This is a genomic window from Sorangium sp. So ce375 (assembly GCF_051473855.1).
GTDB lineage: Bacteria > Myxococcota_A > Polyangia > Polyangiales > Polyangiaceae > Sorangium.
Genome location: NZ_CP150335.1, coordinates 7735608 through 7850950, shown reverse-complemented (window position 1 = coordinate 7850950; position 115343 = coordinate 7735608). Strand labels below are relative to the sequence as shown.

62 protein-coding genes and 5 pseudogenes (2 of these 67 cut by a window edge) are annotated in these 115343 nt (G+C 70.0%); 28 read left to right on the top strand and 39 right to left on the bottom strand.

From position 1 onward, the window contains the following. Positions 1–990: the 5' portion of a collagen-like triple helix repeat-containing protein gene (locus WME90_RS28905; protein WP_437275236.1), read on the bottom strand. The gene continues 1569 nt to the left of window position 1, outside the view; the window shows 990 of its 2559 coding nt (coding positions 1–990); its start codon is at positions 988–990; the stop codon falls past the left edge of the window. Between the two features lie 1019 nt (positions 991–2009). On the opposite strand from WME90_RS28905, the gene WME90_RS28900 reads away from it, so the two are divergent. Continuing rightward, positions 2010–2546 carry a GNAT family N-acetyltransferase gene (locus WME90_RS28900; protein ID WP_437275235.1) on the top strand — a complete coding sequence of 179 codons (537 nt, stop codon included), beginning with the start codon at positions 2010–2012 and terminating at the stop codon, positions 2544–2546. 106 nt (positions 2547–2652) lie between these two features. Here the strand turns inward: WME90_RS28900 and WME90_RS28895 are convergent, their stop codons facing one another. After that, the gene (locus tag WME90_RS28895) at positions 2653–4344 is read right to left on the bottom strand and encodes a trypsin-like serine peptidase (RefSeq protein ID WP_437275234.1); all 1692 of its coding nucleotides are present in this window, start codon (positions 4342–4344) and stop codon (positions 2653–2655) included. Positions 4345–4575: 231 nt separating this feature from the next. Here WME90_RS28895 and WME90_RS28890 point away from each other — a divergent pair, with 231 nt between their 5' ends. Together WME90_RS28890 and WME90_RS28885 are read left to right on the top strand one after the other, a co-directional pair. Next, entirely contained in the window at positions 4576–5154 is a 579-nt protein-coding gene (locus tag WME90_RS28890; protein ID WP_437275233.1) for a TetR/AcrR family transcriptional regulator, read from the top strand. Further along, a complete protein-coding gene (locus WME90_RS28885) occupies positions 5154–6389 on the top strand; it encodes an MFS transporter (protein ID WP_437275232.1) in 1236 nt (411 codons plus the stop codon). Before WME90_RS28890 ends, WME90_RS28885 begins: the two co-directional genes overlap by 1 nt. A 163-nt stretch (positions 6390–6552) precedes the next feature. Here WME90_RS28885 and WME90_RS28880 read toward each other — a convergent pair whose 3' ends face one another. Beyond that, positions 6553–8925, bottom strand: coding sequence for a hypothetical protein (locus WME90_RS28880; RefSeq protein WP_437275231.1), 2373 nt, complete (start codon positions 8923–8925; stop codon positions 6553–6555). 657 nt (positions 8926–9582) lie between these two features. Here WME90_RS28880 and WME90_RS28875 point away from each other — a divergent pair. Further along, on the top strand, positions 9583–11157 hold the full coding sequence (locus WME90_RS28875) for a protein kinase domain-containing protein (protein WP_437275230.1): 1575 nt from the start codon (positions 9583–9585) through the stop codon (positions 11155–11157). A 15-nt stretch (positions 11158–11172) separates the two neighbouring features. On the opposite strand, the gene WME90_RS28870 is transcribed toward WME90_RS28875, so the two are convergent. The 7 genes from WME90_RS28870 to WME90_RS28840 all read right to left on the bottom strand — a co-directional run bounded on the left by WME90_RS28870 (position 11173) and on the right by WME90_RS28840 (position 18662). Further along, the gene (locus WME90_RS28870; protein WP_437275229.1) at positions 11173–14103 is read right to left on the bottom strand and encodes a TonB-dependent receptor domain-containing protein; all 2931 of its coding nucleotides are present in this window, start codon (positions 14101–14103) and stop codon (positions 11173–11175) included. A gap of 44 nt (positions 14104–14147) precedes the next feature. Further along, the gene (locus tag WME90_RS28865) at positions 14148–15710 is read right to left on the bottom strand and encodes a sigma 54-interacting transcriptional regulator (protein ID WP_437275228.1); all 1563 of its coding nucleotides are present in this window, start codon (positions 15708–15710) and stop codon (positions 14148–14150) included. Positions 15711–15891: 181 nt separating this feature from the next. Next, on the bottom strand, positions 15892–16806 hold the full coding sequence (locus WME90_RS28860; protein WP_437275227.1) for a hypothetical protein: 915 nt from the start codon (positions 16804–16806) through the stop codon (positions 15892–15894). Then, positions 16772–16996, bottom strand: coding sequence for a hypothetical protein (locus WME90_RS28855; protein ID WP_437275226.1), 225 nt, complete (start codon positions 16994–16996; stop codon positions 16772–16774). The genes WME90_RS28860 and WME90_RS28855 overlap by 35 nt, the downstream gene beginning before the upstream one ends. Then, positions 16986–17333 (bottom strand): nuclear transport factor 2 family protein, encoded by a 348-nt coding sequence (locus WME90_RS28850; protein WP_437275225.1) that lies wholly within the window; start codon positions 17331–17333, stop codon positions 16986–16988. Before WME90_RS28850 ends, WME90_RS28855 begins: the two co-directional genes overlap by 11 nt. Beyond that, positions 17330–18415, bottom strand: coding sequence for a radical SAM/SPASM domain-containing protein (locus tag WME90_RS28845; RefSeq protein WP_437275224.1), 1086 nt, complete (start codon positions 18413–18415; stop codon positions 17330–17332). The genes WME90_RS28850 and WME90_RS28845 overlap by 4 nt, the downstream gene beginning before the upstream one ends. Before the next feature lie 37 nt (positions 18416–18452). Beyond that, entirely contained in the window at positions 18453–18662 is a 210-nt protein-coding gene (locus WME90_RS28840; RefSeq protein ID WP_437275223.1) for a hypothetical protein, read from the bottom strand. A 1010-nt stretch (positions 18663–19672) separates the two neighbouring features. On the opposite strand from WME90_RS28840, the gene WME90_RS28835 reads away from it, so the two are divergent. Both WME90_RS28835 and WME90_RS28830 read left to right on the top strand, forming a co-directional pair. After that, positions 19673–22759, top strand: coding sequence for a hypothetical protein (locus WME90_RS28835; RefSeq protein WP_437275222.1), 3087 nt, complete (start codon positions 19673–19675; stop codon positions 22757–22759). Next, positions 22756–24681, top strand: a complete 1926-nt coding sequence (locus WME90_RS28830; RefSeq protein WP_437275221.1) for a hypothetical protein — start codon at positions 22756–22758, stop codon at positions 24679–24681. The genes WME90_RS28835 and WME90_RS28830 overlap by 4 nt, the downstream gene beginning before the upstream one ends. Before the next feature lie 734 nt (positions 24682–25415). Here WME90_RS28830 and WME90_RS28825 read toward each other — a convergent pair. From WME90_RS28825 to WME90_RS28795, 7 genes are all read right to left on the bottom strand, one after another. Beyond that, positions 25416–26150 (bottom strand): DUF7873 family protein, encoded by a 735-nt coding sequence (locus tag WME90_RS28825; RefSeq protein WP_437275220.1) that lies wholly within the window; start codon positions 26148–26150, stop codon positions 25416–25418. 204 nt (positions 26151–26354) lie between these two features. Then, a complete protein-coding gene (locus tag WME90_RS28820) occupies positions 26355–32369 on the bottom strand; it encodes an AAA family ATPase (protein WP_437275219.1) in 6015 nt (2004 codons plus the stop codon). 160 nt (positions 32370–32529) lie between these two features. Next, positions 32530–38538: an AAA family ATPase gene (locus WME90_RS28815; protein WP_437275218.1), complete on the bottom strand. Its 6009-nt coding sequence runs from the start codon at positions 38536–38538 to the stop codon at positions 32530–32532. 485 nt (positions 38539–39023) lie between these two features. Further along, positions 39024–39590, bottom strand: a complete 567-nt coding sequence (locus WME90_RS28810; protein WP_437275217.1) for a hypothetical protein — start codon at positions 39588–39590, stop codon at positions 39024–39026. A 73-nt stretch (positions 39591–39663) separates the two neighbouring features. Further along, positions 39664–40725: a hypothetical protein gene (locus WME90_RS28805; RefSeq protein ID WP_437275216.1), complete on the bottom strand. Its 1062-nt coding sequence runs from the start codon at positions 40723–40725 to the stop codon at positions 39664–39666. After that, positions 40722–42326 (bottom strand): FecR domain-containing protein, encoded by a 1605-nt coding sequence (locus WME90_RS28800; RefSeq protein WP_437275215.1) that lies wholly within the window; start codon positions 42324–42326, stop codon positions 40722–40724. Before WME90_RS28800 ends, WME90_RS28805 begins: the two co-directional genes overlap by 4 nt. After that, positions 42302–42949: an RNA polymerase sigma factor gene (locus WME90_RS28795; RefSeq protein WP_437275214.1), complete on the bottom strand. Its 648-nt coding sequence runs from the start codon at positions 42947–42949 to the stop codon at positions 42302–42304. Before WME90_RS28795 ends, WME90_RS28800 begins: the two co-directional genes overlap by 25 nt. A gap of 406 nt (positions 42950–43355) precedes the next feature. Here WME90_RS28795 and WME90_RS28790 point away from each other — a divergent pair, with 406 nt between their 5' ends. Continuing rightward, a complete protein-coding gene (locus tag WME90_RS28790) occupies positions 43356–43856 on the top strand; it encodes a hypothetical protein (protein WP_437275213.1) in 501 nt (166 codons plus the stop codon). A gap of 559 nt (positions 43857–44415) precedes the next feature. Here WME90_RS28790 and WME90_RS28785 read toward each other — a convergent pair. Next, positions 44416–44871, bottom strand: a complete 456-nt coding sequence (locus WME90_RS28785; protein ID WP_437275212.1) for a GNAT family N-acetyltransferase — start codon at positions 44869–44871, stop codon at positions 44416–44418. A gap of 214 nt (positions 44872–45085) precedes the next feature. Here WME90_RS28785 and WME90_RS28780 point away from each other — a divergent pair, with 214 nt between their 5' ends. Further along, the gene (locus tag WME90_RS28780; RefSeq protein WP_437275211.1) at positions 45086–45604 is read left to right on the top strand and encodes an N-acetyltransferase family protein; all 519 of its coding nucleotides are present in this window, start codon (positions 45086–45088) and stop codon (positions 45602–45604) included. 144 nt (positions 45605–45748) lie between these two features. On the opposite strand, the gene WME90_RS28775 is transcribed toward WME90_RS28780, so the two are convergent. From WME90_RS28775 to WME90_RS28755, 5 genes are all read right to left on the bottom strand, one after another. Next, entirely contained in the window at positions 45749–46042 is a 294-nt protein-coding gene (locus tag WME90_RS28775) for a protein-glutamine glutaminase family protein (RefSeq protein WP_437275210.1), read from the bottom strand. A gap of 346 nt (positions 46043–46388) precedes the next feature. Then, the gene (locus tag WME90_RS28770; RefSeq protein ID WP_437275209.1) at positions 46389–46787 is read right to left on the bottom strand and encodes a hypothetical protein; all 399 of its coding nucleotides are present in this window, start codon (positions 46785–46787) and stop codon (positions 46389–46391) included. 174 nt (positions 46788–46961) lie between these two features. Beyond that, the gene (locus tag WME90_RS28765; RefSeq protein ID WP_437283677.1) at positions 46962–48236 is read right to left on the bottom strand and encodes an MFS transporter; all 1275 of its coding nucleotides are present in this window, start codon (positions 48234–48236) and stop codon (positions 46962–46964) included. A 307-nt stretch (positions 48237–48543) separates the two neighbouring features. After that, positions 48544–49122: a transposase gene (locus WME90_RS28760; protein ID WP_437283676.1), complete on the bottom strand. Its 579-nt coding sequence runs from the start codon at positions 49120–49122 to the stop codon at positions 48544–48546. Then, on the bottom strand, positions 49046–49501 hold the full coding sequence (locus WME90_RS28755; RefSeq protein ID WP_437283675.1) for a transposase: 456 nt from the start codon (positions 49499–49501) through the stop codon (positions 49046–49048). The genes WME90_RS28760 and WME90_RS28755 overlap by 77 nt, the downstream gene beginning before the upstream one ends. 195 nt (positions 49502–49696) lie before the next feature. Between WME90_RS28755 and WME90_RS28750 the strand changes: the two genes are divergently transcribed. Beyond that, positions 49697–49879: a hypothetical protein gene (locus WME90_RS28750; protein WP_437275208.1), complete on the top strand. Its 183-nt coding sequence runs from the start codon at positions 49697–49699 to the stop codon at positions 49877–49879. A gap of 26 nt (positions 49880–49905) precedes the next feature. After that, positions 49906–50064, top strand: a pseudogene (locus tag WME90_RS28745) (transposase); the annotation flags it as partial. Here WME90_RS28745 and WME90_RS28740 read toward each other — a convergent pair. Continuing rightward, positions 50023–50160 carry a hypothetical protein gene (locus tag WME90_RS28740; protein ID WP_237244081.1) on the bottom strand — a complete coding sequence of 46 codons (138 nt, stop codon included), beginning with the start codon at positions 50158–50160 and terminating at the stop codon, positions 50023–50025. The pseudogene WME90_RS28745 and the gene WME90_RS28740 overlap by 42 nt on opposite strands. Between WME90_RS28740 and WME90_RS28735 the strand changes: the two genes are divergently transcribed. The 7 genes and pseudogenes from WME90_RS28735 to WME90_RS28705 all read left to right on the top strand — a co-directional run bounded on the left by WME90_RS28735 (position 50124) and on the right by WME90_RS28705 (position 56710). Continuing rightward, positions 50124–50528 carry a transposase gene (locus WME90_RS28735; protein WP_437283674.1) on the top strand — a complete coding sequence of 135 codons (405 nt, stop codon included), beginning with the start codon at positions 50124–50126 and terminating at the stop codon, positions 50526–50528. The two genes, WME90_RS28740 and WME90_RS28735, sit on opposite strands and share 37 nt — an antisense overlap. A 427-nt stretch (positions 50529–50955) precedes the next feature. Continuing rightward, complete coding sequence (locus WME90_RS28730; protein ID WP_437275207.1) at positions 50956–51981, top strand: hypothetical protein; 1026 nt, start codon at positions 50956–50958, stop codon at positions 51979–51981. Then, a complete protein-coding gene (locus WME90_RS28725) occupies positions 51978–52655 on the top strand; it encodes an RNA polymerase sigma factor (protein WP_437275206.1) in 678 nt (225 codons plus the stop codon). The genes WME90_RS28730 and WME90_RS28725 overlap by 4 nt, the downstream gene beginning before the upstream one ends. Then, positions 52652–53656 carry a hypothetical protein gene (locus WME90_RS28720; protein ID WP_437275205.1) on the top strand — a complete coding sequence of 335 codons (1005 nt, stop codon included), beginning with the start codon at positions 52652–52654 and terminating at the stop codon, positions 53654–53656. The genes WME90_RS28725 and WME90_RS28720 overlap by 4 nt, the downstream gene beginning before the upstream one ends. A 48-nt stretch (positions 53657–53704) precedes the next feature. After that, positions 53705–55183, top strand: a complete 1479-nt coding sequence (locus WME90_RS28715; RefSeq protein WP_437275204.1) for a hypothetical protein — start codon at positions 53705–53707, stop codon at positions 55181–55183. Positions 55184–56086: 903 nt separating this feature from the next. Continuing rightward, positions 56087–56300, top strand: a pseudogene (locus WME90_RS28710) (transposase zinc-binding domain-containing protein); the annotation flags it as partial. 155 nt (positions 56301–56455) lie between these two features. Beyond that, positions 56456–56710: a transposase gene (locus WME90_RS28705; RefSeq protein WP_437283673.1), complete on the top strand. Its 255-nt coding sequence runs from the start codon at positions 56456–56458 to the stop codon at positions 56708–56710. Between the two features lie 4 nt (positions 56711–56714). Here the strand turns inward: WME90_RS28705 and WME90_RS28700 are convergent, their stop codons facing one another. Then, positions 56715–59747 carry a glycoside hydrolase family 3 protein gene (locus WME90_RS28700; RefSeq protein WP_437275203.1) on the bottom strand — a complete coding sequence of 1011 codons (3033 nt, stop codon included), beginning with the start codon at positions 59745–59747 and terminating at the stop codon, positions 56715–56717. A gap of 14 nt (positions 59748–59761) precedes the next feature. On the opposite strand from WME90_RS28700, the gene WME90_RS28695 reads away from it, so the two are divergent. Both WME90_RS28695 and WME90_RS28690 read left to right on the top strand, forming a co-directional pair. Then, positions 59762–60502: a hypothetical protein gene (locus tag WME90_RS28695; protein ID WP_437275202.1), complete on the top strand. Its 741-nt coding sequence runs from the start codon at positions 59762–59764 to the stop codon at positions 60500–60502. 29 nt (positions 60503–60531) lie between these two features. Continuing rightward, the gene (locus WME90_RS28690; RefSeq protein ID WP_437275201.1) at positions 60532–60684 is read left to right on the top strand and encodes a hypothetical protein; all 153 of its coding nucleotides are present in this window, start codon (positions 60532–60534) and stop codon (positions 60682–60684) included. Between the two features lie 659 nt (positions 60685–61343). Here the strand turns inward: WME90_RS28690 and WME90_RS28685 are convergent. Continuing rightward, positions 61344–61499 carry a recombinase family protein gene (locus WME90_RS28685; protein WP_373372284.1) on the bottom strand — a complete coding sequence of 52 codons (156 nt, stop codon included), beginning with the start codon at positions 61497–61499 and terminating at the stop codon, positions 61344–61346. A gap of 118 nt (positions 61500–61617) precedes the next feature. On the opposite strand from WME90_RS28685, the gene WME90_RS28680 reads away from it, so the two are divergent. The 3 genes and pseudogenes from WME90_RS28680 to WME90_RS28670 all read left to right on the top strand — a co-directional run bounded on the left by WME90_RS28680 (position 61618) and on the right by WME90_RS28670 (position 65033). Then, entirely contained in the window at positions 61618–62832 is a 1215-nt protein-coding gene (locus WME90_RS28680) for an alpha/beta hydrolase family esterase (RefSeq protein ID WP_437275200.1), read from the top strand. 84 nt (positions 62833–62916) lie between these two features. Next, positions 62917–63048, top strand: a pseudogene (locus WME90_RS28675) (transposase); the annotation flags it as partial. 785 nt (positions 63049–63833) lie between these two features. Next, on the top strand, positions 63834–65033 hold the full coding sequence (locus WME90_RS28670) for a poly(ethylene terephthalate) hydrolase family protein (protein WP_437275199.1): 1200 nt from the start codon (positions 63834–63836) through the stop codon (positions 65031–65033). A 25-nt stretch (positions 65034–65058) separates the two neighbouring features. Here WME90_RS28670 and WME90_RS28665 read toward each other — a convergent pair whose 3' ends face one another. After that, a complete protein-coding gene (locus WME90_RS28665; RefSeq protein ID WP_437275198.1) occupies positions 65059–65739 on the bottom strand; it encodes a glycoside hydrolase family 30 beta sandwich domain-containing protein in 681 nt (226 codons plus the stop codon). Between the two features lie 272 nt (positions 65740–66011). On the opposite strand from WME90_RS28665, the gene WME90_RS28660 reads away from it, so the two are divergent. Together WME90_RS28660 and WME90_RS28655 are read left to right on the top strand one after the other, a co-directional pair. After that, positions 66012–66161, top strand: coding sequence for a hypothetical protein (locus WME90_RS28660; protein ID WP_437275197.1), 150 nt, complete (start codon positions 66012–66014; stop codon positions 66159–66161). Positions 66162–66305: 144 nt separating this feature from the next. Then, positions 66306–67136, top strand: a complete 831-nt coding sequence (locus WME90_RS28655) for an alpha/beta fold hydrolase (RefSeq protein ID WP_437275196.1) — start codon at positions 66306–66308, stop codon at positions 67134–67136. Positions 67137–67159: 23 nt separating this feature from the next. Here WME90_RS28655 and WME90_RS28650 read toward each other — a convergent pair. Beyond that, positions 67160–67306 (bottom strand): annotated as a pseudogene (locus WME90_RS28650) (ATP-binding protein); the annotation flags it as partial. A gap of 32 nt (positions 67307–67338) precedes the next feature. Between WME90_RS28650 and WME90_RS28645 the strand changes: the two are divergent. Further along, positions 67339–69306 (top strand): RecQ family ATP-dependent DNA helicase, encoded by a 1968-nt coding sequence (locus tag WME90_RS28645; RefSeq protein ID WP_437275195.1) that lies wholly within the window; start codon positions 67339–67341, stop codon positions 69304–69306. Between the two features lie 209 nt (positions 69307–69515). Here the strand turns inward: WME90_RS28645 and WME90_RS28640 are convergent, their stop codons facing one another. Continuing rightward, positions 69516–71162, bottom strand: coding sequence for a DUF3556 domain-containing protein (locus WME90_RS28640; RefSeq protein WP_437275194.1), 1647 nt, complete (start codon positions 71160–71162; stop codon positions 69516–69518). On the opposite strand from WME90_RS28640, the pseudogene WME90_RS28635 reads away from it, so the two are divergent. After that, positions 71134–71301, top strand: a pseudogene (locus tag WME90_RS28635) (TetR/AcrR family transcriptional regulator); the annotation flags it as partial. The gene WME90_RS28640 and the pseudogene WME90_RS28635 overlap by 29 nt on opposite strands. Before the next feature lie 37 nt (positions 71302–71338). On the opposite strand, the gene WME90_RS28630 reads toward WME90_RS28635, so the two are convergent. From WME90_RS28630 to WME90_RS28590, 9 genes are all read right to left on the bottom strand, one after another. Further along, positions 71339–71689, bottom strand: a complete 351-nt coding sequence (locus WME90_RS28630; protein ID WP_437275193.1) for a hypothetical protein — start codon at positions 71687–71689, stop codon at positions 71339–71341. Between the two features lie 18 nt (positions 71690–71707). Next, the gene (locus WME90_RS28625) at positions 71708–78256 is read right to left on the bottom strand and encodes an RHS repeat-associated core domain-containing protein (protein ID WP_437275192.1); all 6549 of its coding nucleotides are present in this window, start codon (positions 78254–78256) and stop codon (positions 71708–71710) included. A gap of 171 nt (positions 78257–78427) precedes the next feature. After that, positions 78428–79108: a Vps62-related protein gene (locus WME90_RS28620; protein ID WP_437275191.1), complete on the bottom strand. Its 681-nt coding sequence runs from the start codon at positions 79106–79108 to the stop codon at positions 78428–78430. 329 nt (positions 79109–79437) lie between these two features. Further along, on the bottom strand, positions 79438–85482 hold the full coding sequence (locus WME90_RS28615) for an AAA family ATPase (protein WP_437275190.1): 6045 nt from the start codon (positions 85480–85482) through the stop codon (positions 79438–79440). 252 nt (positions 85483–85734) lie between these two features. Continuing rightward, a complete protein-coding gene (locus tag WME90_RS28610; RefSeq protein ID WP_437275189.1) occupies positions 85735–91740 on the bottom strand; it encodes an AAA family ATPase in 6006 nt (2001 codons plus the stop codon). A gap of 209 nt (positions 91741–91949) precedes the next feature. Further along, positions 91950–97919, bottom strand: coding sequence for an AAA family ATPase (locus WME90_RS28605; RefSeq protein ID WP_437275188.1), 5970 nt, complete (start codon positions 97917–97919; stop codon positions 91950–91952). Between the two features lie 135 nt (positions 97920–98054). Further along, complete coding sequence (locus WME90_RS28600) at positions 98055–104087, bottom strand: AAA family ATPase (protein ID WP_437275187.1); 6033 nt, start codon at positions 104085–104087, stop codon at positions 98055–98057. A 116-nt stretch (positions 104088–104203) separates the two neighbouring features. Next, positions 104204–110224 (bottom strand): AAA family ATPase, encoded by a 6021-nt coding sequence (locus tag WME90_RS28595; RefSeq protein WP_437283672.1) that lies wholly within the window; start codon positions 110222–110224, stop codon positions 104204–104206. 135 nt (positions 110225–110359) lie between these two features. After that, the gene (locus tag WME90_RS28590; RefSeq protein ID WP_437275186.1) at positions 110360–111436 is read right to left on the bottom strand and encodes a P1 family peptidase; all 1077 of its coding nucleotides are present in this window, start codon (positions 111434–111436) and stop codon (positions 110360–110362) included. Positions 111437–112081: 645 nt separating this feature from the next. Between WME90_RS28590 and WME90_RS28585 the strand changes: the two genes are divergently transcribed. Next, the gene (locus WME90_RS28585; RefSeq protein ID WP_437275185.1) at positions 112082–113338 is read left to right on the top strand and encodes a PAS domain-containing protein; all 1257 of its coding nucleotides are present in this window, start codon (positions 112082–112084) and stop codon (positions 113336–113338) included. 99 nt (positions 113339–113437) lie between these two features. Here the strand turns inward: WME90_RS28585 and WME90_RS28580 are convergent, their stop codons facing one another. Further along, positions 113438–114298, bottom strand: a complete 861-nt coding sequence (locus WME90_RS28580; protein ID WP_437275184.1) for a helix-turn-helix domain-containing protein — start codon at positions 114296–114298, stop codon at positions 113438–113440. Between the two features lie 81 nt (positions 114299–114379). Here WME90_RS28580 and WME90_RS28575 point away from each other — a divergent pair, with 81 nt between their 5' ends. After that, positions 114380–115343: the 5' portion of a quinone oxidoreductase family protein gene (locus WME90_RS28575; RefSeq protein ID WP_437275183.1), read on the top strand. 32 nt of this gene lie beyond the right edge of the window; the window shows 964 of its 996 coding nt (coding positions 1–964); its start codon is at positions 114380–114382; its stop codon lies off the right edge, out of view.

Genomic DNA, 115343 nt, shown 5'->3' with positions numbered 1-115343 from the left:
CCCGGCGAGCCCCTGGGTGCCGGGCTCACCGCGCTCGCCCTTGGGTCCCATGGGCCCGGCGGGACCCTGAGGACCGCGCGCGCCATCGGCGCCCTTGAGGCCCTGAGCGCCGTCGACGCCCTTGAAGCCCTGGAGGCCCTGGGGACCGATGAGCCCCGCGGACCCCTGGGGGCCGGGTTCACCGCGCTCGCCCTTGGGTCCCATGGGCCCGGCGGGACCCTGAGGACCGCGCGCGCCATCGGCGCCCTTGAGGCCCTGAGCGCCGTCGACGCCCTTGAAGCCCTGGAGGCCCTGGGGACCGATGAGCCCCGCGGACCCCTGCGGGCCGGGTTCACCGCGCTCGCCCTTGGGACCTTGCGGACCCTGAGGACCGCGCGCGCCGTCGACGCCCTTGAAGCCCTGGAGGCCCTGGGGACCGATGAGCCCCGCCGTGCCTGCCGGACCCTGCGGGCCGGGTTCGCCGCGCTCGCCCTTGGGACCTTGCAGACCCTGCGGACCGCGCGCGCCGTCGGCGCCCTTGAGGCCCTGAGCGCCGGCGACGCCCTTGAAGCCCTGAGGACCGATGAGCCCCGCCGTGCCTGCCGGCCCCTGCGGGCCGGGTTCACCGCGCTCGCCCTTGGGTCCCATGGGCCCAGAGGGCCCCTGCGGACCGCGCGCGCCGTCGGCGCCCTTGAGGCCCTGAGTGCCGTCGACGCCCTTGAGGCCCTGGAGGCCCTGGGGACCGATGAGCCCCGCCGTGCCTGCCGGCCCCGCGGGCCCCTGGGCGCCCGGTTCGCCGCGCTCGCCCTTGGGACCTTGCGGACCCTGGGGACCGCGCTCGCCCTGGGGACCGCGCTCGCCCTGGGGACCGCGCTCCCCCTTCAGCATCTGCTGCTGCCCCACGTACCCCTTGCCCTTGCCGGGCAGGTGGTGCCCCATCTCGTCCGACGCACCGGCCTCCGCATTGACCCCTGGCGAATCGCCGGCCCAGCTCGCGCCTGCGCTGGCCATCACACCGGCAAACCCGGCGACGATTCCAGCAGAAACCGCACTCGCTCGATACTTTCGCATGTGACTCCGCCTTTCTATCGATTCCGAGCTTCAATGCGCTCGACCCGCAGACAGCTATGTTCAGATGAGGTGGAGCCCAGCAGGCGAGTGAATCGGGCGAAGGCCGACTCCGGGACGGATCTCCGCCCGCGCCCCGCACCGACTCCTCGATGAGAGTCCCACCAATTGCCGGTACGAAAAGTCAGGGCGATGCGTCGATGCGGCACCCGACAGGTCGCGCCACGACGCGCGCGTGGCCGGGTGCGGCCAGCGCTCGAGGGCTCCAGTCGCCGACCCGCTGTGTCTAGAGCGATCCTAAGTTAATGGGGGCGGTTCACCAAGCCCTCGATGAGGGGTTGACGGCCACGAGGCTCGTCGAACCGCCGGCGCCCATTCGTCCTCGCGCCGGGGGAGCGCCGCGCGATCCGCGAAGGTGGTGGTATTGCAGATATCGAGGGTCGATCAGGGCGAACCCATGGAAAGACAGCAGCTCGCGTCCTCGAGCGCGCATCGGTGCCAAGCGAGCACCAACGCGAGAATCGGGAGACGGCCGCGCATGGAACCGGAAATGGCGAACACGGCGCTTGGCGAGGGCGCGCCCGGAGCGCTGCCGGCGGCGTGGGGGCCGGCGCGGCGAGCGCGCGGTGCGCTCGTCAAGCCGCGGCAGCATGGCTTCACTGGAACACCCGGCGCGACGACCTCGTGAGCGACCGACACGGCATCAGGAGCGACCGACATGGCATCGGGAGCGACCGATACGCCGTCGATGGCGACCCTCTGCAGCGGCCGGATCGGCGTCGACTCACCGGCGGCGGTCGCCGGCGGTCACCGTGACGCGCGGCCACGCACCGCATCACCGGCGCGTTGCGCCCCTCGTCATGTCCGGCGACGCGCGCCCGAGCCACGCGCGGCGGCGCCCCGTGGTGGGGGGCTCGCGCTCCAGCGCTGCACCGCCGTGGCGGACGGGGTAGGATTGCCGGGTGCCTGGCCTTCCCACCGATGATGACGACATTGCCCTCTTCTCGACGGAGCGCCTGGACCTCCGCCCGCACCGGCCCTCCGACGTCCCGTTCATGATGCAGCTGAACTCGGATCCCGAAGTGGTCCGGTACACCGGCGACGCCGCGTTCGCGAGCGACGATGAGGCGCGCGCGGTCGTCGCGCGGCTCGCGCGCCAGTTCGAGGACTACCGCATGGGCCGGCTCGTCGTTTCGGACCGGGAGACAGGGGAAAAGCTCGGCTGGTGCGGGCTGAGGTGGCACGACGACCACGGGGTCGCGGACCTCGGGTACCGCTTCTTCCGGAAGCACTGGGGCAGAGGCTACGCGACGGAGGCAGCCGCGGCGTGCATCCGGTATGCAGCCGAGGAGCTCCAGCTCTCCCGCCTCGTCGCGCACGCGATGCTCGAGAATGTCGCGTCGGTCAGGGTGCTGGAGAAGCTAGGGTTCCGACGGACGGGGCCGACCGTGTTCAAGGGGCTCGCGGCGGAAGGGTTCGAGCTCCTCCTGAGGGCCTGAGCCGCCTGCGCTCCGGCGCGCTGCGCCCGTCGCCCGTGAGGGGGCGCGCTCGATCACCTCCGGGTCGCCGATAAAGCGCGACCTTCGCGAGGAGGGGCGGAGGCGCTCAGTCGGGAAGCAGGTACTCGAACGGCTCCCCCACGTTGCCTACCCAGTCCGTCGGGCGCACGCAGAACCGGGCCGGCAGGTCGCGGGGGGCGACAAAGATGGGAAACCGCCTGTACCTGAGCCATTCAGCGGCCGGATCACCGCAGTCGGTCGTGTCTCGCGGGCCGAGGCGGTACTCGAAGTCGGCGAGCTCGGGCAGGGAGAAGATCGGCTCGACGCGCATGCCCTCGGTCGCGTCGCCCCCGCGCGAGAGCTCGGGCCGGCGCGAGGGCGGGGTCGTGTCGATCGTGGTGAGCACGACCGTGGGGAACGAGAGCGGCTGCCACGCGGCGTCCGGAGTCGCCGTCGGGCCGGCGAGGGCGCAGAGCAGGTGGACCCCCTCGGCCTCGGGCAGGACGAGGGCCGACAGCGCCTGGGAATCGAGCGTGATCGGCGCCGAGTAGCCCTCTTGCCGGCGGCAGTCGATCTCACCGGCGCGCCCCAGCTTGTAGCGGAAGAACCCGAGCCCGTCCCGCTCGCCGAGCGTCACATCCCAGGTGTTCGCCGCGCCGGTCGCCGGATCGCTCGGCCGCTCGCGGGGAAGGGGATAGGCCAGCACGTCGAGCGCCCGGCCGGCATCCAGCGCGCAGCCCTCGCGATCCAGCGCGAAGCGACCGTCGTCCCCGAAGCAGGCGCCCACGCCGGTCACGTCGATGGCGTAGCTCGCGCCCTCGGCCGACAGGCCGGGGGGCGCGTCGATCTCGCAAGGCCTGCCGAGGAAGCAGTCGCCGTCGGGCGGGCTCCCGAGGGTCGTGGTGTTGACGATCGCATAGACCCGCTGCGATCGATCCAGGACCGGCGAGCCGGAGCTGCCGTTCGCGATGCCGGCGCAGCGGTTCCGGTGCGCGTCGAACCAGTGCCAGCGGTGCTCGACGACATCGAAGGTGCCCTCCTCGGTGCAGCGAGCGCGCCGCAAAAACTCCACCTCGAGCTGCGGCGCGCCCACCACCGACACGGGCGCGCCTGGAGACGGCGCCGAGGGCGCGACGCCGAGCGCGACGACGCCGCGCGCCGCGAGCGCGCCGATCGTGGCGTCCAGCTCGACGACCGCGAGATCGGTGCCCTTCATCGTCGCGTAGCGGATCGTCCTCGCCGGGATCACCACCTGCGTCTCCTCCGTGTCGACGAAGTAGTTGAAGATCATCTGGAGATCCGGGGCCGCCTCGGTATCCACGAACACCGCGTTGGCCGCGGCCTCCGCGGTCCACTCGTGGGTACAGTGGGCGTTGGTCAGCACGTGCGCCGGCGCTTCCAGGCGCCCCGCAGGGTCGACGAGAACGGCGGTGCAGGCCCCGGAGCCCAGGCCGCCCCTCAGCCGTCCCACCGCCCTGAGAGGCGCGTTGGCCTCGTCCAGCCCCGAGAGGAGCTCGGATTCCCCGCCGCCTGGCCCGCCTCCGCCAGCGCTGCCAGCGCCGCCGTCTCCGCCCGCGCCGGCCTCTCCGCCGTATCCGCCTGCGCCGGCCTCTCCGCCTGTGCCGGCCTCTCCGCCTGCGCCGCCCGCGCCGGCGCTGCCGTGCCCGCTCGTACCCGAGCCGGCGCCGGCATGTCCGGCCGCACCGTCGGTCGGTGGCGGCGATGCGCAGGACGAGGAGACGAGGCCGGCGCAGGAGAGCAGCCCCGCGAGCATCAGCGTGGAAGGACGCGACGTCATCGATCGAGCTCCTTGGATGGCGAGACGCCGAAGCTTACTCGCCGCACCTGCGGCTCGGTCGGCGTGATCCTGCCCGAGCAGCCCGAGCGCCTCCTTGACACGCGGCTGAGGCCGCTCCATAAGTTGGTTGTACGACCAACCAACAAACTGACGCGCCAGCGCGCGCAGGGGTGCAGGATGCCTCGTCCGTCGAACACCGCGGAACGTCGAGCCCAGATCGCTCGCGCTCTCTTGAAGGTCATGGCGGAGCGCGGCTACGAGGGGGCGTCCATCGGGGCCATCGCGGCGGCGGCTCACATCGTGCCGGGGCTGGTCCACTACCACTTCGAGAGCAAGCGAGAGATCTTGCTCGCCGCCGTCGAGCTGCTCGCGCAGGACTACGAAGCTCGGATCGAGCGGTGCCTCGCTGTCGCGGCGGGCGATCCAGAGGCCGAGCTCCGCGCGTTCATCGACGCGCACCTGCGGGTGGGCGAGGGGGCCGACCCTCAGGCGCTCGCCTGCTGGATCTGCATCAGCGGCGAGGCGCTCCGGGACGCCGGGGTGCAAAAGGCGTTCGCGGGCGCGCTCGAGAGCGCGGTCAGGAGGCTCGCTGCCATCGTGCGGCGCGGCGCGCGGGAGCGGGTGTTCTCCCGCGCGCGGGTCGACGCGGACGCCGCGGCTGCGGCCATCGTGGCCACCATTCAGGGGTACTTCGTGCTCGCCGCCACGGCGCGCGATCTCATCCCCCCGGGCTCGGCCGCCGGCGCGACGTGGGCGATGGCGTCGGGGCTCCTGGGCCTCTCTTTCGGAACGAGGAAGGCAAGCCGCTGATGAGCTCTCCCCATCTGTCCTTGCGGCGGCTCGGGCTCTTGACGTCGCTCTACATCTGCCAGGGGCTCCCTTTCGGCTTCTTCACCCAGGCGCTCCCCGTCCTCCTGCGCAAGCAGGGGATCTCGCTCGAGGGCATCGGGCTCGCCTCCCTGCTCGCGCTCCCGTGGGCGCTCAAGTTCCTCTGGGCGCCGCTCGTCGATCGCTTCTTCTCTCCCCGGCTCGGGCGTCGCCGCTCGTGGATCCTCCCCTTGCAGGCGCTCACGATCGTGGCGCTCGGGCTCCTCTCGCTGCGGGAGCCCGGTGAGGGGCTCTCCTCTGTGCTCGTGGCGGTGCTGATCGTCAATCTGCTCTCGGCAACGCAGGACATCGCCACGGACGGCCTGGCGGTGGACATGCTGGAGCCCGGCGAGCGGGGCTGGGCCAACGGCGTCCAGGTGGCCGGGTATCGGGCTGGGATGATCGTGGGAGGAGGGGCGCTGCTCGTCTTCTTCGACCGGCTGGGCTGGGGGCTGACCTTTGCGCTCATGGCCCTGGCGATCGCGATCCTGAGCGTCCCCACGCTGCTTGCCCGCGAGGTCGGTGGAGGGCGCGAAGGGGCTCGATCCTCCTCGGTCGCCGCCATTGCCACCTCGTTCTGGAGGCGCCCTCACGCGACGCGGGTGCTCGCGCTCATCGTCGTGTACAAGCTCGGCGACGCCTTCGCGGTCGGCATGCTGCGGCCGTTCCTCTCCGATCTCGGCCTCTCGCTCGCGGACATCGGCTGGCTGCTCGGGACGGTGGGCTTCGTGGCGGGGCTGCTCGGCGCGCTGGCCGGCGGGGCGCTGGTGCTGCGGCTCGGGCGGCGATCGTCGCTCGTCGGCTTCGCCGTCCTCCAGGCGGTGAGCGTGCTCGGGTACGCGTACGTCGCGCGCGCGGACACAGGGGTGCCGCTCTTGGCGGCGCTCTGCGCGTTCGAGCACTTCGCCGGGGGGATGGCCACGGCGGCGCTCTTCACGTGCATGATGGACTGGACCGATCCGGAGTGCGCCGCCACGGACTATACCCTTCAGGCGAGCGCGATGGTGATCGCCACGGGGGTCGCCTCGGCCGCCAGCGGCTTCTCCGCGGGGCGCCTCGGCTACCCGCTTCACTTCAGCATGGCGGCTGCGCTGGCGGGCCTCTCACCGATCCTCACGCACCTGCTGTTTCCGGGCGCGCGCTTCCCCGCGAAGATCGCGCTCGAGGAGGCTTCGTGAACACCTCGCTCGCCAGCACCCTGAGCCGCGTTGTTGCAGGTGATCGCGACAGTGCCCCCCGACAGGGGACGGAATGCTCGTTTCTGTCAACCAGCCTGTGCGCCGTGGCTTTACGGTGGGACGGCCGCTTCGAGGATCTCGGTTTTCGGATCGCGTTTGGATCTCAGCCCCCCGTGAGCTCGATCCTGTCCGTCAGCGGCGCGAGGTCGACGTGCAGGGCTGACAGTCCGCGCGGAACATGCGTGGGCTCGACGTCGAGCGAGAGCGCGAGCCTCGACGCCGTGAGCGTCGCGAGGCCGGTGCGCTCGTCGAGCCTGCCCCACAGCCCCGTGGTCACCACGCCCGCCGCGACGACCTTCTCCTGCTGCCGCTCGTCGACGAACGTCGCCTGCACGATGAGCACGGCGTCATCGATCCGGATCTGCCCGTCGCGCGCCGTCATGGGCGCGCCCGCCGACAAGAAGAGCTGCATCTCGGTGAGCCGAAGGGGCGGGACATCCTTGGTCTCGCGACCCTCGAGGTCGAGGCCGATGGGCAGGATGTCCCAAGGCGGATCGACGCGCCACTTGGGGTTGAAGGAGCCCGGGGTGCCGGCAATGATGTCGAGGCAGTCGTAGATGTCGAACTGGTGCTCGGCCGCGTAAGCCTCCTTCTCCGCCTGCGTGACCTCGATGGGCTTCTTCACGGCGATGGCCACATTGCCGCCCCAGGTCCGCACGGCGATGACGGGGTCGGGCGTCGAGGGATCGAAGGTCTTCGGGTCGTCGACGGCCTCGAGCCCGATGATCACGGGCAGGGGCAGCGTCTCATCGCCCGCCGGAGCCGGCTGCGCGTTTGGCGGTCCGACCACCGAGAACAGCCCTGTTTTGTCGATGAGCTTCGGCGGCCCACAGAGGAGGTTGTTGAAATGGCCGTCCACGTGCACGTTCGCGAAATAACCCTCCTCGATCGGATTACACGGGGTCGGCTGCTGCCAGAAGAAGTCGGAGGTGCTGAGCGTGGTCGGCGCAGGGAACGGCTCGGAGATGTCCATGTCGCCACCCACGAGGAGCGCCTTGAATTCAGGGAGCAGCCCGTCCGGGGGGCCGTCCGCCACGGCCAAGGTGGTGGCCTTCAAGGTCGCCGTGGCGTGGCCCGCCTCGAGAGCGGGGAGCGGCACCGGGATCGAGACCGACGCCCTGATCTTGTCGCCGCTCGGCGTGGACACCCACTCGAAGGTGAGCGGCTCCTGCGTGGGGAAGGCGAACTTCATGTTGCCGACGATCTCGTTGGCGATGGCCACGCCGTTCCCCACCTCGACGGGCGGCACCATGAACGCGAGCAAGCAGAGGGTGAGCTGCGCCTCCTCGATGGCCAGGTCCACGTACCCGCTGCCGACGATGTGGCGGCCGTCCGCCGAGAGCGAGAGCGGCAGCTGGACGTCGGCCTCCACGTCGACGTCGAGGTCGCCGATGCAGAACTGGAAGTCATCGCAGTAGTCGTCGCATCTGTTGGCCACGCAGGTGTACCCGCTGTTGCCGCAGTCGCTGTCCTCCTCGCAGGGCATCCCGAAGGCCCAGTTGTCCTCCGAGCCGCAGCTGTTCGGATCGCCGTTGTCCGAATGCTGCATCTTCACCTTGTTGACATCGGCGTGGAGTTGCAGGTCCAGGCGCGGCGAGCCATCCGCCATCTCGACGAGAGCGACCTTCACCTGGTCGACGGGCATTTGCATCGTGGAGAGCGTCTCGTTCGCGTCGGCGATACCGCTCTTGACCCGGTCGCGCACGAGCCCGAAGTCGAAGAACGCGCTCCAGTCGGTGCCGAGGCTCGGCGCCAGGGCGCTGCCGTCGTAAAACGCGCTCTGGGAGAGCGGCAGCCCGGAAAGTTTGCCGGTCACGATGCGCAGCGCGACGCGATCGCCGGGATCGACGCTGCCATCGGCAGAGCCATCCACGCTGATGCCGGCGTAGGCGATGGGCGCGTCCCCAGCCACGGGCGCGAGGTCCGCTGGATCGAGCGCGTTGCAGATGGGCGAGTCGTCGATGCCGAACATCGAGGGCGGCAGCGCAACCACGCCCTTCTCGATGCTCGTGATGGTGACGCACATGTCCTGCCCGTCGAATTCGACTGCGAAGGTGGCCGTCAGGTCAGCGACGTCGACGGTGGTCGTGCATCCCGGGGTCTCCGCGCACTTCACGCTCTTGAAGGTGGCCACGAACGGGAGCTCGCCGGACAGCCCCGAGTCCGGCGCGCTCTCGTCGCGCGTTATCATCGCGCCAGGCAGGAGGCTGCCGCTGGCGTCGCGGAACCGGGCGTACTCGAGGAGGTAAAGCGTCGGATCGCCGGGGTCGATCTGCGTCTCGCTCGGGCAGCTCAGATCCGCGGCGGCCTCGCCGGCGCTGGCGAAGAGCTGGAGCAGCCGCTCCTGCTCGAGCTGCACCTCCATCACGCGCCCGGCCTTGGCCTCCGTCGCGCCGGTGAGCGCGCTCATGAGCGCGAGCATCCCCGCCGCGTTCGCGACGTGCTTCTTGGATAACATCGGCTTCTTGTTGTTCATCGTGCGTTCCCCCTTCGTGCGCAGCATGCGAGGCGTGCGGAGAGCACGGCACGAACGATTCTCTTACTCATGAGCTCAACTCCTGGACGGTCGCCCAATCCGCTCGAGCGGCGCCGCGGTGCAATTGCAACACGCGTGCCCGGTCGATGACTCGCGGTGGGCTTGAGTCGCGCGAGGGACGTGGCGAGCGTCCGAAGCCAGCTAGGGGCATTCCAGCCGGCGGCTCCGGGGCGATGCCTCAAGGCGCGTTCGGGCTGACAGGATCGCGCGCGGCGAGCCTGCGGGGCGCTCGTCCCCTGGAAGGGACACCTGTCTCCAAAATGAGAATCCCCGAAACGGGACAGGGGCTTCGCCGCGTGGGCGCCACAGGGCGCTGCGGGCATCGCCTGACCGAGAACGCAGGCCAACCCAGGCGACTCGGGAGGGACGTTCTTGTACTCGAACCGCGTCCTCGGCATGCTTCATGGAGACGTGTTCGAATGGGAGATCCGAAACAAGCACACCAGCATCCAGATGCACCTCAACCGCGCTCGCGCGCCCTCCTCCATCGACTCCACCGCCGGTGCGTGACGCTTCCCCGGCAGGCGAAATTCCGGTGCGGCACGGTGGCCGTCCTGTTATTCTGCACGCTGCATGATCCGGGAAGGTGCCGCTCGGGTGCCCAGCGACGCCGAGACGGTCCCCGTCTCGGTGCGGAGGGGGGAGAGCATTGCCGAGCGCCTCCAGAAGTTTGACCCGGGCGCACGCTCGGAGGCGGCTCCGGTCGAGAATGTGCCGCTCGGGCCGGGCGACATCCTGGGGCACTATCGCATCCTTGGCCGCCTCGGCAGCGGCGGTATGGGGGACATCCATCGCGCGCTCGATCTCCAGCTGGAGCGCGAGGTGGCGCTCAAGGTCGCCTTGGAGCCCGTGGCCTCCGACCACGATGCGATGCTCCGCGAGGCGCGCGCGTTAGCCGCGCTGAACCATCCGAACGTGGTCACGGTCCACGAGGTCGGCGTACACGAAGGCTGCGCCTACATCGTGATGGAGCTCCTCCGTGGCGAGACCCTCCGGTCGCGCATGGACCGCGAGCGGCCTTCCCTGGTGGAGGCGTGCTCCTGGGCCTGCGATGTGCTGCGTGGTCTGTCCGCAGCCCACAGCGCATATATCGTCCACCTGGACATCAAGCCCGAGAACGTCTTCCTCACCAAGGACGGCCCCCTGAAGCTCATCGATTTCGGTGTTGCGCGGCGGAAGCGCACCGGCGCGGAGGAGCCCGATGGGATCGCCGGGACGATCGCCTACATGGCGCCCGAGCAGCTGCTCGGCGATCCGATCGACTTTCGGGCGGACATCTTCTCCTTCGGCGTCCTGCTCCACGAGCTCGTCACGGGGCGGCACCCGTTCCTTGGCCCGAACGTCGGGGCCACGATGCACGCGCTGCTCCAGGGCGACTTCTTCCAGGACGGCGCGGCGTTCGATCCGGAGGTCGAGGCCATCGTGCGCGCCTGCATGGAGCTCGAGCCGTCGGCACGGCCGCCGAGCTGCGCGCATGTGCTGGAGGATCTCCAGCGGGTGCTTCGCGCGCGAACCCACGAGCACCCGGCACAGGCGACGCTGGTCGCGAATCGCACGGTCGCGAGCGAGCGAACCGACGAGCCCCGGACGCAGGCCGAGTTCGCCCAGCAAACGACCGACATCGCGCCGGCGCCGAGAGCGCCCGCGGCGAAGAACAACCGCCTCCTGCCGATCCTCGGCATTGGCCTCGTGGCGGCCGCGGCGGCCTTTGCCGACACGGTCGGCACGAAAGAGGAAGCGTCGAGCCAGGCCGCCCCCCCAGCCCCCGCAACCCAGGCCGCGCGGAGCCAATACACCCTCGAGCTCGAATCGAGCCCGGTGGGCGCGACCGTGCGCGAGCGCGACAAGGAGCTGGGCAAGACGCCGATGACCATCGAGCTGGACGGCCTCGCCACAGCGCCCCGCGTCTTCACGCTCTCGCTGGCGGGGTACGTCGATTACACGTTCCGGCAAGAGCCAGCGTTCCGGGATATCCGCTTCGTCGCCACGCTGGCCCAGGTCCAGGCTGCGCCCGAGTCGGCCCCGCCGCCCACGTCCAAGCCGGCGAGCTCCGGCGCGAAACAGGCCCCGAAGAAGAGCCCTCGCAGCCCGCTGCCTACGAAGACCACCGCATCTGCCGCCCCGGAGCCGTCTCCTTCCGTCAGCACGCTCCTCTTCCGCCGCACTCGCTGACCTGGCGCGTCCTCTTCACGGATGCTGGAACGTGAGGTCGAACAGGACGGTGCGGCCGTTCTGGCGCGTGAGCCTGGAGCGGTACGAGGCTGCGTTGATATAGTCGTAGCGCTGGTCGGCGACGTTGTAGAGGCCGAGCACGTAGCTCAGGCCAAACCGCCGGGTCCCCCCCGAGAGCGTCACGTCGGCCGTGACGCTCTCGCGCGTCACCTCGTCGCCGCTCAAGGCGATCCGGCGCGGCGCTTCGAAGTTGATGCGCACGCCGAGGGAGGCGACCTCCTGGAGGACGGGCACGACGCCGCGGGCCGCAGCGAAGTGCTCGGGCACGTTGACGAGCCGCGGGTTTCTCTGGAGCGCGAGCTCATCGCCCGCGGGGAAGTACCGGGCGCGCTGGTAGCTGTAATGGGCGGAGAGGAACCAGCCCTGGCGCCACTCCCGGCGCACCTCCACGTCCGTACCCACGATGAGCGCCGGCTCGCTCCGGTTGACATAGCGCTGCGGGACCTCGGGCGCCGTGCTCGGCGCGCCCGTCTGCGGGTCCACGGTGATCGTGTTGATGATGTCCTCGACCCGGCTGATCCAGCTCGATCCGAGCACCGACCAGTCGTCGAGGAAGCGCTGGGAGAGCTCGATCTCGCCCGTGTAAATGTGCTCTGGCACGAGGAAGAAGCCCTTCTCCGGGTCCGTGGCCTTCACCTGCGCCCCGCCGGGCCCGTCGTGATAGAATTGCTCGTAGATGCTGGGCGTGCGGAAGGAGTTGCCGCCCATCAGCTTGAGGGTCGTCGCCTTCGCCGCCTTGACGATGACCGCGCCGCGGAAGATCGGCGTGCCGGTGTCCTTGCTCGGCCCGTCGTAGTCGAACCGGTTGTAACGGACGCCTGCCGAGAGGCGCAGCCATGAGGCCGCGCCCCAGTCCGCGATCATGTAAGGCGCGAACATGCGACTGGGGTGGTCCTCGTCCACGTACGTCGTGCCGTCCTCCTCGTAGCCGAAGATCGAGGCGACGGGGTGCTCCTGGACCTCGGCGCCGCCGGTGACGCGCAGGCCGTCGACCGGTATCCACGACAGGCGCCCCTCGGCGCCGAACCAGGTACCTTGCAGGCTGTCGGTCGAGAGGCCACTCTTAAAGGCGTACTCCCCGTCGTAGTTGTAATGGTTCAGGTGCGCCCGGAGGAGGAGCTGGAGCGACCGCGTGAGCTTAGGTTCGACGCGCACCTCGCCGAGGAACCGCTCGTCGAAGAGGAAGGTGCGCGCGTCATTGAATATCGTTCCATACGCGCCGATGGGCACGCGGTGCATGTTCTGGTTGTAATACCATTGCGCTGTCAGCGGGCCGGACCAGAGCCGCCCGGCCGTACCGCGCGCGCGGTGGAAGTCGACCCCGTTCGCCACGCTCGCGACGCCCGGCGAATCTCGCTGGTACACGGGGGAGTCGAAGCCATCCGAGGTCGACGCCGAGGCGCTGGCCCAGAGGCCGCTCTTCGGGGTGAAGTTCACATGGAACCCGGCGCGGCCGCGGATCACCGCGTTCTCATACGTGCCGACGCTCGCGTGCACCGAGCTCGGCTGGTCCTTGGTGCGGGGGACCATGTTGATGACGCCGCTCATGGCGTTCGCGCCGTACAGCAAGGATCCCGGGCCGCGCACGACCTCGATCCGATCGATGTCCTGGAGGTCGGGACGGCCATCCGTGCCGATGTACGTGCTGTTGAGCAGGTTGTCGTTGAGGATGGCGCCGTCCTGCAGCACGAGCATACGGTTGCCGTAATCGTTGGGCTCCCCGATGCCGCGGATGGACGCCGACAGGTACGTCCTGTCATTCGAGAGCGCCACGCCGCGGATGCCGCGCAGCGCCTCCCAGAGGGTCGGATAGCCGAACGCGCGGAGCTCCTGCCCGTCGATGACGGTGACAGAGGAGGGCGCGTCGTCGATGTTCTCCGTGAAGCGCGAGGCGGCGGCGACCTGGCGGAGCGGCACGAGCCGCAGATCCAGCAGCTGCGTCTGCTGATTCGCCTTGACCTCGATCACGCGCGCGATGGGGGCGTATCCGCGCAGGGTGACTTTGACCAGCCGCCACCCCACGGGGATGTTCTGCACCACGGTGGGCGTGAATCCGAGGGCCTTCCCGTCGATCTCGACCACCGCGTCGCGCTCGCTGGCTTGCACGACCACCGTGCCCGTGAGCGGGGTCATCGTGGCGATCGCCCTGACGGTCTCCCGGGCCATGACCAGGATCTGCTGCTGCGGCGCCTGATACCCGTCGCGGTGAAAGAAGAGGACGTGCGGGCCGGGGGCGATGGCGAAGGTGCACGGCGCAACGCACACCGGCGGGGCCCGCTCGTCGTCCACGTGGACGGCCGCACGCGGCGCGCCCTCGATGGCCACGTCGACGCTGCCGACGATGGGTTTGAGGACGAGCTGTACCCGGGTCTCGGAGCCGAGCTTGGCGGTCACGTCGTCGAGGGTGACGGGCTCGTGGCCGGGCAGCTCGACGATAACCGTGGTCTTGCCCTCGGCCATGGCGAGCGACCGGGGCGCTTGGCCGCGGGAGCCGAGGTCCTTGCGCTCGAGGTAGATTGTGGCGCCCGGCGGACTGGATTCGACGCGGAGGACGGCCACCTTGGTGCCAATGCGCTGGATGATCGTCTGGATGGTGGCGATGGTCTGAGGGTTGGTCTCGCCGTCGAGCGCGTCGACGAAGTAGCGGTACGCTTCGGCATAACGCTGAAGCTTCTCGTAGGTAAGGGCGATATTGAGGACGACGTTGTGGTTGGGGACGAGGCGGTTCGATTGGAGGAACTGCTCGAGGGCGGCGCGGTAGTCGCCCTTCTCATAGGCCTCGTTGCCGATCTCGAAGTGCAGGTCGGCCTCGTCCGCGGCGCCGTCCGCGCGAGCGGCGACGGGCAGGAGCAGGGCGGTCGTCGACGCCAGCGCCGCGGCAGCCACGACGCGAGCCCGAGGCTTCTTTCGGGCCAGGGGCGCCATCGCAATCAGCGCCGCGAGAGGTCGAAAGCGCGAACGAGCCTGTAGGCGTGGGAGCGGGCGAGATCGAGCTTCGCCGCGGCGTCGGCCACGTTCCAGCCGTTCTCCTCCAGCGCATCGCGGAGCAGCGCGGACTGGAAGCGGCGAGTCGCCTCCTGGAACGTCAGCCCCCTGTACGGCCCGATCTCGACCGGAGCGCCGGCCCCCTTCTCCGGCCGGCTCGCCCCCGCCGCCGGCGGGAACAGGTGCCGCCGCTCGATCTGCGCGACCCCCTCCGCCGCCGCGCGGATCGCGGCGGCCTCCACGGCGTGCCCGAGCTCGCGCACGTTGCCGCTCCACTCCGCCGCCTCCACCGCGCAGAGCGCATCGACGCTGAGCTGCAGGCGGGGAAAGCCGTGGGTCTTGCACGTCTCCGCGCAGAAATATTCCGAGAGGAGCGCGACGTCCTCCCGCCGCTCGGTGAGCGACGGGAGCCGGATCGGCAACACCTGGAGCCGGTAGAACAGGTCCTCGCGAAACTCCTTGCGCTGGACTGCCACCTTGAGATCGACGTTCGTGGCGGCGAGCACGCGCACGTCGGCCCGGACAGGCCGCGTCCCGCCCAGCGGGTAGTACTCCTTGGACTGGAGGAGCTGGAGCAGCTTGGCCTGCCCCGAGGGCTTCAGCTCTCCGATCTCGTCGAGGAACAGCGTGCCCCCCTCCGCGGCGGCCACCTTGCCCTCGATCTTTCTCCCAGCCGTCGAGTGCGCGCCCGGCAGCGCCCCGAACAGCTCGCTCTCGAGGAGCGCCTCCGGGAGCGCCGCGCAGTTCAGCTCGACGAACGGCCCGCGAGCCCGCCGGCTGCTCTCGTGGATCACCCGGGCGAGCTGCGTTTTGCCTGTCCCGGAGGTCCCCGTGAGCAGGACCGTGATGTCCAGCGGGGCCGCCGCCGCGGCCTGCGCGAGCACATCGGCGAGGGCGGCGCTCCTGCCGACGATGCCGTCCGCCCGCAGCGTGCGGCGGAGGGGACGGGTCGAGTCCGCCTCGTCTGCCCTGCGCCTCCGGAGCAGCAGCCGTTCGGCGAACGGAGTGATGTGCCGCGCGAAGGCCTCGACGCGCCGCCGATCGTCCTCGGGGAAGGGGCCTTTTTTCGCGCGATTTTGCAGATAGACCACCCCCACCGGCGGAGCCGCACCGACGGGCGCGCAGAGGAGCGCCTCGATGCGGTTCTTCTGCACGCTCTTGCTCGTGGAGAAGCGAGGGTCGAGGAGCGCGGACACCGTGCTGATGGTGCGGCCCGTGGCGAGGGCCTCCGCGATGACCCCCCGCGAGAAATAACCACGGATCTCCGCCACATCCTTGTCTTCGCAGCCGTGGGCGACCCAGAACGTCGGCTCCCGGTCGTCGGGACTGGACATCAGCTCGACGTATCCCCGGAGAGCCCCGCTGATCTCGACGATCAACGCGAGCGCGTCCGAGAGGAACGGCTCGATCTCGTCGGCTTGACCGAGCTCCAGGAGCTTGCGGTAGAAATCCCGTTCTTTCTCGACGTGCGCCTGCGTCGCGGAGCCGTCGGTGGAAGAGGGCGACATCGCTCGTATATAACAAACGACGAGCGCGTCGCGGGGAGGATCGGTTCGCGAGCGGCCGTCGCCTCCTCGCCGAGTTCCTCGGGAGTCGCGCTCTACGCGAGCCGCGCCAAGGGACGCAGAAACAACGGAGGCAGCGTTCACTGGCATGTGCGCACGAGCGATCTCCCGTGGGATCAAGGGCTTAGCCGTGGATGCCGAGCATCTGACCGAGCAGCCGCTCGCTCGTGCGGTCGACCGTGGCGCGGGCGCCCTGCGCGAGCGCCGCGAGCCGCTCGAGGCCGCGCCGTCCCGCGAGCGCCGCCGCCCGTTCTGCCTCGGCGCGCGCGAGGTCGAGCGCGCGCGCCGTCGCGGGATGCCCGAGCAGCGCGGCGCGGAGCGTGTTCGCGTCGCCGCCGTCCACCGCGCCGATCCATCGGAGGAGCGGCGTCGTGCGCCCGGCGGCGCGATCTTCCGCCGCATTGAGGATGTCGTTCACCATCTGCAGCGCAGCGCCGAGGTGCACCACGAACGCCGATAGATCGTCGTGCAGATCGTCGCGCCCCGCGAAGGACGCGAGCGCGATGAGCGGGATCGCCATCCCGAGGAACTTCTCGCCTGCGCGCTCGGCCGGCATGCCGTCGGGCGCGCACCGCTCGTCGATCTCCTGGGCCGAGGTGTCGGCGAAGCGCGCCATCAGGCGAGAGCGCGCGAGCCACGCCGCCCGCGGGATCTGCGCCTCGGCGAGCAGCGCGAGGTGGAACGCGAGCGCCGCTTCCATCGCGTAGACCGAAGCGCGATCGACGATCGCCTCCTCGTCCACGAGGTCGTCCTGCAGGCGCACGTAGAGGTACTCCATCACCGTCGCGCGCCCGACGAGCCCGGCGCGCGGATCGCCTGCGAGCCCGAAGTCCACGGCGGCGGCGTCGACGAGCCGCACGAACGGCGTCGCGCCGGGCCGCTCGAGCGCGTCGCGCACCCCCTCTCCGCCGTTCATCCGCGCGATGCGCCCGAGGGCGGCGTCGAGGCGGCGGCGCAGCGCCGGACCCGCGCCCTCCCGAAGGCGCGCGAGATCGCGGATGGCGTCATCCAGCCAGGAGCAGATCGCTTCGGAATGCATCGAGATCGTCCTCCGGATCGAGCAGCAGGTCGAGGTAGCCCCACGCGACGCTGACGCGCAGGCGGATCACGCCCGCGGAGTAAGTGCACATCAGCCCGGTGTCGGGCTCGATACGCGCGGCGAGCGGGATCCCCGCGCGCGCCAGCGCGGCGCGGTGCGCCTCGAAGAGCGCGCGCGCCTCATCCCACACGGATCACCTCGAACGCGGCGATGCGATCGCCCTCGATCACGAAGCGGCCGCGCCAGCGCGACGCGTCCCGGCCCGGGAGCTCGGTGATCCACTCGGCGATCACGACGCTCCCGTCCTCGTCAAACGCGACGAAGCGCATCCGCGATTCGGGTTCGCACGTGCGATACCAGGCGGCCTTCAGCGCCACGCCGACGCGGCCGGGGAGCTGGACGGCCAGGGGGTTCTCGTCGCGGCAGTCGGGCGTGAGGATCTCGTCGAGCTCCTCGATGCGCCCGTGCTCGAGCACCGCTCCGAGGCGCCGCACCAGCGCGGCGCCGCCCGACGCCGCGGCGCTCATGGCACCACCGGGAGCGCGCGCCGGGCGCGGCCGTTCTCACGACCCAAGAGGCCCGCGCGCGGCTCGGCGTCGCGCTCGATCCGGCGGCCCGGAACCACGTCGAGGCAGATCTCGTCGTTGCCGAAGAAGCCGGCGCCCGAGGCCGTGACGAACGCGCGGCAATGCCCGCACCCTTCACGTTGGCTGCAGGTGGAGCAGCCGTCGTAGTCCCGGTCGCGCATCCGCGCGTGCGCCGCGAAGCCAGGCAGCCGGTCGAACAGCCCCGGGGACCAGGTGCCGTAAACGGGCGTGGCCACCGGGTGGCACGGCGACACCGTGCGGTCGGCGTGGACACAGACGCGTCCGCGGCCCGCCGTGCACTGATAGAGCATCTCCTCCGGGTAGCCGAGGCGGCGCAGGATCGGGTTGATCACTGGATACGCCGCCACCACCACGCGAATCCCGAGGCGCCACGCGAGCGTGACGTGAGCCGCGAGCAGCTCGAGGTCGGACGGCGAGAACGCCATGAGCGGCACGCCCGGCTTCTGCGTACCCGTCGGCCCGACGCCCACGGGAAAGAGCGTGATCCCGGAGAGCCCCGGGTGCGCGGCCCAGCGCTCCAGGAGGAACTCGGGCAAGCGCGCGAGCACCGACTTCGTGACCACCGTCATGATGGTCACCGGCACGCCTGCGGCGATCGCGCGTCTCACGGCGTCGTCCGCCTCGTCGAAGCGCCCGGGGCCGCGCACCGGGTCGTGAACCTCGCGCGGGCCGTCGAAGCTCACCGAGATCCGGGCGCGAGCCCGGTGCGCCGCGAGGCGGGCGATCGTCCGGTCGTCAAGGAGGGTCCCGTTCGTGTTGACGAGCGCCGTCGCGTAATCGAGCGAGAGGCCGAGGTCGATGAGCTCGAGCAGCCCTCGCCACGCGAACGGCTCGCCGCCGGTGATATGGAGAAGGTCGAACCGGCCTGCCCCCTCGCGGACGATCTCCTCTGCCAGGTCTCGCGGAACATCGGATGTCCAGCCGCGCGACCAGCCGACGAAGCAGTAATCACAGCGCAGGTTGCAGCGCCGCGTCACCTCGATATCCAAAGAACGCTCCACGATGCACCTCCCTGACTAGCCGGCGCTCGTCCCGCGGTCAGGTGCAGGTACAGGTTCCGGACGACGCGGCGCTTGCGGCCTGCGACATCACGTCGCCGAGCTCGGAGGCTTCGAGCGCGACGCCGCGCGCGGCGAGGATCTCGTGGACGGCCTGGCCGTCGTTGCGCGCAATGGCGCCGGCGAGCGCCTGGATGACCGCATGATCGCCATTCACGGCATGAAGGATGCGCGACGTGACATTGGACATGATCTGCTCCCTTGCTGGACCGCCGAACGGCGGCGCGTTGTTCCCCGCATCAGGACCAGCACGGAGCGTGCCGGCGGTCGGGAGGCGGTGGATCAGGGGCACGTCGGTCGTGTGTTGCGCCCGAACACGAGCTCCGGTCAAAGGCCCGCCGGCGGCCATCCTGTGCGATCGCGCCAGCCGGGCTGTCTCCTGGAAGGGACGGTGTCCCAGAAATGAGAATCCCCGAGACGGGACGCGCGCTCACGGCGCTCGACGCAGCCCACGCGGGGCCGCCCCAAGTCCTCGACAGTGCGCAGACCGCTGCGCTCATCGCGATAGTCTGCAGCCCGCAGCCCGCCCCGGGCCGCGGTGGTCGCTTAACTCGCCAGGGCCCTGACCCGCGCCGTCGCAGTCGGCGCCGAGATGGCGGCTCGGGTCGTTCACAAGGCGATCGGCCGCGGGCTGCTGGTGACATCGGAGGCGTGAGCACGCTTGGGCCGAGCGTCGGATAAATAATAGTGGCCGCCTACCTGGATCGGCCGCTCGGCCAGGTTTTCTGCGTAGGTTCGCGTGCGCGCACACGTGTGCCGCACGCACGACGCAAGGCCGCAGAGGGGCTCCCTCCTCGTCTCAGAACGTCATCGCCCCAAGGCGCCGCGGAATTCTATCCTCGTCGCCCCTGGTACGTACCTTGCAAGACCTTGCAAGACGGGGGACGCAAGGCTGCGGCGACGCCGGCAAGCTCCCCGTGGATGACGGAAACGGCGCGACTGAAAACGCTGACGCCCGTCCGTGCCTCGCTCGCCCAAAGTATAGATTGACGGAGTGCGCCCCGAGAGCCCGGGGATTTGCAGTAATCATCAGCGATTGAAAGTGGAGGCAGAACGCCTGCATCCGGTCAACTCGTTGGAGCTGCGCCCGCCCTGCCCGGCGGGTCGACGCGAGCCGGAGCCGACTCCGGAGCGAACATCAAAGCATCAAGCCACTCGGCTCAACCTCGACACACAACCGTCACTAACCAGAGGTCCATTATGTTGCTCGAATTCAGGTTGCGTACGAACACTCTCGCAAATAGGGTATTGAAGGCATTCAACGCCGACGAGGTCTGCGCTCCGGGGACATTCGCGGTCGGCGGCGCCGCTCATGTGATCGATCACGTGGAGATCACCAGCCCTCCGACCTTCCACCGAGTGCCGAACCCCTACAAGGCCGTCACCACCCAGAACGGCGGTAGCGTGGTATCCGGCGCATACGACGTGCACATCCACCAGAGCGTCACCCTCTTTCCCGTCGGGCTGGCGGAGCTGGAGAGCAGCGGAGAGAGCCCTACGCAAGGGAGCCTCACCCCGGTGATCACGCTGATCTTACGGATCGGCTTTGGACTCAACGAGCAGGGTAGCGCCGCTTACAGAATCGAATACGTTGACGTGGATCTGGGGGACCTCGGGTCCTTCCTTACGGCCGAAGAGGCGGCGAATGTCGTCGCGGCGATCGACGCCGTGGTCATCCCGATCGGGACCACCCCCTGGGAGACCCTGCCGGTGACCGATCTCGCCCAGAAGCTGCAAACGACTCTCGTCGCCACGAACGTCGGCGTCGCGCTCGGAGGCAGCATCGATGACCCCGGCGGACAGGTGGTGATCTTTCGAATCGAACTGAATGGGCCCGATCCAACCATCGCGACCTGGAATGCCTTCTACGCTGCCGACTTCGACGGCGCGCTGTCCGCAGGGCTCGACTGGCAAGTATGGGTCGACAAGGAGATCGTCCTGAGCTCTTTCAACAGCCGGATTCACTCGCAACTGAGGCAGGCCAACGAGGAGGGCGCTTTCGTCCCCAGCTCCGCCCTCCCTTATGCGACATGGGACCCGTCTGTGCCGAAGGTCTCCGTCGCGTTCAGCGGCGAGGTTCCTCACGCCTGCAACGCAGTGGTGATCGCTATCCCGATCCCAGTCGACGTGGACGTGGACGTTATCATGGACATTTCCTTCCAGATCCCCGCGCCCAATCGGCTCCAGATAACTGGCAAGGTTTATTGGGACGCGAACGACGCCGAAGTGTTCGTTTGCGCGGTGAGCGGACTCCTCTTCTGGCCGATCGTGAGCCTCTGGATGTATGTCGACGGCAAGAACGTCCACTGTCCCGGCGGCGCGCCGCCCTGTCTGGACCTCGGGATCACGGGCACGCTCGTCACCCCCATCGGGGTCTTCATCGGCATTCTCACCAGCCCCGGCAGCTATAAGCCGGCGGATCTCGTCATCGATGGATTTCAAGAGGTCGACAAAACCGACGCGAACATGGAGTTCCGTCAGACGTTCGACAATTTCGAGCTCATCAATGGGATGAGCCTCACCCACGTGGGCGGAACGGAGAGCAGCCTTCAACTGGGCGGCACGTTCGTGCCCGCCGCCGTGGCGCTCCACGCGGAGCACACGCTCGGGGTCTCGACGTCGAAATTCGCCTGGGCCTATCAGGATCCCTGTGAATCGCCGAAGCTGGTCGTGTCCGCCCAGATTGATCTTCACGCCTCCGACGGCGTCGGAATCCCCCGGATCTGCACCGTGTCGGTGCTGGACGACCCTGCGAACCAGTACAAGCAGTTCCTCTCGGTGGGTGCTCAGTCGATTAGCATCGAGATTCCGGCCGCGAAAGTCAAGCAGGCGTTCCTGAACGCACCTTATCCCTGCAAGGTTCTGATCCAGACGAGCATGGGCGCTCGCATTCTGACGATCGACGCGTTCGCCGCCTTGAGCGACGCAGAGAAGCAGAAGATGGATATGGAACTCACGAAAACGAGGATCGAGAAGTGCAGGAGATGGATACCGATCTTCTGGGGCAAGCACTTCAACCCCAGGTGGCTCATCGATCCTCCCCCTTACGAGCGTGTTGTGGAACAGCTCTGGACGTTTGCGATCCGGGACTCTAGCGCGGGGGCCACGCTCGTCGTCAAGGACCTGCGCGGCCATGAGCTGGGCAGGAGCGTCGTGGACCGGAGCGGATCGGTCTGGCTCACGCTGGGCTTGCCGGCGGGTACCCGGGAGATCACCGCGGAAGTGGGGGCACCGGCGAATCGCCACTCGAGGGGCACCGCGGAAGCAGAAGGGAGAGGGATGCTGGGCATTTACCAGGTGGCGCTCGCGGAGGAGACCCTCCGTATTCCCGCGGCGCGACACGCGAGCTTGGGACACCACGAAGGACGGCGAGCGCTCTTCGTGCTCACCGATCGAGCCCTCGAGGTCTTCGACCTCCGGCACGGGACCGCGGCGAGGAAGGTCCACGAGATCGAGGCCCACGACTATGCGGGGTTCACGCCGTTTCTTGGCGGTGGAATCCTGTGGGGTGGCAGAGGGGCCCATTTCATCGCGTTCACCGACGAGCGCGGCGGAGGCGCCGTGAGCCTCGAACAGGGGGTCACGCTCGCGACGGTCACGGCGAAGGGCCATGCGTACTTGCTCACCGAGACTGGCATCAAATCCGTCTCCAGCACCCTGATGACGCGCTGGGTCCCCGCCATGGGAGTCAAGCACATGATCGCGACGCGAGACCACCTCATCGCGGCCAGCGATCGGCAGGTCTTTCGCCTCTGCCTGGAGACTCCCACCTATCCGCGGGTGGTCTCGTGCGCCGACGCGCCTCGTCTCGCGAGGCTGTTGCCGTACAGCGACATCCCCGGGATGAGCGGCAGCTTCCTCGTGGAAGCCGAGTGTGGCTCGGCGATGGTCCGCGCATTCGGTGAGGACGGTCTCCTGGAGGAGCGAGCGGCCTTCGAGCGGACGCCGGCCGTGCTGAGCGGAGCGTCCCTCGGAATGCTCAGGGCACGTCTGAACGAGGACGGGGCGATCGCTCTCCTGCGGGCCTATGCGGGTCGGAGCCTTGACGCCCTCGAGCTGGGCGGACCGGAATGGCCCATCGATCCCGCTGCTCCGGTCACGTCGGCGCTCGAGAGCCGCGTCGAGCGCCGCGACACCGCTCGCGCCTTCGAGCTGCCCGAAAAGGGCAGGGCGCCGTGCTGCCCTCGTTGCAGCGCGGCACGGAGCAGGGCTCGCCACGAGACCGGCAGCTCGGCACCGAACCCCAGAGATGCGAGCGCCTCTTCCGCAGCAAGGAGGAGCTCATGACCACTACTGTTGACACGATGACCGCGCTTCGCGCACTCCCCCCGCCCGCGGGCCCGCCGCCGGGCGGCGGCGACACCTTCGTCGAGTTGCTCGGGTACCGGCGCCCCGGCGACGGCGGCGGCGGGTTCTTCCGCTGGGACGCGACCGCGACCACGGTGGATAACGGCGGCACCGTGATTCGGCCCGGCGGCGCGCCGGTCAGCGGGCGCTGGCTGCGCGTGGTGAGCGGCCCGCTCTCCGTGCTCTGGTTCGGCGCCTACAATGACGGCACGCACGCGGCCGACACTCGCGCGGCGATCCAGGCCACGATCGACGCGATGACGAACGCCGCGGCACCGTCGCACACGACCGGCGCTGTGTACTTCCCGGGCCGCCTGGGCGACGTGGGCGAGTACGCCATCGACGCGTCGATCGTGCTCCCGCGTGTGCCGTATTTCGGCGGGCTGCGCATCTTCGGCGACGGCAAGCAGGCCTCGCAGCTCTCCGCCGCCGTCGCCGTGCCGATCTTCGTGCCCGACCAGAACGCCGCCAATACGAACTTTGCGCGATGGACGATCGAGCACATTGCGCTTGCGACGGGCGGCGCCGCGCGCGCGTTTGAGTTCTACACCCCGGCCCAGGGCCCGGTCGGCACGCCGTTGCCGAGCAACGGTCTCGTCGCGCGCGGCGAGCTGCACTTCGACGAGGTGCTCTTCGCGACCAGCTCGGGCAGCGCCGTCGATGGCCTGGTGTTCATCCGCGGCGGCTCGCGCTGCCGGCTGCGCAACTGCGAGTTCTATGGCATGAGCGGCACCGGGCCCGAGGACACCAAGGTCTCGGGCGTCGGGATCTTGCTGGACTACTCGAGCGGAACCGTGATCGAGAATTGCCGCAATATCGGCGTCCCGGGCGCGCTCTTGCGTGCGGACCATTCCGGCGAGCTGTGGGTCGCGAACTGCCGCTGCGAGGGCGGCTACGGCCGGCCCGCGTGGGAGTTCATCGGGGTCAAGAACGCCACGCTGATGAACCTCGCGAACGAGGGGGAGCGCGAGTCGCCGTCGCTCTTCCGCTTCGTGGACTGCGACAATATCGTGCTGGTCAACCCACAGCTCGCGACGGCGGACGGGCCGTGGAACGGTGGCTACCCCGACGGTATCCGTTTCGAGAATTGCCGGCAATGCATCGTGATCTCGCCCGTCGTGCCGATCTCCTTTGCGGACAGCTTCAACAACGGCACCGCGCGCATCGTCCGCATCGACGCCGCGAGCCGCAACATCCAGGTTCGCGGCCTGACGACCACCCACGCTTACTACGACACCGAGGTCGAGTGTCTCGGGCAGGACTGCTTCATCGAAGCGCAGACGGCCACGCGCGGGATGGTCGGCCGCGGCCGTGCCGTGCTCGACGCGGTGCGCGCACCGCGCGGCGCGCTCGGCCCGCCCACGAGCATCGTGGACCACCCGCCGGGCTTCGACCTCGAGATCGGCGGCGGTGACGGCGCGACGCCTGGCACGCACCACAGCGGCCACACGTTCGTGCAGCTCGGCGCCCCGGTGGCCAACGCCACCGCATCGATGTACTTCTCCGCGGGCGCGACGAATTTCTTGCGGATCTGGAAGCCGACCGCGGAGCGCGCGCTCGTGCAATCGATTGGCGGCGTCGGGCTCCACGTCGAGGGGCAGACCTCCCTCGGGATCGAGGGGCATACCGACGTGTCGATCGGCTCGCACGCCAACATGCTGATCCAGGTGTCCGGCACCCTGTCCATACGGCACGACACCGCGACGTGCCTCACCGTCAACGCGACGGGCATCGGGTTCTACGGCGCCGCGCCGGTCGCGAAGCCGACCGTGACCGGCTCGCGATCGAGCGGCGCGGCCCTCGCCGATCTCCTGGCGAAGCTCACCGCGCTCGGATTGATCAACAACGGGACGACGCCTTAAGCATCGTCCCTCCTCCTCGTCGCGCGGCATCTTCCTTGCAGCGCCCCACATGGTCCCCGACGGCGAGCACGACAACATTCACATCGTCGTCGACCCACGCTTCGTGCTGGCCAACACTCTGCACCTGCGCAGGCTGTGGGTTGTCCGTTGGCCGCCGCGACGTGCGTCCCCAGCCGCTTGCGCCCGGCTTCTGCGTACCCGTCGGCCCGGCGCCCACGCAGCGCAGACCCCTGAAATAGGTGAGACCCGGGACTGTAGCCTAGTCCCGGGCCTCGGTTTGCCGCCATCTGCGCACACCCACACGTTTAAGGTCGAAGGTCAGTCCTTACACCGCCGTGTTCTGCCATTGAACTACCGGCCATCACGGTCTGCGCGCCGGGGCGGGAGCGCCCCGGCGCCGCGCGAGGAGAGGCGACGCCTCACCGCGGCGCGGGCTGGCCAGGCTGGAATTGAACCAGCATCCGACGATTCAAGCCTCCTCCCGTTCGATTGGGTGATCGGCGGCGAATGCTCGAGCCTGGAGTGAGAGCTTGAGACACTGAACGGGCCGACGCTGCCTCTTCCATTGGGCTACCCCGCCGCGAGAGAGACGAGCAAATGGCGGGGGCAGGAGTCGAACCTGCACTGGGGCGCCGAGCCCATCAAGCTGAGCTTGAGCTTCAACTTGCACTCCGCGGCCACGATATCGCTCTGGCAGCCGCGGCGCAAGCGCCCCCGGGCGGGGGCGGCGCGCGTCAGGAGCTAAAGAGGAACCCGAGGACGGAGGCGCCGACCTTCTGCTCCTCGACCGTCTGGTTGTTCGCCTCCTCGCGGGCGAACTTGACCGCCTTCTGCAGCTTCTCCACCCGATCCAAGAGCTCGTTGATGCGCCGCGCCGGCAGCGCGCCCGAGAACTTGACCGTCTTCCAGTAACCGACGACCACGTCCTCGTGATAGACCTCCACCTGCGCCGGGTGCTTGTCCGTCGCCTCGGCCTTGACGTGGTTGCGCGGGATCTTCTTGGTCCGCGCCGTCTGCACCGGCTCCGTCGCCCAGGCGTCCGCGGAGGGATCGAGCGTCCAGCTCTCCGCCGCGTCGAGCACCGGCAGCTTCTTGATGAAGGTGTTCAGGTCGACGAGCTGCTTCTCCAGGAAGAGCAGGTAGGTCACGGGCACCCCCGTCAGCAGCACCTTGCCGTCGACGACCACGTCCGCGCGCGCCCTGCAGTTGGCGTAGTCCTTTGTGGCGGTGACGTCGAAGAGCTCGCCCAGGATGTCGATGGTGCTCCGGATGATGTCCTCGGCCTTCGCCTGCACCCGCGTCGCCTCGGGCGGGAGCTGCTCGCCCTCCTCGTCCTTCGACCGGTAGGTGCGCGAGATCCCCGAGAGCAGCGCCGGCTTCTGCAGCGCGTGGTGCGCCTCGGTGAGGCGCTGGTGGGAGCGGGCCTTGACGCCCTTCTCGATGGCGATGATCTGGTTCAAGCGAGGCATGGAAGTCTCCTGGGGGCTACGCTATCAGAGGAGCAAAGCGCCTGTCAGCGCCGTCGCGTGAGCCTGCGGCGGCGCTCTGGCCTCTGGCGCTCCGCTCGCCTGGCCCACCCGGTCGGCGTGGCGCGTGGCGCGTGGCGCGTGGCGCGTGGCGCGTGGCGCGTGGCGCGTGGCCAGCTGCGCGCCGAGTGGGCCCGCGGCGCGCGCCTAGGCTGGTGGGAGCAGGGTCCCGTCCGGCGCCGTCTCCGCCTCCGCTGCGTGCAAAGGGAGCTCGACGATGAAGGTGGCGCCCGCGCCGGGCTCGCTCTCGACGCGGATGGTGCCGCCGTGCGAGGCGACGATCCAGCGCACGATGTAGAGCCCGAGGCCGAGGCCGCCGAAGTTGCGGACGGCGACGGCGCGCTCGAAGCGCTCGAAGATCCTGGCTTGATCGGCCTCGGAGATGCCGATGCCGTGATCGCGGACGACGAGCAACGCGCGCTCGCCCTCGCGGCGCACGATGACGTGAATGGGCGCTCCCGCGCCGTACTTCATCGCGTTGGACAGCAGGTTGATGAAGACCTGCTCTATGCGAGAAGCATCCCAGTCCCCCACCACGGGCCCTTCCAGATCGACCTGGGTGCGGCAGCGGGCGTCCGCGAGCGGCTGTCGCATCCGTTCGAGCGCCTCGCGCGCCAGGGCCGCCAGATCGACCGGCGCGCGTGTGAGCGAGATGCGGCCGGCGTTGACGCGCGTGACGTCGAGCAGCTCGTTGACCAGGTGGGCGAGGCGCGCGATCTGGCGATCCAGGACCTGAATCGCGGCGTCGATGCGCTCCGGGGCGACCTCGGCGCGCTGGAGCTGGGGCAGGAGCCGAGCGAGGAGGTGGGCCTGCATCTTCAGCGAGGTGAGCGGGGTCTTGAGCTCGTGCGAGGCGACGAGGAGGAACTCGTTCCGTCGCTCGATCGCCACCTGGGCCTCGGCGAACAGGCGGCCGTTGTCGAGGGCGAGCGCGGCGCGGCTCCCGAGCTCCTGGGCCAGCCACAGGTCGGCCGTGCCGTAGGGGCGCCGGGGCGCGGTCGAAAGCAGGGTCATGACGCCGAAGCACCGGTCGCGCGCGAGGAGCGGAACCCGGAGGAAGGAGCGAATGCCTAGCTGCGTGAGCAGAGGCGCGGGGTGGACGTCGGCCGCCTCGGGCCGGTCCGGCGAGGTCGCCGCCAGGGGCCGAAGCGCGTCCATCACCGCGCCTGCGAGCTCTGCCGGCACCCCCGCGGTGACCGTGTGTCCCGGTGCGCCCGGGGCAGCGGCGAGGTCCACGTCGATGATGCACCCGTCGGCCAGCTCGGGCAGCGCGAGCTGGGCCACGCCGTCGAGGGTGGTGCCGTAGCCGAGGGCCATGAGCTTTCGGCTCGCCTCGGCGAGGAAGCGCTCGGCGAGCTCGGCCCGCTTGCGCTCGGTGATGTCGGTGGAGATGCCGCAGAGCACGCCGGGCATGACGCTCTCGCCGAGCGGGAACTTGACGGACAGGAAGGTGTGCAGCCCGTCCTCCAGCGGCAGCTCCTCCTCCCACTCCATCGGCACGCCCGCCTCGCGCACCTTCCGGTCGTGATCGTGCATGGCCTCGGCGATGGGAGAATCTACGATTTCGACGACCGTCTTTCCGATGAGCTCCTCGATCGGCCGGCGCATGAGGGCGCACACGTGCCGGTTGGCGAGCAGCAGCCGCCCTTCGTGATCCTTGGCGTAAATGGCCGTCGCCGAGCTGTCGACGACGGCCCGGAGGGTCGCCTCGTGGGCCTTCAGCGCCTGCTCCGCCCGCCGCCGGTCGGCGTTCTCCTGCGCGACCTTGGCATAGAGCACGGCGTTCTCCAGCGAGATGGCCGATTGCGACGCGAGCAGCTCGAGCACGGTGAGCCGCCCGGGGGTGAACGCCCCGGTGACGAGCGTGTTCTCCAGGTAGAGCACGCCGAGCAACCGCGCCTGCCGCACGATGGGCAGGCACAGCACCGACGTCGGCCTCTTCTGCGCGAAATACGCGTCCTCCGAGAACGCGTGCCTCCCCGCGGCGTCGTCGAGCAGCACGCGCTCATGGCTGCGGCGAACGTAGTTGAGGACGGATTGCGGCAGCGGGGCCGCCGCCGCCTCGGCAGCGTCGAGCAGCCGCGCCGTGCCCCCGGACGTCGAGAGCGCCGCCGCGACCGACAGGCGATCTTCCTGGACCAGGAGCAAGTACCCCTCTCCGGCGCCCGCCTGCTCGACCACGGTGCGCAGGAGCATCTCGAGCAGGCGCGGGAGCTGGAGCTCGCCGGAGATGCTCTGAGAAGCCTTGACGACGGACAGGACGTCGAACTGCTCGGCCCGGACGGCGAAGGTGACGGTGGGGGCGATCGGCTTGTGCGGGGCGAGGAAGGGATAGCGCTGGTCGAGCTGATCGACCTTGGCGTGGGCGCCCCAGCGGAAATAGGCGGTGCGCGCCGTTTGCAGGTGGGCGTCTGCGGACGTGGACAGGCCGCGCGCGCGATAAAACCCCGCGGCGAGCTCGCAGGCGATGGCCTCGTGCTGGACGAAGCCGTTCTCCCGCGCCGACGAGATGGCCTGCTCGTAGAGCCGGATGGCCTCGGGCTCGCGCCCGCGGAGCCGGGCGATCTCGGCGCGGACCAGGGTGTGTTTGGGGAGGAAGTTGTCGGGTCCGCTCCTGGCCCACTCGCCGAGCTGCCGCTCGCACTCGAGCAGCTCCTCGGGGAGCTCCCCCGGCGGCGCGGGCCGCGCCTCGTGGGCCTCGCTCGCGACGGCCGCGAGCGAGAGCGCGAGGTAATAGGAGCTCTCGGCGACGAGAGGGTTGGAATCGACCCTGCAAGGGTGCTCGGCGCGCCCGCGGGTCACCGCCGCGAGCGCCGCTCCGGGAGGTCCGAGCAGGAAGAGCGCCTGCGCCTTCAAGGTGTAATAGAGCGTGCGAACGAGCGGCGGATTCCCCTCCTCCAGCGACGCCTCGAAGGCCGGCGGATCCAGCTCGGATCCATCCAGCATCGAGAAGCGGACCGGCCTCCCGCGCAGCGCCTGGATCACGGCGTGGACGCCGAGGAGGATGTCGTGCGGCAACGCGTAGCCAGCCCTGCGCACGAAGCCGAGGCGCTCTTCGACCTCGCGGAGCACGTCCTCCAGCGGCTCCCCGGAGAGCAGCGGGAACATCTCGGCCCACATGCAGTTGTAGCACGCGTCGTTCAGGTTGCCGGACTCGACGGCGGCGCTGAAGCCGGCGCGCGTGTACGGAGTCGTCTCTCGGTAATGGCGCGTCCAGAAGACGACATGCTGTCCGAACATGGTGAGCACCACCGACTTCGTGGTGAGGAGACCGCTCTTCTGCGCCAGGTCGTGACCGAGCTTGCCGAACAGATATCCTTCCTTGTATCGCCCGTACCTCGGGCCGATCACCCTCGCGAAGAAGGTGTACGCGTGAGCGGAGCTCTCGGCGTTGCCGTGGCGCAGGCTGAGCTTCACCATGCGCAGGACGACGAGGTAGTGCAGGTTCGCGTCCATGAAGAACGCGGGGAGGGACACTCCCATCAGCACGCCCATCGCGTTCTCGATCGCCGGATCCGTCATGAGGGGCAGGTGGATCAGGTCCGCGATCGCGCGATCGCCCAGGTCCTGCCAGACCTGCTCGGTCTCCTCGTCGAGCTGTGCGGTGGCGGGGCGGAGCGGCAGATCGATGTCGCAGCTGCGGAGCCACGCGAGCCCGAGCTCCACGGCGCGGGCGGGCCGCCCGCGGGTGACGTTCAGGGAGACGACGAGCTCGACGGCGGCGGCCGTCTCGGTCCTTGTCCTCGCGCGCGCGAGGAGCTCTTCGAGGAGCCGCTCGGCCTCGTCGAAGCCGCCGGTGATGTACGCGACGTGCGCGCGCTCGAAGGTCAGAGCGTAGGTCAGCTCGTGCCGCGCCTCCCAGCGGCTCGGCGCGAGCAGGGAGAGGCCGGCGGCGAAGAGCGCGGCGGCGGACTGGAAGGCCGCGGCGGCCTTGGCCTTCCTGCCGGCGCGGAGGTTCAGGGCGGCGAGCTCGTCCCGCTCGGCCTGGGAGCGGATGAGCGCGGCGCCGCGGTTCAGGTGCCCCACGACGTCGAAGAGCGACCCATCGGGCTCGTCGGCGCGCCGCGCATCCAGGAGCAGCCGGCCGATGCAGAGGTGCACCTCGGCGAGCTGCTCGGGCGGGATGAGCGAATACGCGGCCTGCTGCACCCGGTCATGGAGGAAGCGATAGCCAGGGCCCCGTCGGAGGAGCAGCCCCTCCCGCACGGCCTCCTCGAGCGCGTCGCGGAGCGCTTCCGCCGATCGGCGCGCGACGATCGCGAGGGGGTCGAGGTCCAGGCTGCTGCCGAGGCACGAGGCGAGCTTGAGCGCGTCCCGCGCCGGGATGGAGAGCCGCTTCAGCTTGCCCACCATCAGCTCGACGATGTTGTCGGTGAAGCCCTTGTCGCGGATGGCGGCGATGTCCCACCGCCATGCGCCCTCGTCGCCGTCGAAGGCGATGAGACCTTCCTGGTGCAGCTCGAAGAGGAACTGGAGGACGAAGAACGGATTGCCGCCGGTCTTCTCGCAGACGAGCCGCGAGAGCGGCTCGACCGCTGCTTCGGGGGCGTGGACGGCCTCGGCGACCAGCGCCGCGACGTGGGCGGCGGAGAGCGGCGCGAGGACGAGCTCGGAGACGGCGGCGCCGCGCTTCTGCACCTCGGCCAGGGTGAGCCGCAGCGGGTGCGCGGGGCCGACCTCGTTGTCGCGGTAAGCGCCGATCAGCAGGAGGTGCTCGGACCCGGTGTAGGTAGCGAGCTGCTCGAGCAAGAGGAGGCTGGCCGCGTCGGCCCACTGGAGGTCATCGAGGAGGAGCGCGACGGGGTGCTCCTTCTGGGCGCACGCCGCCATGAAGCGCTGGAGCGTCGCGTGCAACCGGCCCTGCGCCTCGGCGGGCGGGAGCCCGGGCACGCGCGCCTGCGGGCCGAGGAGGAGATCGAGCTCGGGGAGCACGTCGGCGAGCAGCCTGCCGTCGGGGCCGAGGGCCTCGCGGAGGCGCTGCCGCCAGCGCTCGAGCGCTTCCTCGCTCGCGCACAGGATCTCCTGCAAGAGCGCCCGGAACGCCTGGAGGAAGGCATGGTAGGGGACGTCGCGCCTCAGCTGCTCGAACTTGCCGGAGAGGAAGAAGCCGCGCTCGCGCACGACGGGCCTGTGCAGCTCGGCGACGAGCGACGATTTGCCGATACCCGAGTAGCCCGACACGAGCGCCAGCTCGGGCCGGCCGTTCGCGACCACGCGCTCGAACGCGGCGAGCAGCACCTCGATCTCGCGCTCGCGCCCGTAGAGCCGCTGCGGGACCCGGAACCGGTCGGAGAGATCGCGCTCCCCGAGCGGGAAGGGCTCGACGGCGCCGCTCCGGCGCAGCTCCGCGAAGCACCGGTCGAGGTCGCGCCGTAGGCCGAGCGCGCTCTGGTACCGCTCCTCGGCGGCCTTGGAGAGCAGCTTGAGCACGACGGCCGAGAGCTGCTGGGGAATCGAGGGGACGAGCGCGTGCGGCGGCCGGGGCGCCTGAGCGATATGGCAGTGGACCCACGCGACAGGATCGCTCGCCTGGAAGGGCAAGGCGCCGGTCAGCATCTGGTACAAGGTGACGCCGAGGGAGTACAGGTCGGTCCGCTCGTCGATGCACCGGTTCATGCGGCCCGTCTGCTCGGGCGCCATGTAGGCGAGCGTGCCCTCGATGAGCCTGTCGCGGGCGAGGTCCTGGGACCCGCGGGGCAGCAGGCAGGCGATGCCGAGATCCGTGATCTTCACCTGGCCGGTGTCGGGGTTGCAGAGCAGGTTCTGGGGCTTGATGTCCTTGTGGATGATGCGGTGGCGGTGGAGCTCGGCCAGCGCGTCTGTCAGCCGGAGGGCGAGGGGGAAGAAGCGCTCGAGCGGCATGGGCCCGTCGCCATCGAGCAGCCGGTCGAGCGAGCGGCCGCCGAAGTCCTCCAGGATCAGCGCCACCTGGTCGCCGAACGCGTCGATGGCGTGGGCCTTGACCACGGCCGTCGTGTCGAGCGCGCTGGCGAGCTCGTGCTCGTGGTGCAGCCGCCCGAGGGCGCGGGGGCTGGCGTGGTCGCGCCGCAGGACCTTGAGCACCACCGGTCGGCCGTCCTCCGCGCGCCGCGCTCGGTAGAGGATCGTCTCTGCACCTTGGTGCAGGACGTCCACCACGAGGTAACGTGGGCTCTCTGCCATAGGAAAGATCGTCGGCAGTCGGAGCGGCCTCCGAGGCGTCGGCGTCGGGCTTGATGGTGCCAAACGCGCCGCGATTCGCCACGGGAAATGGCGGCGCGCCCTCGCGCCGGCTCGGCTGCGGGGCGAGCGGATCGGTCGCCCGGGAGGCCCCGGTGAACGCTCACGCCGGCGAGAGGGAGGCGCTCTGGGGGTCTGTCTCCGCCTCAGCCGGGCGCAGAGGGAGCTCGACGATGAACGCTGCGCCCGCGCCTGGCTCGCTCTCGACGCGGATGGTGCCGCCGTGGGAGGTGACGATCCAGCGAACGATGTAGAGCCCGAGGCCGAGGCCGCCGAAGTTGCGGACGGAGACGGCGCGCTCGAACCGCTCGAAGATCCTGGCTTGATCGGCCTCGGCGATGCCGATGCCGTGATCGCGGACGACGAGCAACGCGCGCTCGCCCTCGCGGCGCACGACGACGTGAACGGGGCCGCCCGCGCCGTACTTGATCGCGTTGGACAGGAGGTTGATGAGGACCTGCTCCATGCGAGAAGCGTCCCAGTGCCCCACCACGGGCCCCTCCAGCTCGAGCTGGGGGCGGCAGCGTGCGTCCGCGAGCTGCTGTCTCATCCGCTCGACGACCTCCCGTGTCAGGGACGCCAGATCGACCGGCGCGCGCGTGAGCGAGAGGCGGCCGGCGTTGAGGCGGGTGACGTCGAGCAGCTCGTTGACCAGGTGGGCGAGGCGCGCGATCTGGCGATCGAGCACCTGTATCGCCGCGTCGATGCGCTCCGGGGCGACCTCTGCGCGCTGGAGGCGGGGCAGGAGCCGAGCGAGGAGGTGGGCCTGCATCTTCAGCGAGGTGAGCGGGGTCTTGAGCTCGTGCGAGGCGACGAGGAGGAACTCGTCGCGGCGCTCGATCGCCTCCTGGGCCTCGGCGAACAGGCGGCTGTTGTCGAGGGCGAGCGCGGCGCGGCTCGCCAGCTCCTGGGCCAGCCACAGATCGGCCGTGCCGTAGGGGCGCCGGGGCGCGCTCGAAAGCAGGGTCATGACGCCGAAGCACCGGTCGCGCGCGAGGAGCGGAGCGCGTAGGAAGGAGTGAACACCGAGCGGCTCGAGGAGCGGCGCGGCGCGGATGTCGCCCACCTCCGCGCGGCTCAGCGACGCCGCCGAGAGCGGTCGCAGCGCGTCCGTCAGCGCGCCTGCGAGCTCGGCCGGCACCCCCGCGGTGGCCGTGCGCTCCGGAGAGGCCTGATCGAGGCGCACCTCCATCACGCACCGGTCGGCCAGCTCGGGCACGGCGAGCTGCGCCACGCTCTCGAGGGTGGCGCCGTAGCCGAGGGCCATGAGCTTTCGGCTCGCCTCGGCCAGGAAGCGCTCGGCGAGCTCGGCCCGCTTGCGCTGGGTGATGTCGGTGGAGACGCCGCAGAGCATGCCGGGCATGCCGCTCTCGCCGAGAGGGACCTTGACCGACAGGAAGGTGTGCAGCCCGTCCTCCATCATGATGTCTTCCTCGAACTCCAGCGGCTCGCCTCCGTCGAGCACCTGTCGATCATGAGCGTCAAACGCCGCGGCGATCGCCGCGGGCAAGAGCTCGGCGCTCGTCTTTCCGAGGACCTGCTCGGCCTTCATGCCGAGGATGCGACCCACCTCGCGGTTGACGAGCAGGTGTCGGCCCTCGCGATCCTTGAGGAAGATGGCCGCGGCGGAGTTGTCGACGATGGCTTGCAGCGTGGCCTGGCTCTCGCGGAGCCCCCGCTCCGCCCGCCGGCGCTCGGCGTTCTCCTGCTCGATGTCGGTATAGAGCATGGCGTTCTCGAGCGAGATGGCCGATTGCGAGGCGAGCAGCTCGAGCACGGTGAGCCGCCCGGGGGTGAACGCGCCGGCCACGAGCCTGTTCTCCAGGTAGAGCAGGCCGAGCAGCCGGGACTGGCGGACGATGGGCAGGCACAGCACCGATCTCGGCCTCTTCCGCGCGAAGTACTCGTCCTCGAGGAAAGGGTGCCTCCCCGCGGCGTCGTCGAGCAGCACGCGCTCGTGGCTGCGGCGAACGTAGTTGAGGACGGATTGCGGCAGCGGGGCCGCCGCCGCCTCGCCCGCGTCGAGCAGCCGCGCCGCGCCTCCGGACGCGGCGATCGCCGCCGCCGTCGAGAGGCGATCGCCTCGGGCAAGGAGCACATAACCTTCCTCGGCGCCGGCGTGCTCGATCACCGTGCGCAGGAGCATCTCGAGCAGGCGCGGGAGCTTGAGCTCACCGGAGATGCTCTGAGAGGCCTTGACGACGGACAGGACGTCGAACTGCTCGGCTCGTACGGCGAAGGTGACGGTGGGGGCGATCGGCTTGCGCTCGACGAGGAACGGATACCGCTGGTCGAGCTGCTCCACCTTGGCGTGGGCGCCCCAGCGGAAATAGGCGGCGCGCGCCTTCTGCAGGTGGGCGCCTTCGGACGTGGACAGGCCGCGCGCGCGGAAGAACCTGGCGGCGAGCTCGCAGGCGATGGCCTCGTGCTGGACGAAGCCGCCCTCCCGCGCCGACGAGATGGCCTGCTCGTAGAGCCGGAGCGCCTCCGGTTCCTGCCCGCGGAGCCGGGCGATCTCGGCGCAGACCAGGGCGTGTTTGTGGAGGAAGTTCTCGGGGCCGTTCCTGGCCCACTCGCCGAGCTGCCGCTCGCAGTCGAGCAGCCCGTCCGGCAGCTCCCGCCCCGGCGACGGCGCCCCGTCCGCGTCGGGCGCATCGTCACAGGCGGCGGCGAGCGAGAGCGCGCGATAATAGAAGTCCTCCGCCACGAGCGCGTGCGGCTCGCTCCTCCAGGGCTTGTCGACGATCACGCGTCGCGTCGCCTCGCACGCCTCCTCGGCGGACCCGAGCAAGAAAAGACCCTGGGCCTTCAGGCTGCAGTAAAAGCTGAGCACGCCGCCCATGTCCCCGGGAGGCAACCGCGCCTCGAATTCGCCCGGATCCAGCTCGGAGCCATCGAGCATCGTGAGCCGGAAAGGCCTGCCTCGCAGCGTCTCGACCAGCGCGTAGGCAAAGAGGAGGATTGTGTAGACGAACTCGTATCCGGTCTTGCGCACGAAGCGGAGGCGCTCCTCGATCTCGTGGAGCACGTCCTCCAGCGGCTCGCCGGAGAGCAGCGGGAACAGCGGTGCCCAGATGCAGAGGAAGCACGCGTTGTTCAGGTCGCCGGCCTCGAGCGCCGCGTTGAAGCCGGCGCGCGTGTAGGGAGAGGTCTCCCGGTAGTGGCGCTTCCAGAAGAGGATCAGGTGCCCGAACAGGGAAGACACCATGGCCTTGATGCCGAGGAGGTTGTCCCTCTCCACCAGGTCGTGACCGAGCTTCCCGAACAGGTAGGCCTCCTCGTACCGCCCGTACCTCGGGCCGAGCACCTTCGCGAAGGCCGCGTACGCGTGAGCGGAGCTCGCGGCGTTGCCGTGTTGCAGGCTGAGCTTCACCATGCGCACGACGACGAGGTAGTTCAGGTCCGGGTGCACGAAGTACGTGGGGACAGCCACGCTCGCCAGGACGCTCATCGCCATCTTGCACGTCGGGTGCGTCATGGGGGGCAGGTGGATCAGGCTCTCGATCGTCCGGTCGCCCAGGGCCTGCCAGACGCCCTCTGTCTCTTCCGCGAGCCGCGCTTCGGTGAGCGGGATCGACAGGTCGACGTCGCAGGAGCGGAGGAACGAGAGCCCGATCTCCACCGCGCGAGCGGACTGCCCGCGGGTCACGCTCAGGGCGATGGCGAGCTCGACGGCCGCGGCTCGCTCGGAGGCGGTCCTCACGTGATCCAGGAGCTCTTCGAGGAGCCGCTCGGCCTCGTCGAAGCCGCCGGCGATGTACGCGGCGTGCGCGCGCTCGAAGGTCAGAGCGTAGGTCAGCTCGTGCCGCGCCTCCCAAGAGGCCGGCGCGAGCAGGGAGAGGCCGGCGGCGAAGAGCGCGGCGGCAGACTGGAAGGCCGCGGCGGCCTTGGCCTTCCTGCCGGCGCGGAGGTTCAGGGCGGCGAGATCGTCCCGCTCGGCCTGGGAGCGGATGAGCGCGGCGCCGCGGTTCAGGTGCCCCACGACGTCGAAGAGCGCGTCCTCGCGCTCGTCCGCGCGCTGTCCCTTCAGGAGCAGCCGGCCGATGCAGAGGTGCACCTCGGCGAGCTGTCCGGCGGGGATGAGCGCGTGGGCGGCCTGCTGCACCCGATCGTGGAGGAACCGGTAGGTGCCGTCCCGGCGGAGCAGCAGCCCCTCCCGCACGGCCTCGGCGAGCGCATCGCCGAGCTCGGCTGCGGGGCGGCGCGCGACGATCGCGAGGGTGTCGAGGTCCAGGCTGCTGCCGAGGCACGCGGCGAGCTTGAGCGCGTCCTGGGTGGGGGCCGGGAGCCGCCTTAGCTTGCCCACCATCATATCGACGACGTTGTCGGTGAAGCCCTTGTCGCGGATCGCGGCGGTGTCCCAGCGAAAGGCGCCCGCCTCCGCGTCGAAGGAGATGAGGCCTTGCTGGTGCAGCTCGATGAGGAACTGGTTCGCGAAGAACGGGTTGCCGCCGGTCTTCTCGTAGACGAGCTGCGAGAGCGGCTCGGCGCGCTCGGCCACGGTCTGGACCGCCCCCGCGACGAGCGCCCCGACGTCGGAGGCGGAGAGCGGCGCGAGGACGATGTCGCTGAAGGCGGCGCCGCGTTTGCGGGCGTCGGCGAGCATGAGGGAGAGCGGGTGCGCGGGGCCGACCTCGTTGTCCCGGTAAGCCCCGATGAGCAAGAGGTGTTCTGTCTCTGTGTAGGTGATGAGCTGCTCGAGCAGCTGGAGGCTCCCGGCGTCGGCCCACTGGAGGTCATCGAGGAAGAGCACCATCGGGTGCTCCTTCTGGACGCACGCGGCGACGAAGCGCTGGAGCGTCGCGTGGAACCGGTGCCGGGCCTCGACGCCCGCGAGCTCGGGCACGGGCGGCTGCGGGCCGAGGAGCAGCGCGAGCTCGGGGAGCACGCCGGCGAGCAGGATGCCGTTGGGGCCGACGGCTTCCCGGAGGCGCTGCCGCCAGCGCTCGAGCGCCTCCTCGCTCACGCACAGGATCTCCCGCAAGAGCGCCCGGAACGCCTGGAGAAAGGCGTGGTAAGGGACGTCGCGCCTCAGCTGCTCGAATTTGCCGGAGAGGAAGAAGCCCCGCTCGCGCACCACCGGCCCGCGCAGCTCGGCCACGAGCGACGATTTGCCGATGCCCGAGTAGCCCGACACGAGCACGAGCTCGGGGCGGCCGCTCGCGACCACGCGCTCGAACGCGGCGAGCAGGGCCTGGAGCTCGCGCGCGCGGCCGTACAGCCGCTCTGGGATCTGGAACCGATCGGAGAGATCGCGCTCGCCGAGCGCGAAGGGCTGAATGGCGCCGCTCGCCTGCCACCTGGCGGAGCACTCGTCGAGGTCGCGCTGCAGGCCGAGCGCGCTCTGGTAGCGATCGTCCGCGGCCTTGGAGAGCAGCTTGAGGACGACCGCCGAGAGCTGCGGGGGAATCGAGGGAACGAGCGCGTGCGGCGGGGGTGGGCTCAGGGCGATGTGGCAATAGACCCACTCCACGGGATCGTTCGCCTGGAAGGGCAAGGCGCCGGTCAAGAGCTCGTAGAAGGTGACGCCGAGGGAGTACAGATCGGTCCGCTCGTCGGTGGAGCGGTTCATCCGGCCCGTCTGCTCGGGCGCCATGTACGCCAGCGTCCCCGCGATGAGCGCGTTGTGAGGGAGGTCGTGGCGCTCGCGGGGCGAGAGGCAGGCGATCCCGAGATCGGTGATCTTCACCTCACCGGTGTCCGGATTGTAGAGCAGGTTCTGAGGCTTGATGTCCCTGTGGACGACACGGTGTCGGTGAAGCTCGGCGAGCGCGCCGGCGAGGCGGCGAGCGAGGGGGAAGAAGCGATCGAGCGGCATCGGCCCCTGGATGAGCCGGTCGAGCGAGCGGCCGCCGAAGTCCTCGAGGACCAGCGTCATCTGGTCCCGGAACGCCTCGATCCCATAGGCCTTGACGATGGCCGTCGTGTCGATCGCCCTGGCGACGTCGTGCTCGTGGCGCAGCCGCCCGAGGGCGCGTGGGCTCGCGTGGTCGCGCCGCAGGACCTTGAGCACCACCGGCCGTCCGTCCGCCTCGCGCCGGGCTCGGTAGAGGATCGTCTCGGGCCCGTCGTGCAGGACCTCGATCACGACGTAGCGTGGACTATCGGGCATAGGAGGATCTTCGAAAGCCAGCGCGGCGGCCTCCGAGGCGTCGAGCGTCGGAGCATGTTGCCAAAAGCGCCGCGCTCCGCCATGGGAAATGGCGGCGGCGCCCTTGCGTCGGCTCGAGCGCGAGCCTGCTAGGTCCGACGGTCGAGCCCGCCGCCTCCTGCCGGTGGCAGGCTGCCCGGGAGCGTGAGGGGCGGTGGGATAGTACCTGGTCCGCGTCCTGCTAAAACACCGATCACGTGGAAACCAGGAGAATTTTCACAGAGAGGCGGGGAGGCGGGGAGGAAGAAAGAAAATGAATTTCTCCCTCTTGCCGTCTCTCGCTCCCCGCCTCCTCGCCTCCCTGTGAAATTCCTGGTTTTTTCTCGTGGTTCAACCCGTTCGTCGCTCGAGGTAAGCGCGCAGAGCGCCCGCCACCGTCGAATGGGCGCTCTGTTTTTTTTGTGCTCTGGCCTCCTGAGAGGGTCGAGCAGGCGCGAGGCAGCGGTCTAGTCGCCGCAGCGCTGGACCACGTGATCGCCGTCGATCGGGAACTCCGGGTGGTTGATGTCGCGCACCTTCACGAAGAGCGAGGCCTCGTCGCTCTCGACGATCTCGAGCGTGCCCCAGTATTTGATGCCTGTCCCGCCCCCCCCGCTGCAATCGGCCGAGAGCGTGAACTGCTGGAAGCCGATCCGTGGATCGGACAGATCGATCAGACCAAGCGTGTTGAGCTCGGGTGGGATCATCAAGATGTGTTGCCAGACAGGCGCGATGTCGCACGTGCCGCCGAGCTGGATCTGCATCGGGATCACGGGATCGGTGCATTGCTGGACAGCGCTGCTGAAGAAGAGGACGAGCGCGTCGGGATCATCCCACGGCGGCGGATCGAGCGTGGGATGCGCGGGAAAGAAGTGGAGCGCCCCGAAATCCACGTCGCTGCCTCGCAGCGCGATCACGTTGGGGCTCGAGGCGGACGACTCCGGGGAGCTCTTCAAGGCCCCGCTTTGAATGGGATCGAGGACGACCTCCTGACATCCGCCGCTCATCACCGCCATCGCTCCGAGGACCATCATCCATCGTTTCATTCGAACGACCTCCAGGCCAGGCTCCAGAGGTGAAGTCTCTCCGGGGCGCGAGGGCGGCTCATCAAAACAAACCGAGCTCGATGCCGGCTGAAGAGAGGATGAACGGTTTGCCCCAGGTCGCGGTCTCGTGCTGGGCGAACTGGACGGAGACACCCTGGAGGACCCCGCTCGCGAGGACGGCCGCGTGCAGGCGGAACGTGGGGGTCAGGGCGAAGGAGAGGCCGAAGCTCGCGAAGGGGCTGACGGCCACGGCGGCGGACCCGCTCGCGCGGAAGCCTGCGCTGGCCACCCCCGTGCTCCAGAGCGACACGGCCGCGAGGCCGAGATCGGCAGAAGCCGCCCACGGGCTGGCGCGCGCGGCCAGCAGGAAGCGCGCGCCCCCACCGGCGAGCAGGACCGAGAGGTCGGCGCTGCCTTGCGGCCGCTCGATCCGGGGGGAGGTGAGCGGAATCGCGGCAAACCCGATCGCGCCGACGTGCTCGCTCGGCATCCAGGCGAGGCCGAGGTGGATGTCGACCGCCGCGCCGAAGCCGCCTGGGCTCAGGAGCACGCCGGGAGCGAGCGAGAGGCGGAGCGCCGGCGACGCCCTCTCTGCCGGCGGTGGCGGCGCGGCCGGCGAGGGGACGCGCATCTTCTCGCGGATCTCGGGCGTCGCGGGCACCTCTCCGGGGGGCGGCGCGGGCAGGGCCACCTCGAGGAGGCTGGCGCGCAGGAGCTCGACGGCGCGGAGCGCGAGCGCCGCGTCGCGGTCGGGCGTGCCGCCGTCGTCCACCATCTCGCGGAGGACGGTCTTCCCGGTCACCCGATCGGTGATCCACACCTCGACGCCGCGCTCGGTGGGGACGGCGCGGATCGCGGCGATCGCGCCCACCGCGCGCGCCGAAGCCTCGAGGGACGCGCGCGACGCCGGCGCGGCCGCGGGGTCGAGCAGCTCCGCGCGGAAGCCCAGCGACTCGATCTCGGCGATGACCCGCAGGCCGAAGCGATCGCCGGGGGCGCAGAGGACTGCGATCGTCGAGGGGGCTTCGGACTGGGTCTCATCGGCACTCGCGCCCTTCGCGAGGGAGGCCCCTGCTGCGAGCGTGGCCGCGGCGAGGAGGAGCGGCGCGAAGCGGCGTGTCACGGCGCCGGAGGCTCGGCGGCAGGGCCCGGCTCGCCGGGCGAGCCGCCGGGGGTGACCGGCTTCGACCTGCGCGCGAGCACGTGCCTCGCGTACGCCGCGTGCGGGCCGCTGGGATGAGCGGCGAGGTACCGCTCCGCCGCTCGTCGGGCGCCCGCCTCGTCGCCCCGCTTGTCCTCCGCCTCGACGAGGCGCCCCGCGGCATCGGCGGCGAACGCCCCCGCCGGCTGCTCGCTCAGGTAGCGGGTGAACCAGCCCGCGGCGCCCGCGTGGTCCTTGCTCTGGTCCTGGGCGATCCTTCCCAGCATGAACGCGGCCGACGCGGCCTCGGGCGAGCCGGGGAACCTGGCGCGGAGGGCGGCGAAGGCCTGGGCGGCGCGCGCCGGGCTCCCGCCGAGCCGGGCCGCGTCGCCGAGCGCGTGCAGATCGCCCGCGCTCGCGGCGCCGCAGATCGCGTCGAACCCCTCGCGCTCCGCGGCGGCCAGGGCTTCCCTGTACCTGGCGTCGAGGGCCAAGGTGCGCCATGGGGGCGTCTCTCGGAGCGCGGGCGAGGGCGCGATCGGACTCTGGTCGCTCGCTCGCCCTTCCAGCACGGCCGTCCTGGCGTCCGGGGTGCGGGCGGGCGCCGAGGGGCCGCCCGCCGAGGGCCCGCCCGTCGAGGGCGCAGCCGCGCTCGGAGCGGCCGTGCTCGGGGCGACCGCGCCGGGATCGGCCGCGCTCGGAGCCTCCGCGTCTGGATCGGCCGCGCTCGGGGCGACCGCGCCGGGATCGGCCGCGCTCGGAACGGCTGGGCCTGGGGCGGTCGCTGTCGAGGCGGGGCCCGCGACGGCGTCGATGGCGCTCACCTCGAGGGTGCTCGTCGCGGGCGAGATGGTGAGCCGCTCGCCGGCGCGCACGGCGCGCGAATCGCCCACGACCGGCCCGGAGATCGTGATCGCCCCCTCGCGCAGCGCGAGCACGAGCCGCTCGGTCACCGGGTCCCATCGGGTCTCGAAGCGCGTCCCGATCACGTGAACCTGGAACGGCCCGACCCGCACCGTCCAGCGCGCGCCCTCGCGGTGGACGACCGAGAGATCGAGCGCGCCTCGTTCCAGGGAGAGCTCCGCGCCGTCGGCGCCCACCGAGGCGACGCGGGCGCGCCCCCCGGGCGCGAGGCGGAGCAACGTGCCGTCGGAGAACCGGATCGGCAGCTCCGCCGTGGCGGGCGCGGCGATCCACGCGCCGACGACCCCTGGATCGGCCGTCCCGAGCTCGAAGCTCATCGGAGCGCGGGGGCGCGCCACGAGCGCCACCGCGAGCGCGGCGACGAGCAGCGCCGCCGCTGCCAGCGAGGCGGCGACCCCCGCCGGGAACCGCCTTCCAGGCGAGCGCGGCCTCGGGCTGCTGGCCGCGCCATCCCCGCCGAGCCTCGCCAGCCGCGGCGCCCAGGAGGCCCTGTGGCGGGGCCCCCCTCCGCGATCGGCCTGCTCTGCATCGGGCAGCGGCGCCGCTGCGAGCAGCCGCGCCCGCCCGCGCTCGCGATCGAGCCGCGCCTCCGGCGTCCGGTCCTGAAGCTCGGCCACATGCCGCCCCAGGGTGGTCAGCGAGCGCTCGGATTGCCCCACCGGGTACCTCCATCGAGCCACGCCACGAGCGCGGGTTGCTTGCGCGCTTCGGCCTCGAAGCGGGCGCTGGCGCGGGCGAGCCGCCGCTTGATCGTCGCGAGCGAGGTCTCGCACGCCGCGGCGACCTCGGTGAGCTCCATGCCGTCGATGAACCGGAGCGCGAAGGCGATGCGCTCGTCCACCGGGAGCGCGTCGAGGACCGCGTAGGTCGCGCGCAGCGCGTCCAGCACGTCGCCCGACGCCGCGCCGGACTCGATCTCGGGCAGCTCCTCGCTCGGCAGGAACCAGAGCCAGCTGCGCCGCTTCCTGCGGGTGATCGACGATCGCGCCACGTGCACCGCGATCATCGTGAGCCAGCCCTTGAGCGCGCTCGGGTCCTCGAGGCCCGGCAGCGAGCCGAGCGCGCGGACGAAGACGTCGTGGTGCAGGTCGGCCAGGTCGTCGCTGAAGCCGAGCAGCCGGTAGAGCACCCGGTGGACGTGATCCGCGAACCGGTCGTAGAGGGCGGCGCGCGCCCCGGGGTCTCCGCTCCGGAACGCGTACACGAGCGCCGCGTCGTCGCCGGCGAAGGCTTGCTTCGGGGCGGGCGGCGGCGCTCGGACGAGCTTCAACGGGCGGGTCAATCGAGGCTCCTCTGCTGAAGTCCCGCGAGGGGAGGCCCACGGCTCACGGGGTCGCACGATTTCCCCCCGAGGCTCGCGGCGAGCGACGCAGGGGCCGCTCAGCTCCACGAAGGGCCGTTCCTGCGGCGGCCGGCCGAGCCTTCAGGCGAGCGTTGCGGCGCAAGGTCGCGCTGCGGGAGCTGTCGCCGGCGCGGGCGATCGGCGACGGCGACGGCGACGGCGACGGCGAGGAATAGTGGGGCTGTTTGCGCCCACAGAAGTGGGGTCGTTTCAAGCAGACTGGGGTAACTACCCCACCACCTGTTTAGAGGCTCCCGGGAGAGGTGAGACTCGAGCCGGAGGCTGTCGAGAGGCTCCCGGGAGAGATGAAACTCAAGCCAGAGGGTGTCGAGAGCTCCCGGGAGAGGTGAGGCTCAAGCCGGAGGCTGTCGAGAGGCTCCCGGGAGAGATGAAACTCAAGCCGGAGGCTGTCGAGAGGCTCCCGGGAGAGGTGAGGCTCAAGCCGGAGGCTGTCGAGAGGCTCCCGGGAGAGATGAAACTCAAGCCGGAGGGTGTCGAGAGGCTCCCGGGAGAGGTGAGACTCAAGCCGGAGGCTGTCGAGAGGCTCCCGGGAGATGTGCCTCTTCATCCCGGGGGCGCGCGCTGGGGAATCGGAGGGCCCCGCGGCGGCCTCAGCCCTCTAGTTCCGCCCGCCAGGAGTCCGGCCAGGGATGGCCGGACTTCTGCGCCGCTTCGCGGCGGCTTTGCGCGGGCGGCCCTAGCTTTGTTTCCTCGGGGCTCCGCCCCGAACCCCCGCGTCCGCGTCGCGGCCGCGCTAGTTCCGCGTGTCAGAAATCCTGGCGGGACGATTCCGCGGGGGCGAACCGTCGCGATCCGGTGCTTTGCCCCGAATTTCAGGGAGGCGTGACGACGGATCGCTGCCCGTCGGTGGGGTTGGGCCCAACCCGGGCCCAACCGGCGAGCCTCGATCCTGGGAAGCTCGCGTCGGCCGACGCGTCGCCTCGGGCCCTCGTGGTTGCCTCGCTCGCCGGCCCCCTGAACCGCGCCGTCGCCCTTGGGGATGAGGAGGCGGCGCGGATCGTTCACGAGGCGATCGGCCGGCTGCTCGGCCTGGTGCCAGCACCGGAGGGGAGAGAAAGGTCGCGCCGACGGTAGCAAGCCGCATTGACGAGGCGCCCGGATAGGACAGGTGCGGAGATCCGCGGAAACCGAACTGTCTTGGCCTTGGCCGGCACTGTCGGAGATGGCGGCCGATGTGGCACAGGACAGCTGTTCGCGCCCGATCGAGTGAACGAGCTGAGCCCTTGGGTCGCCGCGTCTCCGACGCCTGCTCTCCGTGTTCACGGAGACCAAGCCCCGGGCCGACCGAACATTCAGTACGACACGCCATCGAGGACGAACAGGATCCGGAGATCGATTCACGTTGCCGAGTTCGTGGAGGCTCGGCCAGCGCGAGCGGCGGCGCGTCAGCGCGACAGGTCGAGCTCGAAGAGCGGGAGCAGCCGGCCAGGGATGCTGGCAGAGCCCTTCTCGCCCACGCGCCGCGCGCCGCAGGCCTCGTAGAACCGCCCGGCGTTAGGATCGCCCTGGATCACGAGGACGCGGTACCCGCGTCGCCACGCTTCGTCGCGCGCGTGCGCCAGGAGCGCGCGGCCATGACCGCGCCCGATCTCCTCCGGCTCGACGAAGAGGTGGCCGAGCTCCACCCGGGTCGAGCTCAGGGCCTCGAGCGTGTAAAACCCGAGCGCCTCGTCTCCGCGCACCAGGACGAAGGTCGGATGCCGCGCCACGTACGCCGGCGAGATCGAGAGCTCCGCGCGGCACGCCTCCATGAACTCGCGCGTGTAGCCCCAGTGCACCTTGGAACGGAGGGCGAGCGCGCCGAGGAGCTCAGCCTCCTCGGGGCGAGCGGCCCGGATCACGGGGACCTCAGGCAGGCGAGCCGACCGGGCGCGCCGGGGACGGCGGCGCGCCGGTCTCCGCCGGGCGGTGTCTGCTGGCGCAAGGGCATGGCTTCGGCATGCATGGCTTCGGCATTCTAGCGACGGGCTCCTGACCTCGCGATGTGCTGCGAGCGGACCAGCTCTCCGCGTGACGGCGTCTGCAACCGGCCCCGTCGAGTGATAAGAGAACGTCATGGGGTTCGATGTGCCTTTGATCCGAGAAGCACGGCCGGAGGACGCGCCGCTGCTCGCGGCAGCCGAGCGCGCGATCGCGAGCGTTCCGGGGAAGCTCGCCTCGATGCCCGACGAAATCGTCGACGACGACCTTCGAAAGAAGATAGTCGAGCTCGACGATCGCTGCGGCGGCATCTATCTCGTCGCCGAACACGCGGGCACGGTCGTCGGGCATGCGTTCTTGGAACCGCTCTCACTTGACGCGACGTCGCACGTCGTCAGGCTGATGATCGCCGTTCACGAAGGCCATCAACGCCAAGGCGTTGGCAGAGCCCTCATGAACTCGCTCTTGCGCTGGGCGCGGTCAAACCCGCGCGTTGAAAAAGTCGAGCTTCAGGTGCGCTCGTCGAACGAGCCCGCGATCGCGCTTTATCGATCACTCGGGTTCGTCGAAGAGGGGCGTAAGACGAGGCGGCTGAAGATCGGTCCGAACGAGTATCTTGACGACGTTTACATGGCTCTGTGGGTTGGTCCGTAAAGCGCGAACCTTGCGCGCTCTCTAGAACGATACTCTTGCGTTTTGGCTTGTATGGGAAGGTGCCGGCCACTGCGAATCGCCAACGTTGACGTTGCGTGGTTCTGAGTGCGGCGATGCAACTAGCAGTCTCGCTGCCAAGCAATTCTACGCAATGCTCGATCGCCAAAATCGATAGGTGATTTTTGTGTCGGCTCCAGGCTGCCAAACCGTTGAGATAGCGACGTCGATGTCGTCGGCGACGCTGAACCGAGAGGGCCACTCCGCGATCGGGAGGGGCCGCGACGGATCGATGGCGACGTCCAGGATCATGAGCTGTCCACCGACCCGGACCACGGGCGCGACGTGGTGGGACCACGTCGCGGTTCCGGACGGCTCGTTGGTTGTCTGGAAGACCAGCCGCCACAGGCCGAGGCGGCCAGGGCCGCCCCCGCGACACACAACATTCTTGCAAGAGTAAAATAAGACTGTCGCATGAATCTGATCTCCCTGCGTAAGACATGAAGCGCCCCGAGAGGAGCCGTCACGCTCGGAGCATGTCGGGGACCACGGGGTGCGGCGCACCAAAGCACCGCTCGCGGTCCCCGCACGGCGGACATCGGCGATTCTCGAGGCTCGGCTGGCTCCTGCGCCGCCGCTCGACGGTTACCGGGTGGATGCCGGCAACCCCGGTCGTCCTTCGCTCGAACCGCATCGGATCGCGCCGTTTTCCTGCTGTGCGCAACCACGCACCGCGACGCGAGGACTTCCCTCTGCAGGGGCGCAGTGCCTCGGTGTACAATGCTCATCATGAAGAGCTTTTCCTGATGAGACACGCTGTGTCTGCCTGTCGCGTGCAGCCCCGAGAACCCGGACTTCGATCCAGCGAGCTCCGACGCCACGAGCACGGGGACGTCCGGCGGGGGCGGCGGCTTGCCCGCTTGCGATGATGGGCAGACCTTCTGCTCCGGATCCTGCGCGGACACGAGCTCCGGCATCGCCCACGCATCGTGAGCGAGCTGATCGAGTCGGCACCACTCATGGCGTGTCTGTCGGATCGCGAGCGGCTTCTCCGCTCGATGCTGCGCCGTGCGACCGGGCAATGTGCTCTTGTCTTTGTTGAGCTCCTCGTGACGGTGAGCGACTGGTCCACGAGGACGTCGTCGCCGAGCTCGACCCAGTTCGGGTGTGCGTAGAAGTCCTGCACCGCGTGAAGCGAACGGGAAAGGGCCAGGCGACACCTCGCCACGCGCGTCCGCGCAGGGCGCGTGTTGGTCGAGGCTCCTTCCGGGCGAGTTTGCGGTGCAGGACCGTGGTTATCGGGTAGAAGTTGCGGATGCTGGCGGCGGCCTGCGGCCGCCAGGCCTGATCCGCCGGCGCCCTACCAGCCTGCCAGCCGGGGGACGAGCACCCGGATGCTGACGCCGGCGATGAGCAGGCAGCCGGCCAGAAACAGCATGGGGGCGAGCTGGCTGCCGGTCGCGTCGTAGATGCGCGGCACCACGTTCTGGGCCACGAAGCCGCCGAGGTTGCCCACCGAGTTGATGGCGGCGATGCCAGCGGCGGCGTGCGGGCCCGCGAGGAGCTTCTGGGGCACGCTCCAGAACACCGGCTGGCCGGCGAAGATGGCGGCGGCGGCGACGCACAGCAGGGCGAACTTGGGCGCTGCGCCCGGCACGACCACGCTCAGCACCAGGGTGACGGCGCCCAGCAGCATGGGGCCGGAGATGTGCCAGGCGCTGACGCCGTTGCGGGCGGCATGGCGCGGCACCCACCAGAGCGCCAAGGCGACGAAGACCCAGGGGATGACGTTGATGAAGCCGTTCTGGATGTTCGAGGCGCCGAAGCCCTTCACGAGGGTGGGCAGCCAGTAGCTGAGGCCGTAAGCGCCGAGCGGCAAGCCGACATACAGGCCGGCGAGCGCCATCACTCGTATGTCCAGCAAGGCCCGCCAGGGGGAGCCTTCCGCCTGTTGGCGGGGCTCCGCGGCGAGGGTCCTGGCGAGCCAGGCCTTCTGGTCGGGGGTGAGGAAGCGGGCCTGCTCGGGGTGGCTCGGCAGGCGCCAGAGGACGTAGGGCGCGAGCAGGACGGCGGGAGCGCCGGTGGCCACGAACACCCACTGCCAGCCAGCCAGTCCCAGGAGGCCGTTGAGATCGAGCAGCGCGCCGCCGATGACCGAGCCCACCGCGTTGGCCACGGCGCTGGCCATCATGAAGGCGCCGATCATGCGGGCGCGGTGCGCATGCGGGTACCAGAGGGTCAGGACGTAGAGCACGCCCGGGAAGAAGCCGGCCTCCGTCACGCCCAGCAGGAAGCGCAGGACGAAGAACATGGCCGGGCTCTGGGTGAACCCCAGCGCGATGGTGACGAGGCCCCAGGTGCCCATGATCCGGCTGAACCAGACCCCGGCGCCGACGCGGACGAGGATCAGGTTGGCCGGCGCCTCGAACAGGAAGTAGCCGAGGAAGAACAGCGAGGCGCCGAGGCCGTATGCGGCTTCGGTGAGGCCCAGGGCGCCCACCATCTCCAGCTTGGCATAGGAGACGTTCTGCCGGTCGATGTACGCGATCAGGTACATCAGGCAGAAGAGCGGCATCAGGCCACGGGTGATCCGCTTCAGGGTCGCGGCGCCGATGTCCGGGGTCGCGACGCCCATGTCCGGGGCCGCGGGGCCCATGTCCGGGGCCGCGCCCCCTGCGTGCTGCATGCCATCCTCCAATCCTCTCGATAGGCTAAGAAATCCAAACTCGATCCGAAAGTCAAGCTCCTCTCGTAGCGGCCGTCCAATCGTACAGCCGCGCTGCATGCGATGGTTGACATGCGCTTGGCTGTGGGTTGCCGTGTCGCCGCTCCGCGGAGCGGCTACTCCTGCGGAACAGCCATCTAAGCGGATAGGAAACGATAGAGCTCTCGCCCGTGTCAAGCCCCGCGGGAACGGCGCCTGGCGAGCCGTCTATCGCGCATCAAACACCCGCTCGCCCCGTCACAGGGCCCGCGCGCCGTGCATTGGGTGCAGCTCCGGCTCGACGGACCGCGACGTGCGTTCGCCATGACGGGCTCGGGCCGGGTGCCCACCTACGCCGCGTCGAACCCGAACGCCATCGGTTCCCACGTTGGATCGCGCGCGGGTGCTGCCGTTCGGGGCTGTGAGTGCGTCCCCGCCGAGGTGTCTTCAGCAAGTACGCTATACGCCCATCGGGCAGGAGCTCGATTCGAGCGAGTGCGAAGGCCGGGCGGGAGCAGTACCGCACGAGCCTCTCGCGCGCGGATCGTCGACCGCCGTCATCCGCTGCGATGCGCACCGCGCAATGCACCTCGAACCCGTCGCACGCCGCGGAGAAGCGTCGCTCTCGGCGCTCGAAAGCCGCGTCGGGACTGTCCTTGTGCTCGAAAGGCCGCGCAAGATACGCTCCACCTGCGAGTGCGAGCTGGGTACACGCATCGAGCGCGGAGGGCTCGATGGTCTCATTGCTGCGCTCCTCGGCCGCGCGCTCGTCGAGGTAGCCGCGGCGCCGTAGCCAAAGAAGCGCACGCTCGCGCACCCGTCGCGCCACCTCGCTGACATCGTCCTTTGAAGGCGGCGGCGCATCGTGGAAGCGCACGCCCATGGCGGTCTTCTCGAAAACGCCGTCGATTGCCAGCGGCGGTCTTCTCGAAAACGCCGTCGATTGCCAGCGTGTGAAAATGGACGTGAACGTTCAAGCTCGAGCCGAATCTCTGAGGGAACCCGACCGAGCCCGTCCGTGCGCCGGCGATGCTCGCGAGCAGCGAAGGAGAATCCCGCGGCGCTGCGCCGCCAGGCCAGGCGCCGACCCCGATCGGTGATGCCGCGGGCCCTTCACCGCGGGCGACGCGAAGGCGGAGGGCGCCCCGTTGGGCCACACCAGAGCCGCCCTCGGCGGCGAAACAGGCGGAAGCCATGAGAATCGCTACTGTTTCCAGCAACCGCTCGCCATCGACCGGTGTTTCTGGCGGGACGATTCCGTGGGGGCGAACCGTCGCGATCCGTCGCATCCCCGGGGATTTCCGGAGGGCGTGACGACGGATCGCACCCGTTCGGAGGGCGTGGACCCAACCCGGGCCCAGCGGCCAAGCCCCGGGCTTGGGGAGCTCGCCGTGACCGATCCGTCGCGTCGGGCTGCGGTGGTCGCCTCGCTCGCCAGCACCCTATGCCGCGCCGTCGCCCTCGGGGATGAGGTGGCGGCCCGGGTCGTTCACGAGGCGATCGGACGGCTGCTCGGGCTGCCGGTGGCGCCGCGCGCCGAGGCGCGTGCGGCGCGGTCAAGAGCGGCGCGGTGACCGTCGTGCAACACACGTCCGGCGACATGCGGCTCAATCCGCATCTGCACGTGGTCTTCCTCGACGGGGCTTATCACGAAGACGGCACCGAGCTCGTGTGGAACGAGCTCGGTCCCCTGCGAACGCGCGAGGTCGGTCAGGTCCTAGAGCACGCCGTCGGGCGGATGCTCCATTACCTCCGGCGGCACGGGCATCTCGACATCGAGCACGACGTCGAGGAGGACGACGAGCCCGAGGCAGCGCTCTGTGCCTCCGCCGTCTCGGGACGAGAGCCGCGCCATACGTCGTCGCCCCGCAATGGCTCCGCGGGCTCTCGCCGTCTTCTCCGAGCGCGCTCGCGTATGACAAGCCGCTGTGCGCTGCGCTCGACGGCTTCACCTTGCACGCAGCGACGCGCGCCGGTGCGCACCATGCCGCGGCGAGGGAGGCGCTGCTGCGTTACGTGCTGCGACCCCCGATCGCAAAGGAGCGCGTCGAGCCGCAGCAGGACGGCCTGGCGCGGCTGTCGCTCAAGCGCGCCTTCGCTGACGGGACTGTCGCGGTGGACATGGATCCGCTCTCGCTCCTGTGCCGCCTCGCGGCCAGCGTCCCGCCGCCGCGCTTTCACACCTTCGCGCTGCGATCCGGCTTCTTTTACCTACGCGCATGAGCGGGCTTCTGGGGATGAGCGGACTGCGAGTCGGCGACGGCCATGGCCCCTCCTGAGAGCGCGGAGACGAAGCGCAGAGACGCCGCCCCGCGGCGGCGAGCCAGAACGGTACTTAGAACATCAAGGAAACACCAGGTTCACAGGAGAGCCTCGATCGCGCGTGTCGGCGGGCACGCACGGGCGGGCGCAGAGCCCGCCGCGGGCGCGCGTGGGGGCTGGGGGGCGGATGCCGCCGTGGTGCGAGGGCGCGCCTGGTTCCATCCGTCAGGATGGCCGGCCAGGGGTCCGGAGAGAGGATCCAACTGCGCGTGATGGGTTTCAGATCGCTACCTTGCCTTCAAGATAAAAGACACTGTTCGTCTTATCCTCCCGGCCCGTGGCACCTCGACTTCAGAAAGTCTCCGCCCCGTCGAGCGATGCTCGTCGGGTGCGCGCGCTGGGCGACGCCGTGCGCCAGGGCGCGATCGCGGTGGTGGGATGGCTCGTTCTGGTACGAGCGGAGGCCGTCCACGCCGCGAGCGTCGGGGTCGCGGTGGAGCTCGATGAGCAGCGCTGCGTGACGCTCGACGACGTGCGTGCGGCGGCCGCGCTGCGCGGAGGGCGCGTCGACGCCGACTCCACGGTACGGCTCCGGGTCCACGTGCGCGAAGCGGAGCCGCCGAGCGCGGTGACGCTGGTGATCTCGGGAGAAGGCGCGCACGGCGCCATCGAAGCGCGCACGATCGTGGCAGATTCCTGCGCGGAAGCCGCCTCGGCGCTCGGGCTGGTCGTCACGATGGCCGGCGACGACGAGGAGGCCCGGGTCGAAGCTTCCCGCGCCGAGCCTCTCCCCCTGACGCCGCCGGCGAGACCGTCGCAAGGCACAGCCCGCGAGATCAGCCCAACCTTCGCCGCGCCGCCGGCGAGACCGTGGCGAACCACGGCTCGCGAGACCACGCCCGCGACGAAGCTGTATGCGGCGCTCGGCCTGGTGGCCACACCGCTCTACGTAGGGCCGACAGGCGCGCGGCTCTCGGGCGGGCTCGCGGCGGATCGAGCGCTCTTTCCATGGGCCGAGCTCGGCGTGGGGGCGACATTGCCGCGCACCGCGCTCGGAGGGGGAGCGGCGGTGAGCCTCACCTGGCTCACCGCTCGTGCCTCGCTGGCGCCGCTCGGCGCATCCCTCGGCGATCGTGTCTTCGTGAGCGCTTACATGATGCTCGATGCGGGCGCGTTGCTCGCCTCGGGGGAGGGAGCCCCGAAGGTCGACAGCCGGTGGCGCCCGTGGCTCGAGGCGGGCGCCGGCGCACGGGTGCGCGCGCTGCTCGGCGCATGGTCCTTCGTGGATGGGCAGGTCGGGCCCGCGCTGCCCCTCGTTCGGGACGAGTTCTTCTACGTGAACGGCGGGACGGCGTATCAAGCGCCCGCCGTGCGGCTGGACGCCGCGCTCTCCATCGGGGCATATTTTCCGTGATCAAACCGGGGACCTCGTGGATCGCCTGGGACGAGCCCCTCGTGATCACCACCACCGACGACGCCCCCGGTTCCACCGCCGTCCGCTTGGCTCGCCCTCTGGGCGGACTCGTCGACGCGCAGGCGCGTTCCCCCTGCAAGTCCACCACCGACGCCGCCCGCGAGGCGCGGCTCGAAGAGCTCGCGTCGCACCTCGAGTTCCTGTGGCGGTTCGCGTGCCGGATGGGCGTGGGTGAGGCGGCGGCCGAGGACATTGCGCAGGAAGCGTTCGTGGTGGCGGCGTCGCGCCTCGACGCGATCCTTCCCGGCAAGGAGCGCTCGTACCTCGTCTCGGTCGTGGTTCACATGGTCCGGCGCGAGCGAACCCGGCGAGCACGTCACGAAGAGCTCACGGGCGAGCCCTCGGCGCCGGCGGGCGAGCAGCCGGACAGCCGCCTCGACGAGGCGCGCGCGCGCAGGCTGCTGGATGCGTCGCTCGAGGCGCTGGACGACGAGCTTCGCGCGGTGTTCGTGCTCCACGAGATCGAAGAGGAGACGATGGCGGACATAGCCCATCTGCTGGACTTGCCGCCAGGGACCGTGGCGTCACGGCTCCGCCGCGCCCGTGAAGCGTGGAAGCGAGCGACGGAGCGCTTGAAGAAGGGTCTTCCGGTGAGCGGCGGGAGGCGGCCGTGAGCGACTCGTACGACGACTTCGACCGCGCGCTGCTGCGCGCCGGGAGGACGGCGAAGGCGCCTTCCTCGCTCCGCGCGAAGGCCCTCGCGGCCGCCGCGGTGGGGACGGCGACCGCGGCCGCAACGACGAAGCTCGGCGTCGGTACGGCCAAGGCGAGCGGGGCGATCGCGGCGCAGGCCGCTCACGCGTTCGGCCTGAAGGCGGTGCTCGTCGCGTCCATCGGCGTCACGTCGGTCGCATTCGTGCTCGGGGGTGCGTACGTGGCGGCGAGCCGTCACGCGGACGCCGTCGCGTCCGCAGCCCCCGTGCGCTCGCCGCGCGCGGCCTCGCCTCGCGCAGCGGAGATCGGCGAGGTGGCGCCGGCGGCCGCTTCACCCACGCAGGAGGCCACGCAGGAGCAGCCCGCCCTGCCTGCGAAGGCGGAGCCCGCCGTCGCCCCTGCCGCCGAGCCCGCCCCGCTCGCAGCGGCGTCGCCCGCCCCGCTCGCAGCGGCGTCGCCCGCCCCGCGCGCAGCGGCGTCGCCCGCCCCGCGCGCAGCGGCGTCGCCCGCCCCGCGCGCAGCGGCGTCGATCAAGGACGTGGCGCCCGCGCCCCAGGGGACCGGGCTCGCGCGCCAGGTCCCCTCCTCCGCTCCTTCGGTGACGGCGGTCCCCGCCGTCGACCCCCTTCCACGAGAACCCAGCAGTGAGCAGGCCGCGCCGGCCCCTGCGACACCCACCTTCGTACTCTCGGACGAGCTCCGGCTCATCGACGCCGCGCGAGCGGCCCTCGCGCGGGGGGACGCGCCGCTCGCCCTTCGCTTCACCGCCGAGCACGCGGCCCGCTTTCCAGGAGGTAGCCTCGCCATCGAGCGCGACGTCCTCCGCGTCGACGCCCTCGTGGCCGCAGGGCACATCGCGGAGGCCGCATCGCACGCGTGCGCCTTCGCCGCGCGGAGCCCGCGCTCCGCTCAGGCGCCGCGCATGATCAAGGTGGGTCGCTGTTCAAGCACGATTCCGTGATCAAAAGCGCGGAGCGAGAGATCGCCGGACGGTGGAGGATCCTCGCTCATGAGACTTTCGCAGCTAGCGCTCTCCTTGTTGTGGTTCCCGGTCGCCCTCTCAGCCACCACGTTTGGGTGCGCCATAGTTCGCGTGCCGATCGGCGATCTCGACCCCGATGGCTCGGACACGGGCGGCTCGTCGGGTTCCGGCGGCACGGGCAACTCGGGCAGGTGCAGCACGCCGGTGGCCTCCCGTCCCTTCAGCCTGGACGACTGGCCGGCAGTGGGTGGCACTTTTCCGCTGGCGATCACGGGCATCGCCTTCGATCCATCCGGCAACCTCGGCGTGACAGGGTACACGGCGTCGGACGTCGACTTGGGCGGCGGCGTGCTCCGGTCCGGGGGAATCGACGACCTCCTCCTGGCGAAGTACGATGCCGCGGGCAACCACACCCTCAGCAAGCTCTTCGGCGATGATTCGGGCCCGCAGGCCGGCCAGCACATCGTTTTCGACGCGGACTGCAACATGTTCCTCGTACGCACGTTCGCGACCTCATACGACATCTTCCTGGACAAGCTCGACAGCGCCGGCACCCCCCTGTGGAGCAAGCACCTCAACGCCGGGTATCAAGCAGATTGGTATATCCGATCCATCGCGGTGGATCCGACGACGGGTGGCGTGGTGCTCGTGGGAAGATACTACGGGGACCTCGATCTCGGGGGAGGTCTGCTACCGTACGTAGAGGGTGATTACGACCCGACGAGCGGCTACGCGGCGAAGTTCGATGCGATGGGAGACTTTGTCTGGAGCAAGTTCTCCCCGGGCGGCAGCGGCAGGTACACGCCAGGCGGCATCATGGCCGTCGACGCTTCAGGGCATATCGTGATCGCGGCCGACGACTCGGACATCTACGATGACGGTTCAGGCCTATTCGCGCGGCTCTGGCTCGCGCGGTTGGACGCCTCGGGCAACGATCTCTGGAGCAAGGCGTGGACAGCTCCTCTCCATCGTCAATCAGCCTCGGATAGCCAACAAGGCCTCGCTGGCATCGCGGTGGACGGCGACGGAAGCGTGTTCCTCGCCGGGAGCGCGCACTGCGACTTCGATTTCGGCGGCGGACCGCTGGTTGGCGCGGATTGTTCATCCGACAATGCCTTCGTGGCGAAATTCGACGCTCGTGGAGGCCACATCTGGAGCCGAGTCATCGCGGGCAGCTCTGCATCCAAAGCAGTGAGCCTCGGTGTCGACGCTCTCGGGAACACCTTCGTTGCGGGCACCTTCACCGGGACCCTCGATGCCGACGGCACGGCGCTCGGCGCAGAGGACGGAGCTGAGCGGAGGTTCGTCGTGCGGCTCGACGGGGATGGGCATATTTCGTGGTCCCAAACCCTCGGCCCCGAGCTCAGCAACGTGCTGAGCCTCGCCGTGGACCCCGGAGGAAACGTCGCCATTTTGGGGGAAGACGACAGCGGCGCGACTGGATCCCCGTTTTTCTACAGATTGGGAGGAAATGTCGTGACGAAGCTCAACGTCGCAGCGCCGTGACCCTGCTTCGAGCAGTTCTCGAAGGAAGCGCGTCGTCCGCCGGTCGGGCGCGCGCTGGATCCCGAGCCGGGGGTGGGATGAGCGGAATGCACGCGGGGCGGGGCCGATGGCCCTGCGACTAGGGGCACGCGCAGACGCCGCCGTGGTGTGAGCAGCAACCCCGCTTCACGTAGGTGCAGGTCGGCGACAGCGTGCCGTCGCAGCAGCACACGCGGCCCTCGGGCGCCGGCCGCGAACGCGCCGGCGCAGCCGGCCCGCCGCCCGGTCGCGCGGGGGCGGGCGCGCCTTCGGCCTCGCGCTGCCGCGATACTAGCCGGATCGCCGGAACAGGCTCAGCAACCGCCTGAGCAGCCCCGGTTTCGCGGTCGGCGCGCCCGCCGCCGGCTCCGCCTGGTCGCGACGTGCTGACCTTGGCGCCGCATCGCGGGGCTTTGCCGCAGCGGCGTCACGGGGCTTTGCTGCAGCAGGAGGCGCTCCGGGCTCCTCACGGGCGGCCTCCACGTTCTGGTCCGCGGTGCGCTCGGCCGCGTGGCTCGGTGCCTGCTTCCCTGCCGCGAGCCGGGGGCTCGGCGAGCGCCTCCGCCGCCGCGGCAGCGAGCGTCGCGGCCCGCCGGCCCCCGGCCCGCCACTCCGCCATGGCGCCGCCATGGGCGATGGCCCGGCGGGTTGTCGAAATTCGCGGCGAAAACGCGCCCTCACCGCGTGGCGTGCGGCGTGCGGTGTCGGCGCCGTGCGGCCAGCGCGGCTCGCACCACGGGCGTCGTCTACGAGCGCCGTCGCCCCGAGAAGACGACGCTCTACGCGATCGTGCGCGACAACGTGGAGACGCTGTACGGGGCCATTGACGACGGCGCAATCGCCGTCCGGATACCCAAGCACGCGAAGAAGGAGCTCAAAGCCTATCTCGACTGCGGGCTGCTCTGCCGCGGGTTCGCGCGGCTCCGGTGCGAGCGCTGCGAAGAGAGTCGGCTGGTGGCCTTCAGCTGTAAAGGACGCGGTTTCTGCCCGTCGTGTCTGGGCCGACGCATGTGTGCCACGGCGGCGACCCTGATCGAGGACGTCCTGCCCGAGGTGGCGCACCGTCCGTGGGTGTTGACGTTTCCGTTTCCGTGGCGGCGCAGGCTCGCCCAGGACGGGGTGTTGTTCGGGGTGCTGACCCGCATCTTCGTCGAGAGCGTGGAGCGGTTCTACGAAGAGCGCGGTGCGCGCCGAGGAGCGTGCGGCGCGGTCAAGAGCGGCGCGGTGACCGTCGTGCAACGCACGTCCGGCGACATGCGGCTCAATCCGCATCTGCACGTGGTCTTCCTCGACGGGGCTTATCACGAAGACGGCACCGAGCTCGTGTGGAACGAACTCGGTCACCTGCGAACGGGCGAGGTCGGTCAAGTCCTAGAGCACGCCGTCGGGCGGATGCTCCGTTACCTCCGGCGGCACGGGCATCTCGAGATCGAGCACGACGTCGAGGAGGACGACGAGCCCGAGGCCGCGCTCTGTGCTTCCGCCGTCTCGGGACGAGAGCCGCGCTAGAGGATCAGAACGTGCAGGTGGGGGTGGGGCCGGCGGTGAAGGGCTCCCAGCGGACGTCCTCGATCGCCACGTCCATCGGCGACTCCGAGTAGAGGAGGAAGGGCGTGTTGACGTTGGTGATGTCGAGCCCGTTGTCCGTCAGGCACTTCAGCGGGACGGAGACCTCGTGCCACTCCCCGTCCGCGATGGAGGTCAGCGTATTGGCGATGTTGATGTCGCCGAGGCAGGGATACACGCAGTGGGCTGACAGCGTGACCAGCGGGCCCTCGGGCGGAGCATCGACGCGCGCCCGGAAGACGATCGAGGTCTCCGAGTTGTAGTAAGGCGACAGATCGACCCCGGGCGCGCCCGCCGAGACCTGCGCGTAGATCTGGCCCGTCGCGCTCCAGGTCACCTGCTTGGCGCTGCCCTGGATCTCGCCGTCGATCGTGCTCACGCTGACCTCGCCGCCGGGCAGGGTGGCCCCCATGCCCACGTCGATGCCGCCCCAGTTCGAGGGGCCGCCGATGCGCAGCACGTAGTCGCCCTTGTCCTCGCCATCCACGAAGATCTCGAGCGGCTCGCTCGTGGTGCCGGCCGCCCCCGGGTCCGGGGCATCGCAGCCGTGGCCCGTGGAGACCTCGGGCAGATCGTCGCCGAGCGCGTCGGCGTCGGTGGTCACGAGGCCATAGCCATACGCGAAGAGCGGCTCTTCGCCGTCTCCCCTGTTGATGGACGTCTGGCAGTCGGCCGAGGGCCACGAGAACGACAGCTTGCCCTGGAACTCGTGATCGCCGAAGAGCACGTCGGCGACGCCGCCGCCCTCGCTGCCCGGCAGCCAGGCCGCCACGAACGCGTCTGACCGGTTGAGCTCCTTGTTGGTGTGGAGCGGGCGGCCCGACACGAACACCGTGACGATGGGCACACTCGGCGCCTGGGCGCGGATGGTCTCGATGACGGCGAGGTCCTCGGGGTAGAGGTTCGCGTGCTCGAGCGTCTCGAACTTGCCTATATCGCCCTGGCCCTCGGCGTAGGGCGTCTCGCCGATGACCACGATCGCGGCGTCGAAGGTGTCGGCCGCGGCGGTGCCGTCGGGGCTCAGGGTCGCAGCGCCGCTCAGCCCGGCGGCCGTGATCGTCTCCTCGATGCCGGCGTAGATGGACTGCGCGTTCGGGAAATCGGCGTTGGTGTTGCCGGTGCCCTGCCAGGTCAGCGTCCAGCCGCCGGACTGGTTCTGGATGTTGTTTGCGGTCTTGCCGGCCACGAGGACGTTCATCGACTTGCTGAGCGGCAGGACATCGCCCTTGTTCTTGAGCAGGACGAGCGACTTGCGCACGGCCTCGCGCGCCACGGCCCGGTGCTCAGGCGCGGCGAGGAGCGCGGCGTCGCCGGCGACCGACCGGGTCGACGGGGCGCCCTTGCTCGCCCTGGGGCCGAGGAGGCCGGCCCGCATCTTCACGCGCAGGATCCGGGTCACCGCGTCGTCGATGCGGGCCATCGGGATCTCGCCGCTCTCCGCCTGGGCGATGGTGTTCTCGATGAACGCCATCCAGTCGTTGGGCACCATGATCATGTCCACCCCGGCGTTGATCGCCGCGGCGCACCGCGTGTTGTTACAACCCGGGAGCTGGCCGTGCCCGTTCCAGTCGCCGACGACGAAGCCGGTGAAGCCGAGCTGGCCCTTGAGGATGTCGGTGAGCAGGTACTGATTGCCGTGCATCTTGTCGCCGTTCCAGCTGCTGAACGACGCCATCACGGTCTGCGCGCCCGCCGCGAGCGCGGAGAGGTAGCCCTGGGCGTGGATGTCGCGCAGAGCCTCCTCGGAGCAGACGGTGTTGCCCTGGTCCTTGCCCTGCTCGGTCCCGCCGTCGCCCATGAAGTGCTTGGCGGTCGCGACCACGTGCGCGCCGTTGAACAGGTCCGCGCTGTCCGCCGGCCGGCCCTGCAGGCCCCGGATCATCCGGCCCGCGTAGCTCCTCACGATCTCCGGATCCTCGGAGTAGCCCTCGTAGGAGCGGCCCCACCGATCGTCCCGCACCACGGCGAGCGTGGGGGCGAAGGCCCAGTCGAGCCCGGTGACGGCGACCTCGGCGGCGGTGATGGCGCCGATCTCCTCGATGAGATCGGGATCGTTCATGGCGCCGAGCCCGATGTTCTGCGGGAACAGCGTCGCGCCGATCACGTTGTTGTGGCCGTGCACCGCGTCCACGCCCCAGATGACGGGGATGCCGAGGTGCTCGCCGGGCGCGCCGCTCGTGTCGATGGAGGCCGCGTAATAGGCGTCCGCGAGGTCGACCCAGTCGGCCACGGTCGCGTGCTTGGAGCGGCCCGGCCAGGAGCCGCCGCCGTTCAGCACCGAGCCGATGTGGTACTCCCGGACCTGGTCCGGCGTGATCGCCAGGATCTCGGGCTGGACCATCTGGCCGACCTTCTGCGCCACGCTCATCTGCGCGAGCAGCTCGGCGATGGCGTCCTCGATCTCCGGGTCGAGCGCGATCTCGCTCGTCACCGTCGGCCATTCGACCGACGCGCTCTCGCCGCCCGCGCCGCCGCCGCCGGCGGTGCCGGTGGTGGAGCCTGCGCCGGAGCCGCCTTCGCCGCCGCCGCCGGCGGTGCCCGTGGAGCCTGCGCCGGAGCCGCCCGCGCCGCCGCTGCCGCCGGTGCCGGTGGTGGTGCCTGCGCCGGAGCCGCCCGCGCCGCCGCTGCCGCCGGTGCCGGTGGTGGTGCCTGCGCCGGAGCCGCCCGCGCCGCCGCTACCGCCGGTGCCGGTGGTGGTGCCTGCGCCGGAGCCGCCGTCGCCGCCGCCGCCGGCGGTGCCGGTGGTGGAGCCTGCGCCGGAGCCGCCGTCGCCGCCGCCACCGGCGGTGCCGGTGGTGGAGCCCGCGCCGGAGCCGCCGTCGCCGCCGCCACCGGCGGTGCCGGTGGTGGAGCCCGCGCCGGAGCCGCCCGACCCTGTCGCGTCAGCCGGGGGATCCGTGGAGTCGTCCCCGCAGGCGGGAACAGGGATGGTCAGGGCTGCGACCAGCAGCCATCTACCGTATTGGTTACAATGCTTCATACCAGCGCCGGAGCATGGTCCCGGCGCAGTGGGGCGTCAAATTTATAGTCCCGCAGTCTGCTTCTATCAGGACCTCTGTCGGCCATCGCTCACGCCACACCTACACGCAGACCACGATTCATCGCTTCTCGGCGGACCAGGCTTTCGGTATCCTCGATCCTCCTCCAGCCACCAAGGCAGCAAGGAAGAACGCCATGTCGCAACATTGGACGATCGCGGGCGCGCTGCTCGCCTTTGCGCTGCTCGACGCCGCCTGCGCCGACCCCGAGCAGGACGCTTCCTCCGGCGCGGCGAGCGGCGGTTCCACCTCGGTGAGCCTGCACGTGGTCTTCCTCGACGGGGCTTATCACGAAGACGGCACCGAGCTCGTGTGGAACGAACTCGGTCACCTGCGAACGGGCGAGGTCGGTCAAGTCCTAGAGCACGCCGTCGGGCGGATGCTCCGTTACCTCCGGCGGCACGGGCATCTCGAGATCGAGCACGACGTCGAGGAGGACGACGAGCCCGAGGCCGCGCTCTGTGCTTCCGCCGTCTCGGGACGAGAGCCGCGCCATACGTCGTCGCCCCGCAATGGCTCCGCGGGCTCTCGTCGTATTGTCCGAGCGCGCTCGCGTACGACAAGCCGCTGTGCGCTGCGCTCGACGGCTTCACCTTGCACGCAGCGACGCGCGCCGGTGCGCACCATGCCGCGCGTCCCTGCTTCGCTTTGGAGCGGCTCAGCATCCTCCGCGACGGTCGGGTGGCCTATCAGGTGAAATACCCGCGGCGAAAAGGAACGCATCGGGTGATGACGCCGATTGTGTTTTTCGCGAGGCTCGCCGCGCTGGTGCCGCCGCCGCGCCATCCGCTGGTGCTGATCGGCTGGTGGATGGGCTCCTTCTGGCGACGTCGCCTCGCGTCGAATGGGCGAAGCTTTTGCGGCGGACTTACGCAGTAGATGTTCTCGCGTGCCCGCGATGCAGCGGGCGGATGCGACTCATGGCCGCGATCACGGACAAGGCGACGGCGAGGAAGATCTTGAGCCACCTCGGTCTGTTCGCCGAGCCGCTGGAGTGCCGCGCGCGGTACCCGGCGGACCCCGCGTGACGAAACTGAAAGGGGAGGGACGCTGCTCGACGACGTGGCCGGGGGGAGGTCTGACCTGAGGTGCGTGCGCCGGCCATCACGACGCGCCGCGAACCGCGACGGCGGCCGTTTGGACGAGCTCAGTAGTGTACAGCTATACGGTAGGATGCCTTCCGCTTGGTGCCAGTAGTGTACAGCTATACGGTAGGATGCCTTTCGCTTGGTGCGACGTCGCGGTAATCGCAGGCGTTTCACGAGTGGAAGGCTTGTCTGATCGCATAAGGCCCGTTCTGTCGATAAGCTCGTACAGTCAGACTGCACGAGCCAGGAACGGCTCCGAGAATCTTGACTTTGCGGAACGTGTTTGCTTGTCCTATCCGCACGGAGACAGCTGATGGACCTGGTGGAAGACTTCGCCGAGCCTGGGGTCTCGGTGGTCGCCGCGTGCGCCGCGCTGGGAGTGAGCCGTGCGACGTTGTACCGAGGTACGAGCCCGCCGCGGCCACCGGCGATACGAGAGCGCGTGCCGAGTTAGGATTCTCGTGACCGCTGTCTCATCCGCGTTGACAAATTCCACCTCCGTCGACCGAACGAGAATTCGCCGACGTACTTTGGGTTTCGCAGCATCTCGCGAATGGCGGAGTGCATCCAGCCCGCGCCAGCTCGGCGTCGCCCACGAGCGCCCACGTGCTCACCCGCGGATCGGACCGAGGGAGCGAACAGCGAAGGAATAAATTTCTAGACCGTGACTCCGGTACTTACAAACGGTAGGTAAACCCGTACGTCCCCTTTATGGAGAGGCCTAATGAACCGCGCTTTCCTCGTCGTCATTCTCAACTCGTTCGCGTGTGCCTCGGCGCTCGTCGGTTGCTCGTCCGATTCGGGCGACACGCAGGGCTCTGGAGGTAGCGCTCCCAATGGTTCCGCAGGCACCGGTGCCGTGGCCACGGGCGGCTCGTCCACGGGCGGCTCGTCCACGGGCGGCTCGGCCACCGGCGGCTCGGCCACGGGCGGCTCGGCCACGGGCGGCTCGGACACGGGCGGCTCGGCCACGGGCGGCTCGGCCACGGGCGGCTCGGCCACGGGCGGCTCGGACACGGGCGGGGCTGCTGGCTCAGGTGGTAGCGGAGCCGGCGGGGCCGGGTCCGGTGGTGGCGCTGGTGGAGGCTCGGACACGGGTACGTTGTCCGCCGGGTGCGGCAAAAGGCCGACCATTGACGCCAGCATGTACAATAACGGCAACCCGATCTCGATTACGGCGGCGAATCGGCAACGTCGATACATCCTGAGCGTGCCGGCCAACTACGACAATACGAAGCCGTACAGATTGGTCATCGCTTGGCATCAGCTCGATGGAAACGACAAGCAGATGTATCAGCAGAACTACTACTGGCTGAAGGACATCGCCGACGCCGCCAGCAGTACGATCTTCGTGGCTCCCAATGGGGAGAAGAACGGAACGCCGTGCACCGGGACTGGCAACGGGGAAAGCGGCTGCGGGTGGCCCGACTCAAGCGGCTCGAACGTGGCACTCGCGGACGCCGTGGTAGAGCAGGTCGAGCAAAATTTCTGTATCGACAAGAGCAAGATCTTCGCAAACGGCTGGAGTTACGGCGGCAGCATGTCCTACCGGACGGCTTGCTCGCGTCCACTCGATGGAACCGGCACTTGGGGTGTCCGCGCCGTCGCCATCTACAACGGAGCGGCGCAGCTCAGTGCCGGCAACTGCAAGCCGAGCGAAGCGGTCGCCTTCTACGCATCCCATGGCACCAACGACAACGTCCTTCAGTACAGTGGCGGTGTCTCGATGGCGCAGACGTACGCCGGGCTGAACGGTTGCACCTGGAAGGAGCCGACAAGGGCCACCGGAAACCACGTGTGCACCAACATCATGGGCTGCACGACGGGTTATCCGGTCGAGTTCTGCTCCTTCGTGGGACCGCACACGCCTGATCCGCCGCGAGAGGGTGGTCAACGTTGGCAACCACAAGAGGTTTGGAAGTTCTTCAGTCAGTTCTAGGCTGCCAAGAGTCGAGCCTAAAACCTCTTGAAAGGTCGGATCGAGTGTGAGCTCCAGTGCTTTGTGGAAGCCAAGTTTGCCGACGTGCCCGACGCTCTGTGGCGTCAGATCGAGCCGCTGATACGAGCGGAGCCGCCGAAGCCGAAGGGAGGTCGCCCTCCAGTCTCAGCGCGAGTCGTGATGGCCGGCATCCTGTATGACGGTCGTCGCGGCATCGCCTGGAAGTGGAGCTCTCTCGACAGCGCCTCGGTGAAGGCGCCAAAAGGGGGACCTCACGGGCCCAAATCCGACTGACCGCGCGAAAAGCGGCGTCACGATGCGCGAGTGAAGGGCTTTTGTCTCCACCGCCCGGTGGCCTCGCCCCATCCTGGACTCGAACCGCGGCGGCGAGCAGCGCCCGCCTTGGTCGCGGGACGGTGCGAATCAGCGAGCGCGTCCCGGCTCGCGTCGCGCAACCTGCCGGATTCGCTGGCGTTCGCATTTCCGGGACCGTGCGAGCGGAGCGAACCCGTCCCGCCGAGAGCCCCGCGAACGGGTTGGTGCTCGGCTCCCCATGCGGAGCCATTCACGCGGGATCGCGGAAACGCGACCCCGCTTTTTTAGCACCGGCCTCGGAGAGCGATCTCCGGGGCCGTCGCGCTTCTCCCCCACGTTTCCGCGACCTTCGGCGCTCGGCGAGCACCACGCACGCGTGGACAGCGCTCGCGCAGAGAGCCAGTAGTGTACAGCTATACGGTAGGATGCCTTCCGCTTGGTGCCAGTAGTGTACAGCTATACGGTAGGATGCCTTCCGCTTGGTGCGACGTCGCGGTAATCGCAGGCGTTTCACGAGTGGAAGGCCTGTCTGATCGCATAAGGCCCGTTCTGTCGATAAGCTCGTACAGTCGGACTGCACGAGCCAGGAACGGCTCCGAGAATCTTGACTTTGCGGAACGCGTTTGCTTGTCCTATCCGCCAAAGCGCTTGACGACGCTGAGCGGCTGGGCGAGGACAGAGTCACCATGAGGCGTTGGCTACTGGCTTTGGGCGTGTGCGTTTCCACCGCGGCGTGTGGTAACGGATCGAATGGGGACGCTGCCGCGAGCGGGGGCGCGGTTGGCACGGACAGCGGTGGGACGGGCGGCGGGGGCACGGCCTCCGGTGGTGCGACGGGCTCTGGGGGAACGGCCGAAAGCGGCGGCGCATCCAGCGGCGGCGCAGCCAGTGGTGGGGCTGGCGGCTCGGGGTCGGGCGGCTCGAGTGGGGCCACGGGTGGCGCGGCTTCGGGCGGGCAAACGGGCAGCGGCGGCCAAGGAAATGCCGGAAGCGGCGGCACGACCGGTAGCGGCGGCTCGGTCGGTAGCTGCGTCGGCGACCCGTTCCCCACGGCCGATCCTACCAAGACGGGCCCCTTCTCGGTCACCGCAGACAAGAACGTCGGCCCCCTCGCCGGCGTCGTTCCCGATCCGATCTATGGGGACGAGCAACAGCGCTTCAACGTGTACCGCCCGAGCAATATCGCAACCAGCGGCCACTGCCATCCGATCCTGATCTGGGCCAATGGCTACCGGGACAATCCGGAGCAGAAGCCGCCGAAATGCGTCGTCAACTCCGGCAGCAATCAGTGGTGCGGACAATACGGACCGATCGTCAACCATCTCGCGTCCCACGGTTTCGTCGTGGTGGCTTCTCTCAGCACCGCGACCGCCGAAGGCGATCCTCTTCCCACGACCGCGGGCCTCGATTGGATCTTGGAACAAGCCGAGGATGCGAGCAGCCCGTACTATCACGCCCTCGACACCACGAAGATCGGCCAGCTTGGCCATTCCTATGGGGGCATGTCGACTTGCAAGACGGCCTCCGATCCCCGTTTCTCGGCCCTCGGCACGATTTGCGGCACCACTGCCCTCAAGGGAGTGCACACCCCCATGTTGTTCTTCTGCGGGGGGAACGACTCCACGGTGAAATGCAGCGGGGTCCACGATGTCTTCAAGACGGTCACCGATCAGCCCGCGTTTTTCCTCAACGAGCTCAACGCGGATCACGGTAGCTGGGTTTATCAGGGCGCAAATGGCGTGTCCCTGTCGTCGGCCGCGGCCTGGTTCCGCGTTCATCTGATGGATGACACAGCGAACAGGAACTTCTTCTACGGCGACAACTGCAAGTTCTGCACCGATCGCCGCGCGCAAGCAGAGCAGAACGCCCTGATGAAGGTCCCCTGAGCGACGGGGCCGATCTGGCTAGGCTTCACTGACTCACGAACGTCGTCACGCTCATGGCTTCGAGGGCCATCGGGAGCGTGGCGTCCGTTACGGTGACGGGAGTTCCTTCGGCCCAGTTCTTCGAAGCGGCGGTCACGAAGGGGACCATCGCGCTTGGCGCGGTGCCGCCTGCGAAGGCGAGGGGAACGGTCTGGGCGGAGGTTGTCTCGTTGATGGCGACGACGACGACTTTGCCGCTGTCGTTTGTGTAGGCGCTGACGAGGACCTTTTCCGGGAAGACGCCGGTGACGGCGACGCGGTGGTAGCCGGGGCGAATGTAGCGGGTGAAGTTTCCGAACGTGTAGTAGCGCTTGGTGGTGACGCTGCCTGACTGCTGAATCAAGCCTTCGTTCGTGGTGTTGCCCGAGTACCACCACCAGAGCCAGGCGTTGGCTTCGTCGACCACGAGCGCGCTGTGCACCCAACGGGCGATGGCCACGCCGTTCTCGATGGTGTTGCTCGGTCCCTGTTCCGGCCACCACTTCACGCCGGACATCTCGGTCTGCCAGACTTCCTTGTCGCCCCGAGGCGGGACATCGTCCGGCCAGGGGTAGGCGACCTGAGTGTCAACTTGGTGGGTCCCGAGGATGTCGAAGGCGGCCCACGCGTCCGGGTCGGCAGCGAGCGCGTGCCGGTTCGCGAGGCGCGTAGGAGTGCAGCCCTTCACCGCGGGCGACGCGACGGCCGAGGGCGCCCCGTTGGGCCACACCAGAGCCGCCCTCGACGGCGAAACAGGCGGAAGCCATGAGAATCGCTACTGTTTCAGCGACCGCTCGTCATCGACCGGTGTCTCTGGCGGGACTGTACGGCGGGGGCGAACCGTCGCGATCCGTCGCATCCCCAGGGATTTGGGGAGGGCGTAACGACGGATCGCACCCCCTCGGGAGGCATGGGCCGAACCCGGGCCCAAGGCCAAGCCCTGGGCTTGGGGAGCTCGCCGTGACCGAGCCGTCGCTTCGGGCGGCCGTGATCGCCTCGCTCGCCAGCACCCTGAGCCACGCCGTCGCCCTCGGGGATGAGGTGGCTGCCCGGGTCGTTCACGAAGCGATCGGTCGGCTGCTCCGGCTGCCGGTGGCACCGGAAGGGTGAGCAGTTCTCCAACCTCGCCCTGGTTACGATCTCCCGAGCTCCTCGGGCCGGACTGCCGGCCTGAGGAGGCGATAACTTCCCTGACGTATAGGGCCCTCCACAACCCTCTCCGCAGCCTGGCCGGAGGCGTCGTTTGCGCTCACCATGGCCGACATGGCCGACCTCTTTTTTACCCCGTCGGGCGTCCGGCTGCGTCGTCACTCGAGCCGCCCCGGAGACCTCAACTGGCTGTTCCTGCCGGGAGGACCCGGCATCGGATCGGAAAGCCTGGAAGGGCTCGCCGACATCCTGGATGTGCCGGGGGCCACCTGGCTCGTCGACCTGCCTGGAGACGGCTCGAACCGCGACCCTCCTGGGAGCCTCGCGATTCCTTTCGATGCCTGGCCCCAGGTCGTGGCCGAGGCTGCCAGGGCGCTCCCGAACGTCGTGTTCGCCGGACATTCGACCGGCGGCATGTATCTGCTTTCGACGCCCGACCTGGAGCCGCACCTCGAGGCCCTGGCGCTTCTGGACACCGCGCCGGACGCCCTCTGGCATCCTCGCTTCGCGGAGATGACCCAGGCGAATCCGTTGCCCGACGTCGAGGCGGCGACCGCGATCTATGAAGCGGATCCGCGTGACGAGAACATCGCCGCGATTGCGGTGGCGTCCGCGGAATGGAACTTCACCCCGGCCGGGCTTTCGGCGGGCCGCGAGCTCCTCGCGAGGATGCCCTACAACAGCGCGGCGGTCGCGTGGTCGGAGGCGAACTTCGACCACGTCTACCGGGCCTCGTGGTGGCCGACTCGAATGCCGGTCCTTCGATTGGCCGGCTCGGACGATCGGATCGTCTGGCAAGGCGGTTGGGGCGACCCGAGGTTCCAGACGCCCAACGTAATCGAGCGCATGATCGAGGGCGCTGGGCACTTCCCCTGGATCGAGAATCCCCAGGCTGTGCGAGCGGCCTTCGCCGAACTGGCGCTCCGCATCGCCTGAGCCTCCTCCGACGGCAGGGCCTTTCAGATGACGCAACGGAGCTCGATCATGGCGCTCAGCTCCTTGGCTTCCTTGAGCCGGTAGCTCTCGGCCTCGATCTCGATCACCTCGGCGCGGTGCACGAGCCGGTCGACGAGTGTGACGACGCACGCGGCGTGCGGGAAGACCTGGCCCAGTCGGCGAAGAGGTGTAGGATGCCCCCTTGAACCAGCCCACACCATCCGCCCCCGATCTGCTCGACGTCCTCGAGGCGCGGTTCAACTTCCGCGAGCTCCGCCCAGGCCAGCGCGCGGTCATGGACGCCTTGCTCTCGGGCCACAGCGCGCTCGCGGTCTTCCCGACGGGCGGCGGCAAGTCGCTCTGCTACCAGCTCCCCGCGCTCCTGCTCGACGGGGTCACGATCGTCATCTCTCCGCTGATCGCGCTGATGAAGGATCAGATCGATTTCCTCAGCGCGCGCGGCATCGCCGCGGTCCGGCTCGATTCGTCGCTGTCAGCCGACGAAGCGGCGGAGGCGCACAGGGATCTGCGCTCGGGCAAGACGAAGCTGCTCTATGTCGCCCCCGAGCGGTTCGTGAGCGAGCGGTTCATGGCGCTGCTGAAAGAGCTCAAGATCGCCATCTTCGCGGTGGACGAGGCCCACTGCATCTCCGAGTGGGGACACAACTTCCGCCCCGACTACCTGAGGCTCGCGGACACCGCCCGGGCGCTCGGCGTGCCGCGCGTGCTCGCGTTGACGGCCACCGCGACGCCCGGGGTCGTGCGCGACGTCTGCGCCACCTTCGGCATCCGCGAGGAGCACACGGTCATCACCGGCTTCTACCGACCGAACCTCGAGCTCCGCGCGACGGCGGTGAGCGCGACCGCGCGCGACCGGGTCCTGCTCGAGCGCCTGCGATCCCGGCCGCCCGGCTCCACCATCGTCTATGTCACGCTCCAGAAGACCGCCGAGCACGTGGCCGAGAAGCTCGCTTCTGCGGGGCTGCCGGCGCGCGCGTACCACGCCGGGATGGAGGCGGCGGAGCGCGCGAGCGTGCAGGACGACTGGATGCAGAGCGACCGCGGCATCGTGGTCGCCACCATTGCGTTCGGGATGGGGATCGACAAGCCCGACGTGCGTTATGTCGACCATTACAATCTCCCGAAGAGCCTCGAGAGTTATAGTCAGGAGATCGGCCGCGCCGGCAGGGATCAGGCGAACTCGGTGGTCGAGGTCTTCGTGTGCGGCGACGATCTGCCGGTCCTCGAGAACTTCGCCTACGGCGACACGCCGACCGAGGACGCGCTCCACGGGGTGGTCGGCGCCGTGCTCGCCGCGCCCCAGGTGGAGCTCGGCCTGCACGCGCTGGGGACGCGCCACGACGTCCGGCCGCTCGTGCTCCGCACCGCGCTGACCTACCTCGAGCTGATGGGCGCGGTCCGGCAGCTCACGCCGCACTACGCCGGCTACGAGGTGCGGCTCCACCGCAGGCTCGAGGAGGTCATCGCGTCGGTGAAGGGCGAGCCGGCCCGGTTCCTCGAGGCGCTCTTCGGCCATGCGAGGAAGGGGCGAGTCCTGTACGCGATCGACCCGGCCGCCGCCGCCGCCGCGCTGGAGCAGCCGCGCGAGCGGGTGGTGCGCGCGCTCGAGTACCTCGAGCGGCAGGGGCTCGCGGAGCTCAAGGCGTCGGACATCCGGCACCGCTTCGTGCGCGTCGCCTCGACGGACGACGCGGGCGCCCTCGTCGGCGAGCTCCTCGCGCGCTTCGCGAGGCGCGAGGACGCCGAGATCGGGCGCGTGCGGCAGGTGATCGAGCTGCTCACCTCGGAGCGCTGTCACGCCGCCGCGCTCGCCGCGTACTTCGGCGAACGCCTCGACGCCGCGTGCGGGCGCTGCACCTTCTGCCGCGCCGGCGTCGCCGTGACGCTGCCGGAGCCGACGCACGCGCCGCCGATGCCGGTGGGGCTCGACGTCGCCGCGTTCACGGCGCTGCGCGCGGCGCACGCGCGCGCCCTGGGCCATCCTCGCCAGGCGGCGCGGTTCCTCTGCGGCCTCTCGAGCCCGGCGACCACCCACGCCAAGCTCGCGCGCGATCCGCTCTTCGGCGTCCTCATCACGCGCCGTTTCGCCGAGGTGCTCGACTGGTGCGCCGGGCTCCCCCGCCTCGCCGGCGCCGCAGCGGCGACCTGACCCTGAGCGAGCATCTCCATGACGAGGAGCGACGCAACAGCTCGCCGCTCGCGACATGCGGCTCGGCCGGCGATCCGAACAACCAGCACCTCCGCGGCGCGCTCCAATCCCAGCTTCGCGATCTTCCTGGCTAGATAGGGGTGAAAGCTAGCCGAGCCCATTGGATCGCAATCAGCTGCGCGGACCGACGACGACGGCGTCCACGTCGGTCACGGGCCCGCCCACGGCTGGCGCCCACGCAGCTCGCGGACGTCGAGCTCGCCGGCGTCGAACAGGCCGGAGGCAGCGTCGTGGATCTGATACGCCATCTTCGCGCCGCCGAGCGGCTGGCTTTCGACGAATATGCAGCGCAGCTCGCCTGGGGCGAAGCCGCACTGGTCCTGGATCGCGCGCAGCAAGCCATCGCGGTGCAGGTGGCCGTCGCCGAAGTTCCAGCCGAGCGCGAGGCCGCCGACGAGCTCGCCGTCGAGGTACTCGTACTCGTGGAGCGGGCCCTCGATCGCCTTCGGCAGCAGGACCGGCAGCGCGCGGCCCTGGAGGTGCATGAGGCGGAACGCGAGCACCTTGCCGACGAGGCCGACCGACGTGGCGTTGTCGTAGAACCGGCCGAGCTGGTCGTAGATCCACGGCGCGGCCTTCACGAGCCGGTCGAGCTTGCGATAGCTGTCGCCGCGGAAGAGCCACACGCTATAGGGCCAGTTTCCGGCGTAGTACCGCATCGCGAGCAGGAACGAGATCCGCCCTGGCGCGATGTTGCCGAGGAGCGGAACAGCGACAAGCATGATCGCGAGGAGCGCGCCGAGCGGCGGCGGGCCGACGTCGAACGGGTACGCGCCGGGGTGGGCCCAGAACAGCGCGAACACGCCGTAGACCACCATCAGGTTCCACTCGATCGGCACGCCCATCGGCACATTGCTCGTGATGAAGGCGTGGAGCGCGAGCGCCATCGCGATGCCGACGGCGATCGCCGTCTCGCCGGTCGCGCACGCGAGCACGATGGGCACGCCGAGCTCGAGCGCGGTGCCGGCGTGGCTCATCGCGATCGCGAGCCGCGACGGGCGCAGGTCGTCCGGATAGCGGACGTACATGCGCCGCCGCAGCCATGCGAAGCGGGCGAGCGGGCTATTGCTCGTCATCACGCACACGACGGTCGGGAAGTGGTGATTGAGCTTCGAGACGCCGGCCCAGAGCCAGAGCGCGAGCTGGACCGCCTTTGCGCCGCCGATCCAGTCGGCGGTGGCCGCGAACACGACGACGGTGGTCCAGTAGTGTTCGGCGCGCAGCGCGAGGAAGATGGTGCGATCGGCGACGGCGAGGACCGGCACGAGCGCGGCGATCGGCACGAGGTGCGAGGCGCCGAGCGCGGGGGCGAGCAGCGCGCGCACGAGCAGGGCGAGCAGCGCGAGGTAGAGCGCGACGTCGAGCGGGGTGCGCCGCGTGCCGCCGAGGAGCGGCGCGCGCGCGAACAGCGCGAGCTTCGTGGTGCCGGGGCGGAGGAAGTAGAGGGCGCCGCCGACGGGCGGAGCGTAGCGTCCGCTGAGTGGACCGAACCCGCAGCCGAAGCCCAGGCCCTCGAACAGCATGCTCCACAGGATCGCCTTCTGGAACGCGAGCGGGTGCAGCCACCAGTCGCCGATCGTCGAGAGGCCGCCGAGGCTCGGCGAGGTGCTGCAGAACAGGACCCAGGCGCCGGCATAGAGGGCGAGCTTGACCGCGTGGAGCGCGTAGACGGCGAGCGGCGCGCCGGAGCCCTGCAGCGCCCACGCCTCGCAGACCATGCGTGCACGCTCGGGGAACGGCCGCTTCACCCAGTCGAGCGGATCGTACGGCGGGGCGAGCGGACGCAGCAGGGCCACGGCCGCGATGCTACCCGAAGACGTCGCCGCGAGTCTCATCGGCATCTTCACGGTGGCCCCCAAGCCCCAGCGAGGAGAGCTTGCCTGTCGCCTGTTGGACCTCCTCGTGGATGGACTGCGGCCTCCAGTCCGCCGGTGACGGCAACGCTGCTGCCTGACGCGGAACTGGCGTACCTTCAGCGCCGGAACGAGAGGCGCTCGATCGCGCAGCCGGCCTTCTCGCTCGCCTCCTCGACGCTGGGACCTCCGGGGTCGGGGAGGATCCGCTTCGCTCCGCGGAGGACGCGCGCCCGCGCATCGAGCGTGTACGCATCGCCGAGGACCGCCCAGCGCTCGGGGCCGTAGCCGAAATTGATCTCGATGATCTTGTCGGGCTTGACCGCGCCGGTCGCGATCTCGCCGGCGGAGAGCGACATCCCACGCCGGACGAGCTCTGCGCGCCGGGCCGCGGCGAGGCGGCGGTTGACCTCGATCAGCGCGGCGATGAGGCCGGCGGCGCCGGCGAGGAGCGCGAGGGAGCTTCCCATGAGGACGACTCGCAGACTCTAGCTCAGCAGCACCCCGGCGGTGACGCCGCCGCCGATGGCCCCGCCGACGAGCACGAACGTGCCGACGGCGACGGCCCCCTGCCCGAACGTGAGGCTGCCGAACGCCTCGATGGGGACGAGGGGCAGCGCGAGGAGGCGGAGCGCGGCGACGTGGCCAACGCTGTAGGCAACGACCTCTTCCAGGTAAGCGATGGATCCCCCGATCGGGAAGCCTCGGATCGTCGCCTCTCCCGCCTGCGTGATGAACGGCAGGTTGCGCGCGATGAAGGCGTGGGTCCCCTCGTGGGCCGCGGTGTCCAGGAACGCAAAGGTCCCCGGCGCCTCGTTGTTGGTGATCACCGGGTTGTACCGGGTGAGCCCGAGGCGGTTCAGGAAGGCCAGGCGCCCGCCGAACGGGACCCGGTTGAGCGTCGTGTGGCCACCCTGATCGCCCCAGTAGCGGAGCCACTCCCCCGGGTTGTAGAAGCGCTGCCCCGCGGCGCTCGCCGCCTCCGACGTGGCCGCGCCGGCCCCCTCGGCGACCGCGGGGGCCTCCGCGGCGACGCCGTTCGCGGCCGCGCTCGCCAGCCCTTCGGCCGGCGCCTCCTCCGCCGCGGCCGTGGCGCCGGCGCGCACCCCCGTGAGCGAGGTCATCTCGATCTCCTCCGCCGCGCCGGTCGCCACGGACTCGCTGGCGGCGCCCGCGCCGGCCGCGCCGAGCACCGCGCCGGCAGCGAGGCCGATGCCCTGCTGGATGCCGTACTGCTTCCAGCTGAAGCTCCCGGTGTGCGTGGCGCTGTAGACCACCGCGTTGCCGCCGCCGCCGATGAGCGCGTTACCGAGCGGCGCGAGGGCGCCGTCGGAGAGGACGTCGATCGCGATCCCCGCGATCACCTCGGCGATCCCGACGAGGATGCCGGCGATGACGTCGGCGACGCCGTGCCCCGAGGGGTCGACGAAGCTGACGGGGCTGTTGAGCTCGAACGCAAACCGATTGAAGACGTCCGCCTGGTAAGGGCTCGTCCCGCCAAGGGCCGTGTCGGGCGTGACGAAGCGGCCGATCGTGGGATCGTAGTAGCGCGCGCCGAAATCGTAGATCCCCGCCGTCCCGATGAGCTCACGCCCCTCGTATTTGGGACGAAAGTCGTCCGGCCCGGTCTGGCTGAAGGTGCGGCCGTAGGGCGTGTACACGACCCGGGCCTGGACCGCGCCCTGATCGTCGAGGGTGGCGCGGGTGCTGCGCTGATGGTCGCGATCGAAATACAGGATGGTGGCCGAGCCCCCGTCCGCGCCGCGTTTGACCGCGGCGGCCACGCCGAGCTGATCCTTGATGTATCTTGTCGTCTGCGTGGTCCCGTCCGCCGCGCGCGTCAGCTCGAACAGGGAGCTCGCGTAGACGGTCACCGCGCCCGCGGCGTCGATCTCGCGGAGGCGGCGGCCCTGGAAATCATAGGTGATCGTCTTGACGGTCCCCGCGCCCTCCTTGTCGATGCGGCCGATCCGGTCCAGGCCGTTGTAGGTGTAGGTCCAGGCGTCCGACCCCGAGATCTTCGAGCGCATCCTGCCGCACGCGTCGTAGGCGGCGGCGAAGGCGGGGCGCCCGGCGGACTCGCCGGATTTCACGCGGTGCGCCTCGTAGGTGAACCGGACGCCATCCTTGAGGAGGAGGTTGCCGGAACCGTCGTATTCGTACGTCAATGCGCCATACGTCGGCGCCGTCGCGGCCTTGAGGCGCTTGCTCTCGTACGAGTAGCTCTGGGAGAGATCGATCGAGCCCGGCTGCTTGTCGACGATCCGGCGGAGCTGGTTCAAGAGGTCCCACTCGTAGGCGAGGTCCACGATGTTGATCGAGGAGCCGCCTCCCTGCGCCGCGACCACCTGAGAGAGCAGCTGCCCGGCGGGGCTGTAGCCGTAGGTGGAGACGATCGCCTTGCGCGGCGCCGCGTCCTCGCCGGCGGTGACCTGCCCGGGCATGCCCAGCGTCGTGTAGGCGTCGTAAACGACGCGGGCGCTGTCGAGCGACTGCTCGGCGAGGCGGCTCTTCGCGAAGTCGCGCCGCAGCACCGACTGATCGGGGTAGGTGTACTCGCGGATGCGCGCGAGCGGATCGTAGACAGATCGGGAGACGAACGGGTCCGGTTCGCCGCCGAGGGACAGCGTCACCGTCGCGGTGTTGCCGTAGTCGTCGTATTCGTAGTCGTACTGTGACTCGAGCGCCCCGTCCGGGGTCTTGACGGTCACCCTGGTCAGGCGACCGGCCCCGTTGAGCACGCCGGCGCCATCGTACACATAGCTCACGACGGTCCCGTCCCAGAGCGTCCTCTGGAGGACCCTGCCGAGCGCGTCGTAGTCGTAGAGCGTGAGGTGATCGGCGGCGTCGGTGGTGCAGGCGAGCAGCCCGGTGTTCCCATCATAGGCCCAGATCATCGCCTTGCGCCCGAGATCGCTCGGGGTGACGTTCTGATCGGGGTTGTCGATGACGCGCTTGCGATTGAGCGAGTCGTAGGTGATCGCGTTCTCGACCCCCTCGGGGTTCGACGCGGTTGCAGGGTCGACCGCGCGGATCATGTTGCCGAGCCGATCGTAGGCGTAGGTCGTGGTCGCGTCCCCGTCCGTGGGGACGACGAGCGACTCGACCTTCATGTCCCAGTCGCAGTAGCGGAAGGTGAGCACCTTGACGTAGGGCGCCTCCGTGCCCGCCGCGTACGTGATGGTGGCGGTGCGCCCGTTCTCGTAGAACCACGTCGTGACCGCGTCCGTGGCGCCGTCCGGCCCCGCCGGGTAATCGCGGCGGGTCGGCCGCCCGAGGACGTCGTACTGAGTGCGTACGTACCGCAGGTCTCCGGCCTGCGAGCGCTGCCCGCCGGACGGGACATCGTAAGGCAGCGACTGCCTGGAGATCTGGCCGTCGGGGCCATAGTCGGTAAGGACGCCGATGACGCCCTCCGGGAGCGCGCTCTGCGAGCGCACCTCTCGAGCGCGGGCCAGGCCGTCGACGTAGCGTTGGCTCCACTGCACATCGCGCTCCGACCCCGTGGGGAAGTCTTGCAGCGTCTGTACCTCGTTGAAGATGCCGCCCGCTCCGTCGTCGCTCCAGCGCGAGGTCGAGAGCGTCACCACGGTCGCGGCGAGGAACGCCTCGCGGGCCGCCGGGAGCCCGGTCACGCCCCGGGTGACGGCGTTCGCATCGGAGACGGCGCCGGGGGGCACGGGCCCCTGGTTCGCCGAGGCGCGCCCGAAGGCGTCGAGCGCCGTGAGGGTGATCCGGCCGTTCGGGTCCTGGACGGCGACCTGGGCCCCGAAGCGTGGATCATAGCCGAAATAGCTCGTCAGCGTCTCTCCCTGCTGGTTGGCCGGGCTCGTCTCGCGGGCGACATAGGTGTTGTAATCGGACTCGAACTCATAACTCGTCACCGCGCCGCCGGGGACGGCGACGGTGAGCCGGTGGCCGAAGTCGTCGTACGTATATCGCGTCTCGAGCCAGACGCCGTTCCCGTCGTCCCACTGGCCGCTGGACTCGACGTTGCAGGTGCCGGCGGTGTACTCGGTCCTCTCGAGGCGGAGATCTCCCGGCAAGAAGCGGGTGATGTCCTCGTCGACCACGTTGGACGACACCTTGGCGTACCGCACATAGCCGAGCCGCCAGCCGTCGTCGCGGACCGCGTTCTCATAGAGGAAGTAGCGGTACACATCGTCCTCCGCGCCCTGATCCTTGCCGTCGCGGTCGACGTATCCGAGGTAGCTGGACTTCGACAGGTTGCCGTACGCGTCATAATCGTAGGTCTCGCCGAGCGAGTAGTCGTAGTGATCGGCGCCATAGTCGTAGTGATCGGCGCGGAAGCTCGTCTTCAAGACCTCCACCACCCGCTGCCGCGGGTCGGTCGCGCCGGAGGCTCGCTCGTAGACGGTGTACTCGGTGAACGAAGCGGCGAGGAGCGCGCGCTCGTCGTCGGGGACGCGCGGATCATCGCTGGTGCGACCGTCCGCCTCGTAGCGGATCTCGGCGATGGTCCCCGTCTTCGGGAACTCTTGGTTGTAGATCGTCACCTTTCGCTTCCCGCTCGAGAGATCGACCTCCTCCACCGACTTGAACCCGAGCCAGCCGCGGCCCGTCAAGTCGACGAGCGCGCCCTCGTACGTCAACGCGTAACGGTGGTCGTAGTCGAACCGGTTCACGGCTGGATCGTTGTGCTTCCCGTACCCGGAGACGACATAGAGCGCCTGGCCGAAGACGGACTGGATCGGGAACTCCGCCGGCGTCATCGGGTTCGGGAACCGGCGGCCCTGGCCCCGAGGGAAGGCGTCGCTCTCGCGGTCGCCCTCCGTGTAGACGCTCTCGTCCGAGATCGGCGCGTAGCTGATCTCGATCACGCCGCCCAACCCGTCGCGGATCGCGGTGATGAGGTTCGGGTAAGGGCCGCTCGAGACGAGGGGCGTGAGCGCCGTGAGGCCATCGATGTCCCGCGAGGAGCGGACAAGGTCGGCCTTTCCGTCGCCGTTGACGTCGGCAGGGAAGGACGCGCTCTTCGCGCCGGGCGCGCCAGCGTCCGCCGTCGGGCCTCGGACGTATCCCCCGGATCCGGTGGCGGCGAAGACGCTGAACATCAGCCGATCTTCGCCCGGAGACCGCTGGATCCACTGCTTCACGATGTCGGTCCGGCCGTCGCCGTTGAAGTCCATGGGGAACCAGCGATCGCCGAGGGACTCGTCGTCGAAGACCGAGTCCACGCCGGCGACGAACGCGCCCGACGCCGTCCCGAGGAACGTGGTGAGGTGGAGCCGGGTGCCGTCGGCCGTCGGCTCCTGCCGGAGCTGGAGCAGGTCGGCGACGCCGTCGCCATTGGCGCTCACGGGGAGGAACGTCGAGCTGCTCAGCGTCGCCGGGAGGACGGTCTCGACCTGCTCCGCGAAGGTGACCTCGTCGAGGCTGGGCCCCGACGCGATATAGGCTGTGAAGGCCACGGCGGTGCCGCCGTCGAGGCTGCGCACCCGAACGAGATCCGTCATCCCGTCACCGTTCACGTCGATCGGCCAGTACGCGATGGTGGAGGCGGTGTCGGGCGGGTCCACGGTGGCGGTCGTGGTGGTCACGAAGAGGTCTCCGCCGCTTCCGACCCGGGAGAGGTAGCAGTGGAAATAAAGCAGCGGCCCCTTGGAGAAATCCTGATGGACGTAGGCCTCGACCAGGTCGGATCGGCCGTCGCCGTTCACGTCCATCGCCCAGAACCCGATGTGGTTTGTGTTCCACGGGCTGCCGGTGTCGTACTCGCCGATGGGCGAAAAGGAGCGGCCGTCAGAGAGGAAGACCTTGAGGCGGATCGTCCCCGTGACGCCGTCCTTGTAGGCGACGACAAGATCCGCGCGACCAGCGCCGCTGACATCCATGGGGAAGAACTCGCGCGTCTCCGGGATCGCGCCGATGTTGGTGTCCGAGGCGCGCTCGAAGACGACCCCCTGCTCCGTGGATGTGGCCAGGTACGTGGTCAGGTGGATCTCTCGGTTGACGTCGGCCCAGATCTGCACGACGTCGGTGCGGCCGTCGCCGTTCACGTCCATGCCCTTCAAGGCGATCTCGGTCGCGTGCTGATCGAGGAACGACGTCGGTCCCTGGGAGAAGCCGGGCTCGATCACCTCCTGCCATACAAGGCGCGTCGCGGGCAGCGCCGGCGCTCCGTCGGAGGGAGCGCCGGTCTCCTCGATGGCCACGAGGAGGCTGTCCTGCGTGGCTCCGCTCGTGACGTAGCTCAAGGTAAGGGTCTTGACGATCTCGCCTCCGGCGAGCTCGGTGATGATCCGCTTGAGGCGGGCTCGGACGGTGATCGGCGCGCCGCCCTGGTAGCGCGTGAGCACGTCCGGCCGCGCCTCGTACTCGAAGCGGACGAAGCGGTTCGCGACCACGTCCTCGCCGTGCGAGGTGTAGGCGATGCGCTGGATGTAATACATGCCCTCGTCCCGCCCGTCGCCCAGGGGATCGGCGGTGTAGGAGAGCTCGAGCCGGTTTCCGTTGAGATCCGTGATCGAGCTCAGCGCCCAGACCCGCACGGCGTCCTTGCCGAGGGCCTCGATCCGGCTGTCCGCTGTCTCGCCGTACCCCCACGTGTCCCCCGATTTCATCGACACCGAGAAGCCTCCTTCGGGGTCGTCCGACGCCCGGACGAGCCGCCATGTCTCGAGCTCGGTGCGGTAGATCGCGCCCGGCTCGCCGTACGCTCCCCGGACGTTGATCAGGCGCTGGTTGTCGAGGCAGAGCCGGTCATCGGCGCCGTATTCGACCGCGCCGTTGAACCCGTCCACGGCGTAGGTGGCCTTGCAGCGCGTGATGGCCGACAGGCCGGTGAGCTGCCAGCCTATCCCCAGGATGCCGTTCGGCGTGCGGTGCGAATAGGTGAGGGCGAGGCGAGGCGCCAGGCCTCCGATGCCCGGCGGCACGTCGATGGCAATCGAGTAGACGGCCTGGCCGGATCCGTCGACCTGGAACGCGCCATCGATCCGGCCAGCGGCGGAGGCTGCCGCAGCGCCGTCGGAGGGATCGCGGCGGCGCGGCGGGGCGGCGCGGGTGGGCTTCATCTCTTGGGTTGCGCTGGGCGCAGCAGGGCGGTTCGACATGGGGTGACCTCTCGCGTTGACGGTGAGAGACGCTTGTCCGCGCGGCTGCGCCCGCGGTAGCGCCGGGAGGAAGCTGGAGGAGACGATCGAAGGGAAGCGCCCCGGCCCGGGGCTCGGGGCGCGGGCCAGCGGTCAGGCGATCAGCGCGCCCTGGATGCCTGCCAGCGTGTAAACGACGCCGTCAGGAAGGTTGTAGTTGGGTTGAGCGTAGAAGATCCCGGCCGCGTTGTCGGCGATCTGATAGACGGTGACGTCCTTGTCCGCGCCGGAGTCCTTGTCGCTCCACAGCTTGGCGCCGATGGTGCCCAGCCGGCACAGGTCCATGCGTACGCAGCGATAGCTCTCGATGCTGGGCTTCGCGTAGCCGGACTGCGCGACCCACCCGAGCGAGACGTAGCCCTGGGGCGGGACGGGGAACCAGATCGATCCATCGTGTTTGCCGCCGCTGCCCTTGTCGTTCCAGACGAGCCGATAGTCGATGGGAGGCGTCAGGAGCGGGAAGGGATCGTCGCTCTCCACGTTGAGCTGCTTGACGACGACCGACGAGTTCAGCGGGTCCTGGTAGCTCGACTGGGCGAAGTCTCCGACGATGTAGAACCCCTCCTCGGCCGACTTGGGCCGGAAGATCGAGATATCCATTTCGGCCCCCGAGCCGCGGTCGTCGTAAATCCAGTCGAACGAGCTCGTCGTGCGGATGATGAGGGTCGGTTCACCCTTTGACGAGGAGTCCTCCGCCGGCTGGGGTTTTACGGTCGCCGGTGTCTGGCCGCGCAGGTGGCGACTGCGGATGAAGAAATTGGGGGAGCTCTTCACGATGACACTTCCTTCCTGTGCGCTGCGTTCGCGGTTCAACGACGATCTCGCGTCGCGCGCGTCCGATCGATACGCTGCCCCTGGCCGGTGGAGCCGGTCCGAGGCTCGCGCGGCTGGGGGTCGACGCCGGCGACCGGTGCGCGCGAGGAGGCATTGCAATGACCGAGCCTGCGCCCCTCCTCGACATTCACGCGATCGGTCGGCGCGCGCTCGGCCGGCGAAGGCGAGATCTTGCCCTCACCGGCAACGGTTTGCCGAGGCGCCGCGGCAAGATCTTGCCGGCGTGCGCCGCCGCTGGGCCGCAAATTCGTCGTTGGAGCGACGCGGAGCTATGCCTGTGGGAGCGTGTCCCTTGGGCCGTCCGCCGCCGTGCCCGGCTCCGCCTCAGCTGCGTGCAAGGGGAGCTCGACGATGAAGGTGGCGCCCGCGCCTAGCTTGCTCTCGACGCGGATGGCGCCGCCGTGGGAGGTGACGATCCATCGAACGATGTAGAGGCCGAGGCCGAGGCCGCCGAAGTTGCGGACGGAGACGGCGCGCTCGAAGCGCTCGAAGATCCTGGCCTGATCGGCCTCGGCGATGCCGATGCCGTGATCGCGGACGACGAGCAGCGCGCGATCGGCCAGGCCGCGCACGACGACGTGAATGGGGGCCCCCGCGCCGTATTTCATCGCGTTGGACAGGAGGTTGATGAGGACCTGCTCCATGCGACAAGCATCCCAGTGCCCCACCACGGGCCCTTCGAGCTCGAGCTCGGTGCCACATCGGGCGTCGTCGAGCTGCTGGTGCATCCGCTCGACGACCTCGCGCGTCAGGGCCGCCAGATCGACCGGCGCGCGCGAGAGGGTCAGTCGGCCGGCGTTGAGGCGGGTGACGTCGAGCAGCTCGTTGATCAGGTGGGCGAGCCGCCCAATCTGGCGGCTCAGGACCTGGTTCGCGGCGTCGATGCGCTCCGGAGCGACCTCCGCGCGCTGGAGGCGGGGCAGGAGCCGAGCGAGGAGGTGGGCCTGCATCTTCAGCGAGGTGAGCGGTGTCTTGAGCTCGTGCGACGCGACGAGGAGGAACTCGTCACGGCGCTCGATCGCCACCCGGGCCTCGGCGAACAGACGGCTGTTGTCGAGGGCGAGCGCGGCGCGGCTCCCGAGCTCCTCGGCGAGCCACAGGTCGGCAGGGCCGTATCGGCGCCGTGGGGCCGCGGCCAGCAGGGTCATGAGGCCGAAGCGCCGGTCGCGCGCGAGGAGCGGGACGCGGAGGAAAGCGTGAACGCCGAGCTGCTCTAGGAGCGGCGCGGCGCGGACGTCGCCCACCTCGGGCCGGTCCGGCGAGGTCGCTGCAAGGGGCCGCAGCGCGTCCGCCAGCGCGCCTGCGAGCTCGGCCGGCACCCCCGCGGTGACCGTAGATCCCGGGGCGCCCGGGGCGCGGTCGGCGACGTCCACGTCGATGACGCACCGGTCGGCCAGCTCGGGTACGGCGAGCTGCGCGACGCTCTCGAGGGTGACGCCGTAGCCGAGGGCCATGAGCTTGCGGCTCGCCTCGGCGAGGAAGCGCTCGGCGAGCTCGGCCCGCTTGCGCTCGGTGATGTCGGTGGAGATGCCGCAGAGCACGCCGGGCATGACGCTCTCGCCGAGCGGGAACTTGACCGACAGGAAGGTGTGCAGCCCGTCCTCCATCATGATGTCCTCCTCGAACTCGAGCGGCTCGCCCGAGTCGAGCACCCGCCGGTCGTTGTCGGCGATGATCTCGAGGGCCGTGGAAGGGAAGAGCTCGGCGTCCGTCTTTCCGACGATCTGCTCGGCCGTCATGCCCAGGAGGCGGCCCACCTCGCGGTTGACAAGCAGGTGCCGGCCCTCGCGATCCTTGAGGTAGATGGTCGCAGCGGAGTTGTCGACGATGGCCTGCAGCGTGGCCTGGCTCTCCCGGAGCTCGCGCTCCGCCCGCCGGCGCTCCGCGTTCTCCTGCTCGATATCGGCATAGAGCATGGCGTTCTCGAGCGAGATGGCCGATTGCGAGGCGAGCAGCTCGAGCACGGTGAGCCGCCCGGGGGTGAACGCGCCGGTGACGAGCCCGTTCTCCAGGTAGAGCAGGCCGAGCAGCCGGGACTGGCGCACGATCGGGAGGCACAGCACCGATCTGGGCCTCTTCCGCGCGAAATACGCGTCCTCCGAGAACGGGTGACGCCCGGCGGCGTCGTCGAGCAGCACGCGCTCGTGGCTCCGGCGGACGTAGTTGAGAATGGATTGCGGCAGCGCCGCGGAGACCTCGTCCGCGTCGAGCAGCCGCGCCGCGCCCCCGGACGCGGTCATCGCCGCGGCCGTCGACACGCGATCTCCCCGGACGAGCAGCGCGTACCCCTCTCCGGCGCCCGCGTGCTCGACCACGATGCGCAGGAGCATCTCGAGCAGGCACGGGAGCTTGAGCTCGCCGGAGATGCTCTGGGAGGCCTTGACGATGGACAGGACGTCGAACTGCTCGGCCCGCACGGCGAAGGTGACTGTGGGTGCGATCGGCTTGCGTTCGACGAGGAAGGGATATCGCTGGTCGAGCTGATCGACCTTGGCGTGGGCGCCCCAGCGGAAGTAGGCGGCGCGGGCCTTCTGGAGGTAGGCGTCCGCGGGCGTGGACAGGCCGCGATCGCGGTAGAGCCGGGCGGCGAGCTCGCAGGCGATGGCCTCGTGCTGGACGAAGCCGCCCTCCCGCGCCGAGGAGATGGCCTGCTCGTAGAGCCCGATGGCCTCCAGGTCCTGCCCGCGGAGCCGGGCGATCTCGGCGCGGACCAGGGCGTGTTTGTGCAGGAAGTTGTCGGGGCCGCTCCTGGCCCACTCGCCCAGCTGCCGCTCGCAGTCGAGCAGCCCGTCCGGGAGCTCCGCCCGGGGCGACGGCGGCGCCGCGCGCTCCTCGTCGGCGTCGACCAGCGCGGCCAGCGCGAGCGCGCGATAATAGAAGCACTCGGCGTAGAGCGCGCACGTGTCCATCTTCCAGTCGTAATCGACGATCACATGGGCCGTCGCCGCGATCGTCTCCCGGGGGGAGCCGAGGACGAACTTCGCCTGAGCCTTCATGCTGAAGTGGAAGCAGCGAGAGACGACCGCCCCCTCCTGGCCGAGCCGCGACTCGAAGGCCGCCTGATCCAGCTCGGCGCCATCCAGCAGCGCGTAATGGGCCGGCCGCCCGCGCAGCGTCTGGATGAGGTGCCGGACGCCGAGGAGGATGTCATAGACGAACGCGTAGCCGGCCTTGCGCACGAAGCCGAGGCGGTCCTCGGTCAGGTGGAGGGCGTCCTCGAGCGGCTCGCCGGAGAGCAGCGGGAACATCGCCGCCCAGATGCAGTTGTAACACGCGTTGTTCCAGTCGCCGCCCTCCACCGCGGCGTTGAAGCCGCGGCGCGCATAGAAGCCGGTCTCCCGGTAGTGGCGCGTCCAGTAGACGATCTGCTGCCCGAACAGGGTGAACACCGCGCCCTTCGTGCCGAGGGCGTGGCCCCTGTCCGCGAGGTCGTAACCGAGCTTTCCGAAGAGGTACGCCTCACGATAACGGCCGAACAGCGGGCCGACCATCCGCGCGAAGGCGGTATACGCCTGGGCGGAGCTCTCCGCGTTGCCGTGGCGCAAGCTGAGCTTGACCATGCGCACGAGGAGCAGATAGTGCAGCTTCAGATCCACGAAGTAGGCAGGGACCATCACGCCGATCAGGACGCGCATCGCGACCTTGATCTCCGGGTGATCCATGGGGGGCAGGTCGACCAGATCCTCGATCGCCCGGCCGCCCAGGGCCTGCCAGACGCCCTCGGTCTCTTCTTCGACCTGCGCGTCGGTGACGGGGAGCGAGAGCTCGATGTCCCAGGCGCGGAGGCACGGGAGCCCGAGCTCCACGGCGCGGGCGCACTGCCCGCGGGTGACGCTCTGCGTGACGGCGAGCTCGACGACGGCGGCCCGCTCGATCTTGGTCCTCGCGCGCTCCATGAGCTCCCCGAGCAGCTGCTCGGCCTCCTCGAAGCTGCCGGTGGCGTAGGCGGCGCGCGCGCGCTCGATGCTCAGGTCGTAGGTCAGATCATACCGAGTCTCCCAGCGCTGGCCGGGATCTCGCGCGAGGAGGGCCATACCGGCGGTGAAGAGGGCGGCGGCAGACTGGTAGGCGGCGGCTGCCTTCGCCTTCCTGCCGGCGCGGAGGTTGAGCGCCGCGAGCTCGTCGCGCTCGGCCTGGGAGCCGAGGAGCGCGGCGCCGCGGTTGAGGTGGCCGACGATGTCGAAGAGCGCGTCCTCGCGCTCGTCGGCGCGCCGCGCCTCCAGGAGCAGCCGGCCGATCCGGAGGTGCACCTCGGCGAGCTGCTCTGTCGGGATGAGCGAAGTTGCGGCCTGCTGCACCCGATCATGAAGGAATCGATAGGAATCTCTCTGGGAGAGGAGCAGCCCCTCCCGCACGGCCTCCTCGAGCGCCGCGCGCAGCGCTTCTACCGGGCGACGCGCGACGATCGCGAGGGTGTCGAGGTCCACGCTGCTGCCGAGGCACGCGGCGAGCTTGAGGGCGTCCCGGGCAGGGACGGTGAGCCGCTCCAGCTTGCCCACCATCAGCTCGACGACGTTGTCGGTGAAGCCCTTGTCGCGGATGGCGGCGATGTCCCACCGCCACGCGCCCTCGTCGGCGTCGAAGGTGATGAGCCCCTCTTCGTGCAGGGCGATGAGGAACTGGAGCACGAAGAAGGGGTTGCCGGCGGTCTTGTCGTGGACGAGCTGCGAGAGCGGCTCGACCTCTTCGACCTCTGCTTCGGGCGCGTGGACCGCCTCGGCGACGAGCGCCCCGACGTGGGCCACCGAGAGCGGCGCGAGGACGATGTCGGAGACGGCGGCGCCGCGCTTCTGGGCCTCGGCCAGCGTGAGCCTCAGCGGGTGCGCGGGGCCGACCTCGTTGTCGCGGTAAGCGCCTATCAGCAGCAGGTGCGCGTCGTCGGCATGGGTGGCGAGCTGCTCGAGGAGCAGGAGGCTGCCGGCGTCGGCCCACTGCAGGTCGTCGAGGAAGAGGGCGACGGGGTGCTCCTTCCGGGCGCAGGCAGCGACGAAGCGCAGCAGCGTCGCGAGCAGGCGGCTCTGGGCCTCGGTGGTCGGGAGCTCGGGCACGGGCGGCTGAGGGCCGAGGAGCAGGGTGAGCTCGGGGAGCAGGTCGGTGAGCAGCCCGCCGCTCGATCCGACGGCCTCCCGGAGGCGCTGCCGCCAGCGCTCGACCTGCTCGTCGCTCGCGCTGAGGATCTCCTGCACGAGCCCCCGGAAGGCGTGGAGGAGGGGGCGGTAGGGGACATCGCGCTTGAGCTGCTCGAACTTGCCGGAGAGGAAGAAGCCGCGCTCGCGCACCACCGGCCCTCGAAGCTCGGCGACGAGCGACGACTTGCCGATGCCCGAGTAGCCCGACACGAGGAGGAGCTCTGGCCGGCCGTTCGCGACGACGCGCTCGAAGGCCGCGAGCAGCGCGTCGATCTCGCGCTCGCGGCCGTAGAGCCGCTGCGGGACCTGGAACCGGTCGGAGACGTCGCGCCCACCGAGCGCGAAGGGCGCGATGGCGCCGCTCCGGCGCAGCTCGGCGGAGCACCGGTCGAGATCGTGGCGCAGGCCGAGCGCGGTCTGATAGCGCTCCTCGGCGGCCTTGGAGAGCAGCTTGAGGACGACCGCCGAGAGCTGCTCGGGGATCGAGGGCACGAGCGCGTGCGGCGCTCGGGGCGTCTGGGCGATGTGGCAATAGACCCACTCGACGGGGTCGCTGGCCTGGAAGGGCAGGGTGCCAGTCAGCACCTGGTAAAAGGTGACGCCGAGGGAGTACAGGTCGGTCCGCTCGTCGATACGGCGGTTCATGCGGCCCGTCTGCTCCGGCGCCATGTACGCGAGCGTGCCCTCGATGAGCCCGTCGTGCGCGAGCGCCTGGGCCTCGCGGGGCGAGAGCGAGGCGATGCCGAGATCGGTGATCTTCACCTCGTCGGTGTCCGGATTGTAGAGCAGGTTCTGGGGCTTGATGTCCTTGTGGATGACGTGCCGGCGGTGGAGCTCGGCGAGCGCGCCGGCGAGGCGGAGAGCGAGGGGGAAGAAGCGGTCGATGGGCATCGGCCCACCGAGGAACCGGTCGAGCGAGTGGCCGCCGAAGTCCTCGAGGACCAGGGTCATCTGATCGCGGAACGGCTCGATGCCGTACGCCTCGACGACCGCGGGCGACGTGAGCGCCCTCGCGACCTCCAGCTCGTGCTGGAGCCGGCCGAGGGCGTGCGGGCTGGCGTGGTCGCGCCGCAGGGCCTTGAGCACCACCGGTCGGCCGTCCTCCTCGCGCCGCGCGCGGTAGAGGATGGTGTCCGCACCTTGGTGCAGCACCTCCAGCACGCGGTAACGTGGACTATCGGGCATAGGAAGATCTTCGAAAACCGGGGCGCCGGCGGCGTGTCGCGATTCAGCTCGGTACACTGCCAAAAGCGCTGCGCTTCGTCACGAGCAAACGACGACGGGATCTCGCGCCGGCCCGCCTGCGGCGCCGCCGTCATTCAGGGCGGAGCGCCGCGGAGCGTCGTACCTGGACAGCACCTCACGGGTGCGATCCAACAGACTGGCGTCCACGGTACGACAGCTGACATGCTGTCTCTCGACGGGGAGAGCGCGGGCCTACGCCTGCGGGAGGAGGGCGCCCTGGCCGTCCGTCGCTGCCTCTGCCGCGCGCAAAGGCAGCTCGACGATGAACGTGGCGCCAGCGCCCGGCTTGCTCTCGACGCGGATGGTGCCGCCGTGGGAGGTGACGATCCAGCGCACGATGTAGAGCCCGAGGCCGAGGCCGCCGAAGTTGGAGACGGAGACGGCGCGCTCGAAGCGCTCGAAGATCCTGGCCTGATCGGCCTCCGCGATGCCCATGCCGTGATCGCGGACGATGAGCAGCGCGCGCTCCGGCTCGGCGCGCACGCTGACGTGAATGGGGGCTCTGGCGCCGTATTTGATAGCGTTGGACAGGAGGTTGATGAGGACCTGCTCCATGCGAGAAGCGTCCCAGTCCCCGACCACGGGCCCTTCCAGCTCGATCTGGGGGCGGCAGCGCGCGTCCGCGAGCTGCTGTCTCATCCGCTCGACGGCCTCACGCGTCAGGGCCGCCAGATCGACCGGCGCGCGCGAGAGGGTCAGCCGGCCGGCGTTCATGCGGGTCACGTCGAGCAGCTCGTTGACCAGGTGGGCGAGGCGCGCGATCTGACGGTCGAGGAGCCGTATCGCGGCGTCGATGCGCTCCGGGGCGACCTCGGCGCGCTGGAGGCGGGGCAGGAGCCGGGCGAGGAGGTGGGCCTGCATCTTCAGCGAGGTGAGCGGTGTCTTGAGCTCGTGCGACGCGACGAGGAGGAACTCGTCGCGGCGCTCGATCGCCGCCTGGGCCTCGGCGAAGAGACGGGCGCTGTCGAGCGCGAGCGCCGCACGGAACCCCAGCTCCTCGGCGAGCTGCAGGTCGGCGGGGCGGTAATGGCGCCGTGGCGCGGCCGAGAGCAGGGTCATGACGCCGAAGCGCCGGTCGCGCGCGAGGAGCGGGACGCGGAGGAAAGCGTGAACGCCGAGCTGCTCGAGGAGCGGCGCGGCGCGGACGTCGCCCACCTCGGGCCGGTCCAGCGAGGTCGCTGCCAGGGGCCGCAGCGCGTCCGTCAGCGCGCCTGCGAGCTCGGCCGGCGCGCCCGCGGTGACCGTGTGTCCCGGGGCGTGGTTGGCGAGCTCCACGTCGATGACGCACCAGTCGGCCAGCTCCGGCACGGCGAGCTGCGCCACGCTCTCGAGGGTGGCGCCATAACCGAGCGCCATCAGCTTTCGGCTCGCCTCGGCGAGGAAGCGCTCGGCGAGCTCGGCCCGCTTGCGCTCGGTGATGTCGGTGGAGATGCCGCAGAGGGCGCCGGGCATGACGCTGTCGGCGAGAGGGACGTTGACCGACAGGAAGGTGTGTGGCCCGTCCTCCATCATCACCTCCTCCTCGAACTCCATCGGTTCGCCCCTGTCGAGCACCTGCCGGTCGTGATCGTTGACGATCTGGGCGAGCGGCGCAGGCAAGAGATCGGCGCTCGACTTTCCGAGCATCTCCTCGATCGGCGTGCCCAGGATGCGGCTCACCTGCCGGTTGACGAGCAGATACCGGCCCTCGCGATCCTTGAGGTAGATGGCCGCTGCGGAGTTGTCGATGATGGCCTGCAGCGTGGCCTGGCTCTCGCGCAGCTCGCGCTCCGCCCGCCGTCGCTCCGCGTTCTCCTGCTCGATATCGGCATAGAGCATGGCGTTCTCGAGCGAGATGGCCGACTGCGAGGCGAGCAGCTCGAGCACGGTGAGCCGCCCCGGGGTGAACGCGCCGGTGACGAGGTTGTTCTCCAGGTAGAGCAGGGCGAGCAGCCGCGACTGGCGCACGATCGGGAGGCACAGCACCGATCTGGGCCTCTTCCGCGCGAAATACGCGTCCTCCGAGAACGGGTGACGTCCGGCGGCGTCGTCGAGCAGCACGCGCTCGTGGCTCCGGCGAACGTAGTTGAGCACGGACTGCGGCAGCGCGGCCGGAGGCGCGTCGCGCGCGTCGGGCAGCCACACCGCGCTGCCCGGCGTATCGGGCGCCGCGGTGCACAGGCGTTCGCCCCGGACCAGGAGGACACACCCCTCCTCGGCGCCCGCGTGCTCGACCATGGTGCGCAGGAGCATCTCGAGCAGGCGCGGGAGCTTGAGCTCGCCGGAGATGCTCTGAGAGGCCTTGACCACCGACAGGACGTCGAACTGCTCGGCCCGGACGGCGAAGGTGACGGTGGGCGCGATAGGCCTGCGCTCGATGAGGAAGGGATATCGCTGATCGAGCTGATCGACCTTGGCGTGGGCGCCCCAGCGGAAATAGGCGGCGCGCGCCTTCTGGAGGTAGGCGCCCTCGGGCGTGGACAGGCCGCGATCGCGGTAGAGCCGGGCGGCGAGCTCGCAGGCGATGGCCTCGTGCTGGACGAAGCCGCCCTCCCGCGCCGAGGAGATGGCCTGCTCGTAGAGCCCGATGGCCTCCAGGTCCTGCCCGCGGAGCCGGGCGATCTCGGCGCGGACCAGGGCGTGTTTGTGGAGGAAGTTGTCGGGGCCGCTCCTGGCCCACTCGCCGAGCTGCCGCTCGCAGTCGAGCAGCTGCTCGGGGAGCTCCCGCGGCGGGGAATCGCGCTCCGCGTGCGGCGCGCTGGAGAGGGCCGCGAGCGAGAGCGCGAGGTAATAGAAGCTCTCGGCCATGAGCGCGTGCGGCTGGTTCCAGAAGGGTTGCTCGGTGACGACCCGGGTCGCCGCCGCGAACGCCTCCCCGGGAGCGTCGAGCACGAAGAGCGCCTGCGCCTTCAAGCTGTAATAGAATTCGCGGGTGGTCTCCAGCGCTCCCTCCTTCAGCCGCGCCTCGAAGGCCGGAGGATCCAGCTCGGAGCCGTCGAACATCGCGAAGCGGACCGGCCTCCCGCGCAGCGCCTGGATCATGGCGTGGGCGCTGAGGAGGGCGCCGTGCGCGAACGCGAAGCCGGCCTTGCGCACGAAGCCCAGGCGCTCTTCGACCTCGTGGAGCACGTCCTCCAGCGCCTCGCCCGAGAGCAGGTGGAACAGCGCGTCCCACGTGCAGTTGAAGCACGCCATGCTCAGCGCGCCGGACTCGATCGCGGCGCTGAAGCCGGCGCGCCCGTGCGGATACGTCTCCCTGTAGTGGCGTGTCCAGAAGGCGACATGGTGTCCAAAGGTGGCGAACACCATCGATTTCGTGGTGAGGAGGCCGCTCCTCTGCGCCAGGTCGTGGCCGAGCTTGCCGAATCGATAGGCCTCCTGGTATCGCCCGAACCTCGGGCCGAACATCCTCGCGAACGCCGTGTACGCGACGGCGGAGCTCTCGGCGTTGCCGTGGCGCAGGCTGAGCTGGACCATCCGCAGGAAGATGAGAAAGTACAGGTTCGGGGTCATGAAGGACGCGGCGATGCCCGCGCCCTCCAGGACACCCATCGTGAGCTTGACCTCCCGGTCGGTCATGGGCGGCAGATGGATCAGGTCCTCGATCGCCCGGTCGCCCAGGGCCTGCCAGACGCTCTGCATCTCCTCTTCGAGCTGCGCGTCGGCGGGGAAGCGCGGAAGATCGATGTCGCAGGCGCGCAGCCACGAGAGGCCGGTCTCCACCGCTCGGGCGGATTGCCCGTGGATCATACGGAGCGTGACGATGAGCTCGACGGCGGCGGCCGTCTCGGTCCTCGTCCTCGCGCGCGCCATGAGCTCTTCGAGGAGCGGCTCGGCCTCGTCGAAGCCGCCGTTGATGTACGCGGCGTGCGCGCGCTCGAGCGTCAGATCGTAGGTCAGCTCGTGCCGCGTCTCCCAGCGGTCTGGCGCGAGCAGCGAGAGGCCGGCGGCGAAGAGCGCGGCGGCGGACTGGAAGGCCGCGGCGGCCTTGGCCTTCCTCCCGGCGCGGAGGTTGAGGGCGGCGAGCTCGTCGCGCTCGGCCTGAGAGGGGATGAGCGCGGCGCCGCGGTTGAGGTGGCCGACCACGTCGAAGAGCGTCTCGTCGGGCTCCTCCGCGCGCCGTGCCTTCAAGAGCAGCTGGCCGATCCGGAGGTGCACCTCGGCGAGCTGCTCTGCCGGGATGAGCGAGTAAGCGGCTTGCTGCATCCGGTCGTGGAGGAAGCGATAGCCAGCGCCTCGACGGAGGAGCAACCCCTCCCGCACGGCCTCCTCGAGCGCGTCGCGGAGCTCCGCCTCATTCCCGTCCGTGACCACCGCGAGGGCGTCGAGCTCCACGCTGCTGCCGAGGCACGCGGCGACCTTGAGCGCGTCTTGCGCAGGGGCCGAGAGCCGCTTGAGCTTACCGGTCATCAGCTCGGCGACGTTGTCGGTGAAGCCCTTGTCGCGGATGGCGGCGATGTCCCACCGCCACGCGCCCTCGTCGGCGTCGAAGGTGATGAGCCCCTCTTCGTGCAGGGCGATGAGGAACTGGAGCGCGAAGAAGGGGTTGCCGGCGGTCTTGTCGTAGACGAGCTGCGAGAGCGGCTCGACCTGCTCTTCAGGCGCGTGGATCGCCTCGGCGACGAGCGCCCCGACGTGGGCCGCGGAGAGCGGATCGAGGACGAGCTCGGAGACGGCGGCGCCGCGCTTCTGGGCCTCGGCCAGCGTGAGCTTCAGCGGGTGCGCGGGGCCGACCTCGTTGTCGCGGTAGGCGCCGATCAGCAGGAGGTGCTCGGAGCCGGTATAGGTGGCGAGCTGCTCGAGCAAGAGGAGGCTGGCCGCGTCGGCCCACTGCAGGTCGTCGAGGAAGAGGGCGACGGGGTGCTCCTTCCGGGCGCAAGCGGCGACGAAGCGCTGGAGCGCGGCGAGCAGCCGGCTCTGGGCCTCGGTGGGCGGGAGCTCGGGCACGGGCGGCTGAGGGCCGAGGAGCAGGGCGAGCTCGGGGAGCACGTCGGCGAGCAGGCTGGCGTCCTGGCCGAGGGCCTCGCCGAGGCGCTGCCGCCAGCGCTCGTGCTGCTCCTCGCTCGCGCTCAGGAGCTCCCGCAGGAGCGCCCGGAACGACTGGAGGAAGGCGTGGTAAGGGACGCCGCGCTTGAGCTGCTCGAATTTGCCGGAGAGGAAGAAGCCGCGCTCGCGCACGACGGGCCTGTGCAGCTCGGCGACGAGCGACGACTTGCCGATGCCCGAGTAGCCCGACACGAGCGCGAGCTCCGGGCGGCCGTTCGCGACCACGCGCTCGAACACGGCGAGCAGCGCCTGCACCTCGCGCTCGCGGCCGTAGAGGCGCTGCGGGACCTGGAACCGGTCGGAGAGATCGCGCTCACCGAGCGCGAAGGGCTGAATGGATCCGCTGGCCTGCCACCCTGCGAAGCACCGGTCGAGGTCGTGGCGCAGGCCGAGCGCGCTCTGGTAGCGCTCCTCTGCGGCCTTGGAGAGCAGCTTGAGGACGACCGCCGAGAGCTGCTCGGGGATCGAGGGGACGAGCGCGTGCGGCGCTCGGGGCGCCTGGGCGATGTGGCAATAGACCCACGCGACGGGGTCGGTGGCCTGGAAGGGCAGGGTGCCAGTCAGCACCTCGTAGAACACGACACCGAGGGAGTACAGGTCGGTCCGCTCGTCGACACGGCGGTTCATGCGGCCCGTCTGCTCCGGCGCCATGTACGCGAGCGTGCCCTCGATGAGCCCGTCGTGCGCGAGCTCCTGGGCCTCGCGGGGCGAGAGGGAGGCGATGCCGAGATCGGTGATCTTCACCTCGCCGGTGTCGGGGTTGTAGAGCAGGTTCTGGGACTTGATGTCCTTGTGGATGATGCGGTGACGGTGCAGCTCGGCGAGCGCGCCGGCGAGCCGGAGGGCGAGGGGAAAGAAACGGCCGGGGGGCATCGGTCCGTGGCCATCGAGCAGCCGGTCGAGCGAGCGGCCGCCGAAGTCCTCCAGGACCAGGGTCATCTGGTCGTGGAACGGCTCGATCCCGTAAGCCTTGATGACGACCGGCGAATCGAGCGCCCTCGCGACCTCGAGCTCGTGCTGGAGCCGGCTCAGGGCGCGGGGGCTGGCGTGGTCGCGCCGCAGGGCCTTGAGCACAACCGGCCGGCCGTCCTCGTCGCGCCGCGCGCGGTAGAGGATGGTGTCCGCACCTTGGTGCAGCACCTCCAGCACGCGATAACGTGGACTATGGCGCATAGGAAGATCTTTGAAACGCCGGCCGCCGGCGGCGCGCTGCGTTTCAGCTGGGTACACTGCCAAAAGCGGTGCGTCACGTCACGAGCAAACGGCTGCGCGTCCTCGCGCCGGCTCGCCCGCGGCGACGCCTCCAACCATGCACGGTGATGGCGGGGACGGAAAGGGGGCGTGTTCGTCGTGATGGCGGAGCGAGAGCGCCTCCTCGCACGTCACGCCAAAGGCAGCTCGACGATGAAGGTGGCGCCCGCGCCGGGCTGGCTCTCGACGTGGATGGCGCCGCCGTGGGAGGCGACGATCCATCGAACGATGTAGAGGCCGAGGCCGAGGCCGCCGAAGTTGCGGATGGAGACGGCGCGCTCGAAGCGCTCGAAGATCCTGGCCTGATCGGCCTCGGCGATGCCCATGCCGTGATCGCGGACGAGGAGCAGCGCGCGATCGCCCTCGCGGCGCACGACGACGTGAATGGGCGTCCCCGCGCCGTATTTCATGGCGTTGGACAGGAGGTTGATGAGGACTTGCTCCATGCGAGAAGCGTCCCAGTGGCCGACCACGGGCCCCTCCAGGTCGAGCTCGGTGCGGCAGCGGGCGCTCGCGAGCTGCTGTTTCATCCGCTCGACGACCTCGCGCGTCAGGGCCGCCAGATCGACCGGCGCGCGCGCGAGGGTCAGCCGGCCGGCGTTCAGGCGGGTGACGTCGAGCAGCTCGTCGACGAGGTGGCTGAGGCGCGCGATCTGGCGGCTCATCACCTGGTTCGCCGCGTCGAGGCGCTCCGGGGCGACCTCGGCGCGCCGGAGGCGGGGCAGGAGCCGGGCGAGGAGGTGGGCCTGCATCATGAGCGAGGTGAGCGGTGTCTTGAGCTCATGCGAGGCGACGAGGAGGAACTCGTCGCGGCGCTCGATCGCCTCCTGGGCCTCGGCGAACAGGCGGGTGTTGTCGAGCGCGAGCGCCGCGCGTAGCCCGAGCTCCTGGGCGAGCCACACGTCGGCGGTGCCGTACCGGCGCCGGGGAGCGGTCGAGAGCAGCGTCATGACGCCGAAGCGCCGGTCGCGCGCGAGGAGCGGGATCCGGAGGAAGCTGTGAACGCCGAGCTGTCCGAGGGAGGGCGCGGCGCGCAGGTCGTCCACCTCGGGGCGGGCAGGCGAGGCCGCCGCCGGCGGCCGGAGCGCGTCCATCACGGCGCTTCCGAGCTCGGCCGGCGCGCCTGGGGTGACCGCGTGTCCCGGGGCGCCTTGCGCGAGGCCCACGTCGATGACGCACTGATCGGCCAGCTCGGGCACGGCGAGCTGCGCGACGCTCTCGGGGGTGGCGCCGTAGCCGAGGGCCATGAGCTTGCGGCTCGCGTCGGCCAGGAAATGCTCGGCGAGCTCGGCGCGCTTGCGCTCGGTGATGTCCGTGGAGATGCCGCACAGCACGCCGGGCAGGACCTCCTCGCCGAGAGGGAACTTGACCGACAGGAACGTATGCGGCCCGTCCTCCATCATGATGTCTTCCTCGAACTCCAGCGGCTCGCCTGTGTCGAGCACCCGCCGATCGTGATCGCCGATGATCTCGGCGAGCGCGGCCGGCAAGAGCTCGGCGTCGGTCTTTCCGAGGAGCCGAGAGCTCGGCAGGCCGGCGATGTGGCTCGCCTGGCGGTTGACGAGCAGATATCTGCCCTCGCGATCCTTGAGGAAGATGGCCGCAGCGGTGTTGTCGACGATGGCCTGGAGCGTGGCCTGGCTCTCCCGGAGCTCGCGCTCGGCCCGCAGGCGCTCGGCGTTCTCCTGCTCGACATCGGTATAGAGCATGGCGTTCTCGAGCGAGATGGCCGACTGCGAGGCGAGCAGCTCGAGCACGGTGAGCCGCCCGGGGGTGAACGCGCCGGTGACGAGCCTGTTCTCCAGGTAGAGCAGGCCGAGCAGCCGGGCGCCGTGCACGATCGGGAGGCACAGCACCGATCTCGGCCTCTTCTGCGTGAAATACTCGTCCTCCAGGAAAGGATGCCTGCCGGCGGCGTCGTCGAGCAGCACGCGCTCGTGGCTGCGGTGAACGTAGTTGAGGACGGATCGCGGCAGCGCGGCTGAAGACGCCTCGCGCGCGTCGAGCAGCCGCGCGGCGCCGCCAGACGTTGAGGACGCCGAGATCGCCGCGGCGGTCGACAGGCGACCCTCCCGGAGCAGGAGCACATAACCCTCCTCGGCGCCCGCGTGCTCGACCACGACGCGCAGCAGCGTCTCGAGCAGGCGCGGGAGCTTGAGCTCGCCGGAGATGCTCTGAGAGGCCTTGACGATGGACAGGACATCGAACTGCTCGGCCCGGACGGCGAAGGTGACCGTGGGCGCGATCGGCTTGCGCGGGGCGAGGTGGGGATAACGCTGGTCGAGCTGATCGACCTTGGCGTGGGCGCCCCAGCGGAAATAGGCCGCGCGGGCCTTCTGCAGGTAAGCGTCCGCGGGCGTCGCGAGGCCGCGCGCGTTGTAGAACCGGGCAGCGAGCTCGCAGCCGATGGCCTCGTGCTGGACGAAGCCGCCTTCCCGCGCCGACGCGATGGCTTGCTCGTAGAGCCGGATGGCCTCCGACTCGTGCCCTCGGAGCCGGGCGATTTCGGCGCGGACCAGCGCGTGTTTGTGGAGGAAGTTGTCGGGGCCGCTCCTGGCCCACTCGCCGAGCTGCCGCTCGCACTCGAGCAGCTGCTCGGGGAGCGCCGGCGGCGGGGAATCCCGCTCCGCGTGCGGCGCGTTGAAGAGGGCCGCGAGCGCGAGCGCGAGATAATAGACGCTCTCGGCGATGACGGCGTGCGGGTCGGTCCTGAAGGGGTGCTCGGTGACGACGGGGGTCGCCGCCGCGGACGCCTCTCCGGGAGAGCCGAGCACGAAGAGCGCCTGCGCCTTCAGGCCGTAATAGAAGTCGCGAGCGATCGCCAGCTCTCCCTCCTTCACCCGCGCCTCGAAGGCCGGCGGATCCAGCTCGGTGCCATCGAGCATCGAGAAGCGGACCGGCCGCCCGCGCAGCGCCTGGATCACGGCGTGGGCGCTGAGGAGGACGCCGTGCGCGAACGCGTAACCGGCCCTGCGCACGAAGCCGAGGCGCTCGTCGACCTCGAGGGACACGTCCTCCAGCGCCTCGCCAGAGAACAGGCGGAACTGCGCGTCCCACATGCAGTTGAAGCACGCCATGTTCAGATCGCCGGACTCGACCGCGGCGCTGAAGCCGGCGCGCGTGTACGGATACGTCTCTCTGTAGTGGCGTGTCCAGAGGACGACATGCTGTCCGAAGAGGGTGAACACCATCGATTTCGTGGTGAGGAGGCCGCTCCTCTGCGCCAGGTCGTGCCCGAGCTTGCCGAACCGATAGGCCTCCTGGTATCGCCCGAACCTGGGGCCGATCAGCCTTGCGAAGGAGGCGTACGCGAAGGCGGAGCTCTCGGCGTTGCCGTGGCGCAGGCTGAGCTTGACCATGCGCAGGACGATGAGAAAGGGCAGGTTCCGGTCCACGAAGGCCGCGGGGATGCCCGCGCCCTGCAGCACGCCCATCGTGATCTTGCTCTCCGGGTGCGTCATGGGGGGCAGATGGATCAGGTCCTCGATCGCCCGATCGCCCAGGATCTGCCACACGCTCTTCGTCTCCTCGTCAATCTGTGCGTCGGTGGGGCGGAGCTGGAGATCGATGTCGCAGGCGCGAAGCCACGCGAGCGCGATCTCCACCGCGCGGGCGTATTGCCCGCGGGTGACATTCAGCGTGACGACGAGCTCGACGACGGCGGCGGCCTCGCTCCTGATCCTCGCGCGCTCCATGAGTGCTTCGAGGAGCCGCTCGGCCTCGTCGAAGCCGCCGGTGATGTACGCGGCGTGCGCGCGCTCGAGCGTCAGGTGGTAGGTCAGCTCGCGCTGCGTCTCCGAAGAGGCCGGCGCGAGCAGGGAAAGGCCAGCGGCGAAGAGCGCGGCCGCGGACTGGTACGCCGCCGCGGCCTTGGCCTTCCTGCCGGCGCGGAGGTTCAGCGCGGCGAGATCGTCCCGCTCCGTCTGGGAACGGATGAGCGCGGCGCCGCGGTTGAGGTGGCCGACGATGTCGAAGAGCGCCTCGTCGCGCACCTCGAAGCGCTGCGCGCTCAGGAGCAGCCGGCCGATGCAGAGGTGCACCTCGGCGAGCTGCTCGGCCGGGATTAGCGAGGTTGCGGCTTGCTGTACCCGGTCATGGAGGAATCGATAGGCGCCGCCTTGGCGGAGGAGCAGCCCCTCCCGCACGGCCTCCTCGAGCGCGTCGCGGAGCTCCGCCGCTGGACGGCTGGCGACCACCGCGAGGGTGTCGAGGTCCAGGCTGCTGCCGAGGCACGCGGCGAGCTTGAGCGCGTCGCGCGTCGCGACCGAGAGCCGCTTCAGCTTGCCCACCATGAGCTCGACGACGTTGTCGGTGAAACCCTTGTCGCGGATCGCGGCGATATCCCACCGCCATGCGCCCTCGTCGGCGTCGAAGGCGATGAGCCCCTCTTCGTGCAGGGCGATGAGGAACTGGAGGACGAAGAAGGGGTTGCCGCCGGTCTTCTCGTAGACGAGCTGCGAGAGCGGCTCGACCTCTGCTTCGGGCGCGTGGACCGCCTCGGCGACGAGCGCCCCGACGTCGGCGGCGGAGAGCGGATCGAGGACGAGCTCGGAGACGACGGCGCCGCGCTTTCGGGCCTCGGCCAGCGTGAGCCGGAGCGGGTGCGCGGGGCCGACCTCATTGTCGCGATACGCGCCGATCAGCAGCAGGTGCTCGGATCCGGTGTAGGTGGCGAGCTGCTCGAGCAAGAGGAGGCTGGCCGCGTCGGCCCACTGCATGTCGTCGAGGAAGAGCGCGACGGGGTGCTCCTTCTGGGCGCACGCCGCGACGAAGCGCTGGAGCGTGGCGAGCAGGCGGCTCTGGGCCTCGGCGGGCGGGAGCTCGGGCACAGGCGGCTGGGGGCCGAGGAGCAGCACGAGCTCGGGGAGCACGTCGGCGAGCAGGCTGCCGTCGGGGCCGAGGGCCTCCCGGAAACGCTGTCTCCAGCGCTCGACCTGCTCCTCGCTCGCGCAGAGGATCTCCTGAAAAAGCGCCCGGAACGCCTGAAGGAAAGGACGGTAGGGGACATCCCTCGCGGTCTGATCGAACTTGCCGGAGAGGAAGAAGCCACGCTCGCGAACGACGGGCCTGTGCAGCTCGGCGACGAGCGACGACTTGCCGATGCCCGAGTAGCCCGAGACGAGGACGAGCTCTGGCCGGCCCTGCGCCACCACGCGCTCGAACACGGCGAGCAGCGCTTCGACCTCGCGCTCGCGGCCGTAGAGCCGCTGCGGGACCCGGAACCGGTCGGAGAGATCGCGCTCACCGAGCGCGAAGGGCTGAATATCGCCGCTCGCTTGCCACCTTGCGAAGCACTCGTCGAGGTCGTGCCGCAGGCCCGCCGCGCTCTGGTAGCGCTCCTCGGCGGCCTTGGAGAGCAGCTTGAGCACGACCGCGGACAGGAGCGGTGGAATCGAGGGGGTGAGCGCGTGTGGCGCGACCGGCTTCTGCGCGATATGGCAATAGACCCACTCCACGGGGTCGGTGGCCTGGAAGGGCAGGGTGCCAGTCAGCATCTCGTAGAAGGTGATGCCGAGGGAGTAGAGGTCGGTCCGCTCATCGACCCAGCGGTTCATCCGGCCTGTTTGCTCCGGCGCCATGTACGCGAGCGTGCCCTCGATGAGGCCGTTGTGGACGATGTCCTGGGATTCGCGGGGGGAGAGGGAGGCGATGCCGAGATCGGTGATCTTCACCTCGCCGGTGTCGGGGTTGTAGAGCAGGTTCTGGGGCTTGATGTCCTTGTGGATGACGTGCCGGCGGTGCAGCTCGGCGAGCGCGCCGGCGAGGCGGAGGGCGAGGGGGAGGAAGCGCCCTGGGGGCATCGGCCCGTCGCCATCGAGCAGCCGGTCGAGCGAGCGGCCGCCGAAGTCCTCCAAGACCAGCGCGACCTGGTCGCCGAGCGATTCCATCGCGTAAGGCCTGACGATCGCGGCCGTGTCGAGCGCCCTGGCGACCTCGAGCTCGCGCTGGAGCCGCTCGAGAGCGCGGGCGCTCGTGTGATCGCGCCGCAGGACCTTGAGCACCACCGGTCGGCCGTCCTCGCTGCGTCGCGCGCGGTAGAGGATGGTATCCGCACCTTGGTGCAGCACCCCCAGCACGCGGTAACGTGGACTATCGGGCATGGGAAATGTTGAAAAGCCGGCCGTCGGCGGCGTACCGCGGTTCAACTCGGTACACTGTCAAAAGCACTTCGCCTCGTCCCGAGCAAACGGCGGCGCGCCCTCGCGCCGGAGCGCCCGCTGAAGTGCCGGGCGCGCCTATGCTTGTGGGAGCAGGGGGCCGTGGCCGTCCGTCGCCGTCTCCGCCGCGTGCGAAGGGAGCTCGACGATGAAGGTGGCGCCCGCGCCGGGCTTGCTCTCGACGCGGATGGTGCCGCCGTGGGAGGTGACGATCCAGCGCACGATGTAGAGTCCGAGGCCGAGTCCGCCGAAGTTGCGGACGGAGACGGCGCGCTCGAAGCGCTCGAAGATCCTGGCCTGATCGGCCTCGGCGATGCCCATGCCGTGATCGCGGACGAGGAGCAGCGCGCGATCGCCCTCGCGGCGCACGATGACGTGGATGGGGCATCCCGCGCTGTACTTCATGGCGTTGGACAGGAGGTTGATGAGGACCTGCTCCATGCGAGAAGCATCCCAGTACCCCACCACGGGCCCTTCCAGATCGAGCTCGGTGCGGCAGCGGGCGTCGGCGAGCTGCTGGTGCACCCGCTCGACGACGTCGCGCGTCAGGGCCGCCAGATCGACCGGCGCGCGCGCGAGCGAGAGGCGGCCGGCGTTCAGGCGGGTGACGTCGAGCAGCTCGTTGACCAGGTGGCCGAGGCGCGCGATCTGGCGGTCGAGGAGCTGGATCGCGGCGTCGAGGCGCTCCGGGGCGACCTCGGCGCGCTGGAAGCGGGGCAGGAGCCGGGCGAGGAGGTGGGCCTGCACCGTGAGCGAGGTGAGCGGCGTCTTGAGCTCGTGCGACGCGACGAGGAGGAACTCGTTCCGGCGCTCGATCGCCGCCTGGGCCTCGGCGAACAGACGGCTGTTGTCGAGGGCGAGCGCGGCGCGGCTCCCGAGCTCCTCGGCGAGCCGCAGATCGGCGTCGCCATAGCGGTGCCGGGGCGCGGTCGCCATCAGGGTCATGACGCCGAAGCGCCGCTCGCGCGCGAGCAGCGGGACCCGGAGGAAGCTGTGAATGCCGAGGTGATCGAGGAGAGGCGCGGCGCGGAGGTCGCCTATCTCGGGGCGGTCCACCGAGCTCGCCGCCAGGGGCAGGAGCGCGTCCACCACCGCGCCCGCGAGGTCTTCCGGCACGCCTGCGGTGACCGCAGATCCCGGGGCGCCCGGGGTGCTGCGAGGGAGGTCCACGTGGATGACACACCGGTCGGCCAGCTCGGGCACGGCGAGCTGCGCGACGCTCTCGAGGGTGGCGCCGTAGCCGAGGGCCATGAGCTTGCGGCTCGCGTCGGCCAGGAAGCGCTCGGCGAGCTCGGCCCGCTTGCGCTCGGTGATGTCGGTGGAGATGCCGCAGAGCACGCCGGGCATGACGCTCTCGCCGAGCGGGAACTTGACGGACAGGAAGGTGCGCGGTTCGCCCTCCATCATCACCTCCTCCTCGAACTCCATCGGCTCGCCCGCGTCGAGCACCCGCCGGTCGTGGTCCTCGATGCTCGCGGTGGCCGTGGCTGGCAAGAGCTCGGCGCTCGTCTTTCCGAGGATCTGCTCTGTCGACATGCCGAGGGCGCGGCCCACGTGCCGGTTGACGAGCACGTGCCGGCCTTCGCGATCCTTGAGGTAGATGGCGGCAGCGGAGTTGTCGACGATGGCCTGCAGCGTGGCCTGATTGGCGCGGAGCTCGCGCTCGGCCCGCCGGCGGACCGCGTTCTCCTGCTCGATATCGGCATAGAGCATGGCGTTCTCGAGCGAGATGGCCGACTGCGAGGCGAGCAGCTCGAGCACGCTGAGCCGCCCGGGGGTGAACGCGCCGGTGACGAGGTTGTTCTCCAGGTAGAACAGGCCGACCAGCCGCGTCTGCCGCACGATCGGGAGGCATAGCACCGACCTCGGCCTCTTCTGCGCGAAGTACCCGTCCTCCGAGAACGGGTGCTTCGCGCCGGCGTCGTCGAGCAGCACGCGCTCGTGGCTGCGAAGGACATAGTTGAGAATGGATTGCGGCACCGCAGCCGAGGCCTCGCCGGCGTCGAGCAGCCGCGCCGCCCCCCCAGACGCGGTGATCGCCGCTGCAGTCGACAGGCGACCCTCCCGGACCAGGAGCGCGACCCCCTCTCCGGCGCCCGCGTGCTCGACCACGATGCGCAGCAGCGTCTCGAGCAGGCGCGGGAGCTTGAGCTCTCCAGAGATGCTCTGAGAGGCCTTGACCACCGACAGGACATCGAACTGCTCGGCCCGGACGGCAAAGGTGACGGTGGGGGCGATCGGCTTGTGCGGGGCGAGGAAGGGATAACGCTGATCGAGCTGATCGACCTTGGCGTGGGCCCCCCAGCGGAAATAGGCGGCTCGCGCCCGCTGCAGGTAGGCGTCGGCGGGCGTGGACAGGCCGCGATCGCGGTAAAACCGGGCGGCGAGCTCGCAGGCGATGGCCTCGTGCTGGACGAAGCCGCCCTCCTGCGCCGACGAGATGGCCTGCTCGTAGAGCCGGATGGCCTCGGGCTCATGCCCGAGGAGCCGGGCGATCTCGGCGCGCACCAGGGCGTGTTTGTGGAGGAAGTTGTCGGGGCCGTTCCTGGCCCACTCGCCGAGCTGCCGCTCGCACGCCAGGAGCCCTCCGGGGAGCTCCCGCTCTGGCGACGCCTTGCGCTCCTCGTCGGCGTCGACCAGCGCGGCGAGCGCGAGCGCGTGAACATAGAAGCTCTCGGGGATCTCCGCGCCTGCGTTCATCCTCCAGTCGTAATCGACGACCACACGGGTCGACGCCGCGAGCGCCTCCCGGGGAGAGCCGAGGAGGAACAGCGCTTGCGCCTTCAGGCTGTAGTACAAGCTGTGAGAGCTGTACGAGGCTCCCGGCGGGAGCCGCGCCTCGAAGGCCTCCTGATCCAGCTCGGAGCCATCCAGCATCGAGTAACGGACCGGCCGCCCACGCAGCGTCTGGATGAGGTACCGGACGCTGAGGAGGATGCCATGGACGAACTCGTAACCGGCCTTGCGCACGAAGCCGAGGCGGTCCTCGGTCTGGTGGAGGACGTCTTCCAGCGGCTCCCCGCAGAGCAGGGGGAACACCGCTGCCCAGATGCAATGGTAACATGCGTTGTTCAAATCGCCGCACTCCACGGCGGCGTTGAAGCCGAGGCGATTGTAGGGGTGGGTCTCTCTGTAGTGGCGCGTCCAGAAGACGGTCAGCTGCCCGAACAGGAAGAACACGGTGGACTTCGTGGCGAGGTGGTCGCTCCTGTCCGCCAGGTCGTAGCCGAGCTTGCCGAACAGGTAAGCCTCCTTGTATCTCCCGAACCGCGGGCCGAGCACCCTCGCGAAGGCGGTGTACGCATGGGCGGAGCTCTCGGCGTTGCCGTGGCGAAGGCTGAGCGTGACCATGCGCTCGAGGACCAGATGATGCAGGTTCTGATCCACGAAATACGCAGGGACGGATACGCTCTTCAAGACGCTCATCGCGGTCCTGATCTCCGGGTGCGTCATGGAGGGCAGGTGGATGAGATCCTCGATCGCCCGGTCGCCCAGGGCTCGCCATACGCCCTCGGTCTCTTGGTCGATGCGCGCGTCGGTGAGGTGGGTCGGCAGATCGATATCGTACGAGCGGAGGAAGGAGAGGCCGATGTCCACAGCGCGGGCGCTCTGCCCGCGGGTCACGTGCAAGGCGACAGCGAGCTCGACGACCGCGGCCCTCTCGATCTTGGTCATCGAGCGATCCGTGAGCTCGTCGAGGAGCCGCTCGGCTTCATCGAAGTTGCCGATGATGTACGCGCAGTGGGCTCGCTCGAAGGTCAGGGCGTAGGTCAGCGCGTACTGCGTCTCCCAGCGTTCCCGGGGCTCGTTCGCGAGGAGGGCCATGCCGGCGGCGAAGAGGGCGGCGGCAGATTCATAGGCCGCGGCTGCCTTGGCTCGCCTGCCGGCGCGGAGGTTGAGGGCGGCGAGCTCGTCGCGCTCCACCTGGGAACGGATGAGCGCGGCGCCGCGGTTGAGGTGGCCGACGATCTCGAACAGCGTATCTTCTCGCTCTTCCGGCCTCCGCTCCTTCAAGAGCAGCTGGCCTATCCGTAGGTGCACCTCGGCGAGCTGTCCGGCTGGGATGAGCGAATAAGCGGCTTGCTGCACCCGGTCGTGGAGGAATCGGTAGGCGCTGTCCCGACGGAGCAAGAGCCCCTCCCGCACGGCCTCCTCCATCGCGTCGTGGAGCTCCGTCGCGCTCCGGCTCGCGACCACCGCAAGGGTGTCGAGGTCCGGGCTGCCGCCCAGGCACGCGGCGAGCTTGAGCGCGTCCTGAGCGTGCGCCGAGAGCCGCTTCAGCTTGCCCACCATCAGCTCGACGACGTTGTCGGTGAAGCCCTTGTCGCGGATGGCGGCGATGTCCCACCGCCATGCGCCCTCGTCGGCGTCGAAGGTGATGAGCCTCTCTTCGTGCAGGGAGAGGAGGAACTGGAGGACGAAGAAGGGGTTGCCGGCGGTCTTGTCGTGGACGAGCTGCGAGAGCGGCTCGACCTGTTCGACCTCTGTTTCGGGCGCGTGGACCGCCTCGGCGACGAGCGCCCCGACGTGGGCGGCGGAGAGCGGCGCGAGGACGATGTCCGAGAGGACGGCGCCGCGCTTCTGGGCCTCGGCCAGCGTGAGCCTCAGAGGGTGCGCTGGGCCGACCTCGTTGTCGCGGTAAGCGCCTATCAGCAGCAGGTGCGCGTCGCCAGCCAGGGTGGCGAGCTGCTCGAGGAGCAGGAGGCTGCCGGCGTCGGCCCACTGCAGGTCGTCGAGGAAGAGGGCGACGGGGTGCTCCTCGTGGGCGCACGCGGCGACGAAGCGCTGGAGCGTGGCGAGCAGGCGGCTCTGGGCCTCGGCGGGCGGGAGCTCGGGCACGGGGGGCTGAGGGCCGAGGAGCAGGGCGAGCTCGGGCAGCATCTCGGTGAGCAGCCCACCGCTGGAGCCGACGGCCTCGCGTAGGCGGTCTCTCCAGCGCTCGACCTGCTCCTCGCTCGCGCTGAGGATCTCCTGCACGAGCTCCCGGAAGGCGTGGAGGAGGGGACGGTAGGGGACATCGCGCTTGAGCTGATCGAACTTGCCGCGGAGAAAGGAGCCGCGCTCGCGCACGACGGGCCTGTGCAGCTCGGCGACGAGCGACGACTTGCCGATGCCCGAGTAGCCCGACACGAGCACGAGCTCGGGGCGGCCGTTCGCGACGACGCGGTCGAAGGCTGCGAGCAGCGCCTCGATCTCGCGCTCGCGGCCATAGAGCCGCTGCGGGATCTGGAATCGATCGGAGGTGTCGCGCTGTCCGAGCGGAAAAGCGTCGATGGCGCCGCTCCGGCGCAGCTCGGCGAAGCACCGGTCGAGGTCGTGGCGCAGGCCGAGCGCGGTCTGGTAGCGCTCCTCTGCGGCCTTGGAGAGCAGCTTGAGGACGACCGCCGAGAGCTGCTCTGGAATCGAGGGGACGAGCGCGTGCGGCGGCCGCGGCGCGTGGGCGATGTGGCAATAGACCCACGCGACGGGGTCGGTGGCCTGGAAGGGCAGGGTGCCAGTCAGCACCTCGTAGAAGGTGACGCCGAGGGAGTACAGGTCGGTCCGCTCGTCGACGCGGCGGTTCATGCGGCCCGTCTGCTCCGGCGCCATGTAGGCGAGCGTGCCCTCGATGAGCCCGTCGTGCGCGAGCTCCTGGGCCTCGCGGGAGGCGAGGGAGGCGATGCCGAGATCGGTGATCTTCACCTCGCCGGTGTCGGGGTTGCAGAGCAGGTTCTGGGGCTTGATGTCCTTGTGGATGACGTGCCGGCGGTGGAGCTCGGCGAGCGCGCCAGCGAGGCGGAGGGCGAGGGGAAAGAAGCGCTCGAGCGGCATCGGCCCGTCGCCATCGAGCAGCCGGTCGAGCGAGCGGCCGCCGAAGTCCTCGAGGACCAAGGTCATCTCATCGCGGAACGGCTCGATGCCGTAGGCCTGGACGACGACCGGCGACTCGAGCGCCCTGGCGACCTCGAGCTCGTGCTGGAGACGGCTCAGGGCGCGGGGGCTGGCGTGGTCGCGCCGCAGGGCCTTGAGCACGACCGGCCGGCCGTCCTCGTCGCGCCGCGCGCGGTAGAGGATGGTATCCGCACCTTGGTGCAGCACTTCCAGCACGCGGTAACGAGGACTATCGGGCATCGGAAACTCTTTGAACGCCGGGAGCGACGCGCTGCGTTCAACTTGGTACACTGCCAAAAGCGGTGCGCCTCGTCACGAGCAAACGGCGGCGCGTCAGCGCAGGCCCCGGAGAGCGCCTACGCCGGCGGAATGGAGACGCCCTGGCTGACCGCCTCTGCCTCCAGCGGCTGCAAAGGGAGCTCGACGATGAAGGTGGCGCCCGCGCCGGGCTTGCTCTCGACGCGGATGGTGCCGCCGTGGGAGGTGACGATCCAGCGCACGATGTAGAGTCCGAGGCCGAGTCCGCCGAAGTTGCGGACGGAGACGGCGCGCTCGAAGCGCTCGAAGATCCTGGCCTGATCGGCCTCGGCGATGCCCATGCCGTGATCGCGGACGAGGAGCAGCGCCCGATCCCCCTCGCGGCGCACGACGACGTGAATGAGGCCTCCCGCGCCGTACTTCATGGCGTTGGACAGGAGGTTGATGAGGACCTGCTCCATGCGAGAAGGATCCCAGTGCCCCACCACGGGCTCGTCCAGCTCGAGCTGGGTGCGGCAGCGGGCGTCGGCGAGCTGCTGGTGCACCCGCTCGACGACCTCGCGCGCCAGGGCCGCCAGATCGACCGGCGCGCGCGCGAGGGTCAGCTGGCCGGCGTTCAGGCGGGTGACGTCGAGCAGCTCGTTGACCAGGTGGCCGAGGCGCGCAATCTGGCGATTGAGGAGCTGGAGCGATGCGTCGATGCGCTCCGGGGCGATCTCGGCGCGCTGGAGGCGGGGCAGGAGCCGGGCGAGGAGGTGGGCCTGCATCGTGAGCGAGGTGAGCGGTGTCTTGAGCTCGTGCGAGGCGACGAGGAGGAACTCGTCGCGGCGCTCGATCGCCTGCTGGGCCTCGGCGAACAGGCGGCTGTTGTCGAGGGCGAGCGCGGCGCGGCTCCCGAGCTCCTGGGCGAGCCGCAGATCGGCGTCGCCATAGCGGTGCCGGGGCGCGCTCGCCATCAGGGTCATGACGCCGAAGCGCCGGTCGCGCGCGAGCAGCGGGACCCGGAGGAAGCTGTGAATGCCGAGCCGCTCGAGGAGCGGCGCGGCGCGGACATCGCCCACCTCGGGCTGGTCCGGCGAGGCCGCCGCCAGCGGCCGGAGCGCGTCCATCACGGCGTCTGCGAGCTCGTCCGGCACGCCCGCGGTGACCGTCCGCCCCGGGGCGTCCTGGGCGAGGTCCACGTCGATGACGCACCGGTCGGCCAGCGTTGGCAACGCGAGCTGCGCGACGCTCTCGAGGGTGGCGCCGTAGCCGAGGGCCATGAGCTTTCGGCTCGCCTCGGCCAGGAAGCGCTCGGCGAGCTCGGCCTGCTTGCGCTCGGTGATGTCGGTGGCGATGCCGCAGACCACGCCGGGCATGACGCTCTCGCCCAGAGGGAACTTGACCGACAGGTAAGTGTGCGGTTCCCCCTCGAACATCACCTCCTCCTCGAACTCCAGCGGCCCGCCTGCCTCGAGCACCCGCCGGTCGTTGTCTCGAAGGGCCTCGACGTTCGTACCATGAAAGAGCTCGGCGTCGGTCTTTCCGAGGAGCTGATGGATAGGCACGCCGGCGAGGTTGCTCGTATGGCGGTTGACGAGCAGATAGCGGCCCTCGCGATCCTTGAGGAAGATGGCGGCGGCGGAGTTGTCGACGATGGCCTGCAGCGTCGCCTGGTTGGTCTTCAGCGCCTGCTCCGCCCGCTGGCGCTCTGCGTTCTCCTGCTCGATATCGGCATAGAGCATGGCGTTCTCGAGCGAGATGGCCGACTGCGAGGTGAGCAGCTCGAGCACGGTGAGCCGCCCGGGGGTGAACGCCCCGGCCACGAGCCCGTTCTCCAGGTAGAGCACGCCGAGCAGCCGGGCCTGCCGCATGATCGGGAGGCACAGCACCGACCTTGGCCTCTTGCGCGCGAAATACTCGTCCTCCGAGAACGGGTGCCGTCCGGTGGCGTCGTCGAGCAGCACGCGCTCGTGGGTGCGGAGGACATAGTTGAGAAGGGACTGTGGAAGCGCCGCCGGCGCCTCGCGCGCGTCGAGCAGCCGCGCGGCGCCGCTGGACGTCGCGATCGCCGCCGCCGTGGACAGGCGCTCTTCACGGACCAGGAGCACGACCCCCTCTCCGGCGCCCGCGTGCTCGACCACGATGCGCAGGAGCATCTCGAGCAGGCGCGGGAGCTTGAGCTCTCCAGAGATGCTCTGGGAGGCCTTGACCACCGACAGGACGTCGAACTGCTCTGCCCGGACGGCGAAGGTGACGGTGGGGGCGATCGGCTTGCGCGGGGCGAGGAAGGGATAGAGCTGGTCGAGCTGCTCCACCTTGGCGTGGGCGCCCCAGCGGAAGTAGGCGGCGCGGGCGTCTTGCAGGTAGGCGTCGGCGGGCGTGGAGAGGCCCCGCGCGCGGTAGAACCGGGCGGCCAGCTCGCAGGCGATGGCCTCGTGCTGGACGAAGCCGTTCTCCCGCGCCGACGAGATGGCCTGCTCGTAGAGCCGCAGCGCCTCCGGTTCTTGCCCGCGGAGCCGGGCGATCTCGGCGCGGACCAGGGCGTGTTTGTGCAGGAAGTTGTCGGGGCCGTTCGCGGCCCACTCGCCGAGCTGCCGCTCGCTGCCGAGGAGCCCCTCGGGGAGCTCCTGCTCGGGCGATGGCTGCGCCCCTCGCGGCTCGGGCCCGTCGCCTGCGAGGGCTGCGAGCGCGAGCGCGTGATAGTAGCAGTTCTCGGCGATGAGCGCGTAGGGCTCGGACCTGAAGGGGTGATCGACGATCACGCGCGTCGCCGCGGCGAGCGCCTCTCCGGGAGCGCCGAGCGCGAAGAGCGCCCGGGCCTTCATGCTGTAATAGAGGCCGCGGACGCCCCGCATATCCCCCTCATCGAGCAGCGCCTCGAAGGCCGGCCTGTCCAGCTCCGAGCCGTCCAGCATCGAGAAGCGGACCGGCCTCCCGCGCAGCGTCTGGATCGTGGCGTGGACGCTGATGAGGACGCCGTACGCGAACTCGTAGCCCGCCTTGCGCACGAAGCGGAGGCGCTCCTCGGCCTCGTGGAGGACGTCCTCCAGCGGATCGCCGGCGAGCAGCGGGAACAGCGGGGCCCAGACGCAGTTGAAGCACGCCATGCGTATATCGCCGGACTCGACCGCGGCGCTGAACCCGGCGCGTGTGTAGGGGTACGTCTCCCGGTAGTGGCGTGTCCAGAAGACGACTTGCTGTCCGAAGAGGGTGAATACCAGCGACTTCACGGTGAGGAGGTCGCTCCTGTCCGCGAGGTCGTAGCCGAGCTTTCCGAACTTGTACGCCTCGCGGTATTGCCCGAACCGCGGGCCGAACAGCCGCGCGAAGGCCGCGTACGCGTGGGCGGAGCTGTCGGCGTTGCCGTAGCGCAGGCTGAGCTTCACCTGGCGCAGGACGATGAGGTAGTGCAGGTCCTGGTCCACGAAGATCGCGGGACCGGCCACGCTTTGCATCACGGCCATCACGACCTTGCACTCCGGGTGCGTCATGGGGGGCAGCCGGAGAAGGTCCTCGATCGCCCCATCGCCCAGGGCTTGCCAGAGGCTCTCGGTCTCCTCTTTGACCTGTGCGTCCGTGGGGTGGAGCGGAAGATCGATATCCCAGGCGCGGAGCCAGGAGAGCCCGAGCTCGACGGCGTGGTCGGACCGCCCGCGGGTCTGGTAGAAGGTGACGGCGAGCTCGACGACGGGGGCGCCCTTGATCTCGTTCCTTGCGCGCTCCATGAGCTCGTCGAGGAGCCGCTCGGCCTCATCGAAGCTGCCGATGACGTACGCGGAGTGGGCTCGCTCGAAGGTCAGATCATAGGACAGCTCGTAGCGCCTCTCCCAGCGCTCCCGGGGCTCCTTGGGGAGGAGGGCCATGCCGGCGGCGAAGAGGGCGGCGGCAGACTGATAGGCGGCGGCGGCCTTCGCCTTCCTGCCGGCGCGGAGGTTGAGCGCCGCGAGCTCGTCGCGCTCGGCCTGGCAATGGATGAGCGCGACGCCGCGGTTGAGGTGGCCGACGATATCGAAGAGCGCGTCCTCGCGCTCGTCGTCGCGCCGCGCCTTCAAGAGCAGCTGGCCTATCCGTAGGTGCACCTCGGCGAGCTGTCCGGCTGGGATGAGCGAATAAGCGGCCTGCTGCACCCGGTCGTGGAGGAATCGGTAGGCGCTGTCCCGACGCAGCAAGAGCCCCTCCCGCACGGCCTCCTCGAGCGCCGCGCGGAGCGCTTCTGCCGGGCGGCGCGCGATGATCGCGAGGGTGTCGAGATCCACGCTGCCGCCGAGGCACGAGGCGAGCTTGAGGGCGTCGCGGGTGGGGACGGGGAGCCGCTCCAGCTTGCCCGCCATTAGCTCGACGACGTTGTCGGTGAAGCCCTTGTCGCGGATGGCGGCGATGTCCCACCGCCATGCGCCCTCGTCCGCGTCGAAGGCGATGAGACCTTCCTGGCGCAGCGCGAGCAGGAACTGGAGGACGAAGAAGGGGTTGCCGCCGGTCTTGTCGTGGACGAGCTGCGAGAGCGGCTCGACCTCTGCTTCGGGCGCGTGGATCGCCTCGGCGACGAGCGCCCCGACGTGGGCGGCGGAGAGCGGCGCGAGGACGATGTCCGAGAGGACGGCGCCGCGCTTCTGGGCCTCGGCCAGCGTGAGCCTCAGAGGGTGCGCTGGGCCGACCTCGTTGTCGCGGTAAGCGCCTATCAGCAGCAGGTGCGCGTCGTCGGCATGGGTGGCGAGCTGCTCGAGGAGCAGGAGGCTGCCGGCGTCGGCCCACTGCAGGTCGTCGAGGAAGAGGGCGACGGGGTGCTCCTCGTGGGCGCACGCGGCGACGAAGCGCTGGAGCGTGGCGAGCAGGCGGCTCTGGGCCTCGGCGGGCGGGAGCTCGGGCACGGGGGGCTGAGGGCCGAGGAGCAGGGCGAGCTCGGGCAGCATCTCGGTGAGCAGCCCGCCGCTGGAGCCGACGGCCTCGCGTAGGCGGTCTCTCCAGCGCTCGACCTGCTCCTCGCTCGCGCTGAGGATCTCCTGCACGAGCTCCCGGAAGGCGTGGAGGAGGGGACGGTAGGGGACATCGCGCTTGAGCTGATCGAACTTGCCGCGGAGAAAGGAGCCGCGCTCGCGCACGACAGGCCTGTGCAGCTCGGCGACGAGCGACGACTTGCCGATGCCCGAGTAGCCCGACACGAGCACGAGCTCGGGGCGGCCGTTCGCGACGACGCGGTCGAAGGCTGCGAGCAGCGCCTCGATCTCGCGCTCGCGGCCATAGAGCCGCTGCGGGATCTGGAATCGATCGGAGGTGTCGCGCTGTCCGAGCGGAAAAGCGCCGATGGCGCCGCTCCGGCGCAGCTCGGCGAAGCACCGGTCGAGGTCGTGGCGCAGGCCGAGCGCGGTCTGGTAGCGCTCCTCTGCGGCCTTGGAGAGCAGCTTGAGGACGACCGCCGAGAGCTGCTCTGGAATCGAGGGGACGAGCGCGTGCGGCGGCCGCGGCGCGTGGGCGATGTGGCAATAGACCCACGCGACGGGGTCGGTGGCCTGGAAGGGCAGGGTGCCAGTCAGCATCTCGTAGAAGGTGACGCCGAGGGAGTACAGGTCGGTCCGCTCGTCGACGCGGCGGTTCATGCGGCCCGTCTGCTCCGGCGCCATGTAGGCGAGCGTGCCCTCGATGAGCCCGTCGTGCGCGAGCTCCTGGGCCTCGCGGGAGGCGAGGGAGGCGATGCCGAGATCGGTGATCTTCACCTCACCGGTGTCGGGGTTGCAGAGCAGGTTCTGGGGCTTGATGTCCTTGTGGATGACGTGCCGGCGGTGCAGCTCGGCGAGCGCGCCGGCGAGGCGGAGGGCGAGGGGAAAGAAGCGCTCGAGCGGCATCGGCCCGTCGCCATCGAGCAGCCGGTCGAGCGAGCGGCCGCCGAAGTCCTCGAGGACCAAGGTCATCTCATCGCGGAACGGCTCGATCCCATAGGCCTGGACGACGACCGGCGACTCGAGCGCCCTGGCGATCTCGAGCTCGTGCTGCAGCCGGCAGAGGGCTCGGGGGCTGGCGTGGTCGCGCCGCAGGGCCTTGAGGACCACTGGCCGACCGTCGTCGCGCCGCGCGCGGTAGAGGATGGTGTCCGCACCTTGGTGCAGCACCTCCAGCACGCGGTAACGTGGATTGTCGGTCATAAAGGGAGAGGGGGCCGACGCCGGAGCGATCTCCGGGGCGCCCGGTCGATCCGTGATGTTGCCAAACGCGCCTCGCTGCGCCACGGGAAACGGCGGCTCGTCGTCGCGCCGGCTCGCCTGCGGCCGTCTCCTCCGTCATGCAGGCGGGGACCTCCGCGGGACACCGTGCCTGGACAGCACCTCACGGACGCGATCCAGCGGAATCGCGTCGACGGTGCGACCGCTCGCCGTGGTGGTCTCGGCCGCGAAGAGCGAGTTGTAGATGGCCTCCTCCGTCGCCTCGATCACGGCCTGGAAGAGGGCGGACGTCTCCTGGTTCGAGAGCTCCGTGGTCGTGAGCCGCTTCGCGCCGGAGCGGCGCCGGACCGAGGCGCTCGTCGAGAAGGCGATCGCGTAGTCACCGGAGCCGTTCGCGCCGGAGGCTCCGGTGCGCGCGAGGCCGAGGATCGCGCGGGCCGCGAGGCGTCCGAGGTTGCGATCCGACAGCGGCGCGTCCGTCGCGACCAGGATGAGGATGGAGCCGTCCCCCGGGGCGGCCTCGATCTGCGATCGGAAGGCGTACCGGCCGAGCTCCTCGCCGACGGGCGCCCCCATGACCTGCAGCACGCCGCCGAAGTTCGACTGGACCAGCACGCCGACGCAGGCCCCGCCGAGCGACGCCGGCAGCGCCCGCGAGGCGGTGCCGATCCCGCCCTTCCAGCCGAACGCGACGGTGCCCGTGCCCGCGCCGACGCACCCCTCCAGCATGGGCCCTTCTTGCGCCGAGCCCAGCGCCGCGCGCACGTGCTCGGCGGTGATCGGACGGAGCCGGACCGCATTGAGCACGCCGTCGTTTGTCTCGCCGACGACCGGGTTGAGCGAGCGCACCTCCTCCATTCCCGGCTGCGCCAGCATCCATTCGACGAGCGCGTCGGCGGCCCGGAACACGCAAAGCGTGGTCGTGAGGAGAATGGGAGTCTCCAGCTCGCCCAGCTCGCGGACCTGGGTTGCGCCGACGAGCTTGCCAAACCCGTTGCCCACGTGGATCGCCGCGGGGACGCGATCGAGGTAGAGGTTCCCCCCGTGGGGGAGCACGGCGGTGACGCCGGTGCGGATCGAGTCCCCCTCGATCAGCGTGGCGTGCCCGACGCGCACGCCGCCCACGTCGGTGATCGCGTTCAGCGGGCCCGGATCGAAGATGCCAGGCGCGACGCCGAGATCACGCGCGCGCACGGCGCCTCCCGCGGGCTCCCTGGGGCCGGGTGCAGAGGGCGCGCTGCCCGCCTCGTCCGGGCAGCGAGCGAGCGGGCAGCGGCAGGGCGAGGCGGGCGTTCGCGACGTGCGGCCAGGTGACGGGACACGGCAAGCTGCGGTGCCTGGCATCCATGGGGACAGGCGGCATCAACCTCCATGCCAGTCCCGGTCGATTCTCTCGGCGATCAGGCCAGCGCTCTCGGCGTACTCCAGCCTTTCTCCCGGCGCCCGCGGAGCTCGCTGATCCGGCGGGGGTGCCGGAGGGGCATGGCCGCGAGGGGCGCGCGGAGACGGCGGTGCGGGACGTCGAGCCACGAGGCGTCGGCAGGGAGACGCGTGCGCCGCGCGTGAGCGTCACACCGTCGACGTGGCCCATCAGCGGTCGCTCCGGCACAACGACATGAACGTGCGTGTTCGACCCATGTGCGTGAATCGAGCCCGGAATTCTTCGGCGCTCCTCACCATCGGGCGGGCGACGGTGCTGTTTTCGTGCGAATGTTAGATGTATTACCTAAGTCGCGAGCGCTCGCGATTTCCGGGGAATGGGTTGAACGGTTAGGATATTCGATGGGTCGTCCGGCTCGGAGAGCGCTGGGCAGCTCGTGTCGAGTGGAAAGATCCCGAATGACCACAGATCTCGATGGGCCCTGCCCGAACGTCGGCGTCGACCCCCTGTCGCTCCTCTTCGCGCTCCCCGTAGCCGCCGCTGTCTTCGATGCGAAGGGAGCGCTCCGCTGCGCGAATCCCCGCCTGGAGCAGCTCATTGCGGAGGGGGCGCTCCCCGCCTGGCCGGTGTCTCGCGCGCACGAGCGGGCCGTCCTTCCCGCGTCGCCCGAGGGGCTCGCCGGCGAGGCGCAGGAGGTGTTCGCAGGCATCCGCGCGGTCCTCGAGGGCGAGCGCGAGCAGATCGGCATCGAGCTCCGGGGCGGCGCGCCCGGCGCGCCGTCCTGCGAGATCTCGGTCACGCCGCTTCGCGTAGATGGCGCGCGCGGCGCGCTCGTCTGCGTCCGCAACCCGACCGCGCCACGCAACAAGCCAGGGACGGTGCCTATCGAGAGCTTCCTCGACACCATCATCGATCACGTGCCGGTCTCGGTCTTCATCAAAGAGGTGAAGGAATTCCGCCTCGTCCGGATGAACGGTCACTACGAAAAGGTCTTTGGCGCCCCCCGGAGCGAGGCTCTCGGCAAGAACGTCTTCGATCTCTTCCCGCATCGACTGGAGGAGGCCAAGTGGCTCGATCGCATGGATCGGGACGTGCTCGAGAAGGGCGAGATCGTGGACACCCCCGAGGCGCACATCGTCGTGCCGGGTTTGGGGGACCGGTGGCTTCACATGGTGAAGGTGCCCCTCAAAGACGAGCACGGCGTCTGCCACTATCTCCTGGCCATGATCGAGGACATCACCGAGAAGAAGCGCGCCAACGAGGCGGTGCAGAAAGAGCTCGCGTGGTTCGCGACGCAGCGACAGCTCCTCGATGTCATCCAGGAGCTGTCCACGCCGGTCATTCCGGTCCATGAGGGCATCCTCGTGGTGCCCCTCGTGGGGACCATCGACTCTGCCCGCGGCGCCCAGCTCCTGGAGGCGCTCCTCCAGGGCATCGAGCGACATCAGGCCGAGACGGTGCTCATCGACATCACGGGCGTGCCGGTCCTCGACGCCGACGTGGCGGCTCGCCTGCTCCAGGCCACGCGGGCCGCCGCGCTCCTGGGCGCCACGTGCGTCCTCGTCGGGGCTTCACCGGACGTCGCCCGCACGCTCGTCGCGCAGGGGATCGATCTGGGCGACCTCCTGACACAGCGCGATCTCCAGGCCGGCATTCATTACGCCCTCGCGCGTCAGGGAAAGGCGATCGTCCGCGAGCGGCGCGAGCGCCGCTGATCTCGCCCCCGCGGCTCCCCCGGTGCCACGGTGTATCCGTAAAAGCGCGACGAGGGAGCTCGGCGACCGAGTCTCGATCGAACCCCACCGCTCGCAGCGTCAGATCGCGACGAACCGGTCGCGGCAGGCCAGCGGCCGGTACACCGGCGCGATCACGCTCGCCCCGGCCGCGCCGCGCAGCGCGGCGGGCGTCATGCCGGCATACCGCCGCACGGCGCGGCAAAGGTGGCTCTGGTCGGCGAACCCGGCGTCGGCGCTCAGCGTGGCCCACGACAGGTCCCGCTCGAGGCGCTCCAGCGCCCGCTGGAAGCGCCGTATGCCCTTCATCTCGCGCAGCGTCACCCCGTGGTGGCGCCGCAGCAGCCGCTCGGACTGGCGCAGCGAGACGCCCAGCGCGCCGGCCAGGCCGGCGGCGTCCCGGTCGGCGAGCCACGCGTCGCGCAGCGGGGCTGGCGCCTCCGCGCGCGGCGGCAACGCGGCCAGCCAGCGCCGCACCGCCAGCAGGCGGCCGTGCGGCGTGCCGGCGCGCTGCACGGCCGACAGCAACCTCGCCACGGGCGCGGCGCCGGCGACGTCGCGCAGATCGACGCGGCGATCGACGAGGCAGGCGGCGTCGACGCCGAACCATTCCGGGATCGCCCAGGGCTCGATAAGGACGATCACGGCGTGCAGCTCGGTCGAGAGCCGGTAGCTGAACGGCCGGGTCGCGACGCCGGACAGCCACACCGCGCCGGCCGCGCGGTCGTCGCGCTCGCTGCGGATCTCGCCCAGCAGGCCGAGGCTCAGCACCGCGTGCAGCGACGGCAAGGCGCGCGGCGCAGGCGGGCCCCACGACGCGACCCGGCCCGCCACGTCGACGAGCCCGGTGACCCCGCGCTGGCCGCCTCCTGGCGCGGCGTGCGCGGAGAGCGGCGGCGCGCTGCCGGAGCTCCTGGCGATGGCGAGCCTCGATGTCGACATCGTTCAATACAGGGCCGCCGCCGGCGGACACACTGCGCCTGACCCGCCGCGCGCCGGCGTCGTTCGAGAGGGATGCAACGCATGAAGGCAATCGGAATCCATGACCATGGCGACGCCTCGCGGCTCGTGCCGCTGGAGCTGCCCGAGCCGGAGCCCGGACCCCATCAGGTGAGGGTGCGGGTGATCGCGTCGTCGGTCAACCCGGCGGACATCCGGGCGCGCTCGGCGGCGCCCGGGCCACGCCGCATCGAGCGGCGGTTCCCGCTGGTGCTCGGCTACGACGTCTCCGGGATCGTCGATGCGGTCGGCCCCGGCGTCGACGATCTCGCGGTCGGCGACGAGGTGTTCGGCTCGCCGAGCCTGTTCGGGCAGGGCGCGAACGCGGAGCGGGTGGTTGTCGACAGCCGCACCCTCGCGCGCAAGCCCGCGGCCCTCTCCCACGAGCAGGCCGCCTGCCTCTCGCTCGCAGGCGTCACGGCCTGGGAGTGCCTCTCGCGCGCGCGGCCCGCGCCCGGGGCCGCGGTGCTGGTCACCGCGGGCGCGGGGGGCGTGGGCCATCTGCAGCTGCAGCTCTCGCGGCACCTCGGGCTACGGGCGATGGCGACGGCCAGCCGACCCGAGTCGACGGCGCTCTGCCGCGACCTCGGCGCCGCCGCCGTGCTCGATCACGCCGCGCAGGACGTGGGCCAGGCGTGCCGGGATCTGACCGGCGGGACGGGCGTCGCGGTGGCCTTCGACAACGCCGGCGGCCGCGCGCTGGATCAGGCGCTCGACGCGGTGGCGCCCATGGGCACCGTGGTGAGCATCGTGCCGACGCCCGCGCCGGTCGCGGACCGGCTGTTCATGAAGGCGGCGACGCTCATCTATCATGTGATGGGGGCTGCCACGATCTGGCGGCTCGACCCGCGCGCGCAGGGCCGCGCGCTCGCCGCGGTGGCGGAGCTGGCGGCGCGAGGCCACGTCAGGCCCCTCGTGAGCGCGAGCTACCCGGTGCGCGAGCTGGCGCAGGCCCACCGCGCCATCGAGTCGGGCCGCACCATCGGGA

Bases quoted from the DNA above. Each gene is read 5' to 3' on its own strand.
- WME90_RS28895 (WP_437275234.1), bottom strand. From the start codon at position 4,344: ATGACGTCGCGTCCTTCCACGCTGATGCTCGCGGGGCTGCTCTCCTGC.
- WME90_RS28885 (WP_437275232.1), top strand. From the start codon at position 5,154: ATGAGCTCTCCCCATCTGTCCTTGCGGCGGCTCGGGCTCTTGACGTCG.
- WME90_RS28880 (WP_437275231.1), bottom strand. From the start codon at position 8,925: ATGAACAACAAGAAGCCGATGTTATCCAAGAAGCACGTCGCGAACGCG.
- WME90_RS28865 (WP_437275228.1), bottom strand. From the start codon at position 15,710: ATGTCGCCCTCTTCCACCGACGGCTCCGCGACGCAGGCGCACGTCGAG.
- WME90_RS28860 (WP_437275227.1), bottom strand. From the start codon at position 16,806: ATGCATTCCGAAGCGATCTGCTCCTGGCTGGATGACGCCATCCGCGAT.
- WME90_RS28850 (WP_437275225.1), bottom strand. From the start codon at position 17,333: ATGAGCGCCGCGGCGTCGGGCGGCGCCGCGCTGGTGCGGCGCCTCGGA.
- WME90_RS28840 (WP_437275223.1), bottom strand. From the start codon at position 18,662: ATGTCCAATGTCACGTCGCGCATCCTTCATGCCGTGAATGGCGATCAT.
- WME90_RS28835 (WP_437275222.1), top strand. From the start codon at position 19,673: ATGTTGCTCGAATTCAGGTTGCGTACGAACACTCTCGCAAATAGGGTA.
- WME90_RS28830 (WP_437275221.1), top strand. From the start codon at position 22,756: ATGACCACTACTGTTGACACGATGACCGCGCTTCGCGCACTCCCCCCG.
- WME90_RS28825 (WP_437275220.1), bottom strand. From the start codon at position 26,150: ATGCCTCGCTTGAACCAGATCATCGCCATCGAGAAGGGCGTCAAGGCC.
- WME90_RS28820 (WP_437275219.1), bottom strand. From the start codon at position 32,369: ATGGCAGAGAGCCCACGTTACCTCGTGGTGGACGTCCTGCACCAAGGT.
- WME90_RS28815 (WP_437275218.1), bottom strand. From the start codon at position 38,538: ATGCCCGATAGTCCACGCTACGTCGTGATCGAGGTCCTGCACGACGGG.
- WME90_RS28810 (WP_437275217.1), bottom strand. From the start codon at position 39,590: ATGATGGTCCTCGGAGCGATGGCGGTGATGAGCGGCGGATGTCAGGAG.
- WME90_RS28780 (WP_437275211.1), top strand. From the start codon at position 45,086: ATGGGGTTCGATGTGCCTTTGATCCGAGAAGCACGGCCGGAGGACGCG.
- WME90_RS28765 (WP_437283677.1), bottom strand. From the start codon at position 48,236: ATGGGCGTCGCGACCCCGGACATCGGCGCCGCGACCCTGAAGCGGATC.
- WME90_RS28755 (WP_437283675.1), bottom strand. From the start codon at position 49,501: ATGGCTTCCGCCTGTTTCGCCGCCGAGGGCGGCTCTGGTGTGGCCCAA.
- WME90_RS28740 (WP_237244081.1), bottom strand. From the start codon at position 50,160: ATGGCGCGGCTCTCGTCCCGAGACGGCGGAGGCACAGAGCGCTGCCTC.
- WME90_RS28715 (WP_437275204.1), top strand. From the start codon at position 53,705: ATGAGACTTTCGCAGCTAGCGCTCTCCTTGTTGTGGTTCCCGGTCGCC.
- WME90_RS28705 (WP_437283673.1), top strand. From the start codon at position 56,456: ATGCGGCTCAATCCGCATCTGCACGTGGTCTTCCTCGACGGGGCTTAT.
- WME90_RS28700 (WP_437275203.1), bottom strand. From the start codon at position 59,747: ATGAAGCATTGTAACCAATACGGTAGATGGCTGCTGGTCGCAGCCCTG.
- WME90_RS28695 (WP_437275202.1), top strand. From the start codon at position 59,762: ATGGTCCCGGCGCAGTGGGGCGTCAAATTTATAGTCCCGCAGTCTGCT.
- WME90_RS28680 (WP_437275200.1), top strand. From the start codon at position 61,618: ATGAACCGCGCTTTCCTCGTCGTCATTCTCAACTCGTTCGCGTGTGCC.
- WME90_RS28670 (WP_437275199.1), top strand. From the start codon at position 63,834: ATGAGGCGTTGGCTACTGGCTTTGGGCGTGTGCGTTTCCACCGCGGCG.
- WME90_RS28655 (WP_437275196.1), top strand. From the start codon at position 66,306: ATGGCCGACATGGCCGACCTCTTTTTTACCCCGTCGGGCGTCCGGCTG.
- WME90_RS28630 (WP_437275193.1), bottom strand. From the start codon at position 71,689: ATGGGAAGCTCCCTCGCGCTCCTCGCCGGCGCCGCCGGCCTCATCGCC.
- WME90_RS28625 (WP_437275192.1), bottom strand. From the start codon at position 78,256: ATGAAGCCCACCCGCGCCGCCCCGCCGCGCCGCCGCGATCCCTCCGAC.
- WME90_RS28615 (WP_437275190.1), bottom strand. From the start codon at position 85,482: ATGCCCGATAGTCCACGTTACCGCGTGCTGGAGGTGCTGCACCAAGGT.
- WME90_RS28610 (WP_437275189.1), bottom strand. From the start codon at position 91,740: ATGCGCCATAGTCCACGTTATCGCGTGCTGGAGGTGCTGCACCAAGGT.
- WME90_RS28605 (WP_437275188.1), bottom strand. From the start codon at position 97,919: ATGCCCGATAGTCCACGTTACCGCGTGCTGGGGGTGCTGCACCAAGGT.
- WME90_RS28600 (WP_437275187.1), bottom strand. From the start codon at position 104,087: ATGCCCGATAGTCCTCGTTACCGCGTGCTGGAAGTGCTGCACCAAGGT.
- WME90_RS28595 (WP_437283672.1), bottom strand. From the start codon at position 110,224: ATGACCGACAATCCACGTTACCGCGTGCTGGAGGTGCTGCACCAAGGT.
- WME90_RS28585 (WP_437275185.1), top strand. From the start codon at position 112,082: ATGACCACAGATCTCGATGGGCCCTGCCCGAACGTCGGCGTCGACCCC.
- WME90_RS28580 (WP_437275184.1), bottom strand. From the start codon at position 114,298: ATGTCGACATCGAGGCTCGCCATCGCCAGGAGCTCCGGCAGCGCGCCG.